Genomic DNA, 114,830 nt, shown 5'->3' on the forward strand with positions numbered 1-114,830 from the left:
GTTTACCCGCTGTGGCAGAGCTACGAAATGCTGCCGATCTTTTCGCTATTGACCGCGTTTATTATGGGCTTCTCGATTGTCATCTTCGAAGGTTCCCTGATGCAGGCTAGCTTGCGCGGCGCCGGGCCAAACGAAAAACGCCTGTTCAGCAAACTCATTGGTACGCTGAGCGTGTTGCTGGCGCTGTTTCTGCTGTTGCGTATTGGCGAAATTAGCTGGCGGGAAAAATGGCATTACGCTTTCGCCGGGGATTTCTACAGCCTGATGTTCTGGCTGGAGCTCGCGCTGTTGGCGCTGCCATTGCTTATCCTGCGCCTGCCGCGCTTGCGTCACGATTCGCGCTGTTTGTTCCTCGGCGCGTTAAGCATGCTGCTCGGCTGCGCATTATGGCGCCTCTCTTATTCGCTGTTGGCCTTTAACCCCGGCAACGGCTACCACTACTTCCCGACTGGGGAAGAGTTATTGATTTCTATCGGTTTTGTGGCAATTGAAGTCTGTGCGTACATCTTACTGATACGTCTGTTGCCGATTATTCCTCCGTTAAAACGACCAGCGCGACATGAGGCGAGCGAAGCATGAGCCAACGTATCACCATTGATCCGGTGACCCGCATTGAGGGTCATTTACGCATTGATTGCGAAATTGAAAACGGCGTCGTATCAAAGGCCTGGTCGTCGGGAACCATGTGGCGCGGCATGGAAGAGATTGTAAAAAGCAGCGACCCGCGCGATGCGTGGATCATCATGCAGCGCATTTGCGGTGTCTGCACCACCATTCACGCTATCGCCTCTGTGCGCGCCGTGGAAAATGCGGTGCAGGCGAAGGTGCCGCTTAACGCGCAGTACATCCGCAATATCATTCTCGCGGCGCACTCGATTCACGATCATATTGTGCATTTCTATCAGCTTTCGGCGCTCGATTGGGTGGACATCACCTCGGCGCTGCATGCCGACCCCGCCAAAGCCGCCGCGCTGCTAAAAGACATTTCTGACTGGCCGCTGAACAGCGAAAACGAATTTAAAGCAGTGCAGGAGAAGATCAAAGCGCTGGTCGCCAGCGGGCAGTTGGGGATTTTCGCCAACGGTTATTGGGGCCACCCGGCGATGAAACTGCCGCCGGAAGTGAACCTGGTAGCCGTGGCGCACTATTTACAGGCGCTGGAGTGCCAGCGTGACGCCAACCGCATTGTGGCGCTGCTCGGCGGAAAATCACCGCACATCCAAAACCTGGCCGTCGGCGGCGTGGCGAACCCGATCAACCTCGACGGCATCGAAGTGCTGAATCTCGAACGGCTGATGTACCTCAAGTCGTTTATCGACAAGCTGCACGGGTTTATCGAACAGGTTTATAAAGTCGATACCGCGGTGATCGCGGCGTTCTACCCGGAGTGGCTGGAACGGGGCAAAGGCGCGGTGAACTACCTCAGCACGCCGGAATTCCCCACCGATCGTGATAACGGCAGCTTCCTGTTCGCGGGCGGTTATATCGAAAATGCCGATCTCAGCACGTACCGCGAAATCAATACCTACAATGATGCGTTCCTGATCAAAGGCATTCAGGAAAGCGCGAAACACGCCTGGTATCAAGATGACGCGCCGCAGGCGCCGTGGCAAGGCACCACGCTGCCGAACTACACCGGTTGGCAGGAAGCGGGCAAATATTCATGGGTGAAATCGCCCACGTTCTACGACAAAACCGTGGAAGTGGGGCCGCTGGCGAATATGTTCTGCAAACTGGCGGCGAAACACCCGACAACGGTGGAAAAACTGCACGATATCACCGCCATTTACCACACGCTCACCGGCAAAACGCTGACCGTCGACCAACTGCACTCGACGCTGGGGCGCATTATCGGGCGCACGGTTCATGCCTGCGAATTGCATGGCGTGTTGCAGCATCAGTACCAGGCGCTGCTCGACAATATCGGTAAAGGCGATGTTGAGACCTATATCAAAGCGGAGATTCCCGCCAGCGGCGAGTTCAAAGGCGTCGGTTTTCTCGAAGCGCCGCGCGGCATGCTCTCCCACTGGATAGTGATTAAAGACGGCAAAATCGGCAACTACCAGGCGGTGGTGCCGTCGACGTGGAACGCCGGGCCGCGCAACGCCAACGACGACGCCGGGCCTTACGAACTCTCTCTGGTCGGGACGCCGATTGCCGATCCGCAAAAACCGCTGGAAGTGGTGCGCACCATTCACTCGTTCGACCCGTGCATGTCCTGTGCGGTGCACGTGTTGGACGCCGATGGCAACGATGTGGTGTCGGTGAAGGTGTTGTGATGTCGATTTTAGTGCTCGGCGTCGGTAACATTTTGCTCAGCGATGAAGCGATTGGCGTGCGGGTGGTGGAAGCGCTGGAGCAGCGCTATCACTTGCCGGAAAACGTCGAGGTGCTGGATGGCGGCACCGCGGGCATGGAGCTGTTGGGCGCGATGGCCAACCGCGATCATCTGATTATCGCCGATGCGATAGTCAGCCAGAAAAGCGTACCGGGCACGGTAATCTGCCTGCGCAATGACGCTGTGCCGACGCTGTTTCGCAATAAGATCTCACCCCATCAACTGGGGTTATCGGATGTGCTTTCGGCGCTGCGTTTTACCGGCGAATTCCCGCAGAAGCTGACGCTTATCGGCGTGATCCCGCTTTCGCTGGAGCCGCATATTGGTATGACGCCGGTGGTTGAAGCGAGTCTTGAAAAAGCGCTACAGGCGGTGCTTGACGCGCTGCGTGAATCCGGTGTGCAGCCCCGGCTGCGGGAGGCAAAACATGCAGGATGACATCATGGGATTCAGCGTTTCACCGCAACACGAGGTGCAGCAGGCGTTTGCGACCATCGCCGAAAATGAGATGCAGGGTTTGCCGTTTCTGCACCCGCAAATGCCGGTGTATGCCACGCCATTCACCCTGTTTGAAGGGCAGTGGCTGGGCGGCGTGCTGACGCCCTGGATGTTGAGCCTGCAACTCTTTCCCGGCCCGCAACAGTGTTGGGAGAAACGCAACATCGGCCAGCGGCTGGGGCTGCAACTGCCTTATGGTGCGATGACCTTTACCGTCGGCGAACTGCCCGCGCTGGGGCAATATCTCAGTTGCTCATTGATGTCGCCGCTGGCGCGGAATCTGACCGTCGAAGAAGGGATTCAACTGGCCGATAACTGCCTGAAAATGGCGCTTTCTCTGCCGGTGACCGATGCCGCCGTCAGCCGCCGCGCGTTGCTGCTCGGTCAGCGAGGCCAGGCGCATGCATGAGTTATCGCTATGCCAAAACGCGGTGGAGATCATCACGCAGCAGGCGCGGCAAAACGGTGCGCAGCGCGTCACCGGCGTCTGGCTTGAGATTGACGCGTTAGCCTGCGTGGAAGAGAGCGCGCTGCGTTTTGGGTTTGATATCGCCTGTCGAGAAACACTGGCGCAGGATTGCACGTTGCATATTCTTCACAAGCCCGCGCAGGCCTGGTGCTGGAACTGCTGCCAGAACGTGGAAATCACCCGGCACGACGAATGTCCGCTCTGCCACTGCCCGTCATTGCATGTTGAGTACAGCGGCGGCGTGCAGATCAAAAGTATCGAAGTGGAGTAACGCGAAATGTGCATAGGCGTGCCCGGCCAGGTGGTGGCCGTTGGAGAAGATTTTCATCAACTGGCGCAGGTGGATGTGTGCGGCGTTAAGCGCGAAGTGAATATCGCACTGGTGTGCGAAGGCCATCCGCGCGAGTTGGTGGGGCAGTGGGTGCTGGTGCACGTCGGTTTCGCCATGAGCGTGATTGATGAAGAAGAAGCGCGGGCGACGCTGGAAGCGTTAAGAAACCTGGAACTTGACGATTTTGCGCCTCAGGGGTGAGGCGCGTCGGTGATCATATGGGTGACCAGCGACAGGTTGCCGATTTTCACTTCACTGGCGCGGTAAAACTTACTCTTATCAATCAACAGCAGCGATTGTTGTGACCGGCGCAGTAACAGCGATTTAAACGCCGCGTTGTGCCGGGTCGAATCCCACATCTCTCCGGTTCCATCAATGCCCTCGCAGGAGAAGACAAACAGGTCGATCTCCAGCGATTTCAGCAACCCGGCAAGCGCCGGATTGACGTAACAACGCTCGGTACGCGCTAAGCGCCCGCCAGAGCAAATCAGTTCAATGTTTTGCCGCCGGGCCACGGCTTCGCACACCGGCAAACTATTGGTAAACACCGTTAAGGGAATATCCGGCAACTGCCGCGCGAGGTGAAAACAGGTCGAGCTGGCATCGAGCGCCAGCGTCATGCCTTCTTCCACCCAATTCAGCGCATGGCGGGCGATATCGGCTTTATCCGCGTAGTGGCTTTTAAGCCGGGCGCGAAACGGCTCGCTGCCATCCTGAAACGCGGCGTGCAACGTGCGGGCGCGACCGTGACGGCGCACAATTTTGCCCTGCGTTTGTAGCAGGTTGAGATCGCGGCGAATGGTTTCCACGCTCACGCCGAGTTGCGCGGCAAGTGCGGCGGTGGTTATTGATTCGTGATCGCTCAGAAGCTGCAAAATCGCCCGCTGGCGCACGTTTTTCATGGCGATGCCTCGGCAAGCGTTGCGAGCAACATCAGCGTCTGACCAATGGCCGCGCCAACCGACGCTTCGCCATTGTCCAATTCGAAGGGCGCCAGAATCGCGCGCAGGCAGTTATGCGCGGCGCTGAGTTTATTACGCGCATCGCGGGCTATCCGCACCAGCCGGGCATTATGCTTTTTCAGGTTCTGGATCTGCTGTTTTAGCGCGCTTTCAGACATTTGACGGGTTTATGGGTAAATAAAACGCATTTTTACGACTTATTGGCGTTATGTAAATACGATGTGAAAAAAACAGCAGAAGGTGCCGGGAGGGGGGAAAAGAACCGGGCGAAAAGCCGCCCGGTATAGAAGATTACGCGCTGCGTTTGTCTTCGGTATTGGTGTCGAAATCGCTGGCGTCATGGCGCTCGTGCAGTTGCTCATGTGGCTCGCCATTGGTGCGGTTTACGATGCGTCCGCGTTTTACCGCCGGGCGTTCGGCAATCTCTTTCGCCCAACGCTGCACGTTTTTATAACTGCCAGCGTCGAGGAACTCTGCCGCGCCATAAACACTGCCCAGCGCGATGTTGCCGTACCACGGCCAAATAGCCATATCGGCAATCGTATATTCATCGCCTGCCACGAACTTGTGGTTCGCCAGTTGCTTATCCAGCACGTCAAACAGACGTTTGGCTTCCATGGTAAAGCGGTTGATGGCGTACTCGATTTTCACCGGCGCGTAAGCGTAGAAGTGACCAAAACCGCCGCCGAGGAACGGCGCAGAGCCTTGCAGCCAGAATAACCAGTTTAGCGTTTCGGTGCGCCCGGCCAGATCTTTTGGCAGGAAGTGACCAAATTTCTCTGCCAGATACAGCAAGATAGCGCCAGATTCAAACACGCGCGTCGGCGGCGTGGTGCTATGGTCGCGCAATGCCGGGATTTTGGAGTTTGGGTTCACGTCGACAAAACCGCTGGAGAACTGCTCGCCTTCACCGATGCGAATCAGCCAGGCATCGTACTCCGCGTCGCTAACGCCTTTTGCCAGTAGCTCTTCCAACAAAATTGTCACTTTCTGGCCGTTCGGCGTGCCGAGCGAATAAAGCTGCAACGGATGTTTGCCCACCGGCAACGTTTTTTCATGTGTCGGGCCGGAAACCGGGCGGTTGATATTAGCAAACGCACCGCCGCCGGATTTATCCCACGTCCAGACTTTCGGTGGTTGATAGTTGTCTGACATATTAGTCTGCCTTTCTATTGGTGTGTTGAATGGAATTGCAACGACTTGCCATGCAGTGTAGCAGTTACCTCCGGTGATGACGCAACGGCTACGCTATTTTTATCCAGTCTTATACGTTATTTTTTATAAAATAATCTGACTTAAAATAGACTTTTTAATATTCCTTCGCTTTAAGCGAAATTGTCATTTTTATTTACCGCTGCTCGCTTATTTTGAATTCAGCTGTATTGGCCGCAGATTAACCATTATTTGTTATTAAAATGTTTTATTAGGCGGTCGATAATCGATATGAGGGTATTCTTTTCGACTCAATCTGGAGGAGTCATGAGCTAATTATCTGGTCATAAATAGCGGAGATAATGATGCAGGAAATTCAGGCGATTCAGGCAAGCCCACCGCTTGCGACAACAAAAGAAAACACAACGCACAAATCGGCTTTATCCACCCATACGGAAAGCCCAACGGACGGCAGCGCTTATCAGGATGACAGCATCAAAGTCACGCTTTCCAGTCGCGTAGAAGGCCATAAAGAAATAAAGGATATCAAAGACGAACAGCCCGTTCACGAAACAAAAAAAACGGAAAATCATGAAATTGATTATTCGCTGGCGATGTCGGGTATTCCGCAATTTGGCGGGCGGCTAGTGACGCTGGTGAAATACCCGGACGGCAGAACGGAAATGATTGATGCCTTTTCCGGTAAAGAGGTGACGCAAGAAGAGTTACAACAGGCGCAAATGCAGCAAGAGGGCAGCGAAGCAACGGAACAAGCCGAGGTTCAGCAAGTGCAAATTGCCACCCCCGGTGAATCAACACCCACGGACAGCGAATAAAGCGTTGGTCGCGATTTAATAAATATATTTTATATTTTGGTGGCGTGCTTAAGAAATAACGCAGCTTCAATACTTATATTTGGCTTTAGTCGAAATAAAGCATCTTTTATTTTCAGCAGGGTATTTGCTGAGGATATCGGCTTGTTTGCTTTTGCGTCTCACGAACGGCTTACTGGCTCAGCCGCCTGTGATGCAGGTGGCTGAGCGTGAGCCGGTTCAGGAATGGTTTTGCGCGATATAGTAAGGTTGCTAACTTTTGTGTTGGGGCGCTATTTTCCGCTATTCGGCGGCACAAAAACCGCTGAAAAAATAGGGGATTAACGTTTTTTCAGCGCCTGGCTTTGTTATGTTTGTCTTTGTATTCAGCAACGGCCTGGTTGATGTTATCCGTTTCGATGGTGTCAACTTTTTCACCTTCAAAAAACACTTCATAATGACCGGACACATATTTGAAGGTGAATATTTTATCCTGGTAACGAACCCGTTTTTCTTTAACCGACAAGCCCATACTGCGCATAGCCACGCGAGCCATTGTGTCTATCTTTTTAGTTTTCATGATTATTTACTTACCGTTTCAGGTTGTTTGCGATGCCTGATTTTGAACGACGACGGTGATGTTAATTTTTTACCCTCAGAAAGGAAAGTAGAGGTTGCCAGAAAATCCCCTATAAGAATAGGTGAAATATTTGTCTGAGGCTTAATGATTTCCTAATCTTTTGATTATTCAGCGGCAATTAAGGGCAATATTAAGCCGTTTCTTATCTCTGCCAGATATAAATTCCGCGCTTTTCCCTGCTGAAAGTTTCTGTTCTTAGCATTATTTTTTTGTGTTACGTGGACATTTTTCAGAAATTATCAATAAAACGTTTCACCGCCGGAGAGCGCTCGAACTTGCGCCAGGCCAGCGCGACATCCGTTTTCAGCGCCTTTTCGACGATGGAATGGAAAGTGACCAGTGGATGTCCAGAACAAGCCATGGATTGCGGAATCAGCGCGAAACCAAAACCGGCGGCCACCATACTCAGCGACGAGGAGAATTGCGACGCCTGCTGCCGGGTTTCCAAATTCACACCCGCGTGCAGACAGGCGTTGTACACCAGATCATAAAGCCCCGGAGCCACGTCTTGCGGGAAAATAATGAGCGGTGTTTTCTGAAGCTCGGTGAGGGATATTTCGGCTCTGGCGGACAGCGGATGCGTGCGGTGCAGCGCAATCAGCATCGGTTCTTCATCGATCAATTTGAGGTTGAACGTTTTGCTGTTTTCACATGGCAGGCGCACAAACGCGACATCAATCACCCCTTCATCCAACTCCTGCATCAACGTCGCCATATTGTCCTCTTTTTGATACAGCGCCACCTGTGGGTAACGATGCTGGAACTGGCGCAGCACCGAGAAAAACCGCGTGTGGAAGGCGTTGGAACTGGTGACGCCAAGATACAGCTTGCCGTTGATTCCCCTGGCAACGCCTTTCGCTTTTTCCAGCGCCGCATCGCTCATCGCGAGGATTTGGCAGGCATCTTCATAAAACGCTTCGCCTGCTTCCGTCAGCGTGACGCCGCGCGTTTGGCGGTGAAACAGCGGCGTGCCCACTTCCTGTTCGAGGCGGCGAATTTGCTGGCTCAGCGGCGGCTGCGACATCCCCAGCATTTCTGCGGCGCGGGTGAAATGTTGCGTCTGCGCAACGGCGACAAAATAGCGTAGATAACGAAGTTCCATATCGAAAGCATCTCAAACCCTGATGGTTTGTATATTGGAATCCCTCGCTGAAACGAGTCAATATTTAATCAGATTTTCTAATCGTTCACACAGCGAGGGAAACGATAATGAATCAAGTAACTGATTGTTCTTGTGAAGAAAATTTGCAGGAAACAATTCGTGCTTTTTCTAAAAGCAAGCCAAACAGCGTGATATATCAAACATCGCTAATGAGTGCCCTCCTTAGCGGTGTTTATGAAGGTAGCACGACTATTAAAGATCTGCTCACTCATGGCGATTTTGGGCTGGGCACATTTAATGAGCTGGACGGTGAATTGATCGCCTTCAACAGTGAAGTCTATCAACTGCGCGCTGACGGCAGCGCCCGCGAAGCGCAAGCCGACCAGAAAACGCCGTTCGCGGTGATGACCTGGTTCAAGCCGCAGTACCGCCAGCAGTTTGATAAACCGATCAGCCGCCAGGCGTTGCACGAGGTTATCGATAAACAGATCCCTTCCGATAACCTGTTTTGCGCCCTGCGCATTGATGGCCATTTTCGCCATGCGCACACCCGCACCGTGCCGCGCCAGACGCCGCCTTACCGCGCAATGACCGATGTTCTCGACGATCAACCCGTGTTTCGCTTCAACGGCCGCGACGGCGTATTGGTTGGCTTTCGCACGCCGCAGCATATGCAGGGCATCAACGTCGCGGGCTACCACGAACACTTTATTACTGACGATCGCCGCGGTGGCGGTCATCTTCTCGATTATCAGCTCGAAAACGGCACGCTGACCTTTGGGGAAATCTATCAATTGATGATTGATTTGCCTGCAGACACGGCGTTCCTCAATGCGAATTTGCACCCGGACAACCTGGATGCCGCAATACGTTCAGTGGAAAGCTGATACCCATTTAAAGGAGTGACTTATGAGCAAAGAACGCCATACACAGCAGTGGGCACACGGTGCCGACATGGTGGTGGGTCAACTGGAAGCTCAGGGCGTTAAACAGGTTTTCGGCATTCCCGGCGCCAAAATCGACAAAGTGTTTGATTCCCTCCTCGATTCAGCGATTCAAATTATTCCGGTGCGCCACGAAGCGAACGCCGCATTTATGGCGGCAGCCGTTGGGCGCATCACTGGCAAAGCGGGGGTCGCGCTGGTGACCTCCGGCCCTGGCTGTTCCAATTTGATCACCGGCATGGCGACGGCCAATAGCGAAGGCGATCCGGTGGTGGCGCTGGGCGGCGCGGTGAAACGCGCGGATAAAGCCAAGCTGGTGCACCAAAGCATGGATACGGTGGCGATGTTCAGCCCCGTCACCAAATACGCGGTGGAGATCTCGTCTTCAGACGCCATTGCCGAAGTGGTGTCGAACGCCTTTCGCGCCGCCGAACAGGGGCGGCCAGGCAGCGCGTTTGTCAGCATTCCGCAGGACATTTCAGACCAACCTGCCAGCGGGAATATCCTGCCGTCCGGCGCGCTGCTGAAGTTAGGCGCCGCGCCCGATTCGGTGGTTGACGAAGTGGCGAAACTGATCGCCAGTGCGAAAAATCCGGTCATCCTGCTCGGTTTAATGGCCAGCCGCCAGGAGAACACTGCCGCGCTGCATCAATTGCTGGAAAAAAGCCATATTCCGGTCACCAGCACCTATCAGGCGGCGGGCGCCATCAATCAGCAACATTTCAACCGTTTTGCCGGGCGCGTTGGGCTGTTCAGTAACCAGGCGGGCGACAGGCTGCTGCATCTGGCAGATCTGGTTATCAGCATCGGTTACAGCCCGGTGGAATATGAACCGTCGATGTGGAATATCGGTGACGCCAAATTGGTGCACATTGATGTGCTGCCCGCCTATGAAGAGCGTAATTACGCCCCGGATGTGGAACTGATCGGCGATATTGCCGGCACACTCGACAAGCTGGCGGCAAGAATTGAACAGCCGCTGATCCTCTCACCACACGCGTCGGAAATCCTCATTGAGCGGCGCAATCAGCGCGAGCTGCTCAGCCGCAAAGGCGCACACCTCAGCCAGTTCGCCATCCACCCGCTGCGCATTGTGCGGGCGATGCAGGACATCGTGAACAGCGACGTGACGTTGACGGTGGATATGGGGAGTTTCCATATCTGGATTGCCCGTTATCTCTACAGTTTCCGCGCGCGCCAAATGATGATTTCCAACGGCCAGCAGACGATGGGCGTCGCGTTGCCGTGGGCGATTGGCGCCTGGTTGGTTAATCCGGGGCGCAAAGTGGTGTCCGTTTCCGGCGATGGCGGATTTTTGCAATCCAGCATGGAGCTGGAAACCGCCGTCCGGCTGGGCGCGAATGTGCTGCACATTATCTGGGTCGACAATGCTTACAACATGGTGGCGATCCAGGAAGAGAAAAAATACCAGCGCCTCTCCGGCGTTAAATTCGGCGTGGTGGATTTTAAAGCCTATGCCGAGTCCTTCGGCGCGAAAGGGTTTGCCGTTGAAAGCACAGAGCAACTGGAGCCGACACTGCGCGCGGCAATGGACACGCACGGCCCGGCGGTGGTCGCTATTCCAGTGGACTACAGCGATAACCCGCTGCTGATGGGGCAATTAAATCTCAGCCAGATTCTTTGATAAACCAAGGAGATGTTATGAAAAAAGTCGCATTCGTGACCGGCGCCGGTCAGGGCATTGGCAAAGCCATTGCTTTACGCCTGGCAAAAGATGGCTTTGCTGTGGCGGTCGCTGACTATAACGCAGCGACCGCCAACGCGGTGGCCGACGAGATCAACAGCCACAATGGCAGCGCGATTGCCGTGACGGTGGATGTTTCTGACCGCGAGCAGGTTTTTGCCGCCGTCGAAGAAGCGAGAACAAAACTCAAAGGCTTCGATGTGATCGTCAATAACGCCGGGGTCGCGCCTTCTACGCCCATTGAGTCGATTACCCCGGACGTGGTGGATAAGGTTTATAACATCAACGTCAAAGGCGTTATCTGGGGGATCCAGGCGGCGGTTCAGGCGTTTAAAGCGGAAAAACATGGCGGCAAAATCATCAACGCCTGTTCACAGGCCGGGCATGTCGGCAACCCGGAACTGGCGGTGTACAGCTCCAGTAAATTCGCGGTGCGCGGGTTAACGCAGACCGCCGCGCGCGATCTCGCGCCGCTTGGCATTACGGTGAATGGTTACTGCCCGGGGATTGTGAAAACGCCGATGTGGGCGGAAATCGACCGCCAGGTCTCGGAAGCGGCGGGACAACCGCTGGGTTACGGCACGGAACAATTCGCCAAACGCATTACGCTTGGACGTTTGTCGGAACCGGAAGATGTCGCGGCCTGTGTTTCTTTCCTTGCCGGGCCAGATTCCAATTACATGACCGGCCAGTCGCTGCTGATTGATGGCGGCATGGTCTTTAGTTAAGCGTTTTACGGCTCGGACAAAGCCTTGCCCTTGCGAATGCGCAGGGGCTTTTTTATGCCCGCATATGCGTTTTTCGGCAAACCTGTGCAGAAATTCTCGTTTTGGTTAGCGACGAAATTGCGGTTAACTGGCAGTCTCAACCTTACGTGAGAACATGCTGATGAAGAGATTGCTGCAACAGTGGGTGGCTCGCCTCGCCCCGACGCTGCCAGTGCGGGTGGAAGAGGGAGAATATGACTCCGGACGCCATGTCGCGCTGCTGATCCCGCTCGGCCTGCTTTACGGCCTCGATTACCATCCTTCCGTATGGATTTACGATGAAAAATGAGCGCTTTCACCTGGTCATGCGTTACAGCTACTGGAATGAACTGTGCGCTGTGGATTAAAAGCCGTCTGACATCAGGCGGTTTTTTATTTCCCGCTGTCCTGTTTTATTTATGAAATAAATTAAATCATTTATCCTCATGCATTTAGTGAATGTATTTATATTTCACGATCTCAATACTGCGGAATAAAACCAGCTCTATCTCTCATTTCTTCATTTTTTAAGCATTTGCCCGGCTAATTTTTCTCGCCTTATGCCACTGCTCACAAATCCGATATATAAACTTGTATGGTAGTAGACTTAAAAATATGAAGAGGGATAACGTGAACGCCGTGACGCTTTTGTCGTAAACGGACTCCAGTAAAAACTGGACATGGTTTAACGAAAACAATCCTCTTATGGAGTTTTTATGTCCATGATAAATAAACAAATAGAACAGACTTATGGCACAGGTCTGGTTGGCTGCGGAGAAACGCGATGACCCGTAAAAACCGTAAAGTCACCATTCCCGTCAGTATCGGTTACGGTATGACGGATATTATGGGCGGCGGCGCATTTACCGTTATTGGCGCGTGGCTGCTGTTTTACTACACCACCTTTGTTGGCTTATCACCTCTGCAGGCAGCATCCATTGTGGCGATCGCGCGTATTGTTGATGCGGTCGTCAGCTTATTTATGGGCAGTTTTACCGACCATTTTTATAAAAATTATTTCGGTAAAAAATTTGGTCGCCGCCGTTTCTTTTTACTGATCGGCGCGCCGCTGATGCTGGTTTATATTCTGCTGTGGCTCAATGGCATGAACTTCTGGTTTTATCTCGCCGTTTACCTGGCGTTCGAGATTATTGCCGCGATGGTGCTGATCCCGTGGGAGACCTTGCCCTCAGAAATGACCAAAGATTTTAACGATCGCACCAAGCTTTCGACCTGCCGAATGTTCCTTTCCGCTTCCGGCACGTTCCTCGCCACGTTTATTCCGGGCCTGCTTATCGGCTGGCTGGGCGAAAAAAATGCCGATGCTTATCTGATCAACGGCATTGTTTTTGCGGTGTTGTTTATGTTCTGCGTCTTCCTGTCGTGGAAAGTGACCTGGGAGCGCGAATTGACGCCGGAAATGCTGGCCGAAATGGAAAAAACCGAGAAGGCCAAAAGCATGGCGCAGCAACTCTCGGGCATTGGCAAACTGTTTAAAGACTATGCCTCGACGCTGAAAGTGCGCGCGTTTCGCAAACATCTGGCTATCTACCTGTTCTCGTTTACCGCGAAAGATGTCTACAACACGGTGTTCGTTTTCTTCTGTGTTTACTGCCTGAACGTCTCTTCTTCGCTGGCGGGAACGCTGCTATCGATGAGCATTGTCGGCCTGCCGGTCACGCTGATTGCGGGTGTGGCGATCATCAAATACGGCCCGGCGCGGCTGTATGTTTTCGCCTATAGCCTGATGATGCTGTGTCTTGGCGGCTTTTTCCTGGTGTATCAATTCCCAACCGAAAACAAAGTGCTGCTGCTGGTGATCCTCGCCGGGGTGTACCAGATTGGGCGCTGCGTACTGGAATTCACGCCGTGGAACGTCTTTCCGTTTATCCCGGATATTGACGAAATGATCACGCGCCAGCGCCGTGAAGGGCTGTTTGCCGCGGTGATGACATTCTCACGTAAAACCACGGTTGCCATCGCGACGTTTGCGGTCGGTCTGTTGCTGCAAAGCGGTGGCTTTGTCAAAGGCAGCCAGGTACAGCCGCAGGAAGCCATTAACACCATCGTGATGCTGCTGTTTGTCGGTACGGTGGGTTTGTTGCTGGTGGCGTTGTGGCAGGCATTAACTTTCCATTTGAACAAGCGCACGCACCGGATTTTTGTTGAAGAGATGGATCGCCTGAAAGCGAACGGTCTGAAGCAAAATGTCACCCCGGAAGCGCGCCATATTGTGGAAGATCTCACCGGTTACCGCTATGACGACCTCTGGAGTGAAACCCCGGCAAAAGCGATGAAATCCGCCACGCCTTCATCCTCGTTAAGCTGATATCTCCATTCAGGCCATGCCGCTGCGCATGGCCTGAATTTTTCCTCTGTGTGTTATTTCCTCATATCCTTTACTCCCCTCCAGAAAATAGAAAGTAATTTGTATCATTGCTTTGCCTTTTATATCGGCTGAATAATGGCTGGTTAATATTATCTGATGGCGATCACATCAAGCGTTTTTTTAAAGTGAAAGTGTAAGAATGTGGTCATATATTGGCGTTGGCAATTGAGAAAGTTTACGTGGATGTGGAGGATTCTACCTTTTGTTTATATTGGAAAGGTGGGGGTCTTTCACCATAATAAATTTGTTATTACTGCCATCTATCAAATAAATCATGTCGTATTGATATTGCTTTCTCATATGCAAATGACCAATCCATTATTTGCAGGGGATAAACTATGTCGGATGTTAAAAATAGCGCTTTCTTTTCACGTTTTATGCTCTGGGTGCATGAACGATTTCCTTTGGCTAATCTGCCGCTGTTCGTTGTTATTTATTTTCTGTCGATGTGTGTTGCATCACTGGAAAATAAAAGTATGTCCCTGATGTCAATTATTGTAGGTAGCGTATTGTCTATTTCCTTCTTTTTGCTGTTGCGCGTACTTGATGAGCATAAAGATTATAAAGACGACTGCATCCACCATCCTGGGCGCGTTTTGCAGCGCGGTGTCATTCGCCTGGCGCACTTAAAAATCATCGGTGTTATTTGCGTAATTTTGCAGTTAGCGGGCATGTATTGGCTGTCGCCGGAACTCAAACCGCTGCTGATAAGCTGGGGGCTACTCCTGTTCTGGACAGGCTTAATGACCAAAGAGTTTTTTGCCCCGGAGTGGCTAAAGCAGCGCTTTTTCCTCTATGCCTTTTCCCATACGCTGATCATGCCGTTTATTATCTGGTGGCTGGCAACCTTAACGTATCCGCACGTGACGCTCACCCTCCCGTTGGTATTATTGATGTTTCTCTCTTTTATTTCCGGCCTGAGTTTTGAAATAACGCGAAAATGCAAAGGCCCGGATGAAGATAGGCCTGAAGTTACTACATATTCGCAATTATACGGGCGGCCATTATCGGTCTTCTTTATTATTTTATTATTGTGCGCGATGGCGCTGATGCAATATCTCCTGATTTTAAATGGCAAAGGTGCCGTGCCTGGCTGGTTTTATAGTATTAGCGGTGTGCTCACGCTTTTTACGATAGGACAACTGGTTCGCTTTCTAATCGCATCCAATAAAGTGAACAGAAAAAGAAATGAATTGATGGTTGGCTTAGCGATGATGGCAGGCTATCTGCTTTGCATTGTTGCACTGTATGACTAAATACACTGGGGAGTTTTTAATTATGGATGATGCAATAACTGCCGCAATTGTGGATGTTCAACCTAATGTTTTTACCTTATTACTGCCAACGGAAGAGCGCTGTAATTCTTTAAATTCATTATCGGAGGTGGCTTTATCGTTATATGGGCAAACCCTTCGTTTACCCGCAATGAAAGTGTTGACGAAAGAACGCCAGCAGAGCGGCGACTGGTTAGCGACATTAACTTGCCGCAGCGAGCAAGAAACAAAAAGATGCTACTGGCAATTAAAGCTTTGTCGTCCTCGCGAGGAAAAAGCAGAAGCGGCGGTCGCCTTACCCAAACGGCACCTTTATTCGTGGAGTGAAGACGATCGGCAAAAGAGGCTCGCGTATCTGCGACAGCATACCGGCCATCGCCTTGAGCAGATTGCCGCCACCCGTTTGCAGGCTGAAAAATTAAAAAAGAACCTTGAGGGGTTTATCGGCTCTGTTGAAATCCCGGTGGGTATCGCCGGGCCGCTGCTCATTAAGGGGCAATTCGCCGCGGGAACATTTTATGCGCCCATGGCAACCAGCGAAGGAGCGCTTGTCGCTTCGATGTCCCGGGGTGCCAGCGCCATCACGCAAAGTGGCGGCGCCACTGCACAAGTGATCGGCCAGCGAATGATGCGCGTACCGCGTTTTGAATTCCGCTCGGTGCGCGACTGCCGCACGTTTTGCGCGTGGGCGGAGGACTATTTAACGGAAATTCGCGCTGTTGTCGGCCTGCATTCCCGCTATGCGCGGCTCACCCAACTCACCCCGCGCGTGATCGGCAATGCCGTGCATCTCGCCTTTGTTTATCATACGGCGGATGCGGCGGGGCAAAATATGACCACCACCTGCACCTGGCAGGCCTGCCAGTGGATCCTCGCGCATCTTCCTCCCTCGCTGGCGCCGCAGCGCTACATCCTGGAAAGCAACCTGTCCAGTGATAAGAAAACCTCCTGGGGAAGCTTTGCGCAGGGCAGGGGAACGCAAGTGATTGCCGAAGCCACGCTGAGCGAAGCGGCCTGCCGGGCGCAATTAAGGATCGCACCCGCGCAACTGGTTGAGGCTTTTCACGGCTTTTGCGAAGGCTCCGTGGCGGCAGGCATGACCGGGCTGAACATCAACACCGCCAATGCGATTGCGGCGATGTTCACCGCGCTCGGTCAGGACATTGCCTGTAGCCATGAGTCCTCGCTTTCACAGCTTCAAATGCGCCTGACCCCGGAAGGCAACGTCTATTGCAGTATCACCTTGCCAGCGTTGATTATTGGCACCGTTGGCGGCGGCACCAACCTTCCCGATCAGGCGGAATGCCTGGCAATGCTCGGTTGCCAGGGGGAAAACGGCAGCCAAAGGCTGGCAGAAATCATCGCCGCGTTTTGCCTGGCGCTGGACATCTCAACGCTTAGCGCGCTAGCCAGCGATGAATTCGCCAAATCCCATGAAACCCTGGGCCGCCAGCGCGGAAAAGGGCACACCGGCAAAGGGATCAGCGACCCGTTGATCCACTGTTTTCACCACGCTCGCTATACCCCCGCCTGGGGTTCGCGCCCGCCGGTCGAAATCGCACCGGCTCGCTGGCAGGGCAACCAGAGCAGTATTCTCACCACCCTCAGCCCTAACACGACGATATTGCCGATCGGCATTTTCGCCTACCGGTTGCAGCGCGATGACGGCACCCACGCCGAGGTAATTGTGAAAAACAAGCCGCAAACCAGCGCCATCGCCAGTCTGATGGCGTCGTTGGCTGCGGGCTGCACGCCGACCATTCTTGAACATCTGGAACGCTGGCTTCCGTACAGCGAATTCAGCCACGCGCGGGAACGGGAAATGGCGATCGTCACGCAAACCGATCCGGCGTTTACCCGCCATATGCCAACACTTTACGGCACGTATGAAGACGGAAAACACAGCGTCATTATTGAGGAGTTGCTCCAGCATGAACCGATGTTGAACAGTATTTCGCGCGGTCTACGCTGGCAGCCTGCGCATATCAACGCGGCGTTAAAAGGCATCACCGAGGTTCATGCGCGCTGGTATCGCGAGCCAGACGCCCTGCAAACACGCTTTCAGCACATCGTTATTCCCGATGAGCAGCAGATTGCCGGCATGGTTCCGCTGTGGCAGGAGATCGCCGATTTCAGCCATCGCACTTATCCGGCGTTGTTCAACACCTCAATGCTGCATCACTGGTTATCCTGCGCGGAAACCAGCGCGGCGCAGTGGCGCGAGATCTCTTCCCTGCCGCGCACGTTGGTACACAACGATTTCAGCACCCGCAATATCGCGTTACGACAGGAGAACCAGCGGTTGTGCTGCTGGGATTGGGAATTGGCGACCGTGCATGTTCCGCAGCGCGATCTTGCCGAACTCTTGACCTACACCCTGACAGAAACCGCGACCAAACAAGAGGTCATGCGTCATGTGGAGTTTCACCGCCAGCAACTGGCAAACCAGCTAGGCACGCCGGTTCATGCCCAGGAGTGGTATCGCGGTTACTGCCTGGCGCTGCGCGATTATGGCCTCCGGCGGTTGTCGTTTTACTTAATGCTCCATCACGTCAATCCGCAACCGTGGTTTCCCCCGATTTTGAAAACATGGGCGCGGCTGGTCGAACTCACCCAACATCGGTTTTAAAAGGAATTAACATGGACTCTTTCTATTCTGCCGCCGAAGCGGTTGTGCTGGACGATAACCAGTTGGGCGGAAAAGCCGCCAATCTCCTGTGGCTGACATCGCATGCTTACCCTGTCCCGGAGTGGTGGATTGTCACCGCCGATACTATGGAAACGATGTTGCAGCAGGACGAAACGGCATCGCAATTGCGCGCGCAATTATCTGCCGACGCTTCCGCGCAAGACATAGAGGTGATTGCCGGGAAAATCTGCGCGCGCATCGCGCAACTGCCGCTGCCGGATGCGCTAATGGAGGCGCTGGCCTCGTTGGAGGCAGACATTTTCTGGGCGGTGCGCTCATCGTGTAGCGATGAAGATACCAGCCACGCCTCTTTTGCCGGACAGATGGACAGCTTTTTGTTTCAGCGCGGCCAGATGCAGCTTGCCGATGCCATCCGGCAAGTGATGATGTCGGCCTGGAGTACGCGCGCCGTGGCATATCGCCTGCAAAAAGGGCTGTCGTTACGCGCGATTCGTTGTTCGGTCATTATTCAAAAGATGGTCGAAGGCGAGACGTCAGGCGTGCTGTTTACCGCCCATCCGGTGACCGGTTCGCGCCAGACGATGCTGATTTCAGCGGCGTGGGGCACCGGCGAAGGGGTGGTTTCCGGCCAATGCAGCACCGATGAATTCACCGTGCCGCTGCATGGCGATGACTTCACCCAGGCGCTCAGCCAGAAAACGACCGCCGTGGTTTTCGACAAACGCGGCGGCAGCGGCACCAAAGAAATTTCTCTTGATGAAGACAAAGCGGCGGCCGCGTCACTCACGGCACAGCAAGTTCTGGCGCTGCGTGCGCTGGGCGCGGACATCGCAAAACAGCTTCGCGCCCCGCAGGATATTGAGTGGACAATCAAAGATAACCACATTTATTTGCTGCAAACGCGGCCCATAACTCATCTGCCGAAAGACCACGGCTGCGTGAACGATACGTTGATTTGTGACAATGCCAACATTCAGGAGTCCTATTGCGGCATTACCACACCGCTGACTTTTTCCTTTGCCCGCGCCGCCTACGCGACCGTGTATGAGCAAACCTTGCGGCTGATAGGCAGCTCCGCCAAAGAGAGCGATGCGCGCAAAACTATCACCGACAATATGCTTACACTCGTTCGCGGGCGGGTCTATTACAACATCCAAAACTGGTATCGCGCGTTGTTACTTCTGCCGTCGTTCAATATGAACAAAACCGATATGGAAGCAATGATGGGGTTAGAGGAGCCGGTTGATATTGTTCAGGATAAACAGCTCTCCCGCCGGGAAAAACTCCTGACCCTGCCCGCAATGATAAATATGGCGGCACGCCTGCTTTACGCACAGCTTACACTGGAGACAAGGGTGCGTACTTTTCTGCAACATTATGGCGACGTGCAAGCGCATGTTGACCGGGACAATCTGCATACCTTATCGCCGGCTCAACTCATTGAATTACTGAAATACCTCGACGAAAACCTGTTAACCCGCTGGACGGCGCCCATCATTAATGACTTTTATGTCGCTCGCTTCAACGGCAAAGTTCAGCGCGTACTCAAGGCATTATGGCCGCAAGAGAGCGCACGGATCAGCGGCGATCTGCTGGTCGATGATGGCAATCTCATCAGCACCGAGCCGACCAAAAGATTGCTGGCGATGAGCATTTATGCCCGCCAGCGCCCACAGCTTGCCGCCATGATCCTCAATGATAACGGCACGCACCTGCTACCTCGCCTCAGGCAGCAGGATCCGCGCTTTTATCAGCAATGTATTGACTACATTGCGCTTTATGGCGATCGCACAATGGGTGAGCTCAAGCTGGAAACCCTCACTCTGCGCCAGGACCCCCGTTTTCTGTTCACCATCTTGCGTAATTACCTGAGCGCAGAAACTTTGCCGAAGAGCCAAAAAGGCAAACTGAAAGCGGCGGCGGAAGACGAGGTGTTCGCGCGGCTTTTGCAACAGTGCGGTAAACGTCAGTTGGCACGTTTTACACGCCATCTCGGCAAATTGCGCCGGGCGATCCATAACCGCGAAACCATGCGTTTTACCCGCACCAAAATGTTTGCCCTGTATCGCGACATTTATTTACAGCTTGGGCAACAACTGGCGCTGGAAGGCGTGCTTGCCGACGCGCGGGATATTTTTTGGCTCACGCGCGACGAAATTTACCAGGGCAAAGACGGCACGGCGGTGCAAACGGGTTTAAAAACCTTGATTGCGCAGCGCCGCGCCGAATATGAACACTATAAGCAACAGGAGGAACCCGCCAACCGTTTCTCCCTGACACAAACACTGTTTCAGCAGCAAACTTTGCGCCCGCAAAGCGCGGCGACCAATGGCGCAGAACTGCGCGGAACCGGGTGTTACCCCGGCAATGTGGAAGCGCCGGTCAGCCTGGTCTTTGCGCCGGAAAACGCCAGCAATCTGGCGGGAAAAATCCTCTGTACCGTGCGTACCGATCCCGGCTGGGCCCCGCTGTTTCCAGGCCTCAGCGGGTTGATTGTCGAGCGTGGTTCGATGCTATCGCACTCCGCCATTATCGCCAGGGAGATGGGCATCCCGGCGATTGTCGGCGTGCCGGACATTACCCGGCGCTTGCAGGATGGCGAAACCGTGCGGATGGACGGGGGAAGCGGCCTTATCGTCCGCCTGGCGGAGCAGAAAGGGGAGGATGCATGAACAAGCCCCTTATTGAGCAGGAGTGGCGGCCAGACGACACGCTGAGCATTGATTTCCTGGCGGTTGCGCAGCGGGTTTATGCCGATGATCCCTGGTGGCCTGGTGAAGATGCTGATGTGCTGGCGCGGCAATTTAGTTCCGCCAATCCCTTTACCCAACAGGGCAAAATCTGGACGGGATACATTCGCGGCGAAGCGCGTTTAGCCGGGTTTTCTGCGCTGTCCGCAACCGGGGAACGGGTGGTGAACTTTGGGTTTTGGGAAACCATTAACCTTCTCGCGCCCAATCAACGTTTGTTTAGCGCCCTGGCGCGCTGGGCGAAAGAACAAGGCGCGACGCGATTGGTCGGGCCGATTAATTTCAACACCCTTGGCAAGTTCCGGCTGCGGCTGGATTGCCCATCCTGCCCACCTTTTGCCGGGGAAGCGTATAACCCGCCGTGGTATCAGCACTTGCTCAGCGCGTTGGGTTTTCAAGAACGGGCGAAGTATTTTTCGCTGTACGACGATGCAGAAGTCATACAAAAGCGCCCATTACCGGATGAAGACACAAGCCGCTGGCGAAACGGCGACGTGACACTCCAGCCGCTGACCCCGGCGCTATGGGATAACCACCAGGATGCGCTTTATCGGGCGATTACTCAGAATTTTTCGAAAAATGTCGGCTGGACGGCCTGTAGCCAGGCGCTTTTTAACTGGCATTTCAATGCGCAAACCATAAAACCCTATTGCGACTCACCGGGCTCCTGCCTCGCTTTTGGCGCAGAGGGTGACATCGCCGGGTTGTTGTTCAGCCTTTATGACCCACGGAATCAAACAGGGCTGTTTAAAACCGTGATGATTGCCCCTCGCTATCGGCGCACGCCGCTTTACGCCACGTTAGTTCGCCACTTTCTCTCGAGCGTTGGAACCCGCTATCCACGCCTCGGCGTGGCACTTCTTAACTGGCAAGGGCCAACAACCCGCACTTCGCTGCAAATGTGTTGTGGTGCCAATAAAGCCTTTCACGATTACGCCCTTTTTTCCCGGGAGATAACCCATGAATTATTGTGAACACTTGCTGGAGCACCAACAGCGCACGCCTGATTTGCCAGCACTTCGCTATTTTCTGCCTGACGGCGAATGGGCAACACTCAGCTATACGCAGTTGCTGGCTCGGGCGGCGGTTTATCAAAGTTGGATGAACAACGCCGGGCTAAAAGCGGGTGATCGACTTTTAGTGTTGATGAGGCCGGGGGCGGATTTTTACGCCTTGTTGTACGCCATGCTTGGCGCGGGGATTGTGCCGGTGCTGGTGGAAAAAGGGATGTCGGTGAAAAATCTGCGTGGCTGCCTGCAACAGGCACGCCTTAGCGCGGTGCTGGTGGAGAAGGGCATCGCAACACGATGGTTTTTACTGCCGGAACTGTGGTCTGTCCGCCGCTTCACCTTCGACGCGAAACGGTACTTTATGGCGCATTTGCCGGATTTTGCGGATCAAGCATCCGGCAACGATGGCCGCGAATTTCACACCCTTCTCGTCGATGACGACACGACGGCGCTGATTACCTTCACTAATGGTTCCACCGGCTTGCCGAAAGGCGTGCCGCGCTCACATCGCTCGTTACTGGCGCAAAGCCGCGCGCTGGCGCACTTTTTCCCGCAACAGCAACACCGTGACATCAGCTCTTTTCCCGTGCTGACGCTGTTCTGCCATTTTCTTGGCGGCTGTAGCTATCTTCTGCCACCTGCCGAAAAAGACGGCACGCTTCCTGTGCAACTGATTGCCCAAACCATCAACAGTGAAGCGATCACCCGGCTAAGCGTCTCGCCCGCATGGATACACCAGCTACTGGAGTACGCCGATGAGCAAGACGCGGTTTTTTCATCGGTAAAACAGGTGATTATTGGCGGCGCGCCTGTTACCCCGCGCTTACTGCTTGGTTGCTTACGCTATTTCCCGTTGGCGAAGTGCGGCGTGAATTATGGCGCGACAGAAGCCGAGCCGATCAGCTATATCGACATGGCAACGCTGCTGAAAGAGTGGCACCAGCGACCGGGTTATCTCGCCGGTGCCGTGGGGGAGGGGACTCAGATTCTCATTCGCCGCCAGCCTTGTTCCCGTCCGCAAGAAATCGTGCCCCTGCCCGCAGAAACCGAAGGCGAAATCCTGGTGAGCGGGCCGCAGGTGCTGGAAAGCTACCTTAACAACCCAGAGGCTGATTACCTGAACAAAATCACAGACAGTGCAGGGCGCATCTGGCATTGCACGGGCGATAGCGGCTTTCTCGACGCACAACATCGTCTCTGGTTAACGGGCAGGCTGAAGGATCAACTCCACACCCGCTCCGGTTTGTCGGTTTCGCCTTTTACCGTCGAGAAAAAGCTCAATGCGCTGCCCGGCATCAACGTCAGCGCCGTGGTGCAGGGCGCGCAGGATGAGATCGGCGTGGTGCTCTCCAGCGCAGCGCGTTGCCGTATTGCCGCACCGTTGCTGGCTGACATGTTTCCGGGCGAGGCGGTCAGTTTTTATGTGCTGGCATCGTTTCCTGTTGATGCGCGCCATCACAGCCGTATCGATCGCGCGCGTCTGCGCCAGCAAATAAAACAGCGCAAGCTCAAGCCCATTAATCCAGGAGAGCACTCATGAAATACCCGTTTATTGTTCGTCTCACCCTGGCGGATTACGTCACGCTGGCGGGCATGGTTGTTGCGCTGTGCGCTCTGTATACCGCGCTGTTGGGGCATGTTTGGCTGAGCATTAGCCTGCTTTACCTGGCGATGCTGGCGGATGCGTTGGATGGCAAACTGGCGCGCTTTTTAAAAAGCGAGCGGCCCTTTGGCCGCTACCTGGATGGGTTTTGTGATGTGCTGATCTACCTCATCGCGCCCGCTTTGCTGTTCTATTGCAGCGGTTTTCGCGGCGGCTGGTCGTTATTCAGCGCGCTGATGATCATTTGCGGCTGCCTGCGCCTTGCCCGTTTTAATGAGTCCGGCAACATTACCCATAATGCCGTGCTCGCCTACCGGGGTATGCCGGTGTTCTGGAGCGTTTTCATCCTCAGCGCCTGGAAGCTTGGGCAACTTTCTCTTTCCCCTGTGTTGAGCGCGGTTCTGCTGAGCCTGGCGCTGGTGGTGTTCAGCGTGGCGATGATAACCGATCGTCCTTTTTATAAGTTCTCTTCATTGGCGGTGATTATTGCGCTGTGTCTCGGCGGGATTACGCTGTTTGGCCTGTTGCACCTGGGGGTTATCAATGGTTAGCGCGCTGTGGCAACTCTGGCTGCCGTTACTGCCGGTCATGATTGCGGGCTGCGTGCATATGGCGATCGTTACGTTGAATTTATTGCCGTGGCTGGCCGTTCCGCTTAATGAGCAAGTGTTTGGGCGCAACAAAACCTGGCGCGGTTTTATCGTCGTTCCGCTCATTAGCCTGCTGGTTGGCCCGCAGTGTTTGGGCGGGAATATTGCAAACCCGATGCTGCTGGGCGGGGTCACTGGTCTGGGGTATATGCTCGGCGAACTGCCCAATTCCGCGCTGAAACGCCGCCTCGGCATCCCTCCAGGTGAGCAGCCCACGCGCTATAAAGGCTTGTTTATGTTTCTCGATCAGGCTGATTCCGGGGTGGGCGTGGCGCTGGGTTGCCAGTGGGTGCTGGCGCTGAATTGGGGGCGGACACTGGCGCTGTTGGTGATGTTTATCATCACTGTTCCGCTGGTGAAATATGGGCTTTTTCGCCTGTCGCTAAAAAAAAGCCGCTTCTGAATTAGGCGATAAGCGTGATGACGTTATCGCCTGCCAGCGCGTAATAGCCCGTGAGCTGACTTCCCTGGGGGCGGCTTGCAGCCAGCGTTTGCGTCAGTTGCAACGTGATGCGCTGCGTGAACGTATCAAGATGGCAAACCCGAGCGGCGGCAAAATCAAAATAGTGTCCCACTTCGGGGTAGAGCGCTTTGTAGAGGCTCTCTTTGGCGGAAAAGGCTATCAGTAGTGCGGTTTCATAAGGGAGATCGCAGCCCGCGAGCAGCGCCTGCTCTTGCGGGCTGGCAAATATATCGACGGTTTCGCGCATGGTTTCTGGCGCCAGTACTTCAATATCAATCCCCAACGCGAGCCCCGCGCGGCGGCGGGCAATAATGGCGATAGCGTGATCGTGAGTGTGAGACAAACTGCCGCACCAGCCCGCCGGCCAAACAGGGGAGCGATCCGCTGCGCTGCTTACGTTGGCGTAACACTGCTGATTTTGCAGTAATAGTTTTGCGCCGTAGCGCGCCGCCAGATATTCCGCCCGCCGCTTTACTCCTGCTGAATGCAGGTTCGGCGGAAAAGGGATGGCGTAGCGGGTAAACAGGGTGTCCTGATAAGCGCGCCGGTCAAAGGCTATGTGGCAGTAGCAAATATCGGGAACGGGGGCAATCGATCCCATATCGATATGGGACAAGAAAGGCGGTCGTGCGCTGTGGGTGAATGAAGTAAACATGGCGCGATTACATCATCAGATGAAAAGAAAAACCCCCGCCGTAGGCGAGGGTTCAGAATAAGTGGTGCCCGGACTCGGAATCGAACCAAGGACACGGGGATTTTCAATCCCCTGCTCTACCGACTGAGCTATCCGGGCAACGGGGCGCATTAAACCTGATTCGCCGCGCTCCGTCAACGAAATTTCTTTATTTCGCAGCAGACTGCACAATCTATCACCACTTTGCGAGCATTGCACGTGCGCTCAGGCAAAAAACGCCGTCCACAGGGCGGAAAGCGGCATTGCCAGCACCAGCGCGGGCAGCATATTCGCGACGGCGAACATCTTGATTCCGCAAATGCGCAGCCCCGTAGCCAGCAGCAAAATCCCGCCCACGGCGGTGAAATCGCCCATCATAGCGGGCGTAGTCAACGGCAGGATCAGCGTCGCGCAAGTGGCGAGCGAGAGTTGAACAATCAGCATCGGTACGGAAATCATCGCCACCGCAAAACCCAGTGACGTCGCGAAAATCACCGCCGTGAAGAAATCGAGAAACGCTTTGGCAATCAAAATGCTGGGATCGCCGGTCATCCCTTCGCGCATCGCGCCGAAAATCCCGGTGCCGCTGGCGCAAAACAGAATAATGATAGCCACCAGACTCTGGATAAACGTCTCATGGGCGCTGTTGGCCGCTTCGCCCGTTTTGCGTTTTTGCATCACATTGCGCAGCGCGTTGACTCCGCTGCTAATGCCGCGCTCGACATAACAAAGCTCGCCAATCAGCGTACCGACCAGCGTCGCCAGCACCATCACCGGCAGGTTGACGCATTTCACCACCAGCAAAATGCCAATGCCTAACGATGCAAGGCCGAAAATCGACGGCATGGATGAGCGCACGCGCTCCGGCAGGCGGTGGCTAAGCAGCGCACCCAGCGTCCCGCCGACTAAGACGGCAGCAGCATTGATAAAGGGACCCGTCAGCACGTTGATTCTCCATTGATGAATAATAAGGCGCATAAGATAGCATTTTTATTCGAGTGCAATGCCGCCCAGGTTGCGCCTCCCTGGGAAAAATGACATGATTGCGCGAATTTTCTTCCACCCAACGGGGCCGCCGGATGACGCATCTTTTAGCCGTTTACCGCATGCTTAGCGCCACTGCGCAAATGAGCGCCCGTTTCATTTTATCCCATACTTCACTCACCATGCGGTGAGGGTAACGCACGCTCACTGTAGGACAACAGTAAGATCAGAAGCGTTCTGCTTTTACTGATGTCTGGCGGTCGGAGCTGATTCCAGTCAGACACATTCGTTGGGCGAAGCAGCTGCTTTGCCTGGGGCTTTTTACTCCCCTGAAACGGGTATTTGTGCTTATGAACTCACTGAAAATTGCCGTCAGCCGTGAGCTGGTATCTTTGCTTTCCACGCACCGCGAAGTGGTGACGCTGGACAGTACCGATTTCACGGATGTGGCGGCAGTCGTCATGACAGTAGCGGAGAGCCGCAGCGGTATTCTCGCGCTGCTCAAACGCACAGGCTTCAATGTGCCGGTCTTTTTATTCTCGAACGAGCAGTTTGAAACGCCAGAGGGCGTCACGGCGGTGATCGCCGGTAAAGATCAGGAGTGGCTAGAGCTGGAAACCGCCGCCTGCGACTATGAAGACAACCTGTTGCCGCCGTTTTTCGACACCCTGCGCCAGTATGTCGAAATGAAGAACAGTACCTTCGCTTGCCCTGGCCATCAGCACGGCGCATTCTTCAAAAAGCACCCGGCAGGCCGCCAGTTTTACGACTTCTTCGGTGAGAATGTGTTTCGCGCCGATATGTGCAACGCCGACGTCAAACTGGGCGATTTGCTGATCCACGAAGGCTCCGCCAAACACGCGCAAAAATTTGCCGCGAAAGTGTTTAACGCCGACAAAACCTATTTCGTGCTTAACGGCACTTCTGCCGCCAACAAAGTCGTGACCAACGCGCTGCTGACCCGTGGCGATTTAGTACTGTTCGATCGCAACAACCACAAATCCAACCACCACGGCGCGTTGATCCAGGCGGGCGCAACGCCGATCTATCTGGAAGCGGCGCGCAACCCATTTGGCTTTATTGGCGGTATCGACGATCACTGCTTCGACGGCAGCTACCTGCGGGAATTGATCCGAGAGGTGGCACCGGAAAAAGCCGATCAACCGCGCCCGTTCCGCCTGGCGGTGATCCAGCTTGGCACTTACGACGGCACGATTTACAACGCCCGCCAGGTGATCGACAAAATCGGCAGCCTGTGTGACTACATTCTGTTTGACTCGGCGTGGGTCGGTTACGAGCAGTTTATTCCGATGATGGCAGACTGCTCGCCGCTGTTGCTGGATCTCAACGAAAACGATCCGGGGATCTTTGTTACCCAATCGGTGCACAAACAGCAGGCGGGTTTCTCGCAAACCTCGCAGATCCATAAAAAGGATAACCATCTGCGTGGCCAGGCGCGTTTTTGCCCGCACAAGCGCCTGAACAACGCGTTTATGCTGCACGCTTCGACCAGCCCGTTTTACCCGCTGTTCGCCGCGCTGGATATCAACGCCAAAATCCACCAGGGCGAAAGCGGCCGCCGCCTGTGGGCCGAGTGCGTTGAACTTGGCATTGAAGCGCGCAAGGCGATCATCGCCAACTGCAAGATGATCAAACCGTTTGTGCCGCCGGAGATCGCCGGTCGCCCATGGCAGGATCACCCCACCGACGTGATTGCCCGCGAGCGCCGCTTCTTCAGTTTCGAGCCGGGTGATAAATGGCACGGTTTCGATGGCTATGCGCGCGAGCAATATTTTGTCGATCCCTGCAAGCTGCTGCTGACCACGCCGGGTATTGATGCGCAAACCGGCGAATACACCGAGTTCGGCATTCCGGCGACCATTCTGGCGCACTTCCTGCGTGAGAACGGCATAGTGCCGGAGAAATGCGATCTCAACTCGATCCTGTTTCTGCTGACGCCCGCCGAAAGCGCCGAGAAAATGGCGCAACTGGTGGCGATGATTGCGCAGTTTGAACAGCATATTGAAGATGACACGCCGCTCGCCGACGTCCTGCCGACCATTTTCAATAAATACCCGGTGCGTTATCGCGATTACACCCTGCGTGAACTGTGCCAGGAGATGCACGATCTCTATGTCAGCTTCGATGTGAAAGATCTGCAAAAAGCGATGTTCCGCAAAGCGAGCTTGCCGCCGGTGGTGATGAACCCACAGGATGCCAACAGCGAATTTATTCGCGGCAACGTTGAGCTGGTGCGCATTAGCGAAGCCGAAGGGCGCATCGCGGCAGAAGGCGCGCTGCCTTATCCGCCGGGCGTGCTGTGCGTGGTACCCGGTGAAGTGTGGGGCGGGGCCGTGCAACGTTACTTTCTGGCGCTGGAAGAGGGCGTTAACCTGCTGCCGGGCTTTTCGCCTGAGTTGCAGGGCGTCTATTCCGAAACCGACACCGACGGCATTAAGCGCCTGTATGGTTACATGCTGAAGTAACGTCTTACCCCCTCGCTGCTGCGGCGGCGAGGGGATTTTCTTAGGCCGCGATGCGCCGGTACATGCGGCGCGGGTGGCCAATTTTCCCGTATTGCATCTCGACGGCCAGAAAGCTGGCTTCCACGCAGTGTTCCAGGTAGCGGCGGGTGGTGGTTTTACTCAACCCCGTTTCGCTGACCACTTCATCGACGGAAAAACAGCGCTCCGGTTCATCGGCGAACAGTTTCTGGATAAGCGACAGCGTGCTCTCTTCAATGCCTTTGCTGCCGTTATCCTGGCGGTAATTCTTCGCCTGTAGCTGATAGAGCGAATCAACGTTTTGCTGGTCGACAATCTTCCATACCCGCTGCTGTTCGGCAAATTGCACAAAGCGCTCCAGCGACTGGCTTAGCCGCTTCCACGACACTGGCTTGAGAATATAGTCGAATGCGCCGTTACGAATCGCCAGGCTACAGGTGTCCATATCGCTGGCGGCGGTGATAAAAATCACCGAGCAGTTGGCGTTGATAATCTGCGGATCGCCAATCAGCGTAATGCCTTTGCCGTCCGGCAGGTAGTTGTCGAGTAACACCAGCTGCGGCTGCGTACTGCTCAGCAACGTTTTCGCTTCGGCGAGCGACGAGGCAATCCCGACCAGCCGCAAGCGCGGATGTTTGCTGACCAGTTCAGCATTCAGCTGCGCAAGTGTGTTTTCATCTTCTACTATCAGCACGTCTATCGGTTCATGTTGCATAAGTCTGATCTTCCAGGGTCACGACGGGACGCTGAACGTTGCCCGTTTCAGGAATAAACAAAGAAAAAATCGTGCCGCGAGGCGCGTTGGCGGAAACATCAATGGAGCCGCCAACCTGCGTGACATAACTGGCGATCAGGTAAAGACCAATGCCGTGATCGCCACTGCGTTTAGTGGTCATCCCGCGTTCAAAAATACGATCGCCAATCGCCGGATCGATACCGATGCCGCGATCCGCCACTTCAATAATCAGTTCCCGCTTATTGAGCAAAATCAGCACCTCAACCGGATCGTGAGGCAAGGCGGCGCGCTGCGTGGCCTCAATGGCGTTATCCAGCAAGTTGCCGATGATCGAAATAAGCTCCGCTTCCGCCAATGAACGGCAGGGGCTGCTCATCCGGCTAAGCGGATCGAATATCAGCTCAACGCCTTTTTCGCGGGCGCGCGCCGCTTTTCCCAGCAGCAGACCGCACAGCGTCGGTGAGCTAAAGCGAGACGAGATGAAATCCAGCAGCTCCTGCGCGTGTTCCGACTGCGCCTGAATGTAATGCACCGCTTCGTCATAACGCTCCATATGCAACAGGCCGGAAAGGGTGGTCATGCGGTTAAGCTGCTCGTGGCGCATAATGCGCAGGTTGTCGGCATAACGCTTTACCTGGCTAAGCTGTGCGCTCAGGCTATCGATTTCATTGCGATCGCGAAACGTGATCACCCAGCCCTGTAATTTATCTTCCAGCATGATGCGCACCCGGCTGGCAATCACCGTCAGTTGATTGAAGCGGCAAATCTCATCATGCGTATCGCTTTCCAGCATGGTCGGTTTGGCGAAAAACGGCACCGACGCGATCACGTCGCCAATCGTCTGCCCACGCAGCTCGCGCGTTGGCTGGCTTAAGCCCAGCAGTTTGCGCGCCGCCTGGTTAATCACTTCGATGCGCGACGCGCTATCGATAGCAATCACCCCCTCGTAAATCGATTCCATCATCGCTTTTTGCTGGCGAACCAGCAGGCCAATCTCGCGGGGCTCCAGCGAGAAAATCTGTTTTTTGATACTGCGGGTAAAAAACCAGGAAAAGATAAACAGCGCGGCCAGCAGCAATACGGCGGCAATAAAAATATTAATCACTTTGCCAAGGGTAATGGTGTCGAGATAACTGGTCAGGTAGCCAACGGAAACAATCCCCACCACTTTCCCGGCATCATCAAATATTGGCGCTTTGCTGCGTAGCGAAATTCCCAACCCGCCTTTGCGAATAGTAATGGTGCTTTTCCCCTGTAATACGTCGGCATTGTCACCGCCGACCAGCGTTTTTCCCACGACATCAGAATGGACTGAATGAAATAAATGCAGGCCCTTGTCATCGCCGATAACAATAAAGCTTGCATCGCTGTGCGCCACCACTTTGTGCATAAATTGCGTGATGGCTCGAATATCTTTATCAGTAACGGATTGTCGTAAATTCGGAATAATCGCTATTTCTTCGGCTTGTATTTTGGCTCTTGCACTCATTTCCTGGTAAAGCTGGTGACTGACGTCGTTGTAATAATAAACGCCGAGCAGGACGAACAGGCCGGAGAAGAAAAGCACCAGTGAAATAAAGAGTTTGATTTGAAATGAAACTTTCATGATGGTACGCGCAGCAACCAGGAAAAGCTCAATGTACCATCTTTTTTCACGCGCGTGAGCAGTTTACTGGAAACTTGTGATCCCTTGCACAGCCAGCATTGGCGAAGAAAATTACGCTGTTAAATATTCTTTTTTGGAAATGTTATTAACTTGTATTTCTATTTAAAAAAACCATAAAAACCACACCAATAATTAAGATGTGAATCACACGAAATAAAAGAAACCATAAAAACCATAGGTGCCTTAAAAACTCCGATTTTATTATGCTTCTCCTCACATAAAGTGCGTCTTTAGCCCTTTAGTCTGTAAAAGCAAAATAACCAAGGGGCTTAATTATGAGCACAACTGATGATTCATTTTCTGTTACCTCTGAATCGCTATCGATTCAAAAAACATCACTAAAGGATAAGTGGTGGCACATTATGGATACATGGAAGGTTGGGATTATTCCGCTACCATTATTTCTGCTGGCCGGCGCGTTAATTGCGGTCGATTGCTTCGGCGGAAAGTTACCGAGCGATATCGTGGTGATGGTTGCGACGCTGGCGTTTTTCGGCTTCGCCTGTGGCGAATTCGGCAAGCGTCTGCCGATTGTCGGCAAACTGGGCGCGGCGGCCATTTGCGCCACCTTTATCCCATCGGCAATGGTTTACTACGGCCTGCTGCCGGATGTGGTCGTTGAATCCACCACCAAGTTCTACAAATCCACCAACATTCTCTATCTCTACATTTGTTGCATTATTGTCGGCAGCATTATGAGCATGAATCGCACCACGCTGATTCAGGGCTTCCTGCGTATTTTCTTCCCGATGCTGTGCGGTGAAATTGTCGGCATGATTGTTGGGATGGGCGTTGGCCTGGCGCTCGGCATGGAGCCGTTCCAGATTTTCTTCTTCATTATTCTGCCGATTATGGCTGGCGGTGTGGGTGAGGGCGCAATCCCGCTCTCCATCGGTTACGCCACATTGTTGCATATGGACCAGGGCGTTGCGCTTGGTCGCGTATTGCCGATGGTGATGCTCGGCGGCCTGACGGCAATCATTATCTCCGGTTGCCTGAACCAGCTTGGTAAACGCTACCCGCACCTGACCGGCGAAGGCCAACTGATGCCGAACCGCAGCAACGGTGATGAACAAGCACCTGCAACGCCGGTTGCTTCTGGCAAAACCGATGTCACCACTATCGCAGCAGGCGCGCTGCTGGCGGTGCTGCTCTATATGATCGGTATGCTCGGCCATAAACTGATTGGCCTGCCTGCGCCGGTTGGCATGCTGTTTATCGCGGTGCTGATCAAGCTGGTACACGGCGTTTCTCCGCGCCTGCTGGAAGGCTCCCAGGTGGTGTACAAATTCTTCCAGACCTCTGTTACCTACCCGATTCTCTTCGCCGTTGGCGTGGCCATTACGCCGTGGGAAGAGCTGGTTGCCGCGTTCACCATCAACAACTTACTGGTGATCGTCAGTACCGTTTCTGCACTGGTTGCCACTGGCTTCTTCGTAGGGAAAAAGATTGGTATGCACCCGATTGATGTCGCCATCGTTTCCTGCTGTCAAAGCGGCCAGGGCGGGACCGGGGACGTTGCCATTCTCACCGCGGGTAACCGCATGAGCCTGATGCCATTCGCGCAAATTGCCACCCGCATCGGTGGGGCGATCAACGTGTCGGTGTCGCTGTTGGTTCTCGGCAATTTCCTCATCTGATTCATGCATTACAGGAACTGATATGAAACTCGCAAGCTTTGTCCATCAAGGGATCCGTAGCTACGGCATCGTCAAGGCGGATGGCATGATCGATCTGGGCCAGCGCCTGGGCGATCGCTACGGTGATTTGAAATCTCTGCTCGCGGCTGACGCGCTGAATGAAGCGCAACAGTTGAGCGGCGAAACGGCGGATCTGCGCTTTGATGGCCTCGAATTCCTGCCGGTTATCGATAACCCAGGGAAAATCCTTTGCGTTGGCATGAACTACGCCGAAAAACGCAAAGAGTTCGACCAGCACAACCCGGCGCCAACGCTGTTTGTGCGCTTTGCGGATTCGCAAACCGGGCATAACGCGCCGGTGCTGAAACCGCGCCACTCCAGCGAATTTGACTATGAAGGCGAGCTGGCGGTGATCATCGGTAAAGGCGGCGAAGATATCTCCCGCGAGGCGGCGCTCAGCCATGTCGCCGGTTACAGCTGCTATATGGACGGCTCCGCGCGTGACTGGCAGCACAGTTGGTTTACCGCCGGGAAAAACTGGCGGCAGACCGGCGCGTTCGGACCGTGGATGACCACCGCCGATGAGATCCCCGACCCGCATACACTGGCCATCCGCACCTGGCTGAATGGCCGCATGGTGCAGGACGACAACACCGCCAGCATGATCCACAAGGTCGCCGAGCTTATCGAGTACATCAGCACCTTCACCAGCCTGACGCCGGGCGATGTCATCATCACCGGCTCACCGGGCGGTGTGGGTAAAAAACGCACGCCACCGCTGTTTATGAAAGCGGGCGATCGCATCGAAGTGGAGATCGAAAACATCGGTCATCTCAGCAATGTGATCATTGATGCGCCAGCCCACGCGCTGGCGGCGGCGCACTAAGGACAAAGGCCACAGGATGCAAACACGACCCTCCATCGACTTTCGCATTGCGGAAGTCAACGGCAACACTCAACGGCTGGACACCAACCGCACTTTGCTCGCCGATAGCGGATTAGGCATGGACAGCGACATCACCACTTTCGTTGAAGCCTGGTCGGGAAACCGGCTGGTGGGTTGTGCAGGCCTTGCCGCCAACGTCATCAAATGTGTGGCAGTGGATGAGCAATTGCGTGGCGAGAACCTTAGCGCGCGGCTGCTGGCGGAAGTCGAAAATCTGGCGCTGGCACGCGGGCATTTTCATCTGTTTTTGTGTACGCGACCCTGCAACCGCGAACGCTTTCAGCACAGCGGTTTTTGGCCCATCGCCCAGAGCGGCAACAATGCGGTGCTGATGGAAAACACTCCGTCGGGCATCCAGCGTTACTGCCGTTCACTCCAGGCAAGCCGTGTGCCAGGGAAACGCATTGGCGCGATCGTAATGAACGCTAACCCGTTCACCCTTGGCCACCGCCATCTTGTGGAACAGGCCGCGCATTCCTGCGACTGGTTGCATCTGTTTGTGGTACGTGAAGACGCCTCATTCTTTCCCTTCGCCGCACGGCTGAAGATGGTGAAAGCGGGCGTCGCACATCTGCCTAATGTCATGGTGCATGAAGGTTCGCAATACATCATTTCCCGCGCCACTTTCCCGGCCTACTTCCTGAAAGAGACCGGCAAAGTACAGCAGGCGTGGAGCGAAATCGACCTGCTGATCTTTCGCGACTACATCGCGCCCGCGCTGGGTATTACCCACCGCTTTATTGGCAGCGAGCCATTTTGCGCCATCACCCGTCAGTACAACGACACCATGCATCAGATGCTGGCAGGTACGGTGATGGTGGTGGAAATCCCGCGCATCAAAGCCACAGGGACGGCCATCTCCGCATCTGAAGTGCGCCGTTTACTTAAAACACACCAGTTTTCCCGTATTCGGGAAATTGTACCGGATACCACTTTCGCGCATCTCGAATCCCATTACAGCGCGGAAGTTGCTTAAAAAATCAGGACTATAAATATGAAAATTGTAAGGGAGGCGCTGGCCGGAACCATGGAGTCCAGCGACCTGATGGTGAAAATAGCCCCCGCCGAAGGCGAGCTGGACGTCGTCGTTCACAGCGAAGTCATCAAGCAGTTTGGCGATCAGATCCGCAAGGTGGTGAATGACACCCTGCGCGCGATGGAGATCCGCCAGGGCTTAATCATTATCGAAGATAAAGGTGCGCTGGACTGCGTGATCCGCGCCCGTCTGCAAAGCGCCATTTTGCGCGCCGCCGAAGGGACAGAAATCGACTGGGGGAAAATGCGATGAAAAAACTTCGCCGTAGCATGTTGTTCCTGCCAGGGGCTAACGCCGCCATGCTCTCCACCGCCTTTATCTACCGCCCGGATTCGATCATGTTCGATCTGGAAGACGCCGTCGCGCTGCGCGAAAAAGATACCGCGCGCCTGCTGGTGTTTCATGCGCTGCAACACCCGATGTATCAGGACATTGAAACCGTGGTGCGCATCAACCCGCTGAACACGCCGTTTGGCTTGCCGGACCTGGAAGCAGTGGTTCGCGCCGGTGTTGATGTGGTGCGTTTACCGAAAACCGATACCCCGGAAGATATCTACGAACTGGAACGTCACCTCGAGCGCATTGAGCTGGCCTGCGGACGCGAAATCGGCTCCACCCGCGTGATGGCGGCCATCGAGTCGGCCGTTGGTGTTATCAACGCGGTGGCGATTGCTCGTAGCTCTCAGCGCCTGATCGGCATTGCGCTGGCGGCGTTTGACTACGTGATGGATATGCAAACTGAGCGCGGCGACGGCACCGAATTATTCTATGCCCGCTGCGCCGTGCTGCACGCCGCCCGCGCCGCCGGAATCGACGCGTTCGATGTGGTGTGGTCTGACGTTAACGACGAAGCCGGTTTTCTGCGCGAAGTCGAGCTGGTACGCAAAATGGGTTTCAACGGCAAATCGCTGATCAACCCGCGGCAAATTGACCTACTGCATAACGCCTATGCGCCCACTCAGCAGGAAGTGGATCACGCAAAAGTGGTGATCGAGGCGGCAGAAGAGGGCGAGCGCAACGGCCTGGGCGTGGTTTCGCTGAACGGTAAAATGATCGACGCCCCCATTATTAATCACGCGCAGATGGTGCTGGAACGTGCGGCTGCGTCCGGCGTGCGTCGTTAAGGACAGAACAATGAATCAAACAGAGCTTCTTCACGTTAACTTTCCCCATCTGCGAGAGTTAAAACCCTTTGATAGCGCCCATGCCGCCACGCCGTGGCTGGCGGACGTCGAGAGCAAACATACGCGCAAACTCTGCGCCTCACTGGAAGATGCTATTGCCCGCAGCGGCCTGCGAGATGGCATGACCATTTCATTCCACCATGCGTTCCGCGAAGGCGATCGCGTGATCAACACCGTGGTGGCGACACTGGCGCGCCTGGGGTTCAAAAACCTGACGCTGGCTTCCAGTTCTCTGATGACCTGTAACGACGTGCTGATCGAGCATATCCAGAACGGGGTTATCACGAAGATTTACACCTCCGGGATGCGCGGCAAGCTGGCGGATGCCATCTCTCACGGTCTGATGGCCGAGCCGGTGCAGATCCACTCGCACGGCGGACGCGTGAAACTGTTGCAGGACGGCGAACTGAACATTGATGTCGCCTTCCTCGGTGTACCGTGCAGCGACGAGTTTGGTAACGCCAACGGTACGCAGGGCAAATCTTGCTGCGGTTCACTTGGCTACGCGATGGTCGATGCACAATTCGCGAAGAAAGTGGTGCTGCTGACCGAAGAACTGGTGGCGTTTCCGAACATGCCCGCCAGCCTTGGGCAGGATCAGGTGGATCTGATAGTCCAGGTGGAGAGCGTGGGCGATCCGGCAAAAATCAGCGTCGGTGCGGCGCGTGTCACCAGCAACCCGCGCGAATTGATGATCGCTCGCTACGCCGCAGACGTGATTGAGCACTCCGGCTATTTCAAAGAGGGCTTCTCAATGCAGACCGGTTCTGGCGCGGCGGCGACGGCGGCGACTCGCTTTATGGAAGAGAAGATGGAGCGCCACGGCGTCAAAGCCCGCTTTGCGCTTGGCGGCATCACTGGCAGCCTGGTGGATCTGCACGAAAAAGGGCTTATCGAAAAACTGCTCGATACCCAATGTTTTGATAGCGAAGCGGCGGCCTCGCTGCGCCGTAACCCGAATCATGTGGAGATCTCCACCAACGTCTATGCCAACCCTGGCGGTAAAGCCGCCAGTTGCGATCGGCTGGATGTGGTGATCCTCAGTGCGCTGGAAATTGACGTCGATTTTAACGTCAACGTGATCACCGGTTCCGATGGCGTGATGCGCGGCGCATCAGGCGGGCATTGCGATGTCGCGGCAGCGGCAAACCTGACGATTGTCGTGGCACCGCTGTTACGCAGCCGGATTCCAACCGTCGTGAAACGCGTTACCACTCGCCTGACGCCAGGGGAAAGCATCGATGTGCTGGTGACGGACCACGGTATTGCGGTGAATCCGGCGCGCCCGGAAATCCGCGAGCGCTTGCTGGCGGCAGGGCTGAAAATCGTCGATATCGACGCGCTCTACCAGCGGGCGATTTCGCTGACCGGCGAACCGAAACCGATCGCGTTTACCGACCGTATTGTCGGTGTGATCCGTTACCGCGATGGCAGCGTGATTGACGTTGTGCATCAGGTTAAAGAGGAAAATCTATGACCACTCTGACGCCCGTGAGAGCGGGCGTCAGCCTTGAAGCGCTGCTGGCGGCGAAAGAGAGCCGCGCGGCGCGTCAGGCTGACTGGCTCGCCCACTATCAACAACCGGTTATCTCGCTGACGTTGGTCACCCCCGGCGCGGTAAAAGACAGTATTCGTTATCGCAACACCATGGGCGTGGCGCTGCAAGCCTGCGATCAGTTGCTGTGGCAGCATCGCTGGCCGGTGCTCGAACGCCAGGTGTTATGGCTGCCGACCGGCGCGGAAGCGCTGTGGTGCGTGGAACATTCGGCGGCGGAAATCAAAGCGCAGTGTGTTGAGATGGAGCAGAGGCATCCGCTCGGCAGGCTGTGGGATTTTGACGTGTTTTGCCCGAAAAACGGTCAGGTCGGGCGGCACTCGCTGGATTTGAGTACCCGACGCTGCCTGGTGTGCGATGAACCTGCGCACGGTTGCGCGCGTTCGCGCCGTCACCCGGTCGAAGAAGTGCTCGGGCGCGTAGAGAGGTTAATTGATGGCTGGTTTGCTCGCGACTAAACCTGACATGCTGGATGTGCCTGTGCTGGCGGCGCGGGCGCTGCGCCTTGAACTCGATTTAACCCCGAAACCGGGGCTGGTGGATCGGGCGAATAATGGTTCGCACCAGGACATGGATCACGCGCTGTTTTTAGCCAGCATTGCCGCCATCACACCGTGGTTTTCGGTTTTCCAGCAGGCCGGAAAAACCCATGCCTGTAAACCGGCCAGCGAACAATTGCGTTTGCTGCGACCAATGGGCATCGCCTGTGAACAAGCCATGTTTGCCGCCACGCACGGGGTGAACACGCACAAAGGCGGGATCTTTTCGCTTGGCTTGCTGTGCTTTGCCGCCGGACGTTTACAGGGACAAAACCGGCTACTTAGCGCCGATGCGCTTTGCCAGCAGGTGAGTGAAATCTGTCGCGGCCTGGTGGCGCGTGAATTGGCGGACCGGTCACACGCTATCACTGCCGGGGAAAAGCAGTTTCGGGAATATGGCCTGACCGGCGCACGCGGCGAGGCAGAGCAGGGGTTTATTACCGTGCGTCGCGCGGTGCTGCCGTTCTGGCATTTGGAGCAGGGCGAGCGGCGGTTGCACCACGTATTGTTGCGCCTGATGGCGGCGAACCGGGATAGTAATTTGGTGTCGCGCGGCGGAATCGAAGGGCTGCGCTATGTGCAGGATTATGCGGCAACGTTGCTGGCAACCGAGTGGGATATGGATTCCTTGCGGGAGATGGATAATGCGTTGATGGCGCGGCGTTTAAGCCCCGGCGGCAGCGCCGATTTATTGGCGGTGGCGTATGTATTAGCCATGATCCCCTAACCAACAAAACGCCTGGTGGCGCGGGCCTGACCTTTGTCGTTTTTGTAGGCCGGATAAGGCGCTTGCGCCGCCATCTGGCGATCATCGCGTCACCGGCTATTTGCCGGATGGCAGCTTCGCCTTATCCGGCCTGCAACGTGCAAAAAATGCATAAAAAACCCGGCGCTTAGGCCGGGTTTTGTTTTACGCTTTCTGCGCCGTCGCGGCAGGCTCGCGGACGTGTTTGTATTTAAACAGCATCACGAAGGCGAAGGCCAGTACCAGAGAATACGTGGCAAAAATCAGCCACACGGTTTTCCAATCGGTGATGCCAGCGGTGGTATAAATCTCCACCACTTTGCCACTTACCATGCCGCCGAGGATACAGCCGAAACCGTTGGTCATCATCAGCAGCATACCCTGCGCACTGGCACGGATGGCCGGGTTCACTTCTTTCTCAACAAACACCGAACCGGAGATGTTGAAGAAGTCGAACGCGCAACCGTAAACGATCATCGACAGTACCAGCAGCACAGTACCGAACGGCGTCGGGTCGCCGTAGGCGAACAGGCCAAAACGCAGCACCCACGCGATGATACTGATCATCATGACGTTCTTGATGCCGTAGCGGCTCATAAAGAACGGGATCGCGAGGATAAAGGCGGTTTCGGAAATCTGCGAAATCGACATCATCACCGACGCGTGCGTCACGATAAAGCTATTAGCGAACAGCGGGTTAGCATCAAAGCTATGCAAGAAGGTGTTGCCGAACATGTTGGTGATCTGCAACTCCGCGCCCAGCAGCATAGAGAAGACAAAGAAGATCGCCATACGTTTGTTTTTAAACAACGCAAACGCGTTCAGACCGAACATTTCCACCCAGGTCTGTTTTTCTTTGCTATTGGTGACCGGAATATGCGGCAGCGTCAGCGAGATAACGCTCAGCAGCAGCGACAGCGCCGCGCCGATATAAAGCTGCATATGGCTCAGTTCAAAGCCGGAGAAGCTCACTGTCCACATAGCGAGGATAAAACCGATGGTGCCCCAAATACGAATCGGCGGGAAATCAGTAACGATATCGTGGCCGGCGGATTTCAGGCGGAAATAAGAGATGGAGTTTACCAGGCTCAGCGTTGGCATATACGCCAGCGAGTTGAGCAGGATAATAACGAACATCGCACCCGGCGTGGTCACGCCTGCGGCGATAAACAGCGTGATTGCACCGACCAGATGACACAGCGCGTAAACCCATTTCGCGCTCAGCCATTTATCGGCCACGATGCCCAGCAGCGTTGGCATAAACAGGGATGCAATACCGAGCGAACTGTAAACTGCGCCAATTTCCGCACCCTGGAATTTCAGGGTAACGAACATATAAGAGCCAAGAGTAGTCAGCCAGCTGCCCCAGAGGCAGAACTGCAGAAAGATAATCACTTTCAGCTGCAGCTTAAGATTCATGCAAATTTCCTCGCAAAGGAGACGGACATTGTTGGAATGGGCGGAAGTGCTGCCATTTGTGGCGGCACTTTACCACTTAGAAAGCGCGTTGTTTGTTATATCCGACATAAAAATGCAAACTTCGTCTGATTGCATTCTTATAAAGTGATCTTGATCACGCTTTTACGCAACCGTTTGCGAAGCCCAAAGGCAAAGCTTATGCCTGTTTCACTTTCACTGTGAAAAAGGCATAAGCCGAAGGGTTAATTGCGGCGGTATGTTTTCTGCGCCGAATTGACTTTGTAGAGATAACGCCGGGATTCCGCCGACGGATGGCGGGTGGTCAGCGTCTCGTAAACATCCCCTGGCGTCATATTGTTGATGATGTTCGCCGCCTGGATTTTGTCTGTCGAGAAGACGCGCAGCACGCTCCCGGCACCGCCGTTATACGCGGTGATTACCGCATAACGCCGCGAAGTTGGGTTATTGATGCCGGAGAGATAAATATTGTTGAGCATCGCCAGGTAGGCGGTGCCGGTATCGATATTGCTCTTCGGATCAAACAGATAACTACGGTCCGGCGTGCCGGATTTACCCTGCGCGCGGAACACATCTTTCCCGGCGCTGTGCTGCACCACCTGCATCAAACCCAGCGCGTCGGAGCGGCTAACGGCATACGGGTTGAACGAGGATTCGGTTTGCATAATCGCCAGAATCAACGACTCTTCAACGCCATATTTGTTTGATGCCTGGCGCACCATACCGAAGTATTTATGCGCACGTTTATCGAGGTGGTTTGGCACCAGGTTAATGGTGATGCTGGAAATAATGCGAATGCCATTGCTGCGGGTTTTCAGGCGCGTTTGTAGCAGGTAGTCAGCAAACTTTTCCGCACGCCACTGCCAGCGAATCGCTTCGCCGTTGTTATCCAGCACCTGGCCGTACAGGAACGGCTCTTTGGAAATCTGGATATCATCGGTATCGGAATAGAGATCGATAGAGCCGGGATCATCGCCCATCAGCAGGGTTTTGATGATCGCCGCGCGCAAATGCGCAGCCGGTTCGGTACCGGAGATGGTTTCGAAGGTGATCGTACCTTCGTCGAAGTTAATGTGGCTTCGGGTCTGATATTGGTCGGTATATTTAACGTAGTCCTTCGGTCCTGCGATCAGAACTTCGTTAAACCCCCACAAATTTTCAATGTTATGGGCGAACTGCCCCATCAAAATGTCAAAACCGTTGGTGTCTTTAATCCAGGCTTCGTTGTAGTCTTCGCCAGATTTATTAGAGCTGGAACAAGAAATCAGCAACGGCGCGATCATCGCTAGCGCTAAAAATTTTTTCATCATTCCGGGATGCAGTTGTGTTGGATTATTGCGCCTGTGACGCTCGCAAACTGGCAATGCCTTTTCTGGTATTAGCGACATTGCCAGCCATGGTGAGTGATCAGCGGCTTATTTTTTTTCTTGCGGCGTATAGCCTTCAATGTGCACGTCTTTGCCTTCAAACAGGAAATTCACCATCTCCTCTTCCAGCAGCTTGCGATGATCGACGTTCATCATGTTGAGTTTCTTTTCGTTGATCAGCATGGTTTGCTTCTGCTGCCACTGCTTCCAGGCTTCTTTCGAAATCTCGTTATAAATGCGTTTACCCAGATCGCCCGGATAGAGCTGGAAGTCTTGCCCTTCCGCTTCGCGTTGCAGGAAGGTACAAAAAATAGTTCTGCTCATAATCTTTCCTCTTTTTGCTATGCGCGCTAAACGGCTTCGTCGCGTAATTGCTGTATCAGGCGTTCCACTGGAGCCGCCAGACCGACGGATGGCGGTTGCGCTAAGTTATACCAAAGACCTGTACCTTCATCCATGCAAGACGAGAACGAGGACACACTCAGCCACATAGGCACAATATCCAGATGGAAATGGCTAAAAGTGTGGCGAAATGCCACGAGTTGGCTGAGAGTATCGGCGCTAATGTTCCTCTGCGCCAGCCAGTCACGTAACCCTGCTTCATCGCTAAACTGCGGGAAACAGAACAGCCCACCCCATAGACCGCTTGGCGGGCGCTGTTCAAGGTAAACCTCGCCGTCATGCTGCATCATCAATAGGTAACCCGTGCGCTCGGGCAGCGTTTGCTTCGGCTTTTTGCCCGGATAACTCGCCCAGGAATGGCAAGCGTAGGCTTCACAGCCGGTTTGCAGCGGGCAGAGTTCGCACTTGGGCTTTGAGCGGGTGCAGACGATTGCGCCGAGATCCATCATCGCCTGGTTGAAACGCTCCACGCCTTTCGCCGGGGTCACTTGCTCACTGAGATCCCACAAGCGCTTCTCTACCTCTTTCTTCCCCGGCCAGCCGCCAATGGCGTAACAGCGTGCCAGCACGCGTTTCACGTTGCCATCAAGAATGGGAAAGTGTTTACCGAGTGACAAAGAGAGAATGGCACCTGCGGTTGAGCGGCCAACGCCAGGCAGGGCGGCGACTTCATCGAAGGTTTCCGGGAAACGCCCGCCATGAAGGCTTGCAACCTGCTGCGCGGCTTTGTGCAGATTGCGAGCACGGGCGTAGTAACCCAGCCCGGTCCATAAATGCAGCACTTCATCCAGCGGTGCGTTTGCCAGATCGGTCACCGTCGGGAAACGCGCCATAAAGCGCTGGAAATAGGGAATAACGGTTGCGACCTGAGTTTGTTGCAACATCACTTCCGACAGCCATACTTTGTAGGGCGTTTTTTCAATTTGCCAGGGCAGGGTTTTTCGCCCGTATTTGTCGTACCAGTCCAGAACCTGGGCTGAAAATTGAGACGCTTGCATGGTCACCAGAATCGCGTTATCAGGGGCGAAGATTGCAGCACAGAGGCGCGGCACTGTAAACCGGAACTTTCCGGTGCTTGCATCGGGCGATGAACTTTGGATAATGCCCGTTTCCTGAACACTCTCACAAGCAGAATACTTTATGAATAACGACGTCATTTCACCGGAATTTGATGAAAATGGCCGCCCGCTGCGCCGCATTCGTAGCTTTGTCCGCCGCCAGGGCCGCCTGACTAAAGGGCAGCAGCACGCGTTGGACAATTACTGGCCGGTGATGGGCGTTGAGTTCACTGAACAGCCGCTGGATTTCACCGCGCTGTTTGGCCGTACCGCGCCGGTTACGCTGGAGATCGGTTTCGGCATGGGCGCTTCGCTGGTTGAAATGGCGAAAATCCGCCCGGATCAAAACTTCCTCGGCATTGAAGTGCACTCCCCAGGCGTTGGCGCATGCCTCTCTTCCGCTCATGAAGAGGGTGTCGAAAACCTGCGCGTGATGTGCCACGACGCGGTGGAGGTGCTGCACAAAATGATTCCTGACAATTCTCTGAATATGGTGCAGTTGTTTTTCCCCGATCCCTGGCATAAAGCGCGTCATAATAAACGCCGCATCGTTCAGGTACCCTTTGCGGAACTGGTGAAAAGCAAGCTCAAGCTGGGCGGCGTGTTCCATATGGCGACCGACTGGGAAGCCTATGCCGAACACATGCTGGAAGTGATGTCGTCTATCGACGGGTATAAAAACCTGTCGGCGACCCATGATTATGTGCCGCGCCCGGAATCGCGCCCGGTAACCAAATTTGAACAGCGTGGCCATCGTCTTGGTCACGGCGTATGGGACTTAATGTTCGAGAGGGTGAAATAATGGCAACAAACCGCAGCCGTCGCTTGCGCAAAAAAATGCATATCGACGAATTCCAGGAACTGGGTTTTTCCGTCGCGTGGCGCTTCCCGGAAGGCACCACTGAAGAGCATATCGATAAAACCGTTGATGACTTTATCCAGCACGTCATCGCGCCTAATAAACTGGCGTTTGATGGAAGCGGTTATCTGGCCTGGGACGGGCTGATCTGCCTGCAAGAGATCGGCAAATGCACCGAAGAACATCAGGCCATCGTGCGTAAATGGCTCGAAGACCAAAAGCTCGAAGAGGTGCGCATTAGCGAACTTTTCGACGTTTGGTGGGACTAACCAAGCATAAAGGGCCAGCATTTGCTGGCCCATTTTGTCTCTACAGGAGTTTTTCTATGATGCGCAAAACGCTGCTGGCGGCAACGCTTACGCTTTCGGCATTCGCGGCTCAGGCCGATTATCAATGCAGCGTCACGCCGCGTGACGATGTGATTATCAGCCCGCAAACCGTGCAGGTCACTGGCGAGAACGGCAACCTGGTTATCACGCCGGATGGCAATGTGATGTACAACGGCAAGCAGCCAACGCTTAGCAGCGCGCAGCGCGAGCAGGCGAAAGATTACCAGGCTGAATTACGCAGCGCGCTGCCGTGGATTGATGACGGCGCGCGCAGCCGTGTGGATAAAAACCGCGTGGCGCTGGATAAAATCATCGTCAAAGAGGTGGGCGAAAACAGCAGCATGCGTAAACGCCTGACCAAACTCGACGCGCAGCTTAAAGAGCAGATGAACCGTATTATTGAGCATCGCAGCGATGGCCTGACGTTCCACTATAAAGCGATTGATCAAGTTCGTGCTGACGGCCAGCAACTGGTGAATCAGGCGATGGGCGGTATTTTGCAAGACAGCATTAATGAAATGGGCGCGCAGGCGGTGCTGAAAAGCGGCGGTAACCCGCTTCAAAATGTGCTGGGCAGCCTCGGCGGTTTGCAAACTGCCATCCAGAACGAATGGAAAAACCAGGAAGCGGATTTTCAGCAATTTGGCAAAGACGTATGTAAACGCGTTGTTTCCCTGGAAGAGAACCGCAAAGCGTTAACCGCCACGCTTAAGTAATTTCTCAGTGCGGCCTTCTTTCTTTTTTTGTAAGAGGGCCGCACTAGCTAATGGAATAGATTAAAGTTCGTTATTATTAAAGTTCGTTATTATTCTGCTTATTTCTTTTCCCCATTAAATGCATAAATATTAATTCTCTATCTCCCTTTCTACTTTGTGGTTATTTTCCTGGAAATAAACTTTCGTCAGTAATGACCGCGATTCATTAGCTTTTTTAAACTACTAATATTAGTGGGTTTTACAAAATAAAGAAATTTATTGATTTGCCAGAATGTCGATTGTGTACTTTCAGAATGTTCTTGTTGATGCTAATATCGCCTCTTCAAATCATGGATGCGATTTCTGCATAAATAATCTTATGTCCTCAATAAACATACAGCCAAAGCGTGAAGCTTCATTTTATGAAAATCCCGCGCTTGAACTCAAAAATAACGAGATTGATCTTCTCTATCTGGTCGGCCTTTTATGGAACGGTAAAAAGATAATCGTTGCGACGGTGTTGTTATTTGCTGTCGTTGGCTTTTTTATTGCAGCGTTATTACCGCAAAAATGGACCAGTCAGGCGGAAATTACCCCGGCGGAAAAAATTCAATGGACGGAATTGCAAAAAACGCTGATGACGTTGCAAGTCCTTGATGTAAAAACGTCTATTACCGCGGATGATGTTTTTAATCTGTTCCTGAAAAAATTCACCTCGCAGTCGCTGAAAGAAGAATTTCTCGCTTCCTCGCCGCTGGTGCTCGGGAAACTGCAAGAGCAAAACATCGATCAGCAAGAATTGCGCCGCGCGCTGATGATGCTCGCGGACAAAATCAGAGCCAGCAACAACGTTAAACAGGCGAACGCCGACAGCGCGCCATACGCTTCATGGTCGCTGGCGTTCACGGCGCCGACGGCTGCCGAAGCGCAGCAGGTTCTGCAAGGTTATATCGATTTTATTGCTGCCAAAGTCGTCAAAGAGACGCTGGAAACGCTGCGTAACGACGTTGAGCTGAGAAAAAATTACGAGAAAAACGTGCTGGAAATGGATCGTGCCCGCATTGCCACGAAGCATGATACCAACCTGAAACGCCTGAATTACTCGCTGGAAGTGGCGAATGCCGCAGGCATCAAACGCCCGGTCTACAGCAATGGCCAAACGGTGCAGGATGACCCGGATTTCTCGATTGCTTTAGGGTCAGACGGGATCTCGGAAAAACTCAGAATTGAGCAGTCGATGAAAGATTTCACCGAGCTGAATGCCGATTTCCGTAACCGTGAATTCACGCTGGCAGAATTGCAGAAAGTGAATATTAAGGACGTCGATTTTTCGCCGCTGAAATATCAATCTTCACCCTCTTTGCCAATGAAACATGATGGTCCAGGCAAGCCCATCATATTGGTGCTGGCGGCAATTCTGGGTCTTATTATTTCCTCGGCAATCGTATTATTGCGCCACGGTTTGCGTGAGCGAAACATGCTGTAATATTGCATTGCATAATAATAACGTTGCTAAAATAGTTAAGGGGAAATGATATTCCCCTTAACTAATACGTGTTTTTTAAGTATTTGCTGATTTATTCTGCAAGGAACAACTCAAGTAGCGAGTTCAGAAATAGCTTACCGTGCTCGGTTATCTGCCAATCGGCCTCATTCTCTGTCAGATAATTAAGCGCCAGTGCCTGGTTGATTTGCGGGCGAATTACACTTTCATCCAGCCCGGTATAGCGCGAAAATTCCGCGCGCGGTGCCGGTTCAAGCAGACGGAAACGGTTCATAAAGAATTCGAACGGTTTATCCTGCACTTGCACATCATGCTGTTTATCCAGATATTTTCCCTGCATATAGCCGCGTGGATGGCGGGTTTTTGCCGTGCGCAGAATACGCCCGTCCGGGAAAGTCACTTTGCCGTGCGCACCGCAGCCAATCCCAAGATAGTCGCCAAAGCGCCAGTAGTTGAGATTGTGCTGGCACTGAAAACCGGGTTTTGCATATGCCGAGGTTTCGTATTGCTGATACCCGGCGGCGGTAAGAATTTGATGGCCCTGCTCGAAGATATCCCACAGCGCATCGTCGTCTGGTAACACCGGCGGACGCGAGCCAAACAGAGTGTTAGGTTCGATGGTGAGTTGATACCAGGAAAGATGCGGCGGGTTCAGCGCAATCGCCTGGCGCAGATCGTCCAGCGCCTCTTCCAGCGATTGATCCGGCAGGCCGTGCATCAAATCGAGGTTGAAACTGCGCAGCCCAAGCCCGCTTGCCAGCCGCGCCGCGCGTTTGGCCTCTTCGGAGCCATGAATACGCCCGAGGCGCTGCAGTTTGGTTTCACTAAAGCTTTGTACGCCAATCGAAATGCGGTTCACGCCAGCGTGCTGGTAGTCAACAAAACGGTCGGCTTCCACGGTACCGGGGTTGGCTTCCATGGTGATTTCTGCGTCAGCAGCGAGCGGCAGACGCGCCCGCACGCCATCCAGCAGCGTTTGCATCGCCGGGCCGGAAAGCAGGCTCGGCGTTCCTCCACCAATAAAAATGGTCTTTACTTCACGTCCCTGCGCGTAAGCGACATCGGCATCCAGATCGGCCAACAGATGCTGAACATAGTCGTCATGCGGTACTTCTCCCTTCAACGCATGGGAATTGAAATCGCAGTACGGGCATTTCTGCACGCACCAGGGGATATGAATATAAAGGCTCAGAGGTGGCAAATTAGCCATTACGCATTGCTTCCAGTAACAGTTTCAACGCCTGCCCACGGTGGGAAATGGCGCTTTTTTCTTCGCGAGTCAGTTCCGCAGCGGTTTTGCCCTCGGAAGGGACAAAGAAAATCGGATCGTAGCCAAAGCCGCCGTCGCCAACCGGTTGCTGCGCGATAACGCCAGACCAGCGGCCATGGCACACCAGCGGCGTCGGATCATCAGCATGGCGCATATAAACCAGCACGCAATGGAACTGCGCCTGGCGCTGCGCATCCGGTACGTCTTTTAGAGTATGCAGCAGTTTTTCGAGGTTCTGTTGATCGCTGGCTTCAAGACCGGCATAACGCGCGGAGTAGATTCCCGGCGCGCCGCCCAGCGCGTCAACCGCCAGCCCGGAATCATCGGCAATTGCCGGTAAACCCGTGATTTGCGCGGCATGGCGGGCTTTAAGAATCGCGTTTTCGATAAAGGTCAGCCCGGTCTCTTCGGCGGACTCAACGCCCAATTCGGTTTGCGCGACGACATCAAGACCAAAATCATCGAGCAGCGAGGCAAGCTCGCGCACTTTACCGGCATTACCGGTGGCGAGGACAACTTTTTGCATAACGAATCCTAATTTATCAGCGCCGCGACGTCGGTCGGGATCTGTTGCGGATGAGAGATTTTAATTTGTTTGTGGCGGCCCAGTTCGCCTTTTTCAATCACGACCTGGCTTTTCGCGACGCGAAACTGTTTAGCGAGGAATTTCACCAGGTGTGCATTGGCCTGGCCGTCCACTGGCGGGGCGGTGATGGCGACTTTGAGTTCGTCGCCATGCAATCCGATGATGCTGTCCCGGCTGGCTTTCGGCTGAATATACAGCCGCAAAACCAGCCCGTCTTCACAGGTAACAACGGCACTCATAGTGCCATCCACAGCCCCGGCAGCAGCATATTGCCGGTGGATTGCAGCAGTTCCGCAACCCCCATATTGATAACGTACAGCAGCAACACCAGGATCATCGGCGAAAAATCGATACCGCCCATCGACGGCAGCAGATTGCGAATCGGGCGCAGCAGCGGTTCGGTAAGCTGCATTAAGACATATTCGACCGGGCTACGTCCCTGGCTGACCCAGCTCATGATCGCCATCACCAGCAGTACCCAAAAAATCATCAGACCGATGGTTTTAAGCAGGATAAGCAGCGCGGAAATCCAGATAATCGGCTGGAACGTCACCACCATAAACAGCACGATCGCTTTGATAAAGCTCAGTACAAAAGCCACCAGCAGCGAGGAGCTATCCAGCGGGCCCAACGGCGGAATAACACGGCGCAGCGGCCCGACAATCGGCTGTGTGGCTTTCACCACAAACTGCGAAAATGGGTTGTAAAAATCACAGCGTGCCCACTGCATCCAAACGCGCAACAGCAGAACCATGGTGTACAGTTCAATCACTGTTGAGAGCAGGAAAGTCAACGTCTTCATGGCGTTCCTCAGTTTTTCTTAATTTTTCGTGTAATCGCGCGCACCAAATATGGCTGTGCCAATGCGCACCATCGTACTGCCAGCCGCAATGGCGGCGGACATATCGTCCGTCATTCCCAACGACAGCGTATCCACCGTTGGATAGCGCGCTTTAAGCGCCTCAAATGCTACAGCCATTTGCCGTGCCACGGCAAACTGCCGTTGATAATCCGTTTCTGGCGCCGGGATCGCCATCAAACCACGCAGGCAAACACCCGGTAATTCAACAACCTGTGCCGCTAGCGCATCCAGCTCGCTAAGCGCAATACCGGACTTACTTTGTTCATCGCTGATGTTGATTTGAATCAGCATATTCAGCGGCGGCAGGTTTGCCGGGCGCTGCTCGCTAAGACGGCTGGCGATGCGCAAACGGTCGACCGTGTGGCACCAGTCGAAATTCTCCGCGACCAAACGGCTTTTGTTGGACTGCAAAGGGCCGATAAAGTGCCATTGCAGCCCAGTAACACCCGCTTGTTGAAAGTGATGAATTTTATCCACGCCTTCCTGCACATAGTTTTCACCAAATGCGCGTTGCCCGGCGTGGATAGCTTCTGCGACGGCGCTCGCAGGTTTGGTTTTACTCACTGCAAGTAAAGTCACTTCCTCTGAAGCACGGCCGCAACGCGTTGCTGCGGCTGAGATTTTGTCCCGGACCTGTGCCAGGTTATGTGCGATATCGTTCATGATTCCAGGATGGCGTAATGGATATAGAAGAAATAGTGGCGCTTAGTGTAAAGCATAATGTCTCGGATCTACACCTGTGCAGTGGTTGCCCGCCGCGCTGGCGACAACAGGGACGGCTGGAGCCTGCACCTTTTGATCTGCCTGATATTGAGGCGCTGATCGACGCGCAGCTCAATGCGCTACAGCAGCGCCAGTGGCGTGAACAGGGGCAGGTCGATTTCGCGTTGAGCACCGCTAGCGGCAGGCGGCTGCGCGCCGGGGCTTTTTCTCGTTATGGCGGGTCTTCGCTGGCGCTGCGTTTGCTGCCGCAAAGCTGTCCGTTACTGGAAGAGATCGATACCCCCGCCGCATTGCCGACGCTGCTTGGGCGGGAAAATGGGTTGATTCTGGTGACCGGCGCGACCGGCAGCGGCAAATCCACCACGCTGGCGGCGATGGTTCAGCACCTTAATCAGGCTTATGACGCCCATATTCTGACGCTGGAAGACCCGATCGAGTTTGTGCACACCAGCGCGCGCAGCCTGATCCAGCAGCGGGAAGTCGGCCAGCACTGCGCGTCTTTTGCCGATGGGCTGCGCGCGGCGCTGCGTGAAGATCCCGATGTGATTCTGTTGGGGGAACTTCGCGACAGCGAGACTATTCGCCTGGCGCTGACCGCCGCCGAAACCGGACATCTGGTGATGGCGACCTTGCATACGCGCGGTGCCGCGCAAGCCGTCGAGCGACTGGTGGATACCTTTCCGGCGCAAGAAAAAGACCCGGTGCGCAGCCAGTTAGCGGGGAGTTTGCAGGCGGTGCTGGCGCAAAAGCTGGAAGCGGACAAGCAGGGTGGGCGTGTGGCGCTGTTCGAATTGCTGATCAATACGCCTGCGGTGGCGAATTTAATCCGTGAAGGCAAGACGCATCAACTGCCCGGCGTGATGCAAACCGGGCAGCAAGTGGGGATGCAGACTTTTGCGCAAAGCCATCAACAGCGGGTGCTACAGGGCTGGCTTTAACTGATATTCAGCGAGTAGATCGCCGGTAGTGCGCCAGCGGTGGCGAGGATCTCCAGGCGGATGCTGTGCGCCATCAGCGCGGTATCCAGCCGGTGCTGGCAGACCGAGTGATGGTTATCGCATACTTCGGCCAGCAGTTGTTCGTCGGCCCACAGGCGGTAGTGCGTAATACAGTGCGGCGTCACCGCAAAGTAGTGGCCCATCTGAACCGACTCCATGGCGTTATCGAAGTCGTTGTCCTGCACCAACGTCAGCTGATGGATGGCCTGCGGCGCCGCCCAGCGCCAGACGATTTCCGGCTTGTCGTCATCGGCAGCGGGCGTCCAGGCGTTGGTTTGCTGCTCCGGGCGCAGGCGGCCATTAAGTACGTTTTGCGCACTCCATGCATTAAGCGGCGGATCGCAACGCAGGGCGGGCATCACTTGGTTCGGGTGGCGGCGCGGCAGCCAGAAGTCGAACTCGTCCACGCCATAATCACCGTCGGCGACCTGGCGAGTATGTTTAGCGACGCGGGCATTCAGGCTATTAAACACCGTCATCACGCCGGGCAGATGGGTGTCGGTGAGCGCGATATCGACGCCATCCTGCGCATCAAAGGCGATAAACACATACTGGTCGCGTTCGCTTTGCCAGCTAAACGACACAATGTGATCCGCTTCGCCAGAGACCTGTACGACGCACTCGTCGTAGCGGTAATCCGGGGTGAAGTTCCCGGCTCGCGCACTGCCGAGCAGGCTGATGGTCAGCGGTTGCGGTTTTTTGGCGCGCAGGCGCAGGGTGATCTCCGGCAAGTTCAGGCCTGCCTGCACTGGCAACAACAGCGCCATTCGTTCTGCCAGTGGCTGCCAGTTGCCGTTGGTGGCAAGCGTCGTCAGTTGATATTCGCTGCTGGCGCTGACCGTTGCGCCTTGCGCCGGATCGCTTAGCCAGTGGCGCGGAATGTAGCAGCCGTTAGCCTGTAATTGCTGTTGTAGCGTGCCGACATGCTCGCGTTGCGCCAGATCATGCGGGGTCAGATTTTGTGTTTTGCACAGCGCGGCGGCACGCCCGACCACTTCGCCGAGCAGCCCGCAGGTGCACATCACACGGGCGCTGCCGAAAGCCACATGCGAGGCGGAAATCAGCCGTCCGGTGAGGAGCAGGTTGTCCAGTGAGCGGCTATAAAGGCTGCGAAACGGGATGGTGTAAGTGCCTTTACTGTGAAACTGGCGACAGCCGTCGTGGGTGCTGTAAACCCCATCGGCCGGGTGTAAATCGATCGACCAGCCGCCGTAGGCCACAGCATCGTAATGATCGCGCTGTTCCACAATATCCTGCTGGCACAGCAGATGATCGCCAAGAAAACGGCGGCTCTCGCGTTTGCCCGGAATGGCGCCGACCCATTCAATGGTCATATTGGCGGCTTCGGGGAATTCACCCGAGTTTTTAATGTGATCCCAAACGCCCCAAACGATTTTCCACAGTTCCCATTTGATCTCTTCGCTTTCATGCACCGTATCGAGACGGCCACCCCATTCCAGCCACCATAAATCGCAGCCATTTAACGTCGAGGTCAGGCGCTTATAACGCGGGATGTCGGTAATGTTTTTTAAGGCGAAAGAGGGCGGAACGAAATTCACCGGCCCGGCGGTTTGTTTGGTGTAGAAATAAATGGAATGGCCCAGTTTATGGCCGAAGTTGTCGCCGGGCGCCATCTTCTCACCCAGTTCTTCCGCCTCTTCCGCGCCTTCGCGATATTCAGCCCCCGCCAGATAACCGAGCACACCATCGCCGGTGGCATCGCAAAACTGTTCGGCGCTAACGGTGTAGAAAGTTTCGTTGATCGGGTTAAAGGCGGTGACTTGCGTGATGGTTTGCCCGGTTTTTTCTACCTCGAACACGGCGGTATTTAGCAGTAATGTCAGCCCCGGCTGGCTTTTGGCGAGATCCAGTAGCACCAGGTCAAACATCACCGGATTGCCCTCCTTGTTGCGCCAGAGGTTCTCTTCCATGATTTCGCCCATGATGCCGCCTTCGCGCGCCCAGCGGTTATTGTTTCCCATATGCGATGTCGCGCCGTTCGCCCACAGGCGCACTTCGCTGGAGGCGTTACCGCCCAGCACGGGCCTGTCCTGAATCAGCACCACCTGCAAACCGTCGCGCGCGGCCGCCAGTGCGGCGCATAATCCCGCCAGCCCACCGCCTGCCACTAACAGATCGGCATGCAGATGTTGTGTCGGAAAGGCTCTGGCATCGGTTTGGGGAAAGATTTTCATAACCTTGTATCCTTCTTTACTGGCGGTAAAATCGATTTTTCGAGCAACTAAAAAGCGAACCCTGCTATGTCTTCACAACCGAACCAAAGCCTGATTGACGGTATTCGCTGCCTGCAATACCTGGTGTCCAGCGACCGCGCCATTGGCTGTCGCGAACTGGCACGCCTGATGGGCATCAACACAACCCGCGTAAACCGGTTACTGATGACCATGGCATCTATCGGTCTGACCATGCAGGACGCACAGCGGCGTTATCTTCCAGGGCCGGGGATTCACGCGCTGGCGGCGCAGGCCATTCGCGGTTCGGCGCTGTTCTCGCAAGCCCTGCCCCTGCTGGAGCGCCACGCCCCCAAAGATATCGTGGTGGCGATGGGCGTGCTCTGGGAGGATCAGGTGATCTACATCTATCACTCTGAACCCGGCAGCCAGGTCAGCCAGGCGCTGGCCGGTTTTCATATGCTCCCGGCCTGGCAGTCGGTCATCGGCATGTCGCTACTGGCGGCTGAAAGCGATGAAGCACTGCAAAAGCGCTTTAACGACGAGCAGTGGAAACTCCTCGGCCCGCACGTTGCCCAGCAGCGCGAACGGGGCCATGTGGTCTGGCATCATGACGACGGCGAAGTGTCGATGGCGAAACCGTTGGGTGCGCATTCCGCCGCGCTCGCGTTTGCCGGAATGTGGCACGTTGACGATACGGTGGTGGAAACCCGTCTTCAGGCACTGCACTCATTGGTCAAACGCCTGACAGAAAAACCCTGACACGCGCTTCGCGTTGCTTCTTATGTTTCTTTTATAGAAACAACAATGAGAATGCAAAAAGCGAGTGTGGAAACTGTGAGAACGATCGGCAGAAAGCCGCGGAGGGGTCGCGGCTTTAAGTTTGCAAGAAGGGAGTGCGGAGCGCTGAGCGCAGGATTAGGGGTGCAGTTCGAAGTAGCTTTCGAGAATGATCACCGCTGAGGCGGAGTCCACTCTGCCTTTATCGAGCGCGCGAAAACCGCCGCGTTCAAACAACCCGGCGCGGGCTTCAACGGTGCTTAAGCGCTCATCATGCAAGGTGACCAGTACGCCAAAACGGCCATGAATTTTATTGGCGAATTTACGCGCGCGAGCGGTTAGCGGTTGTTCAGTGCCGTCCATATTCAGTGGCAAGCCGACAATCACCGAATCCGGCTGCCACTCTTTTAACAACTTTTCGATAAGTTTCCAGTCCGGTGTGCCGTCTTGCGCTCTGAGCGCATTCAGCGCGCGCGCCGTGCCAGTGATGCGCTGCCCAATGGCAACGCCGATACTTTTTGTACCGAAATCAAACGCTAATAAGGTTCCGCTCATCAGGCGTGCCCCGCGACACCCGGCATCGTCGAAATATCGATGCCGATAAGTTTTGCCGCTTCACGCCAGCGATCGGCGATGGGGGTTTTAAAGAGAATATTGAGATCCGCAGGCGCGGTGAGCCAGGCGTTGTCGAGGATTTCTTGTTCCAACTGGCCCTTTTCCCATGATGCATAACCCAGCGCGACCATCACTTCGCTTGGCTGTTCAGCAGTGCCCAGCGTTTCCAGCACATCACGCGAGGTGGTGATGACAGTGTTATCCGACACGCGAATACTGGAGGAGAAACCGCCGGGCGGGGTATGCAAAATAAAGCCGCGATCTTCAGCTAACGGGCCGCCGAGCAACACCGGTTTGTCCAGACGGATTGCAGGATCCCGTTCGGTTGGCTGGATTTTGAGTTTTTCCAGAACGCCGTCAACTGTCAGGTTTTCCAGCGGCTTATTAATGATAAGCCCCATTGCCCCTTCGTCGTTGTACTCGCAAATATAAACAACAGAACGCCGAAAGAGGGGATCCTGAAGCGCAGGCATGGCAATAAGAAAGTGATGCTGTAAATTCATTGTCAGAGGTTCTGTTTCCTGGTTCAAAAAAGCGACAACCTAGTATGGGTGGAAAGCGGGATGCTGTCACTACCAAAGCTGGCAGGGAGCGGGTTCCTTCCCGCCCCGCGCGCTGGCGTTATTTCCCCAGGCGTTTTTCGATGGCGTCCATTAACATCCCGGTGATTGAGATCGGGAATTGCGCTTCGATCTCACGTACACAGGTCGGGCTGGTGACGTTAATTTCCGTCAGGCGATCGCCGATGATATCCAGGCCAACAAAAATCAGCCCTTTGGCTTTCAGCACCGGGGCGACTTTTCGGGCAATTGCCCAATCGCTTTCGCTCAGCGGACGCGGTTCACCGCGACCACCCGCAGCCAGGTTGCCACGGGTTTCGCCACCCTGAGGAATGCGCGCCAGGCAGTACGGCACTGGTTCGCCATCCACCACCAGCACGCGTTTGTCGCCGTCTTTAATCGCCGGTAAGTAGTTCTGCGCCATGCAGTAGCGGTTGCCGAGATCGGTCAGCGTTTCAGTGATAACCGACAAGTTAGGATCGCCTTCTTTCACGCGGAAAATCGAGGTGCCGCCCATGCCATCCAGCGGCTTGAGGATAATATCGGTGTGTTTCTGCCAGAAGGCTTTCAGCTTCGCTTTGTCGCGCGTGACCAAGGTTTCCGGGGTCAATTCGGGGAACCAGGCGGTAAATAATTTCTCGTTACAGTCGCGCAGGCTTTGCGGTTTGTTGACGATCAAGGTGCCTTTTTCTTCTGCACGCTCAAGGATATAGGTCGCGTAGATATATTCGGTATCGAACGGTGGATCTTTACGCATCAGCACGGTATCCAGATCGGCGAGGGCAATATCCTGCTCGCTGCCAAACTCATACCATTTGTCGTAGTTTTGCTCGACGGACAGGGTGCGCGTACGGGCGCGGGCTTCGCCGTTGATCAAATAGAGATCCGCCATCTCCATATAGTGCAGCTCATAGCCGCGGCGCTGTGCTTCCAGCAGCATGGCGAAGCTGGTGTCTTTTTTGATGTTAATGTCCGCGATGGGATCCATCACGATGCCGAGCTTGATCATTCTGCTTCTCCTTTCAACCCAGGTCGCCAAAGCGAACCTGAAGCGCGGTGATGGCGGTAAGCGCCGTTGTTTCTGTGCGTAGCACGCGGGGTCCTAACAAAATATCCGTGAACTGGTAACGCGCGGTCATGGCGATCTCATCGGCAGTTAACCCGCCTTCCGGGCCAATCAGCAGGCGCACACGCTCGACCGGTAGCGGTAAGGTGTTGATGCTCTGGCTGGCGCGTGGATGCAGGTTCAGTTTCAACCCTGTCTCTTCTTCAGCACACCAGGCTTCGAGATCCATCGCCGGGCGAATTTCTGGGACACGGTTGCGTCCGCACTGTTCACACGCGGCAATCGCAATTTTTTGCCACTGTTGCAGCTTCTTGTTCAGGCGTTCAGCATCCAGTTTAACGCCGCAGCGCTCAGAAAAAAGTGGCGTAATGAGGCTTACACCAAGCTCGATCGATTTCTGGATAGTGAATTCCATTTTTTCGCCGCGCGACATCACCTGGCCCAGATGAATATGCAGCGGTGATTCACGATCGTCCATTTCGTTGCTGAGAATTTTGACCCGAACGCTTTTCTTATCCGCGTGGGTGATTTCGGCGTCAAATACCTGATTAGAACCATCGAACAGTTGAATTGCCTGTCCCTGGCCCATACGCAACACGCGTCCGACATGGTTGGCTGCATCATCGCTGAGCGCGATTTCATTGCCCGGCTGGATAAATTCTGGATGGTGGATGCGGGGAATGCGCATGTTTTTATGAATCCGCTTAGGTTACAGCCCCGGCTGGCGGGGCGGACTTTAACAATTGCGCTAGTGTAGGTTAGCTCTTTCGCGCCATGCAAGCGCGCTGAACATAGGGGTTGTGGTTACCCTGAACGTTGGCAATACGCACGTCGCGTTTGCACTCCCAATCCGTTACTGGGTAGAGCTTGTCCCAGGCGGTAAAAAGTTGTGTTTGCTGGCGCGAAAGATTGAGCTGGTATTGGTCGCGCATATAGAAATAGGTGCGGGCAATTGCGCCGCGCGCGCGAACCGGCGGTTCAGCCAGTTTCGCTTTGAAATCCACTTTCATGGCGCATTGACCATATTGACCTTCGCCACCGTTCCACTGGCCGTACATAAAGTTGCCGCGATCGCCATTCACTTCGCCGACGGCGGGTTGCAGGTTATGCATATCGCTTTCAATTTTACGGTAAACGGGATCTTTGGCGCATTTCTTCCGGCCTCCATCTTGCCAGCACTGGCGCAGGTGACCGAACTGCCAGGCGGGCACAACATGTTCCCACTCAATACGGCTGGCGCGGTTCTCATTTTTTCGCACCTGGTAGCCGCAAGACGCGAGATCAACGACGCCTTTTTTGCCCTGCCAGTGAATTTTGCAGCCGCAATAAAAATCACCGGGTACATCTGCGTTCACTTTCACACCGGCGTTTTTGGCTTGGGCGAAACTGTGAATACCGTCGGAGGCCAGCGCCGGAACGGCCACCAGCGCGAGTAAAAGTGAGATAAAACGAAACATGGCGAACTCCCTGTAAAAAAGAGTTCGCAACGTAGCGGAAGGTGTTGCCTGATGCAATCAGTTAGCGCAGAAAACTTCTTAATGGATTCAGTTAATCGAGTCGGAGACCAGTGGTTCGCCGCAGTGAACACAGCGGTAAATCGCCTCGCCTCGCAGCACGCGGTTGTGTCTACGCACCGTCAGTTGATGTTGCTGACATTTACAGCGGTATGGGAACGTACTGCGCCGCACAGATTCCAGTTCGAACTGATGGGTTCGGCGTGCCGGCACGCCAAGCACGCTTTCCATCATCCATTTCCACTCTTTCCCGTGGGGTGCCACGCGGCCAAAGTGCTTCCAAACCAGCAGATGCGCCAGCTCATGCGGGACCACTTCTTCGATAAAGGCTTGCTGATTTTCCAGCAGTAACACCGGGTTCAACCGGATTTCGTAATCCGCCAGCCAGGCTGTGCCTGCGGCGGTACCGCGCTGTTGATAGACCAGTTTAGGCTCGGGGTAGTTTCGCCCCAGTTTTTGGTTCGCATGGGCGAGTTTATCCCGTAGGCAACGCATGACAGCTTGCTGAAGGGCGATAGGAAGGCGGGACGTTTTCATAGTTGCAGAGAATAGGATGGGCGAAGCGTGAGTGCAACAGACAAAAAGGCTTCCTCCGCAGAGGAAGCCTGAAGGTCAGGTCTTAGTTATGGGAACCAATTTCACGCAGTGGACGGCCGCGCATCAGGTTGCGCTCGATATGCTCCAGCGAAACATGTTTGGTTTCCGGCACCAGCCACAGCGTCAGTACGATGAACAGCAGGTTCAGGCCGCCATAGACCCAGAAGGTATTGGCGTTACCCAGCGTGTTCAGCATAGTGAGGAAGGTTGCACCGACGATCATGTTGGCAATCCAGTTGGTCGCAGTGGAGCAGGTGATACCAAAATCGCGGCCTTTCAGCGGCTGGATTTCAGAACAGAGTACCCAAATCAGCGGACCGGCGCTCATGGCGAAGCCAACGATAAACATCAGAAGCATGGCTACGGCGAAGTACTGCGCCGACGGCGAATGAATGCCCAGATGCAGCATCGTACCGAGAATCCCCATGCCGACGGCCATGACCAGGAAGCCCAGCACCAGCGTTGGTTTACGCCCCCAGCGATCCACCAAACCAATCGCAATAAAGGTTGCCAGCACGTTGGTCAGACCGACGATTACGGTGCCCCACATTTGCTCGGTGGTGTTGGTGTAACCCGCCAGTTCAAAGATTTTTGGCGCGTAATACATGATGACGTTCATGCCGGTGAACTGCTGCATGACTTGCAACAGTACGCCGAGGAACACCGCGCGGCGGAAGTTGCTGTTTTCTTTGAACAGCGCCCAGCCGGTCTGTTTCACTTGCAGGCTTTCTCGAATCTCTTCCAGCTCGTTTTTCGCTTCCGCGCTGGTGTCACGCAGGCGTAACAGCACGCGTTCGGCGTCGTGGAAACGCCGTTTTGCAGCGAACCAGCGCGGGCTGTCCGGCAGGAAGAACACGCCGATCAGCAGTAAAATCGCCGGAATAATGATGACGCCAAGCATCCAGCGCCACGCGCCGCTGTAACTGAACGCGGTATCGGAAAGGTACGCGCCGAGAATACCGATGGTGATCATCAACTGATACATGGAAATCATACTGCCGCGGATTTTTTCCGGCGCGATTTCAGAGAGATAAAGCGGTGCGGTATAGGAAGCGACACCTACCGCCAGGCCGAGCAGAATGCGGGAAAGAATCAGCACTTCTACGTTGGGTGCCGCAGCGGAACAGAGCGAACCCGCCACAAATAGGATGGCACCGATCATCAGGCTTTTTTTACGCCCCAGACGCCAGGAGAGCCAGCCACTGCCCACGGCACCGACGGCTGCACCAAACATCATGGAACTAACAACCCACTCCTGTGTGTGCGAACTAATTTGAAAATCTTCTGTGATGAAGGGCAATGCGCCCGCAATCACCCCAATATCCAGGCCAAAAAGCAACCCTGCCAGTGCAGCGAGGAAACATACAAAAAAGGTCATCGCCTTGTTTGAATGCTTCTGTTTTTTATTGTCAGGCATTATGCCCTCCATTCATGTCATTGGTTTTTACGAGGTAAAAGGTAGGCCACTCATAAGCAAAAATACGTGACTAACGTCACATGAGTGTAATCGGTTACATTACGAAATCACTGCCAATGTAAATAAAAGTGTTAAATATTATAGAATTATTGACAATAAAAGGTGAGCGGAATAACGAAGTTTCAGACTAAACCGAAACGTAATGTAACAATCATGACGCGTCCGTTTTTCAACAAGAAAAAGATGAAATTTCAATGAAACTGACTGATGTAATCGTTTTCAGATAAATTACAAACAGGCAAAGTCAGTATAGCCATGGAAAGGAAACGTGGCGGCAGGACGTGGTTTAAAACGAAAAAAGGCCAGCACAAGGCTGGCCTTAAAAGCGGGTCTGTCAGCGAATTATTTCAGGCCGGCAGCATCACGCAGCAGTGCGGCTTTGTCGGTTTTTTCCCATGGGAAAGTTTCGCGACCAAAGTGGCCGTATGCGGCGGTTTGTTTGTAGATTGGGTGCAACAGATCCAGCATCTGAATCAGGCCGTACGGACGCAGGTCGAAGAACTCGCGAACCAGCAGTGTCAGCTGTTCAGTTGCGATTTTCTCGGTACCGAAGGTTTCCACCATGATGGAGGTCGGTTCTGCAACGCCGATAGCGTAGGAAACCTGGATTTCACAACGGTCAGCAAGCCCGGCAGCAACAATGTTTTTCGCCACATAACGTGCGGCGTATGCTGCGGAACGGTCAACTTTTGATGGATCTTTACCGGAAAATGCGCCGCCACCGTGACGGGCCATGCCGCCATAGGTATCAACGATAATCTTACGGCCGGTCAGACCACAGTCACCCATTGGGCCACCAATAACGAAACGGCCAGTCGGGTTGATAAAGAATTTGGTGGACGCGTTCAGCCATTCGGTCGGCAGAATCGGCTTGATGATCTCTTCCATCACTGCTTCTTGCAGGGATTTCTGATCAATATCTTCCGAATGCTGCGTGGAAAGCACCACTGCGTCGATGCCGACGATTTTGCCGTCGTCATACTGGAAAGTGACCTGGCTTTTTGCATCCGGGCGCAGCCATGGCAGCGTACCGTTTTTACGCACTTCAGCCTGACGCTCTACCAGACGGTGAGCATAGGTGATCGGTGCTGGCATCAGAACGTCGGTTTCGTTAGTCGCGTAGCCAAACATCAGGCCCTGGTCGCCCGCGCCCTGTTCCAGCGGATCGGCACGGTCAACGCCCTGGTTGATATCCGGAGATTGTTTGCCAATCGCGCTCAGTACCGCGCAAGAGTTGGCATCGAAGCCCATATCGGAATGCACATAGCCAATTTCACGCACAGTGTTGCGGGTGATCTCTTCGATATCAACCCACGCGCTGGTGGTGATTTCGCCGCCGACCAGAACCATGCCGGTTTTGACGTACGTTTCACAGGCGACACGCGCTTTCGGATCCTGCTCGAGGATTGCGTCCAGCACAGCGTCAGAAATTTGGTCAGCGATTTTGTCAGGATGCCCTTCAGAGACGGACTCAGACGTAAAAAGGTGTTTTGCCATATTAAATTTTCACCCTGGAGTAATACGGTTAGCTCGAATTCTGTGTCCGGATGCCTTCGCGGTTGGCTACGCGCAGGTGACACAAGAAGTCTGAGTGTTAATCGGTCTGGACGGATTAACATCTGGATGGCTATTCTAGGTTACTTATTAACCCCATTGCCAGCCTTTTTTGATGTCGCGCACATCCTGACACAAATAGTGACGGAAATTTTTCCTGGCAATGCGGCAAATACGTCTTTTTTATTTTGCATTTTCACCCCATTGTCGGTATAAAACGCCGCGCGCGGCTCACTAAAAAAAGCACACGGCATCCACGCTGTGTCGCCACTTCCAGCCGGGTTAAGCAGTGAATTTAATGGCTTGGGCTTGTCGCGGGTCGTCATGACTTGCGTGGAGGTGATACAAAATAATGAACCGCTGTTTTTCGCAGAATCAGTCGCGTCGTTCTGACGTGCGTTTATTCCCCGCAACCCGCATTTCTAATCTGCAATCCTGCCGATGTTATACCCATTTCGGCGCTTCTCAGGACTCCAGGGCCGGTAAGGCGTTGTGATAACTGAACAAGGGCTCTCCTGATCGTTCAGGAGTTTTCTCGTGGTTTCGCCGGACTGTCATACGCGAGTTCGGATACGTGTTTTACAATGATATGAATCAGAAACCGGTCGCACAGTCGGTGCTTCGACATATTATGTCGAAAAACAAGGCTGTTTATGGGTTGTTATCGCTATGTGTCACTGCGATAGTAGTCAACTATTTTGTCTCTGTAGCGCTTCACGTTGCCGCCCAAGGGCTGCGCGATGAGCACAGGGTATACACTTTCCTATATTGAGGTTCGCGATGTCTGACGACATGTCTTCGGTTTCGCCTTCGTCAGCAGGCGAACAAGGTGTACTACGTTCCATGCAGGAGGTTGCGATGAGCTCCCAGGAAGCCAGCAAGATGCTACGTACTTATAACATTGCCTGGTGGGGCAATAACTACTACGACGTCAACGAGCTGGGACACATCAGTGTTTGCCCGGATCCGGACGTTCCACAAGCCCGTGTCGACCTGGCGCAACTGGTTAAAGCACGTGAAGCGCAAGGGCAACGATTGCCTGCGCTGTTCTGCTTCCCGCAGATCCTGCAACACCGCCTGCGTTCGATTAACGCCGCCTTCAAACGTGCGCGTGAATCTTACGGCTACAACGGCGACTATTTCCTGGTTTATCCGATCAAGGTCAATCAGCACCGCCGCGTGATTGAGTCCCTGATTCATTCCGGCGAGCCGCTGGGCCTGGAAGCTGGTTCAAAAGCCGAGCTGATGGCGGTTCTCGCCCACGCGGGCATGACCCGTTCGGTGATCGTTTGTAATGGTTATAAAGACCGCGAATACATTCGTCTGGCGCTGATTGGCGAGAAGATGGGCCACAAGGTCTATCTGGTTATCGAGAAGATGACCGAAATCGCTATCGTGCTGGAAGAAGCCGAACGCCTGAACGTGGTACCGCGTCTCGGCGTGCGGGCGCGTCTGGCGTCGCAAGGTTCCGGCAAGTGGCAATCCTCCGGTGGCGAGAAATCGAAATTCGGACTCGCGGCCACTCAGGTGCTGCAACTGGTGGAAATCCTGCGCGAGCGCGGGCGTCTCGACAGCATTCAATTGCTGCACTTCCACCTCGGTTCGCAAATGGCCAACATTCGCGATATCGCCACTGGCGTGCGTGAATCCGCCCGTTTCTATGTTGAACTGCATAAGCTGGGCGTTAATATTCAGTGCTTCGACGTTGGCGGCGGTCTGGGCGTCGATTATGAAGGAACGCGCTCACAGTCTGACTGTTCCGTTAACTACGGTCTGAATGAATACGCCAATAACATCATTTGGGCGATTGGTGACGCGTGTGAAGAGAATGGCTTGCCGCACCCAACGGTGATTACCGAGTCCGGTCGCGCCGTGACGGCGCACCACACTGTGCTGGTGTCCAACATCATCGGCGTTGAGCGCAACGAATACACGCCAGCGGTTCCTCCAGACGAAGATGCGCCGCGCGCGCTGCAAAGCATGTGGGAAACCTGGCAGGAGATGCATGAGCCGGGCACGCGCCGTTCGCTGCGCGAATGGCTGCATGATAGCCAGATGGATCTGCACGATATTCATACTGGTTACTCTTCCGGCACCTTTAGCCTGCAAGAGCGCGCGTGGGCTGAACAACTTTATCTGAATATGTGCCACGAAGTGCAGAAGCAGCTCGACCCGAGCAACCGCGCGCACCGTCCGATTATCGACGAGTTGCAGGAGCGTATGGCGGACAAGATGTACGTCAACTTCTCGCTGTTCCAGTCGATGCCGGATGCGTGGGGTATCGATCAGTTATTCCCGGTATTGCCGCTGGAAGGCTTGAATCATGCGCCGGAACGCCGCGCGGTGTTGCTTGATATCACCTGTGATTCTGACGGTGCTATCGATCACTACGTGGATGGCGACGGTATTGCGACGACCATGCCGATGCCGGAATACGATCCAGAGAACCCGCCAATGCTGGGCTTCTTTATGGTCGGCGCTTATCAGGAAATACTCGGGAACATGCATAACCTGTTCGGTGATACCGAAGCAGTTGATGTCTTCGTCTTCCCGGATGGCAGCGTAGAAGTGGAGCTGTCTGACGAAGGGGACACCGTGGCGGACATGTTGCAGTATGTGCAACTTGATCCGAACAAACTGTTGACGCAGTTCCGCGATCAGGTGAAAGAAACCGGTCTGGACGATGCGCTGCAACAGCAGTTCCTGGAAGAGTTCGAAGCGGGTCTGTACGGTTACACGTATCTGGAAGATGAATAAGTCTTTCGCTAACCGTTAAGTTGTTACGAAATGAATCCCTTCCTCGCCATAGTGGCGCGGAAGGGATTTTTTTATCAGAACACGTTGAACGGGTATTCTGCGAAGAGGCGCACTTCGTTACCCCCGATGTTGTAATCGCTGGCATTGCTCGAGACGCGCAGTACGGAGTAACGCACTTTCAGTTTCAGATCTTTCGCCGGGCCATCCTGCACCTGGTACTGAATCTGGTTAAACCATTCATGCTCTTTACCGTTGCTGGTGGCGGCGGTTTTGATGTTATCACCACGCACGTAGGCGGTGGTCCAGCTCAGGCCAGGCAAGCCGAGACCGGCAAAATCCAGCCCGTAAGAAGCCTGCCATGAGCGCTCGTCTTCACCGTTAAAATCAGACCAGTAAGAGTTCGCCAGCCAAATGGTGTTGCCGCCATCGCCCACGCCGCCCTGATTCTGGTAGCTTCCGTAGTGATAGCCGGTGCTGCCGCTGCTCTGCTGGTACGCCAGTTTGAAGGTATGAATATCCCAGATATAGCTGGCGGCCAGGCTCCAGATGCTGTTACTGCGACCGGTATCCAGTTGCTGCGCGTAGCCCTGATCGAGGTGGGAATTGTAACCGTTGAAGTCGAGAACCAACTGCTGGCCGGTGCTGAACGGTTGTTTGAAGTTCAGGCCGAGGTATTGCTTGTTCAACACGTCTTCCAGATGAGAGGCGTACAGTGCGCCGCTGAACTGGTCGTTGAACTGGTAGCTCGCGCCGCCAAAGCTCAGGCTTTTCAGCCCACTGTTGTGGCTGTCGTCACTTTTGCGTTGTTCGTCGGTGAAGTAACCGGCGTTAACTTCCAGGCCATCAATCTCTTTCGAAGTCAGCATAGTGCCGGTGTAGCTTTCGAACAGCAGGCGGGAAGCGTCAGCATTAACAATGGGCAACTCCGGGCGCTGCGTACCGTAGCTCAGCACGGTGTTGGAGACGCGCATTTTGGCGGTTGCGCCAAATTTTGCTAAGTCGGATTTCGCTTTGCCATCGTTATCCTGCGCGAAGAAGTCGATGCCGCCCGCGCCGCTGCGTCCACGTCCGCCGTCAAGACGCACGCCATATTGCGCAATGCCATCTACGCCGAAGCCAACTGGCCCCTGAGTAAAGCCGGATTCAAATGTCGCGATAATGCCCTGGCCCCATTCTGCTTTATCATCGGCACCGCCGCGATAATCGCGATTAATATAGGCGTTGCGTAAAAGCACGTCTAAATGGCTGTCGTCAATAAAACCCTGGCTGGATGATTGCTGGCTGGCAAACGCGGGTGCGGTGGCGATAACGCCTAAAGCAATTAAGGATAATTTATTTTTCACTGGAGGAATTTCTCTGTCTGTCGAATATCATAGGGAATTACTGCGACACGGATAGTTACCCGAAACAGGCGTGAAAGCAATCCTTGCGTGATTCTTCTTAACTCACCGAAAGCCCCGGCTGGCGCGGAAATGTGTGTTTCCTTTGTTCATGGGTGGACTATTTTTTATTTGGCGATGTCGGCAATTTATCTGCCGGATAATATGTTCTTTGTCGCAATATCAAAATAAATCACTCTCACACCAGTTCTGAGAAAATAATAGCCTTTCGTTACTGTGATTAGTAATTAGCATTCTGTGCGTTTAATTTGCCAATTAATGCCGTTTAACGATGAGTTATATTTTTGAAAAGAAATCTGAAGAAGGGGAGGCAATATTGCCTCCCACACAATTATTTAATCCCGTCTGCGGCCATACGATCGCGAATATGCTGCGCGCGTTCTGCCGACGCCGGGTGATCGTCAAACATCGAACTTTGACGCCCTTCTTCCATTTTCGCCAGTTTTTCGAAACTGGTTGCCAGGCCCGATGGATTAATACCGCGTTTGCGCAACAGATCGTAAGAGTAGTCATCCGCTTCGGCTTCCTGACGTTGGGAGAACTGGGAATTCACCAATTGCTCGCCCAGCGCGCCAAGCTGCGATTGCGATAAGCTTCCTACCACACCGCCTGTTGCTGCTGCCGCAGCGCGTACCGCATTGGTACCCAGCGCGACCTGCATGCCTTTCTTCACGTGGCCGAGCGCAACGTGGCCCATTTCATGGCCAATTACCGCTTCGACTTCGTTATCGGTCATCATATCCATCAGCGCGCTATAGACGCGGATACAGCCGTTCGCCATCGCAAACGCGTTGACGTCTTTCGCCTCGTAAACTTTGTAATTCACTGGCTGACCGTTGATGTTGTCACCAAGCGCGGCGGCTATTTTGCTCAGGCGTTTGCTGTATGCACTGCTCGCTGGCGCGATAGTCGCTTTGCTATCCATCTGTTTACAGGCGTCGTCGCTGAGGGTTTTAACTTGTTCATCACTCAAGTTATAGGCCTGGAAAGCTTCCGCGCCCGAACTGAGAAAACCGCTGGAGTCCATGTTTTGGCAACCAGCAAGTAAGGTTGTCATTCCCAGAGCAAGCAAAGCTGGGCGAATTTTCATTAGTTATCTTCCGCAATGGTTGAGTCATTATTTTGTTCATTCACGGGCTCGGACGAACCTGTGGTGAGGCTAAGTATAAGGAAGAGAATGACGGGCGGGCGATAAGTTTGCGCAACTTGCGAGCAGCTTCCAGAGATTTCTGAAGCGCAAAAGGATGCTCCATGTACATGGTTAGCCGCTTGGGTTACATTGTTGGCACTTTTTTCCGGCGTAGCCCAAAACGCGCTGTCGTCAAGTCGTTACGGGAATAGCCCTTAACATTCCGATCTGGAGTCAAAATGTCCTCACGTAAAGAGCTTGCCAATGCTATTCGTGCGCTGAGCATGGACGCGGTACAGAAAGCCAAATCCGGTCACCCGGGTGCCCCGATGGGCATGGCTGACATCGCCGAAGTCCTGTGGCGTGATTTCCTGAACCACAACCCGACAAACCCGTCCTGGGCTGACCGCGACCGCTTTGTGCTGTCCAACGGCCACGGCTCGATGCTGATTTACAGCCTGCTGCACCTCACCGGCTACGACCTGCCCGTTGAAGAGCTGAAAAACTTCCGCCAGCTGCACTCAAAAACCCCGGGCCACCCGGAAGTCGGTTACACCGCGGGCGTGGAAACCACCACCGGTCCGCTGGGGCAGGGCATTGCCAACGCCGTGGGCATGGCGATTGCCGAAAAGACCCTGGCCGCGCAGTTCAACCGCCCGGGCCACGACATTGTTGACCACTTCACCTATGCCTTTATGGGCGACGGCTGCATGATGGAAGGCATCTCCCATGAAGTCTGCTCGCTGGCCGGGACGCTGAAGCTCGGCAAACTGGTGGCGTTCTATGACGACAACGGCATCTCCATCGACGGCCACGTGGAAGGCTGGTTCACCGACGACACCGCAAAACGCTTCGAAGCCTACGGCTGGCACGTGGTGCGCGGCGTGGACGGTCATGACGCGGACGCCATCAAACGCGCGGTGGAAGAGGCGCGCAGCGTGACCGACAGACCGTCGCTGCTGATGTGCAAAACCATCATCGGCTTCGGCTCGCCGAACAAGGCCGGCACCCACGACGCCCACGGTGCGCCGCTGGGCGACGCGGAAATCGCGCTGACCCGCGAACAGCTTGGCTGGCAGCACGCGCCGTTTGAGATTCCGTCTGAAATCTACGCGCAGTGGGATGCGAAGGAAGCCGGTCAGGCGAAAGAGTCCGCCTGGAACGAAAAATTCGCTGCTTACGCGAAAGCCTTCCCGCAGGAAGCCGCTGAGTTCACCCGCCGCATGAAGGGTGAGATGCCGGAAGACTTCGCCGCGAAGGCGAACGACTTCATTGCGAAACTGCAGGCGAACCCGGCGAAAATCGCCAGCCGCAAGGCCTCGCAGAACGCCATCGAAGCCTTCGGCCCGCTGCTGCCGGAGTTCCTCGGCGGCTCTGCTGACCTGGCGCCGAGCAACCTGACCCTGTGGTCCGGTTCGAAAGCGATTAATGAAGACACCGCAGGCAACTACATTCACTACGGCGTGCGCGAATTCGGCATGACGGCGATTGCCAACGGCATCGCCCTGCACGGCGGTTTCCTGCCGTACACCTCCACCTTCCTGATGTTTGTTGAATACGCGCGTAACGCGGTGCGTATGGCGGCGCTGATGAAACAGCGCCAGGTGCTGGTCTACACCCATGACTCCATCGGTCTGGGCGAGGACGGCCCGACGCACCAGCCGGTGGAGCAGGTGGCTTCCCTGCGCCTGACCCCGAACGTCAGCACCTGGCGTCCGTGCGACCAGGTGGAATCGGCGGTGGCGTGGAAATCTGGTGTGGAGCGCCACGACGGCCCGACCGCGCTGATTCTGTCGCGCCAGAACCTGGCCCAGCAGGCGCGTACCGGACAGCAGCTGGCGGATATCGCCCGCGGCGGGTACGTGCTGAAGGACTGCGACGGTCAGCCGCAGGTGATTTTCATCGCCACCGGTTCAGAAGTGGAACTGGCGGTGGCCGCCGGGGAGCGTCTGTCCGGCGAAGGTGTGAAAGTGCGCGTGGTTTCCATGCCGTCCACCGACACGTTCGATAAGCAGGATGCGGCGTACCGTGAATCCGTGCTGCCGAAAGCGGTGAGCGCACGCGTTGCCATCGAAGCCGGCATTGCTGATTTCTGGTACAAGTACACCGGCCTGAACGGCGCGGTGGTCGGCATGACCACCTTCGGTGAATCGGCGCCGGCGGAACTGCTGTTCGAAGAGTTCGGCTTTACCGTCGACAACGTGGTCGCAAAAGCGAAAGCGCTGCTGTAATCGCTGCTGCCCGGTTTACCGGGCTTGCGTACGCACGTCATCCGGCAATAAAAGCCACATCTGATATGCAGATCGCTAATAAACCGGGCATTCCGCCCGGTTTTTTTCGTCCATTATTCTTCCTGTCGTTATTCATTATTCCTGCGAAAGTGTGATGCAAGTCAGATTACTGGCGAAACCGTCTGGGCAATCATTCCTTTTATTCCATGTTTCGCTTATTCTAGCTGAAGCGTTTCAGTCGATTAAATGTTCGACAAATAACCAAACAGACGCAGTTTAAGATAGGTGAGGATTCCCCTTCGGTGGTGGCTGGATTACTCTGTCATCCACTTCAGGCGGCTAGCCTTGCAGGAGAGTTATGACCGTACGCATAGCGATTAATGGTTTCGGTCGCATCGGGCGCAACGTGGTTCGTGCTTTATATGAATCCGGGCGTCGTGCGGAAATCACCGTGGTGGCAATCAATGAACTGGCCGATGCCGTGGGCATGGCGCACTTATTGAAATATGACACCAGCCACGGACGTTTTGCCTGGGATGTTCGCCAGGAGCGTGAACAACTGTTTGTCGGTGACGACGTTATTCGCATTCTGCATGAGCGCTCCATTGCGGCGCTGCCCTGGCGCGAGCTGGGCGTGGATGTGGTGCTTGATTGCACTGGCGTTTTTGGCAACCGAGCGGATGGCGAGGCGCATCTGGCGGCGGGCGCGAAAAAAGTGCTCTTTTCCCATCCTGGCAGCAACGATCTCGATGCGACGGTTGTTTTCGGCGTAAATCAAAACATGCTACGTTCTGACGATTGCATCGTCTCCAACGCCTCCTGCACGACAAACTGTATTATTCCGGTGATTAAACTGCTCGACGATGCTTACGGTATTGAGTCGGGAACGGTGACAACAATCCACTCGGCGATGCATGACCAGCAAGTGATTGACGCCTACCACCCCGATCTCCGCCGTACTCGCGCAGCCAGCCAATCCATTATCCCGGTGGATACCAAACTGGCGGCAGGCATCACACGAATTTTCCCGCAGTTTAACGACAGATTCGAAGCAATCGCGGTGCGCGTGCCAACAATTAACGTCACCGCGATTGATTTAAGCGTTACGGTGAAAAAACCGGTAAAAGCCAGTGAAGTCAATGCGTTGCTGCAAAAAGCAGCGCAGGGAACATTTCATGGTATAGTTGACTATACGGAATTACCGTTGGTTTCAACCGATTTTAACCACGATCCGCATAGCGCCATCGTTGATGGTACCCAGACGCGGGTCAGTGGTGCGCACCTTATTAAAACCCTTGTGTGGTGCGACAACGAATGGGGCTTTGCTAACCGAATGCTCGACACGACGTTAGCAATGGCGGCTATAGGTTTCAGGTAAGGCGCAGTTGCGTCTGCAAAACTTTAAGAATCAACGAGAGGATTCACCATGTCTGTAATTAAGATGACCGATCTGGATCTGGCAGGTAAACGCGTTCTTATCCGTGCGGATCTGAACGTGCCGGTTAAAGAAGGGAAAGTGACCAGTGATGCGCGTATCCGTGCTTCTCTGCCGACCATCGAACTGGCTCTGAAACAAGGTGCTAAAGTGATGGTAACTTCTCACTTGGGTCGTCCGACCGAAGGCGAGTACAACGAAGAATTCTCTCTCCTGCCGGTTGTTAACTACCTGAAAGATAAACTCTCTAACCCGGTTCGTCTGGCGAAAGATTACCTGGATGGCGTTGAAGTTGCCGCAGGTGAGTTGGTCGTTCTGGAAAACGTTCGCTTTAACAAAGGCGAGAAGAAAGACGACGAAGCGCTGGCAAAAAAATACGCTGCACTGTGTGACGTTTTTGTCATGGACGCCTTCGGTACCGCGCACCGCGCACAGGCTTCTACTCACGGCGTAGGTAAATTCGCTGACATCGCTTGCGCAGGCCCGCTGTTGGCAGACGAACTGGACGCGCTGGGTAAAGCGCTGAAAGAACCGGCTCGTCCGATGGTTGCTATCGTGGGTGGTTCTAAAGTTTCCACTAAACTGACCGTTCTGGATTCCCTGTCCAAAATTGCTGACCAGCTGATCGTTGGTGGCGGTATCGCCAACACCTTCGTTGCCGCACAAGGCCACAACGTCGGCAAATCCCTATACGAAGCAGATCTGGTTGACGAAGCAAAACGTCTGCTGAGCACGTGCGATATTCCGGTTCCGACCGACGTTCGTGTTGCAACCGAGTTTTCCGAGTCTGCAACTGCCACGCTGAAATCCGTTGTTGACATCAAAGATGATGAGCAAATTCTGGATTTGGGCGATGTTTCTGCCCAGAAACTGGCTGAAATCCTGAAAAACGCCAAAACTATTCTGTGGAATGGTCCGGTTGGTGTATTCGAATTCCCGAACTTCCGCAAAGGGACTGAAATCGTGGCTAACGCTATCGCAGACAGCGACGCGTTCTCCATCGCTGGCGGTGGCGACACCCTGGCCGCTATCGACCTGTTCGGTATCTCTGACAAGATTTCCTACATCTCCACTGGCGGCGGCGCATTCCTCGAATTCGTGGAAGGCAAAGTTCTGCCGGCAGTCGCCATGCTCGAAGAGCGTGCTAAGAAGTAAGCTTGTTCAGGCGGGGTAATCCCGCCTGTTTTCCAAAACGATTCAATTGTTGCTCCAAATAATTTGCGTTGCCCCACAGCTAACACGCTGGCAGCACGAGTTATGACGAGCAGAAACGGCCGAAGATACAGGACTACGTAACATGTCTAAAATTTTTGATTTCGTAAAACCTGGCGTGATCACTGGTGATGACGTTCAGAAAGTGTTCCAGGTAGCTAAAGAAAACAACTTTGCTCTGCCAGCTGTAAACTGCGTGGGTACTGACTCCATTAACGCCGTTCTGGAAGCTGCAGCGAAAGTTAAAGCGCCTGTTATTGTTCAGTTCTCTAACGGCGGTGCTGCATTTATCGCGGGTAAAGGCGTGAAAACCGACGTTCCTCAGGGCGCGGCGATTCTGGGCGCAATCTCTGGTGCGCATCACGTTCACCAGATGGCAGAACATTACGGTGTGCCGGTAATTCTGCACACTGACCACTGCGCGAAAAAACTGCTGCCGTGGATCGACGGTCTGCTGGATGCGGGTGAAAAACACTTTGCCGCTACCGGCAAACCGCTGTTCTCTTCTCACATGATTGACCTGTCCGAAGAGTCTCTGGAAGAGAACATTGAGATCAGCTCCAAATACCTGGCGCGCATGGCCAAAATGGGCATGACGCTGGAAATCGAACTGGGTTGCACCGGTGGCGAAGAAGACGGCGTAGACAACAGCCACATGGACGCTTCTGCACTGTACACTCAGCCGGAAGACGTTGATTACGCTTACACCAAACTGAATGCAATCAGCCCGCGTTTCACCATCGCTGCTTCCTTCGGTAACGTACACGGCGTTTACAAACCGGGTAACGTAAAACTGACCCCGACTATCCTGCGTGATTCTCAGGAATATGTTTCCAAAAAACATAACCTGCCGCATAACAGCCTGAACTTCGTGTTCCATGGCGGTTCCGGTTCTTCCGCTCAGGAAATCAAAGACTCCGTCAGCTACGGCGTTATCAAAATGAACATCGATACCGACACCCAATGGGCAACCTGGGAAGGTATCCTGAAGTACTATCAGGAAAACGAAGGCTACCTGCAGGGCCAACTGGGCAACCCGAAAGGCGCAGATCAGCCGAACAAAAAATACTACGACCCGCGTGTATGGCTGCGTGCAGCGCAGACCAGCATGGTGGCTCGTCTGGAACAGGCTTTCAAAGAACTGAACGCAGTAGACGTTCTGTAATTTGCGCCTCGTTTCGCTAAAAAGGCCCGCAAAATGCGGGCCTTTTTTTATTGGGAATTCAACAAGCTGTCGACAGCACAAAGTGTGATCAACTTGGCGAAAACGCCGCTTTTTGTTTACCCTTTAGGAATCTGCCCTTGCTGTAAGGGGCGTTTTTCCCGTTTTGGAACACTATAAGGAAGCACGAATGGAAGATCTTAACGTTGTCGACAGCATCAACAACGCAGGCTCCTGGCTGGTGAATAACCAGGCGCTGCTGTTGAGCTATGCCGTTAATATCGTAGCGGCTATCGCAATCATCATTATCGGTATGATTGTGGCGCGCATCATCTCGAATACCGTTAACCGTTTGATGCGTGCAAGACATATTGACGCGACCGTGGCGGATTTTCTCTCTGCGCTGGTGCGCTACGCTATCATCGCCTTTACCTTAATTGCCGCGCTGGGGCGCGTGGGCGTGCAGACTGCCTCAGTGATCGCCGTACTCGGTGCAGCCGGTCTGGCGATTGGTCTGGCACTACAAGGTTCACTCTCTAACCTGGCGGCTGGCGTTCTGCTGGTTACCTTCCGTCCATTCCGCTCTGGTGAGTATGTCGATTTGGGCGGCGTTGCTGGGACGGTGTTACAGGTGCAGATTTTCTCCACCACCATGCGCACCGTGGATGGTCGTATCGTGGTTATCCCAAATGGCAAAATCATCGCGGGCAATATCGTTAACTTCTCTCGCGAGCCGGTGCGCCGCAACGAGTTCATTATCGGCGTGGCCTACGATTCTGATATCGACAAGGTCAGAAAAATTCTGACCGAGATTATTCAGGCCGATGACCGCATTATCAAAGACCGTGAGATGACGGTGCGCCTGAACGAACTGGGGCCATCTTCCATCAATTTTGTGGTGCGCGTCTGGAGCAACAGTGGCGATCTGCAAAACGTGTATTGGGATGTATTGGAACTGGTTAAGCGCCGTTTCGATGAAAATGGCATTAGCTTCCCCTATCCGCAAATGGACGTGAATTTCAAACGCGTCAAAGAGACGGTCGAGCAATAAGCAATAAATGAAGAGGTCGGCACTACCGACCTTTTTTACGCACCTTGCTATTAGCAATTCTGATTGATGATTAAAATTATCAATTTCCTCTAATGATTTCTGCGCGCTATAGTCAGCTTCCTGAAACAACTTTTGACAGGAAATGGTGTGTTATCTTTTTATTTTCAAGGTCTTATGCTTGGCGCTGCGTTGATTCTTCCCCTTGGTCCACAAAATGCATTTGTGATGAACCAGGGGATCCGCAGGCAGTATCACATCATGACCGCGTTGCTTTGCACCGTGAGCGATGCGCTGCTGATCTGTGCGGGCGTGTTTGGTGGCAGCGCGCTGCTGATGCAGTCGCCGTGGCTGTTGGCGCTGGTCACGTGGGGTGGCGTGGCGTTTCTGCTGTGGTACGGTTTTGGCGCGCTGAAAACGGCGTTGCGCAGCAACATCGAACTGGCGAGCGCAGAAGTGTTACGTCAGGGGCGTTGGCGCATTATCGCCACCATGCTGGCGGTCACCTGGCTGAACCCGCATGTCTATCTCGACACCTTTGTGGTGCTCGGCAGCTTGGGTGGCCAGTTGGCTGCAGAGCCGAAGCGTTGGTTCGCGCTGGGTACGATTAGCGCCTCTTTCCTGTGGTTCTTTAGCCTGGCGTTGCTCGCGGCATGGCTGGCCCCACGTTTGCGCACCGCAAAAGCCCAACGGGTAATCAACACGCTGGTTGGCCTGGTGATGTGGTTTATCGCGTTGAAATTAGCGCGTGAAGGCGTGCACCATTTGCAGGGATTATTCAGTTAAGGTAAGTCCGATGGACAATTGGTGCCAGGGCGCTAAGCTTGCTGCCAGGCGTCCGCGCACCTGGACGCATTTAAGCAACATGGAGGAGCAGCTGTGAAATATAAAGTGATAGCCCTGGCGGCAATGGTGGGTTTAAGCACAATGGCGGTTCAGGCAAATGAATTGCCGGATGGTCCGCACATTGTCACGACGGGCACGGCAAGCGTGGATGCGACCCCGGACATCGCCACTCTGGCGATCGAAGTCAACGTCGCCGCCAAAGACGCAGCCTCTGCCAAAAAACAGGCGGATGACCGCGTTGCGCAATACCTTAGCTTTCTTGAGCAAAACGGCATCGCCAGGAAAGACATCAATTCCGCTAACTTACGCACACAACCCGATTACGATTACCAGAATGGCAAAAGCATTCTGAAAGGTTACCGCGCTGTGCGCACCGTAGAAGTGACCTTGCGTGAACTGGATAAACTCAATTCACTGTTGGATGGCGCGCTGAAAGCGGGGCTGAACGAAATTCGCTCCGTCTCGCTTGGCGTGGCGAAACCGGAGTCCTTCAAAGATAAAGCCCGCAAAGCGGCAATCGATGATGCGACCCGCCAGGCGCAGCAATTGGCTACCGGTTTTGATGCCAAACTCGGCCCGGTTTACAGCATTCGTTACCACGTTTCCAATTATCAGCCGAGCCCGATGGTTCGCATGATGAAAGCGGATGCGCCAGCGCCGGCTTCCGCACAGGAAACCTACGAGCAACCGACAATTCAGTTTGATGATCAAGTTGATGTAGTGTTCCAGCTTGAGCCTTCCCAGGCTCAGCAACAGACCGCGACTGCTGCGAAGTAATCTTCCAACCCTCTCTTCCCCGCGGGGAGAGGGTTTCTTCTTAATCCTGCCGTAACACCCTGTGTCCAAACTCCAGCAGCGCGTCGGTGACGTTGCGCATCATCCGGCTTTCAGGCGCAAAGCGGTGCCAGTACAGCATGCGACGCTGAAACAAGCCCGGCGTCAGATCGATCAGATCGCCGCTGTTCAACTCTTTTTCAATTTGCAGATGCGGGATCATGCAGCAGGTTGTGCCCTGGCGAGCCAGTTGCACGAAGGCTTCGGACGAGTTCACGATATGGCAAGGCACGCTGCCTGGCGGCAAATCGAAGTACTGCTGTAAAAAGGCCTGATGCATATCGTCGAGATGGTCAAACGCAACGGCGGGCGCTTTCAGCAATGCCGAGCGGGTGACGCCATTAGGGAAATAGCGCTCTGCAAACTCTTTCGACCCGACAAACAGGTAGTCCAGCGCACCCAGTTGATCGACAAGGCAGCTCGGCAGCGCCTGTGGCTGAATACTGACCGCGCCAACGACTTCACCACGACGCAGGCGTTCCTGGGTGCGGGTTTCATCTTCCACTTGCAGGTTCAGGCGGATAGGAGAGTCTGCGAGCACCGGAGCCAGCGCAGGCAGCAACCAGGTTGCCAGACTGTCGGCATTGACCGCCAGCGAAAGCAGCAACGGCGTGGAGCCAGTTTGCTCGTCACCCAGCCACTCTTCCTCCAGCAATTCGACTTGACGCAACAGCGCCAGCAATTTTTGCCCTTGCTCGGTTGGGCGCGGCGGCACGGTGCGCACCAGCAGGGGCTGACCGAACATGTTCTCAAGCTGTTTAATTCGCTGCGACACGGCGGACTGTGTAATACATAACTTTTGGGCGGCACGCTCAAAACCACGTTCGCGAATAACCGCATCAAGCGCTTGTAGTGTTCTGTAGTCCGGACGTTTCATTGCTCGGGCAGTCTCCTGAAAAATAGTACCCCGCACTATGACATAAATTTTTAATTGTTACAGACGAAATTGGCTGTCTCGTAATGTGACACTGGTCACAGGGACATTTGGGGGTGGGCTGTTCTATAATGCGCCTGAAATTTCACACCACAGGCGAACGACCATGACGCAGGATGAACTCAAAAAAGCAGTGGGCTGGGCAGCACTCAAGTATGTTGAACCCGGCACTATTGTCGGCGTAGGCACCGGCTCCACCGCTGCACACTTTATTGACGCGCTGGGCACCATGAAAGGCCAGATTGAAGGCGCGGTTTCCAGCTCGGATGCCTCCACCGCAAAATTGAAAAGCCTTGGTATTACCGTTTTCGATCTCAATGAAGTGGACCGTCTCGGCATCTACGTTGATGGTGCTGATGAAATCAACGACCAGATGCAGATGATCAAAGGCGGCGGCGCGGCGCTGACGCGCGAGAAAATCATCGCCTCGGTGGCGGATAAGTTTATCTGTATCGCAGATGCCACCAAAGAAGTGCCGATTCTCGGCAAATTCCCATTGCCGGTCGAAGTCATCCCAATGGCGCGTAGCGCAGTCGCTCGCACATTAGTCAAATTGGGCGGCCGCCCGGAGTATCGTCAGAATGTGGTGACGGATAACGGTAACGTGATTCTGGATGTCTTCGGTCTGGAAATCATCGACCCTGTGGCGCTGGAAGACAGCATTAACGCGATTCCTGGTGTCGTCACTGTAGGGTTATTCGCCCGGCGTGGAGCGGATGTTGCACTGATCGGCACCGCCGACGGCGTTAAAACCATAGTGAAATGATCTGATGGGGAGGCGATAGCCTCCCTGCAAAAAATCCGCGAACGGCAAATTTGGTGATATCTGTCACGTTTCTATGCCTCTTCTGCTATCCCTGCCGCCAGCGTCTGCTTTCCCAGCATTTTTATCTGCCTTTTCCCTCTGTATGACAATTCTTCAGATACCTGACGCAAACGTTCATATTGCCGCAATAGTTTTTTTTGATATGTTGATTCACGCGGTTTGCATTTTGCACAACATCACAGTCAAGACAAAACAGGGTCGGGTAAATGGCAAAGGTATCACTGGAGAAAGACAAGATTAAATTTCTGCTCGTCGAAGGGGTGCACCAGAAAGCGGTCGAAAGCCTCCGTGCGGCGGGTTATAACAACATTGAATTTCACAAAGGCGCGCTGGACACTGCGCAACTGAAAGAGTCCATCCGTGATGCTCACTTTATTGGCCTGCGATCCCGTACTCAACTGACTGAAGATGTCATCGCCGCGGCGGAAAAATTGGTTGCTATCGGTTGCTTCTGTATCGGCACCAACCAGGTAAACCTGGACGCTGCCGCGAAACGCGGTATTCCGGTATTCAACGCTCCCTTCTCTAACACGCGTTCCGTGGCGGAACTGGTCATCGGCGAGCTATTGCTGCTAATGCGCGGTATTCCGGAAGCGAACGCCAAAGCGCACCGTGGCATTTGGAATAAGCTGGCGGTCGGCTCTTATGAAGCGCGCGGTAAAAAACTGGGGATTATCGGTTACGGCCACATCGGTACGCAGCTGGGTATCCTCGCCGAATCGCTGGGCATGCATGTTTTCTTTTACGATATCGAAAACAAGCTTCCGCTGGGCAACGCCACGCAAGTTCAACACCTTTCCGATCTGTTGAACATGAGCGATGTCGTAAGCCTGCATGTGCCGGAAAATGCGTCGACGAAAGATATGATTGGTGCAGAAGAGCTGGCGCTGATGAAGCCGGGCGCGCTGCTGATCAACGCCGCGCGTGGTACTGTGGTTGATATCCCGGCGCTGTGCGATGCGCTGAAACGCAAGCACTTGGCCGGTGCGGCGATCGACGTGTTCCCGACAGAACCGGCGACCAACAGCGATCCGTTCGATTCCCCGCTGTGCGAATTTGATAACGTGTTGCTGACGCCGCATATCGGCGGTTCGACGCAGGAAGCGCAGGAAAACATCGGTCTGGAAGTGGCGGGCAAACTGGCGAAATACTCCGATAACGGTTCAACGCTCTCAGCGGTGAATTTTCCGGAAGTTTCCCTGCCGTTGCACGGCGGTCGCCGTCTGCTGCATATCCACGAAAACCGCCCGGGCGTGCTGACCGCGCTCAACCAAATCTTCGCCAGCCAGAACATCAACATTGCAGCGCAGTATCTGCAAACCACGCCGTATATGGGCTATGTGGTCGTTGACATTGAAGCGGATGAAGACGTGGCGCAGAAAGCGCTGCAAAGTATGAAAGCCATTCCGGGTACTATTCGCGCCCGTCTGCTGTACTGATAAGCATTGAAATGTTCCTCTCCCGTCCGGGAGGGGAACGTCTACCATTCCCATACTTTTGACGGCGTAACCACTGCAGGCAGCGGGATATCCCATTTCTCTACCGGCAACGCTTCCACGCCCTGGCAATCATGCGCGTAACCGACCGGTTGCAGGCCATATTCGCGCCAGTTTTGTAAGGTACGATCGTAAAAACCGCCACCCATTCCCAGTCGTTGCCCTTGCTCATCAAAAGCGACCAGCGGCGTAATCAACACATCAAGCTGGCTCAGCGGTAAGACATCAAGGACATCCAGTTTAGGCTCCTGAATTCTCAGGCGGTTGATCACCAATTGACTGCGCGGATGGTAGTGCAAAAAGAGCAGATTACCGGGGCTAAAAGGATGCAGAACCGGCAGGTAAACCCGTTTGCCGCTGCGCCAGAGTTGATCAATCAGCGGTTGCGTGTCGAGTTCGCCATCAAAAGAGAGAAAAAGTGCTACGGTGTGGGCCATCACAACGGGGGGCCAGGCCATCATCCGGGCGGCGGCTCGCTCAGCAAAATGTACCTGCTGTTCGCTGGTTAACGCGCGTCGGCGTTGACGAATGATTTTGCGGATTTCTTGTCGTGACGAGGGTAAATCAGGAAGTTGCGTCATGGTGGTAGTAGATAAAGAAGGGAATCTCCGAGATGCCGCCGCAGGCTGTAACCCTTGAACCCTTGGTTCAAGGTGAATGCGTCGTCATAGTTTTAAGGCTTCTCGGACGGACCGAGCATGCTCACCAACCATGGATCGCCACATTCTTGTGGTATGAAATATCGGCTCAGGGGACTGGCCCGCTTGCAAACATCTCAGAGAAATTTTTAACTTCACGGTCACTCTACCATAGTTGACCCTGAAGCGTTATTCAAACTTCGGCCCCGGCCTTTCTGTTATGCGACCCTGATCAAGCAATGCTTGTTCGATGGTCTGCTGTAACATCCGAATACGCTGTTCCATGCTGGCGGCGTATTCACGGGTTTTTGCCTTTTCCTGAGTCAGCTCATAGCTGATATTCAGCGCAGCGATAAACACCAACTGCTCAGTATTTGTGACTCTAGTGCGTACCTTCAGATCTTGCAACCGCTGATTCAGATCTTCCGCAGCCTGATTCAGCGCATCTCGCTGTTCAGGTGGGCAGTTCACTCGTAGTGAACGGCCAAAAATTTGGATATCGACGGGTTGTGCAGACATGCCACCTTCCTGCTGTTTGACTGCGCTCTGCCTTCGCATTCGAGCCCTGGGCTGCGAAGGGGCGACACTATAAGCGACCCTGGCAGGTGCTTTCAAGTTTTTTGCGTCTATACCTTAAGTAAACTGCGTGCATGCAAAGGCATGTAACGTGAACCATCACGGGTATATCACCAGGGACCAAAGTGGTAGCATACCATGAATATTCCCCCCAACGACGACGAATGCGCATGTCTATACAGAACGAAATACCTGGTTACAACGACGTAGGCCAGTTACTCAACCAACAAGGCGTGGGATTGCTTCCTGCTGAAATGCACGGGCTTATCGCGGGGATGCTCTGCGGCGGAAACAAAGACAGTTCATGGCAGCCGTTGCTACATGATTTAACCAACGAAGGGTTAGCGTTCGGTCACGAGCTGGCGCAGGCGCTGCGTAATATGCACGCCGCTACCAGTGACTCGCTGGAAGACGACGGTTTCCTGTTTCAGCTCTATCTGCCGGATGGCGACGACGTCAGCGTGTTTGACCGTGCCGACGCGCTGGCCGGTTGGGTAAACCATTTCCTGCTGGGCCTGGGCGTTACGCAGCCGAAGCTCGACAAAGTCAGCGGTGAAACCGGCGAAGCCATCGATGATTTGCGCAACATCGCGCAACTCGGTTATGACGAAGACGAAGATCAGGAAGAGCTGGAAATGTCCCTCGAAGAGATCATCGAATACGTCCGCGTCGCGGCGCTCTTGTGCCACGATACATTCACGCGCCAGCAACTGACCGCGCCGGAAGTGCGTAAACCCACGTTACATTAATTCGAATTCGCAAATGGAGGTGTCATGACACAGCTTGAGTTTCTCCGTCGTCGTCAGGCTTTACTGGCGCAGATGGTTCCGGGCAGCGCAGCGTTAATCTTCGCCGCACCGGAAGCAACCCGCAGCGCAGACAGTGAATACCCTTATCGCCAGCACAGCGATTTCTGGTATTTCACCGGTTTTAACGAGCCGGAAGCGGTGCTGGTGCTGATCAAGAGTGATGACACCCACAACCACAGCGTGCTGTTTAACCGCGTGCGCGACAAAACGGCTGAAATCTGGTTTGGCCGCCGTCTCGGTCAGGACGCCGCGCTGGAAAAACTCGGCGTTGACCGTGCGCTGGCCTTTCCGGAAATCAACGAACATCTCTACCAACTGCTCAATGGGCTTGTTGCGGTTTATCACGCGCAGGGCGAGTTCGCCTATGCCGACACCATCGTCTTTACTGCGCTGGATAAGCTGCGCAAAGGCTCGCGACAGAACCTTAGCGCCCCGGCAACGATGACCGACTGGCGGCCTATCGTGCATGAGATGCGTCTGTTTAAATCCGCTGAAGAAATTGACGTGATGCGCCGTGCCGGTGAGATCTCCGCGCTGGCGCACACAAGAGCGATGCAAGCGTGCCGTCCAGGCATGTTTGAATACCAACTGGAAGGCGAGATCCACCACGAGTTTAACCGCCACGGCGCGCGTTTTCCGTCCTATAACACCATCGTTGGGTCAGGGGAAAACGGCTGCATCCTGCATTACACGGAAAACGAAAGCCAGATGCGCGATGGCGATCTGGTGCTGATTGACGCTGGTTGCGAATACAAAGGTTACGCCGGGGATATCACCCGGACTTTCCCGGTTAACGGCAAATTTACCCCCGCACAGCGCGAAATTTACGACATTGTGCTGGCCTCCCTCGACCGTGCGCTTGAGCTGTTCCGCCCTGGAACATCGATTCAGGCGGTGACCGGCGAAGTGGTGCGCATCATGATCACCGGGCTGGTGGATCTGGGCATTTTGCAGGGAGAAGTCGATGAGCTGGTGGCAGAAAACGCCCATCGTCCGTTCTTTATGCATGGTCTGAGCCACTGGCTGGGGCTGGATGTGCATGATGTCGGTGTTTACGGCCAGGACCGCTCCCGTGAACTGGCGCCAGGCATGGTGTTGACTATCGAACCGGGTCTTTATATCGCGCCAGATGCCGATGTTCCGGAGCAGTATCGCGGCATCGGTATTCGTGTGGAAGATGACATTGTCATCACAGAAACCGGCAACGAGAACCTCACCGCCAGCGTGGTGAAAAACGCGGACGATATCGAGGCCTTGATGGCGGCAGCGCGTTCATGAGTGTGATTATCGCTGGCGGCGGCATGGCCGGCGCAACGCTTGCGCTGGCGATTTCCCATCTGACTCAAGGCAAACTTGCCGTTCATTTGGTGGAAGCGAACGCACCTGGCGCGCTGGATCATCCGGGCTTTGATGCCCGTGCGATTGCGCTCGCGGCGGGAACCTGCCAGCAGCTGGCGCGTGTCGGCATCTGGCAGGCGCTCGCCTCCTGCGCGACAGCGATTTCTACCGTGCATGTTAGTGACCGTGGACACGCGGGTTTCGTGACGCTGGATGCTGAAGATTATCGCATCGACGCGCTCGGCCAGGTGGTTGAGTTGCAGGATGTCGGGCAGCGGCTGTTTAAGCTGTTGCAAGACGCGCCTGGCGTCACGCTGCATTGTCCTGCCCGGGTCAGTCGTTTTACCCGCGATGAGCAACGTGTGACGGTGACGCTGGAAAATGGCGAACAACTGGCGGGTGAACTGCTGGTCGCGGCGGACGGTTCTCGCTCGGCGATTGCCGGGCAACTGGGTATTAACTGGCAGCAATCGCCTTATCACCAGGCGGCGGTGATCGCCAATGTCACCACGGCCGTTGCCCATCAGGGCCGCGCTTTTGAACGCTTCACCGAACACGGCCCGCTGGCGATGTTACCGATGTCGCAAGGGCGCTGTTCGCTGGTGTGGTGTCATCCGCTGGAAAATCAGCAGCAGGTTGCGAGCTGGTCTGATGAACGGTTCTGCCATGAGCTGCAAAAAGCGTTCGGCTGGCGTTTGGGGCGTATCTTGCACGCCGGCAAACGCAGCGTGTACCCGCTGACGCTAACCACCACGTCTTCTCCCGTTTCGCACCGCGCAGTATTGGTCGGCAATGCCGCACAGACGCTGCATCCTATCGCCGGGCAGGGGTTTAACCTCGGCATGCGTGACGTGATAACGCTGGCGGAAACGCTGGCAGAGGCATGGGCGGAGCAGGGCGATGTCGGCAGTTACCCGGTGCTGATGCGTTATCGCCATCGTCGGCAGGCGGATAAACGCGCCACCATTGGCGTGACCGACGGGCTGGTGCATCTGTTCGCCAACCGCTGGGCACCGCTGGTTGTCGGGCGTAATGTCGGGCTGATGTCTATGGAATTATTTACACCAGCGCGCGATGTGCTGGCGCAACGAACCCTCGGTTGGGTCGCCCGTTAAGGATCAAAGGAGCTAAGAGTGCAGAGTGTTGATGTTGCGATTGTGGGCGGCGGCATGGTGGGTTTAGCGCTGGCCTGTGGGTTGCAGGGCAGTGGGTTACGCGTCGCGGTGCTGGAGCAGACGGTACCAGAGCCGCTGGATCAAGACGCGCCTCCGGCGTTGCGCGTGTCGGCCATTAACGCCGCCAGCGAAAAGCTGCTGACGCACCTTGGCGTCTGGTCGAACATCATCGCCCGGCGCGTGGGCCGTTACCACGGCATGGAAGTGTGGGAAAAAGACAGTTTCGGTCGCATCACTTTTGATGACCAGAGCATGGGCTACGACCATCTTGGCTACATTATTGAAAATGCGTTGATTCACCAGGCGCTGTGGGAAAAAGCCCAGCAGTGCAAGGATGTCACGCTCATCGCCCCGGCGGAACTTCAGCAGGTGGCATGGGGTGAGAACGACGCGTTTCTGACCCTGAAAGATGGCACCATGTTAACCGCCCGGCTGGTGGTGGGCGCAGATGGCGCAAACTCCTGGCTGCGTAACAAAGCGGATATTCCGCTGACCTTCTGGGATTATCACCACTACGCGCTGGTGGCGACGATCCGCACCGAAGAACCCCATCAGGCCGTGGCGCGCCAGGTGTTCCATAACGACGGCATTCTGGCTTTTCTGCCGCTCAGCGATCCGCATTTGTGCTCCATCGTCTGGTCGCTGCCGCCGGAGCAAGCGAAAGCGATGCAACAGGCAAGCGATGACGAGTTCAATCAGGCGCTGTGCGTTGCTTTTGATAACCGTCTTGGTCTGTGCGAGGTGCAGAGCGAACGTCAGGTTTACCCGTTAACCGGGCGCTATGCGCGCCAGTTCGCCGGACATCGTCTGGCGCTGGTGGGCGACGCCGCACACACCATTCATCCATTAGCAGGGCAGGGGGTGAACCTCGGTTTTATGGATGTGGCGGAACTGATTACCGAACTGCGCCGTTTAAGCCGTGAAGGCAAAGACATTGGCCAGCATCTTTACTTGCGCCGCTACGAGCGTAGCCGCAAACACAGCGCGGCGGTAATGCTGGCGAGCATGCAAGGTTTTCGCGAACTCTTTGCCGGCACCCACCCGGCGAAAAAGCTGCTGCGTGATATCGGCCTGAAACTGGCCGATACCCTTCCCGGTGTTAAAACCCAGTTATTACGTCAGGCGCTGGGTCTTAATGACTTGCCTGAGTGGTTACGTTAACTGCGTCACACTTTCCCTTCCCGTCCTCGGGAAGGGCTCCTTCCTCCTCATTTGAAATAATCTAATTTCACGCTATTTTTCGGATTAGATTTTCTCATGTCGCGTTTTTCTTATAGTGGAAATTTCCACTCTTAAATGGTGTGAAATCCTGATTCTCATCGTAATGAGCGTACATTACTGACGGCTTATTGTTCTTAAATGGCATTCACCCAGAATTTTACTCTGTGGTTATCTTTGGCTTGAATGGTCATAAGCTAATGTGATGACCCATTTTCTCTTATGGTTTACTGCCGCTTTCGGTGATAAGTTCAGACGAAAGAGAACGTTTGCGTCGACGTCTGAAAAGGCGTCGGCACTGGTTTTTTGGGCGCACCTGGCGCTGCAAAACACGTGATAGCTCAGCTTATTCGACGAGGAAAAGATGGCTCAGCAGACCCCTTTATTTGAACAACACACGTCAAGCGGTGCCCGCATGGTGGATTTCCATGGCTGGATGATGCCGCTGCATTACGGCTCGCAAATCGATGAGCACCACGCGGTGCGAACCGATGCCGGAATGTTTGATGTGTCGCACATGACCATCGTTGACCTCAAAGGCAGCCGCACCCGCGAGTTTCTGCGTTATTTACTGGCAAATGACGTCGCGAAACTGACCAAACCGGGTAAAGCGCTTTATACCGGCATGTTAAATGCCTCCGGCGGCGTGATTGATGACCTGATCGTCTACTACTTCACTGAAGATTTCTTCCGCCTCGTTGTTAACTCCGCCACCCGCGAAAAAGACCTCTCCTGGATTTCCCAACACGCTGAACCTTTCTCCATCGACATCACCGTGCGTGATGATTTGTCGCTGATTGCGGTGCAAGGCCCGCATGCGCAAGAGAAAGCCGCGCGCCTGTTTAGCGATGAACAACGCAATGCTGTTGCGGGCATGAAACCCTTCTTTGGTGTCGAAGCCGGCGATCTGTTTATTGCCACTACCGGTTATACCGGCGAAGCCGGATATGAAATTGCGCTGCCGAATGAAAAAGCGGCCGGCTTCTGGCAGGAACTGCTGAACGCAGGTGTAAAACCTTGCGGTCTGGGCGCGCGCGATACGCTGCGTCTGGAAGCGGGCATGAACCTGTACGGCCAGGAGATGGATGAAGGTATTTCCCCGCTGGCGGCCAATATGGGCTGGACTATCGCCTGGGAGCCGCAGGATCGTGAATTCATCGGTCGTGAAGCCCTGGAACAACAGCGCGAAAAAGGCCCCGAGCAACTGGTGGGTCTGGTGATGACCGACAAAGGCGTGCTGCGCAATGAGCTGTCGGTGCAGTTCACCGACGCGCAAGGCACTGTGCAAAAAGGCGTGATCACCAGCGGAACATTCTCGCCGACGCTTGGCTACAGTATTGCGCTGGCGCGTGTGCCGGCGGGTATCGGCGAAACGGCCATTGTGCAGATCCGTAACCGCGAAATGCCAGTGAAAGTCACTAAACCTGTTTTTGTGCGTGCCGGCAAAGCCGTCGCGTAACCTATTGTTTTGGAGAGAATACGATGAGCAATGTACCAGGCGATCTGAAATACAGTAAAGAACACGAGTGGCTGCGCAAAGAAGCAGACGGCAGCTATACCGTTGGCATCACTGAACACGCGCAGGAACTGCTGGGCGATATGGTGTTTGTTGACCTGCCGGAAGTCGGTGCGACCGTAAGCGCAGGCGATGATTGCGCCGTTGCCGAATCCGTAAAAGCGGCCTCGGATATCTACGCACCGATCAGCGGCGAAGTCGTCGCAGTTAACGAAAGCCTGAATGACTCGCCGGAGCTGGTAAACAGCGAGCCGTATGGCGAAGGTTGGATCTTTAAAATCAAAGCCAGCGACGAAGCGGAAGTTGCCGCCCTGTTGGATGCGACAGGTTATTCCGCGCTGTTAGAAGACGAATAACGTTGTGCCGGATGGCACTGCGTTTATCCGGCCTACAGGTTGACGTAGGCTTGATTTGTAGGTCGGGTGGGGCTGCGTTTATCCGGTCTACAGCATGACGTCGGCCCGGTTTGTAAGTCGGATAAGTATTAGCGCCATCCGGCAATCGGGCACACAACCAAAGCCAGCTTTTCGCTTTATATATCACTGCACGTTTCAGGAATCCTCGCTCATGACTCAGACGTTAAGTCAGCTTGAAAACCACGCCGCATTTATCGGCAGGCATATCGGCCCGGACGCATCGCAACAGCAGGAGATGCTGAACACCGTGGGTGCAGACTCGCTGAATGCACTGATTGCGCAAATTGTGCCGAAAGATATTCAGCTCGCCGCGCCACCGCAGGTGGGAGAGTCCACCACTGAATTCGCTGCGCTGGCCGAACTGAAAACCCTTGCAAGCCGTAACAAGCGCTTTAAGTCTTACATTGGCATGGGTTACACCGCCGTGCAGTTACCACCGGTTATTCAGCGCAACATGCTGGAAAACCCCGGCTGGTACACCGCTTATACGCCGTATCAGCCAGAAGTTTCGCAAGGGCGTCTTGAATCCTTGCTCAATTTTCAGCAAGTCACGCTCGATCTGACCGGCCTGGATATTGCCTCCGCATCCCTGCTGGATGAAGCGACCGCTGCCGCCGAAGCGATGGCGATGGCCAAACGCGTCAGCAAACTGAAGGGCGCAAACCGCTTCTTCGTGGCTGCCGATGTGCATCCGCAAACCCTGGATGTGGTGCGTACCCGTGCTGAAACATTCGGCTTTGACGTGATTGTCGATGATGCTGATAAAGCGCTCGACCATCAGGATCTGTTCGGCGTGCTGCTCCAGCAGGTCGGTACAACCGGCGAAGTGCATAACTACAGTGCGCTGATTACGGAACTGAAAGCGCGCAAAATCGTGGTCAGCGTCGCCGCCGATTTTATGACGTTGGTGCACCTGACCGCGCCGGGCAAACAGGGCGCCGACATTGTGTTTGGCTCCGCGCAGCGTTTTGGCGTGCCGATGGGCTACGGTGGCCCGCATGCGGCATTCTTTGCCGCGAAAGATGAATTCAAACGCTCAATGCCAGGCCGCATCATCGGTGTCTCAAAAGACGCCGCCGGAAACACGGCGCTGCGCATGGCGATGCAGACGCGCGAGCAGCATATCCGCCGCGAGAAAGCGAACTCCAACATTTGTACTTCGCAGGTGCTACTGGCGAATATCGCCAGCCTGTATGCGGTGTTCCACGGCCCGGAAGGATTGAAACGCATCGCCGGTCGGATTAATCGCCTGACCGATATCCTCGCTGCCGGTTTGCAGCAAAGCGGCCTGAAACTGCGTCATGCGCACTTCTTCGACACCCTGTGTGTCGACGTGGCGGATAAAGCGGCGGTGCTGGCGCGTGCGGAAGCGCACGAGATCAACCTGCGTAGCGACATTCTGAATGCTGTCGGTATTACGCTGGATGAAACTACCACGCGCGAAGATGTGCTGGCGCTGTTCGACGTGCTGCTGGGGGATAGCCACGGGTTGGATATCGATGCGCTGGACAAAGATGTCGCGCTCGACAGCCGTTCAATTCCGCAGGGAATGCTGCGCGAAGATGCTTTCCTGACCCATCCGGTGTTTAACCGCTACCACAGCGAAACCGAGATGATGCGTTATATGCACTCGCTGGAGCGTAAAGATCTGGCGCTGAACCAGGCGATGATCCCGCTCGGATCCTGCACCATGAAATTGAACGCTGCTGCGGAAATGATCCCGATCACCTGGCCGGAATTCGCCGAATTGCACCCGTTCTGCCCGCCAGATCAGGCGGAAGGTTACCACCAGATGATTGCGCAATTGTCCGACTGGCTGGTGAAACTGACCGGTTACGACGCGCTCTGCATGCAGCCGAACTCCGGCGCGCAGGGCGAATACGCGGGTCTGCTGGCGATTCGTCATTACCACGAAAGCCGCAACGAAGGTCATCGTGATATCTGCCTGATCCCAAGCTCCGCGCACGGCACTAACCCTGCCTCGGCGCAAATGGCGGGGATGCAAGTGGTGGTGGTTGCCTGTGATAAAAACGGTAACATCGACCTGGCCGATCTGCGCGCGAAAGCAGAACAGGCGGGCGATAACCTGTCCTGCATTATGGTGACGTACCCGTCTACGCACGGCGTGTATGAAGAAACCATCCGCGAAGTGTGCGAAGTGGTGCATCTGTTTGGCGGTCAGGTTTACCTGGATGGCGCAAACATGAACGCGCAGGTCGGTATCACTTCGCCGGGCTTTATCGGCGCGGACGTGTCGCACCTCAACTTGCATAAAACGTTCTGCATTCCGCACGGCGGCGGCGGGCCGGGTATGGGGCCAATCGGCGTGAAAGCGCATTTGGCACCGTTTGTACCCGGTCACAGCGTGGTGCAAATCGAAGGCATGCTGACCCGCCAGGGCGCGGTTTCCGCAGCACCGTTCGGTAGCGCGTCGATCCTGCCGATCAGCTGGATGTATATCCGCATGATGGGGGCTGAAGGGCTGAAACACGCCAGCCAGGTGGCGATCCTCAATGCCAACTATATTGCCAGTCGCCTGAAAGACGCCTTCCCGGTGCTTTATACCGGTCGCGATGGTCGCGTTGCGCACGAATGTATTCTTGATATTCGTCCGCTGAAAGAAGAGACCGGCATTAGCGAACTGGATATCGCCAAGCGCCTGATCGACTACGGTTTCCATGCGCCGACCATGTCGTTCCCGGTGGCGGGGACGCTGATGGTGGAACCGACGGAATCAGAGAGCAAAGTCGAACTGGATCGCTTTATCGACGCGATGCTGGCGATTCGCAGCGAGATTGACCGCGTGAAACAGGGCGAGTGGACGCTGGACGATAACCCGCTGGTTAACGCCCCGCATACGCAAAATGAACTGGTTGCGGAGTGGAACCACGGTTACACCCGCGAACTCGCGGTGTTCCCGGCGGGCATGGCGAACAAATACTGGCCGACCGTGAAACGTCTTGATGATGTTTACGGCGACCGTAACCTGTTCTGCTCCTGTGTGCCGATGAGCGAATACCAGTAATTCACTGATTCAGCTATCTTTTGAGGACGCTTCGGCGTCCTTTTTTATTTTTGGAGAAACAGATGACGATTGCATTAGTAACTGGCGCTAGCCGCGGGATTGGCCGGGCAACCGCGCTGCTGCTGGCTCAGGAGGGCTACACCGTTGCGGTCAATTACCACACTCACGAACACGCGGCTGACGATGTGGTTACGGCTATCACGGCGCAGAGCGGGAAAGCCTTCACCGTGCAGGCCGATATCAGTGATGAGCGGCAGGTTGAAGCGATGTTCGCGCGTATCGACCGTGAGCAATTACCCCTGACGGCGCTGGTCAATAACGCCGGGATCCTGTTTCAGCAAAGCCGGGTGGAAAATCTGAGTGCGGAGCGTATTAACCGTGTACTGGCAACAAACGTGACCGGTTATTTTCTCTGCTGTCGCGAAGCGGTGAAGCGCATGTCCCGACAACATGGCGGGCAGGGCGGCGCGATTGTTAACGTCTCTTCCGCAGCGGCTCGGCTCGGTGCGGCAGGGGAATATGTTGATTACGCGGCATCAAAAGGGGCGGTCGATACGCTGACCACCGGTTTATCGCTGGAAGTCGCAGCGAGCGGTATTCGCGTTAACGGCGTGCGGCCTGGTTTTATCTACACGGAGATGCATGCCAGCGGCGGTGAGCCAGGGCGTGTTGATCGGATGAGCAGCGTCATTCCAATGCAGCGCGGCGGACAACCGGAAGAAGTGGCACAAGCCATTGCCTGGTTGTTAAGCGAGAAAGCGTCTTATGTGACGGGCAGTTTTTTGGATTTGGCCGGGGGCAAATAATTTATCCCCACCCGTGGGGGTGAGGATTTCTTGTAGGCCGGATAAGGCGAAGCCCCCATCCGGCAGAACATCACAGGTTTTCGCCGTTGCTGGCAATCACCTCTTTGTACCAATTGAAGCTCTTCTTACGAGAGCGTGACATATCACCGGTGCCGTCATCGTGTTTGTTCACGTAGATAAAGCCGTAACGCTTGCTGTACTGGCCGGTGGTGAAAGAGACGCAGTCGATGCAACCCCACGGGGTGTAACCCATCAGATCAACACCGTCGTAAGTCACCGCTTCGACCATCTCTTTGACGTGCGCGCGCAGGTAATCGATGCGGTAGTCATCGTTGATGCTGCCATCTTCTTCGACTTTATCGTAAGCACCAAAGCCGTTTTCCACGATAAACAGCGGCTTCTGATAGCGCTCGTACAACTCGCAAAGTGCGTAACGCAGACCCACCGGGTCAATCTGCCAGCCCCAGTCAGACGCTTTGACGTGTGGGTTTGGCACGCTACCCTGAAAACCGGACAGCGCATCGCCGGAACCGCCCTCGGCTTTCACCGCGTTGGTCATGTAATAGCTAAAACCGAGGTAATCACAGCAGCCTTCGCGCAAAATGGCGTCATCGCCTGCTTCCATCTGGATGTTAAACCCGCGGCGTTCCCACTCGTTCAACACATAGGACGGGTAGTAACCTCGCAGTTGCACGTCGGTGAAAACATAGCGCTCGCGCATGGATTCCTGCGCATACATCACATCTTCCGGCTTACAGGAGAAGGGATACAGCGGCACCATCGCCAACATGCAGCCAATTTTCATGGAAGGATTGATACGGTGACCGATTTTCACCGCCATAGCGCTGGCAACAAACTGGTGATGCAGCACCTGATACATGGTCTCTTCCGGGTTTTCATGATCGGTGTAGACCACGCCAGAGCAGCAGTAGCCGAACAGCGGTGCGCGCCAGTTACGCTGGTTGTTGATTTCGTTGAAGGTCATCCAGTATTTGACCTTGTTTTTGTAGCGCTCAAACACGACTTCCGCGAAGCGTACAAAGAAATCGACCACTTTACGGTTGGTCCAGCCGCCGTATTCCTGCACCAGATGCAGCGGCATTTCGAAGTGGGAAAGGGTAATGACCGGTTCGATGTTATATTTCAGCAGCTCATCAAACATGTCGTCGTAGAATTTCAGGCCTTCTTCATTAGGCTGGTGCTCGTCGCCTTTCGGGAAGATGCGTGTCCAGGCGATAGAGGTGCGGAAGCATTTGAAGCCCATTTCCGCGAACAGCTTGATGTCTTCTTTATAGTGACCGTGAAAGTCGACGGCTTCATGGTTCGGGTAGTATTTGCCCGCTTCCACTTGCTGGGTGATTTCGCGCGGCACGCCGTGCGCACCGCCGGTCAGCACGTCGCAAATGCTTGGACCTTTGCCGCCTTTATTCCAGCCGCCTTCAACCTGATGCGCGGCGACAGCACCGCCCCATAAAAAATCTTTTGGTAAGGTCAGTTTTTTCATCGTTGCTCTTCTCGTCATATTGGCTGCCAACGAGTCTAGCAAAGGCGAAATGAATGTCACGATATAACAAATTGCCGCTTCGGTAATTTGTTACACCGAAAAAACACCCTGTTTTTTATGCTATTTTCTTCGCCAGTTTGCGCCCCAGCGATTCCAGAATATAAACCACCGGAATTTGCGTCGTAATATCGTAACCGCCTGTAATACGCGTTTGCGGGACATGCCACGAAATATTAAAGTCCGCCAGTTTCGCCAGCCGCGAATGTTCATGGCTGGTAATGGAAAGCACTTTGCAGTGATGAAGGCTGAACTGGCTGGCGAAGCGCAGGATCTCTTCGGTTTCACCTGAAACGGAAAGGACAATTGCTAGCGCATTTTTCGCCATATCGTTGGTGACCGGAAAATAAGGATCGTCGATATGGTTGCTGAATTTTCCAATATTAGAAAAGAAGCGAGCGCCATATTTCGCCAGTGCTCCTGATGTGCCTGCGCCGACAAATATAATGCGTTCGGAAGATAATATGATATCGACGGTGTTATCCAATAATTTATCGAATTCGTCGTTATTCACGCTTTTAAAAAAGCTCATTACTTCACTGGCGCTGAAATTTGCCTGCGGTGCTTCATTTTGTTCTAAATACAATTTAAAACGCACGCGAAACTCAGAGTAACCTTCACAGTTGAGCTTGCGACAAAAACGCAGCACCGTGGTGGTTGAAACGCCCGCCGCGTCTGCCAGTTCGCGGATCGTCATATACATCACTTTGTCGCGATTTTTGACCACAAAGTTATAGACCATCATCTCCAGATTATTGAGGCTGGCGATAGCGGAGTGGGTAAACATCGTCACGGCGGAGTCCTTTGCTTTCTGTTAACGCAGCCAGCCCTGCTGGCTTGTGGCGTGCAAATGTGCCCCTCATGCTGCCATAACTGTGACCGGGTTTCCCCGATTTTTGCGCAACGCGCAGGCACTCAATATTTAGACACGATATTTTTTAGCGTACAGGTGTGCACTGGAATCATTCTCAGTTACTCTAGTGTTGCGTCGTTTTTTTTGAGTTCTGCTGGAGTTAACTATGGTTCAGAAACCGTTAATCGCACAGGGATATACACTGGCAGAGGAAATTGCCAACAGCATCAGCCATGGTATCGGGCTGGTGTTTGGCATTGTGGGGCTGGTGCTACTGCTGGTGCAGGCGGTGGACAGCAATGCCAGTACGATGGCTATCACCAGTTACGCGCTCTATGGCGGCAGCATGATTTTGCTGTTTCTCGCATCGACGCTCTACCATGCCATTCCGCATCAGCGCGCCAAAACGTGGCTGAAGAAATTTGACCACTGCGCCATCTATCTACTGATTGCCGGAACTTACACGCCATTCTTGTTGATCGGCCTGGATTCGCCGCTGGCGCGCGGGTTGATGATTGTTATCTGGAGCCTCGCCCTGCTGGGGATCCTGTTTAAACTCACCATCGCTCACCGTTTTAAAGTGCTATCGCTGGTGACCTACCTGACGATGGGCTGGCTGTCGTTGATCGTGATTTATCAACTTGCTACGCGGCTGTCGGTTGGTGGCGTAACGCTGCTGGCGGTGGGCGGCCTGGTCTACTCGCTCGGTGTGATTTTTTACGTCTGCAAACGCATCCCTTACAACCACGCGATCTGGCACGGTTTTGTCCTTGGCGGCAGCGTCTGCCATTTCCTTGCGATTTATTTGTACGTCGGGCAGGTTTAAGCGATATTGCCGGGCGGCGTTTGCGCCATGCCCGGCTCAAAATTGCTTATTCTTCCTGAAGATTACTCTTCGAGTGAATAAGGCAGCGGTTCGATACTTAAGGTATTGGCGTCGTCGCGTACACGAAATACGCTGCCAGGTTCCATGTCATTATTCATAACCACCTGAACTAAAACGCGCCCATCATCCAGCTTTGCCGACGCCAGCACGGTGCCGGTACGACGCCAGTTATCACCCATCTTCAATTCCAGATCTTCACCTGCGTCCGGCGCACGGCTGGCGGCACCTGCCAGGTACCACAGCGCGCGTTTATTGGCACCGCGGAATTTCGCCCGCGCGACCATCTCCTGCCCGGTATAACAGCCCTTTTTAAAGCTGATACCGCCCAGCGCCTGGAGGTTCGTTGCCTGTGGAATAAACTGGGCGCTGTTCGCCTCGTCGATAACCGGCAACCCTGCTTCAATATTTAGCGCCAGCCATTGCTGGCTATTGTTAAGTTGCGCTTCCCCGCGCAGTTTTTCTGTTACGGTTTGCGCAGTAGCAACATCGGTGACTAACAAGAAACGTTCGCCCGGATGTTCGAACCATAGAATGGTCGTTTCGCCGTCCTGTACAACCTGCTTTTCGCTGTCTGGCAGATGAGTAAAGAGATTCGCCAGCGCGGCACGCGCCTGGAAACCAGCCACGCCAAGCAGAACATGTTCGTCGTCCGGGGCGATGGCGACTTTGGAGAACACGGCGTATTTCTTCAATTCGCGCAGCTGCGATTCGCGCACGCTGCGGCGTAAAATCCATGCGTAGCCGTCTTTATAGTGGAACAACCGCATATTGCTCCACATTTTGCCTTTAGAATCACAGTGCGCCGCCAGCAGATGCTGCTCAGCCGCCATTGTCGAGACATCTGCGGTCACCTGGCCTTGCAGATATTTCTCGCTGTCTGCGCCCGTGATCGTCGCCAGTGCCCAGTCATCGAGCGTCATAAGCGTCAGCGGAAGACGTGCAGAGGCGGTCGGCTGGCGCGGAGGAAATGGAGTAAAAGCCATAATAATGTCCTGATTAGCTTAACGCTGTGTGGGTACTTAATGGTAAAAGAGCCATTGTTCATTGCAAGCGATAAAGCATGCGATTTGTGCCATTGTGCAAGTCTTGCGAAACGTTACGCAGCTGAATGATATTTTTGCAAACTATGCGAATTATTCTGGAAGCAGGCTCGTGAAGTTAAATATTCCGCAAAAGGAATATTAAAAACACGTTACAATGTGGCCATCATGCCGATGCAGGGAGAAGAACATGGATATTAACAACAAAGCCCGTATTCACTGGGCGTGCCGCCGCGGAATGCGTGAGCTCGATATTTCCATCATGCCTTTTTTCGAACATGAGTACGACTCGCTGAGCGACGATGACAAGCATCTCTTTGTCCGTTTGCTGGAAAGCGACGACCCGGACTTATTCAACTGGCTAATGAATCATGGCAAACCCCAGGACGCGGAGTTGCAAAGAATGGTGCAGTTAATTCAAACACGGAATCGGGAACGTGGTCCTGTGGCAATCTGAGTTACGCGTCTCGTGGCGCGCACAATGGCTCTCTCTACTGCTTCATGGGCTGGTGGCTGCTCTCGTCTTGCTGATGCCCTGGCCGCTAAGCTATACGCCGCTGTGGCTACTGTTGTTGTCGCTGGTCGTTTTTGACTGCGTACGTAGCCAACGGCGTATTAACGCTTGCCATGGCGAGATCAAATTATTGATGGATTCCCGCCTGCGCTGGCAGGGCGTCGAGTGGGATATCGTCGGTACCCCTTGGATGGTGCGCAGCGGAATGATGCTGCGTTTACGCCGCGAAGAGGATGGGCGTCGCCAGCATTTATGGTTGGCGGCAGACAGTATGGATGCTCAGGAGTGGCGCGATTTGCGCCGGATGATTTTACAAAAACCGGCGCAGGGGTTGCGTTGACCTTGCCAACGGCAGTGGCTTAAACCAGCCGTTCCGCCATCTCTGTCAGGATTTGCTCGCACCAGGACTCAATGCGCGCATCGCTCAGATCGTACTGATTGGTCTCATCCAGCGCCAGGCCGACAAAGAGTTGCCCATCGGCAATCACCGGCTTGTTGCTGGTGAATTCGTAGCCTTCGGTCGGCCAATAACCGATAAAGCTCACGCCTTTTGGTGCCAGCTTGTCATGCAGCATACCCAGCGCGTCGAGGAACCACTCGCCATAGCCGAGCTGATCGCCCATGCCGTATAAGGCAACAATTTTGCCGTCGAGATTAAGGGTGTCGAGCTGATCCCAGATGGTTTCCCAGTCTTCCTGCAGTTCGCCAAAATCCCAGGTCGGAATGCCAAGGATTAGCGCATCATACTGTTCCATCAGGGCGGGGGCATCGTCTTTCAGATTGTGTAGTGTCACCAGTTCCGGCCCGATAATATCGCGGATTTTCTCCGCCGCCATCTCGGTGTAACAAGTGCTGGAACCATAAAACAGACCGATATTCATAACGTAAACATCTCGATTCTTTATGTGTCTTCGCACGCAGTGTACCAGAATCAGGCGGCAATCAGGCATAATGCAGCGATTGTGAAAAGGAGTGGGCGGATGGAACAGGATCTCGCACGTATCGAACAATTTCTTGATGCTCTGTGGCTTGAGAATAACCTGGCGGAAAACACGCTTAGCGCCTATCGCCGCGATTTAAAGAGCGTGGTGGAGTGGCTGCATCATCGCGAAAGTAGCCTGGAAAGCGCGCAGAGCGATGACCTGCAAACACTGCTGGCCGAGCGCGTTGAAGGCGGCTATAAAGCGACAAGTTCCGCGCGTCTGCTGAGCGCCGTGCGGCGTTTTTTCCAATATCTGTATCGGGAAAAAATCCGCAGCGACGATCCCAGTGCCTTGCTGGCCTCGCCGAAGCTGCCTCAGCGCCTGCCAAAAGACTTAAGCGAAACGCTGGTGGGAAGGCTTTTACAAGCGCCCGCGGTTGACCAACCGCTGGAGTTACGCGATAAAGCGATGCTTGAAGTGTTATATGCCACCGGGCTTCGCGTCTCTGAGCTGGTGGGGTTGACCATGAGCGATATCAGCCTGCGCCAGGGCGTGCTTCGGGTGATTGGTAAAGGCAACAAAGAGCGTCTGGTGCCTCTTGGTGAAGAAGCGATCTACTGGGTGGAAAATTATCTGGAATATGGTCGCCCGTGGTTGCTTAACGGTGTATCGATTGATGTGCTTTTCCCGAGCCAGCGCGCGCAACAGATGACGCGGCAGACCTTCTGGCACCGTATTAAGCATTACGCAACGCTTGCGGGGATCGATAGCGAAAAATTGTCGCCCCACGTTTTGCGCCATGCATTTGCCACCCATTTGCTCAACCACGGCGCGGATCTGCGCGTGGTGCAAATGTTACTTGGGCATCAGGATCTTTCGACGACGCAAATTTATACGCATGTGGCGACAGAGCGACTGCGCAAGCTTCATCAACAGCATCACCCGCGGGCGTGAGTGCTGACAATCTAAGGATGTGTTATGAAAAATGGTTTAATTATGTTCACCTTGCTGGCCGCCGCGTTTACTGGCGCAGCGCATGCCGATGACGCTTCTATCAAACAGTCGTTGGCGAAACTGGGTGTACAGAGTTCCGAAATCCTGCCCGCTCCAATTACCGGAATGAAAGCCGTCTTAACCAACAGCGGTGTGCTGTATGTGACCGAAGACGGCAAACATATCATTCAGGGGCCGATGTACGATGTCAGCGGTGCGCAACCGGTGAACGTCACCACCAAAATGCTGCTGCCGCATCTCAACGCGCTGGAAAAAGAGATGATCGTCTACAAAGCGGCGCAAGAAAAACATGTCATTACCGTGTTCACCGATATCACCTGCGGTTACTGCCAGAAGCTGCACAGCGAAATGGCGGACTACAACGCGCTGGGCATCACCGTGCGCTACCTCGCTTTCCCTCGTCAGGGCGTGCCAAGCGAAGTCGAAAAACAGATGGAAGCTATCTGGTGCGCGAAAGATCCGAAGAAAGCCTTTGATGATGCGATGGAAGGCAAAGGCGTGAAACCAGCCAGCTGCAATATTGATATTGCCAACCACTACGCGCTGGGCGTGCAGTTTGGCGTCAATGGCACGCCCGCCATTGTGCTGAAAGATGGCTATCTCGTTCCGGGCTATCAGGCACCTGCTGAAATGAAAGCCTTCCTCGATCAACATCAAAAAGCCACTGGCGGTAAGTAATTCGCGTGAAAGCTCAGATACAACTTCGCCGCCGTGAGGTGGATAACTCGCTAGAACTGGCAGATTCATTGCCGCCATTGCTGCGTCGGCTTTATGCCAGCCGGGGCGTACGCAATGCCAGTGAATTGGAGCGCAGCGTGAAAGGCATGCTGCCGTGGCAGCAACTGACCGGTATCAATGAGGCGGTGACACACCTTTACAATGCGTTGCGCGAAGGGTTGCGCATTATGGTGGTGGGCGACTTCGACGCGGACGGCGCAACCAGTACTGCGCTGAGTGTGCTGGCGCTGCGCGCGCTGGGTTGCGACAACGTGAGTTATCTGGTACCGAACCGGTTTGATGACGGCTACGGCCTTAGCCCGGAAGTGGTCGATCAGGCGCATGCCCGTGGCGCACAGCTGATCCTGACGGTAGATAACGGTATCTCTTCCCATACTGGTGTGGCGCGAGCGCACGAATTGGGGATCCCGGTCGTGGTGACCGATCACCACCTGCCCGGCGATACGCTGCCGGAAGCGGAAGCGATTGTTAACCCAAACCTGCGCGACTGTGATTTCCCGTCGAAATCGCTGGCTGGGGTTGGCGTCGCGTTTTATTTGATGCTGGCGCTGCGTGCATTTCTGCGCGACAACGGCTGGTTTGACGCACGTGGTTTAGCCATGCCGAACCTTGCTGAGCTGCTCGATCTGGTCGCGCTCGGTACGGTGGCGGATGTGGTGCCGCTGGATGCCAACAACCGTATTCTCACCTGGCAGGGGCTGAGCCGTATTCGCGCCGGGCGTTGCCGACCGGGCATCAAAGCACTGCTGGAAATTGCCAATCGCGATGCGCAAAAGCTGGCGGCCAGCGACCTGGGTTTTGCGCTCGGGCCGCGCCTGAATGCGGCGGGCAGGCTCGATGATATGTCGGTTGGTGTCGCGCTGTTGTTGTGTGACAACCTCGGCGAAGCGCGCCAGCTTGCCAGCGACCTTGATGCGCTCAACCAGACACGCAAAGAGATTGAGCAAGGCATGCAGGCCGAGGCGCTAACGCTGTGCGAACAGTTAGAGCGCAGCCGCGAAACGCTGCCCGGCGGGCTGGCGATGTACCATCCCGAATGGCATCAGGGCGTTGTCGGTATTCTTGCGTCGCGTATCAAAGAGCGTTTCCACCGCCCGGTCATTGCGTTTGCGCCTGCCGGAGACGGCGTGCTGAAAGGTTCTGGGCGTTCTATTCAGGGGCTGCATATGCGCGATGCGCTGGAGCGCCTGGATATGCTCTTCCCCGGCATGATGTTGAAGTTTGGTGGCCACGCGATGGCGGCCGGTCTGACGCTGGAAGAAGCGCGTTTTGACGAGTTCCAGCAACGTTTCGGCGAGCTGGTCACCGAGTGGCTGGATCCGTCGTTATTGCAGGGCGAAATTGTCTCCGATGGGCCGCTAACGGCGCAGGAGATGACGCTTGAGGTCGCGGAAATGCTTCGTGAGGCCGGTCCCTGGGGGCAGATGTTCCCGGAACCGCTGTTCGACGGCGAGTTTCGCCTGTTGCAGCAGCGGCTGGTGGGCGAGCGTCATTTGAAGATGATGCTGGAGCCGGTCGGCGGCGGCCCATTGCTTGATGGCATCGCGTTTAACGTCGATACCACCTGCTGGCCGGACAACGGCGTGCGGCAGGTGAATATTGCTTATAAACTTGATGTAAACGAGTTTCGCGGCAACCGTAGCGTGCAGCTAATCATCGAGAATCTCTGGCCACTTTAGCGCCAGTATTCGCTATAAAACAGGGCGGGAATCCGGTAAACTTCCGCCCTTATCACCGCATTTTGACAAGTCCATTAAAAGAAATCAGACCATGTTTGAAATTAACCCGGTAAAAAATCGCATTCAGGACCTCACGGAGCGCTCCGACGTTCTTAGGGGGTATCTTTGACTATGACGCCAAGAAAGAGCGTCTGGAAGAAGTAAACGCCGAGCTGGAACAGCCGGATGTGTGGAATGAACCTGAGCGCGCACAGGCGCTGGGGAAAGAGCGTTCCTCACTGGAAGCCATCGTTGACACGCTGGATCAAATGACTCAGGGCCTCGAAGATGTCGCTGGCCTGCTTGAGCTGGCGGTTGAAGCCGACGATGAAGAGACCTTCAACGAAGCTGTCGCCGAACTGGATGGGCTGGAAGAGAAGCTGGCACAGCTGGAATTCCGCCGCATGTTCTCTGGCGAATACGACAACGCCGATTGCTACCTTGATATTCAGGCGGGTTCTGGCGGCACCGAAGCGCAGGACTGGGCAAGCATGCTGTTGCGTATGTACCTGCGTTGGGCGGAAGCGCGCGGCTTCAAGACTGAAATTATCGAAGAGTCTGAAGGTGAAGTTGCGGGTATCAAATCCGTTACCATCAAGATTATCGGCGATTACGCCTATGGCTGGCTGCGTACCGAAACCGGTGTTCACCGCCTGGTCCGTAAGAGCCCGTTCGACTCCGGCGGCCGCCGTCATACCTCGTTCAGCTCTGCGTTTGTTTACCCGGAAGTGGAAGACGATATTGATATCGAAATCAATCCGGCGGATCTGCGTATCGACGTTTATCGCGCATCCGGCGCGGGCGGTCAGCACGTCAACCGTACCGAATCTGCGGTGCGTATTACTCACATTCCGACCGGGCTGGTCACGCAATGCCAGAACGACCGCTCCCAGCATAAAAACAAAGACCAGGCCATGAAGCAGATGAAAGCGAAGCTTTATGAACTGGAAATGCAAAAGAAAAATGCTGAGAAGCAGGCGATGGAAGACACCAAGTCTGACATCGGCTGGGGTAGCCAGATCCGTTCTTACGTCCTGGATGACTCCCGCATCAAAGATCTGCGCACCGGGGTTGAAACCCGTAACACGCAGGCGGTGCTGGACGGCAGCCTGGATCAATTCATCGAAGCAAGTTTGAAAGCAGGGTTATGAGGAACCAACATGTCTGAACAACAAGCACAGGGCGCTGACGCGGCGGTCGATCTTAATAATGAACTGAAAAATCGCCGCGAGAAGCTGGCGCTGCTGCGTGAGCAGGGCGTTGCGTTCCCGAACGATTTCCGTCGCGATCAGACTTCTGACAAGCTGCACGCTGAATTCGATGGCAAAGAGAACGAAGAGCTGGAAGCGCTCGGCATCGAGGTTGCGGTTGCGGGTCGTATGATGACGCGCCGCATTATGGGTAAAGCGTCCTTCGTTACCTTGCAGGACGTGGGCGGTCGCATCCAGCTGTATGTTTCCCGCGACGATCTGGCGGAAGGCATTTACAACGAGCAGTTTAAAAAGTGGGATCTCGGCGACATCCTCGGCGCGCGCGGCAAGCTGTTCAAAACCAAGACCGGTGAACTCTCAATCCATTGCACCGAGCTGCGTCTGCTGACCAAAGCCCTGCGTCCGCTGCCGGATAAATTCCACGGTTTACAGGATCAGGAAGCGCGCTATCGCCAGCGCTATCTGGATCTCATCGCCAACGATGAATCCCGCAAAACGTTCAAAGTGCGTTCGCAGATCATGGCCGGTATTCGCCAGTTCATGGTTGGCCGCGGCTTTATGGAAGTGGAAACCCCGATGATGCAGGTGATCCCGGGCGGCGCATCCGCGCGTCCGTTTGTCACCCATCACAATGCGCTGGATCTCGACATGTACCTGCGTATTGCGCCGGAACTGTACCTCAAGCGCCTGGTGGTTGGCGGTTTCGAACGTGTGTTCGAAATCAACCGTAACTTCCGTAACGAAGGTATTTCCGTGCGTCATAACCCAGAGTTCACCATGATGGAACTCTATATGGCGTATGCGGATTACAAAGATCTGATCGAACTGACCGAATCGCTGTTCCGTACTTTGGCGCAGGACATTCTCGGTACGACAGAAGTGCCTTACGGCGACCAGACGTTTGACTTCGGCAAGCCGTTCGAAAAACTGACCATGCGCGAAGCGATCAAGAAATACCGTCCGGAAACCGAAATGGCCGATCTGGACAACTTCGACAGCGCGAAAGCAATTGCCGAAGCAATCGGTGTTCATGTTGAGAAAAGCTGGGGTCTGGGCCGCATCGTGACCGAGATCTTCGAAGAAGTGGCGGAAGCCCATCTGATTCAGCCGACTTTCATCACGGAATACCCGGCTGAAGTTTCTCCGCTGGCGCGTCGTAATGACGAGAACCCTGAAATCACCGATCGCTTTGAGTTCTTTATCGGCGGTCGTGAAATCGGCAACGGTTTCAGCGAGTTGAACGATGCAGAAGATCAGGCGCAGCGTTTTGCTGACCAGGTTGCGGCGAAAGACGCGGGCGACGACGAAGCGATGTTCTTCGACGAAGACTACGTGACCGCGCTGGAACACGGTCTGCCGCCGACGGCGGGCTTGGGTATCGGTATCGACCGTATGGTGATGCTGTTTACCAACAGTCACACCATCCGTGACGTGATCCTGTTCCCGGCGATGCGTCCGGTGAAATAATCACTGAGCGTACAAAGCCCCGGCGTTAGCGCGTCGGGGCTTTTTTATGGCTGTAATTCAGCGGCGAATTGCCGAAGTTCGTCTTTTGCGCTCACGGCTTCTGCAACCATCCACGGGCTGAAAGCCCAGGGCGTCGCGTCCAGCGCACGCAGCAGCGCATCCAGTTCAACCCACTGATATTCCATCACTTCATCGTAATTAATTTTTACCGGCGTCTGGATTTGCGCCGCAGAAACCGGGCAGATTTCATTTTCGACAATGCCTGAAGGGTCGGTTTCGCAGTAGCGAAAATCCGCGGCGACAGGAGTAATGTTGGTGATCTCAGAGCCGACTTCATAGCGGCAGCGGCGAATCATCGCTTGCTCTGTGGTTTCACCCAATTGCGGATGCCCACAAACGGAGTTGGTCCACACACCGGGCCACGCCTTTTTGCTCAGGGCGCGACGGGTAACCAGGCATTCGCCTGACGAATTAAAAAGCCAGCAAGAGAAAGCCAGATGCAGCGGTGTATGTGAAGTGTGCGCGGCGTATTTTTCCTGTGTGCCGATTACCGTTCCCTGGTCGTTAACTAAAATAACGTGTTCTTGAAAACCCATAACGACTCCCGTACTGAAAGTACCGATGGCGCTACGCTTATCCGGCCCACGGAATTGACATCACCGCAGGCCCGGCAAGCGTAGCGCCACCGGGTAGCGCTCATTATATTCACTCTCAGGCAAAAAGTTTGGCCCACAGAGCGGAAAAGGGCATTACCAGTACCAGGCCGGGAAGCATGTTCGCTACCGGAAAGGGCTTGATATTACAAATCCGCAGCCCGGTCGCCACCATAATCAAGCCGCCTGCACACGAGAAGTCCGCCATCATGTCCGGGGTGATCATATGCAGGATGTAGACCGCCAGCGTTGCCAGCGCGACCTGCACAATGATCAGCGGAATGCCGATGGTCATAACCGAAAATCCCAGCATGGTGGCAAAGATTGCGGCGGTAAACAGATCGAGCACCGTCTTGATATACAGAATGGACGGATCGCCTGTCATCCCTTCATGCATCGCGCCGAAGATCCCCGTTCCGCTGGCGCAAAACAGCACCAGAATCGCGACGAATTTTTCCGTGAACTCATCATGTGTCAAACCCTGCACTGGCGGGAAAATACGGTTGATCAAACCGCGCGTAGTCCCTGCGGCCCGGCCAATCTGTTTTTCAAAAAAGAACGCTTCGCCAATGACCGCGCCCAGCACCATTGCCAGCACAACTGCGGGCATAAACTTCACTTTGATCACCAGGTTGATGCCAAGCCCCACGGAGCAGAGACCAAAGGTGAGGGGAAGTGCCACTTTGACGCGCTCGGGAATGCGCGTGCCAACCAGTGAACCGAGCAGACCGCCGACAATAACCGCGGCGCCGTTCACATAAGGACCGATTAACATAATATTTCCTGCAAGATTACGCGGGATGGGACAAGTTGCCCTCGCCCCAGCGCGGAAGGTTTTTCACATCAATACCAAACAGATCCAGCGCGCGGCTGACGCTGTGAGTAATGATCTCGTCTGTGGTTTGCGGACGCTGATACAGCGCCGGAACCGGCGGGAAAATAATCCCGCCCATTTCAGTCACCGCCTGCATGTTGCGAATGTGGCCGAGGTTAAGCGGCGTTTCGCGCGCCAACAACACCAGACGACGGCGCTCTTTCAGCACCACATCGGCGGCTCGGGTCAGCAGATTATCCGTCAGGCAGTTTGCGATAGATCCCAGAGAACGCATGGAGCAGGGCGCGACAAGCATGCCCGTCGTCTTAAACGATCCACTGGAGATGGCGGCGCCAAGATTGCCGATGGGGTGAACCACATCCGCAAGCCGCATCACCTCATCAAGCGCGTAATCCGTTTCCAGTTCGCAGGTCTTTTCCGCCCCTTTCGAGACAACCAAATGGACTTCAAGGCTCCGCCCGCGCAATAGCTCAAGCGCTTTAACGCCATACTGAAAACCGGAAGCGCCGCTAATGCCGACAATGATGCGTTGAGATGTGGACACACCGTTCCCCTTATTCGAAATCTGGCAGGAAGCGTTTCACATCCACTTCTTTGAACTTTGAACGTTCAAAGTGGCTTTTCAGATGGAACGGCACCGTACAGTCAAAAATGGTTTTGCAGGACATGCCCTGCTGCAAAATGCTCGGGCTGTAAGCCGGAATCTGCGAGGGATCGAGCGGATGGCAACGCACACCGGGAATGGTAACGGTATCCACATCGCCCTGATAGCGCGTTTGCATTGCCCACAGCACATCGTCGCTGTCGAAAATGTCCACGTCTTCATCCACCAGAATCACATGTTTCAGTTCCGGGAAGGCCGAGAAGGCGAGCAGCGCAGCCTGGCGTTGGCGGCCTTCATCCGCCGGGGTGAATTTTTTGAATTGCATCACTGCCAGCAACTTGCCGCCGCCCGCGGAGTGCGCGAAAACATTGAGCAGCTTGCCCGGCATGGCGCGACCCACCATATCGAGGATACTGGCTTCCGTTGGAATCCCCGCCATATTGACGTGTTCTTCGCCCGGACCGACAGTGGTGCGCCAGATGGGGTTATAGCGATGAGTTACCGCTTTCACCTTGATAACCGGCAGCGCCTCTTTCGCTTCGCCGGTATAACCCGGGAATTCAGGCATCGCTTTGCCGGTATCGGTGTTCTGATCTTCACGCAGACGCACGTTCGGCAGCAGCTCACCTTCAATGACGATTTCAGCATGCGCAATGGCACGTTCATTGATGGTTTTGCACTGCACCATTTCAACTGCGTGGCCGCGCAGCGCACCGGCAACGCTCAGTTCGTCATAGCCCAGCGGCGTGGTCGGCGGCTCAAAGCAGGCGGCGATTTCGATGGCTGGATCGACACCGATGCTGATGGAGATCGGCAACGGTTGGCCTGCGGCCTCCGCCTTCATGCGAAAAGCATCGATATGGCGACCCGGCGTCAGCCACATCGACAGTTCGTCGCGGCTCTGTACACACAGGCGGTGAATGGTGATGTCCGATTCATGCGTTTCTGGATCGGAGGCATAGCATAGACCCATGGTGATATACGGACCGGCATCTTCTTCGGTATTGGTCGGCGCAGGCAGCAGTTTGCGCAGGTCGAAATTCACGTCGCTGGCAAGGTGTACGACTTCCTGGCAAACCGCGTGCTCTTTGGTCAGCACGGGCGCGATCGGGTTCTGAACCGAGTCTTTCAGCAGATGACCGAGTTTTTCCGGTTCGCAGTTGAGGAAATGGCTGACACGTTTGCGCGACCCGTTTAGGCCGATGGCGACGCTAATGTCCCGGAACCCTTTGATGTTGTTGAACACCATAACCGGGCCATTTTTGCGCGTCGGACGCTGGCAGGTACCGCCTGCGCCCACGTAGCGATAAACACCAGAGAGTTCTGCGTGCGGGTCAACTTCGGTATCGGTTTCAACATATTCGCCGGGAAGTGTTTTCAATAATTTAAGCGCTGAGCGTAAATCTGAAACGCCGCTGGCGTTTTTATTTTTGCTGGTTGGCATGGTCTTTTCCATTTTTAGATGGGAATTTACTGACTGCGATTACCTTATTTTTATGGAGGGGATTAAACAAATACCGTTTTCCTGATCCTGACCAGATCAAAAAAGTACTATTTAGAAAATTGTTGCATGTAGGTTGCTGAAATGATTAAAAGGCTGGACTTTTCCTTTATCGCGCGAAGTGTGATACTTGACGTTCAGGTATTACGGAGAAAAGCCGTATGGATTTGAAAAGATTGCGTTATTTTTGCCGTGTCGTCGAGCAAGGCTCGGTGAGCCAGGCGGCAAAAATGCTGAATATGGCACAGCCGCCGCTGAGCAAGCGTATTCAGGAACTGGAAGAAGAGCTGCAAGTTTCGTTATTCACGCGCCAGGGAAATCGTATCGAGCCGACCGACGCCGGTTATTTTCTTTATCGTAAAGCCTGCGAAATATTACGCCAGGTTGAAGATACCGCGCGTGAAACCGTGGCGATTGCCAATAAAGAGAAATTCCAGTTGAGACTCGGCTTAACGCATCTTTTCCAATCTTATTTCAAACCGCTATTGCTGGAGCTTTATAAACGCCACCCGGATGCGGAAATTAATATTTCAGTGACCGATTCCAGCCATTTAGAAACCATGCTGAATGAAGGCACCATCGATTTAGCTTTAATCCAGCGGCCATACCGTGGCGAAGGTTTTGATTATGTCTCGTTTGATCCGGTGCGGCTGGTGGCGGTGATCAGTAAACAGTGCCTGCCGGAAATACCGCCGGACCCTTTTGATTACCAGGCGCTGGCCGCTTTTCCGCTGGTACTGCTGCACCGGGCAAAAGATGCCGGCACCTATGAGATGCTGATTGATCTGTTTCGCAAGGCGGGCGGAAATCCGAAAGTGATTATGCATATTACTCAGCCGGGCGTGATTCTGGAGTGGCTGGAATCTGGCCTGGCGGCAGCGACGCTGCTGCCATCGTCAGAAGTCGATGCCCGCAAATTGCCCAACTGCCATGTGGTGGATGTGTTTCCGTCGCCGCAGGTGTTTTATCCGGCGCTGGTGAAAATGACGGCCATGCCCTATCTGCCGGAAATTATGGAGATCATTGCTCAGGGCTACCCGATTCCACGGCATCACGCGTGAAAGGGTTGGCATCAGGTTTGTGGCTGTTATCATATGACGCCCTTTATTTCATTCGAGGATCTGTTTTGCGCGCAGGACGCCTGATGAGAAGCCCATTTCGTATTGCCGTTTGCCTGGCTGTTGGTTTGCTGCTGGCGGGCTGTGCCGGTAACACAAGCTATTCCGGCTCTACCTATACGGTGAAGCGGGGCGATACGCTGTACCGTATTTCGCGTATGACCGGCACCAGCGTGAAAGATCTGGCCAGCATGAACGGCATTTCGCCGCCGTACACCATTGAAGTGGGGCAACGGCTGAAAGTGAAAGGCGCGGCGAAAGCGTCGGCCTCCTCGGGGAAATTAGCCAAAGTCAGACCGTCTTCCTCTGTGCCGCAATCTTCATGGCCGCCTGTCGGGCAACGCTGCTGGCGCTGGCCAACCACCGGTAAAGTGATCCTGACCTATTCCACTTCCGACGGCGGCAATAAAGGCATTGATATTGCCGGTTCGCGCGGGCAGGCGATTTATGCCGCCGGCGCCGGGAAAGTGGTGTATGTCGGCAGCCAACTGCGCGGTTACGGCAACCTGATCATGATTAAGCACAGTGAAGATTACATCACCGCTTATGCGCACAACGATACGCTGCTGGTGAACAACGGGCAGAGCGTGAGGTCCGGGCAGAAGATTGCCACCATGGGCAGCACTGACGCGGATTCTGTGCGCCTGCACTTCCAGTTGCGCTACCGCGCGACAGCGATTGATCCGCTGCGCTATTTACCGCCGCAGGGCAGCGTACCGAAGTGTTAACTCCAGCGCTAACAGGCCATAAATTAACCTGTTAGCGTTTCGGTGGGTTGTCAGGCGTTGTGTAAAGTCTATAATGCGTAACGCACTCCAAAGCGGGCGTAGTTCAATGGTAGAACGAGAGCTTCCCAAGCTCTATACGAGGGTTCGATTCCCTTCGCCCGCTCCAAATAAACATTTCTCAACGTCCACCTAAGTCTATAAAACCCAATAACAATAAGCGTTATCGGCAATCATCGTTATTTCTACGTCTACTTTCATCTACCGGAATCTATACATCTATGTGTATAGTAATGCGTATAGCCCGCGCTCTACACTCTGGAACTATACACAATGCCACTTACAGACCTTGAAATCAGGCGCTCTAAGCCACGCGATAAGCCCTATACACTCAATGATGGTAGCGGCCTATCTCTACTCATTGAGCCGAATGGATCGAAGGGCTGGCGGTTTCGTTATCGTTTTGACGGCAAGCCAAAAATGCTATCACTTGGAACTTACCCCACCATTTCACTCAATGAAGCAAGGCAGAAACGCGATGAGGCAAAAAAGCTGGTGGTAGCAGGCATAAACCCCAGCGATGTACGTAAGAGAGAAAAGCAGGCAAGGGAGGAGGAAAGGGGGAATACCTTTGAAGCTATCGCCCGCGAATGGTACGAAAAGCGCACTGATCGCTGGTCTGCTGGTTATGCCGAAGAAATGATGAAGACGTTTGAGACAGACGTATTCCCGTTTATTGGCGGGCGTCCTATTGCTGAAATTAAGCCGATGGAACTGATGGGCGTCCTTTCCCGGCTGGACGAACGCGGGGCGACCGAGAAGCTACGTAAAGTCCGGCAACGCTGTGGCGAAGTGTGGCGCTATGCCATCGTTACTGGTAGGGCTGAGTATAATCCCGCCCCTGATCTGGTTAGTGCTTTTGTCCCGCATAAGAAAGAGCATTATGCTTTTTTGAAACACGAAGAGTTGCCAGATTTTTTTAAAACGTTAAATACCTACAGTGGCAGCATTGTGGTTAAGCTGGCAATGCGCTTGCAGGTGCTTACAGGTTTACGCCCCGGAGAGTTACGGCAAGGGGAATGGTCAGAAATTGATTTTGAAAAACGCCTGTGGGAAGTGCCACCAGCCAGAATGAAAAAGCGTCGCCCACACTGTGTACCATTATCTGATCAGGCTATTGCCATTTTGGAGCAGCTAAAACCAATCACCGGACATTACCAGTTTATTTTCCCTGGCCGGATTCATCACAGTAAGCCGATGAGCGAAATGGCTATGAACGTACTCATACGCCGCATTGGTTATGCTGGGCGAGTGACTGGCCACGGCTTCCGCCATACCATGAGCACCATTCTCCACGAACAGGGCTATAACACCGCATGGATTGAAACGCAGCTCGCCCACGTCGATAAAAACTCTATTCGCGGCACCTACAACCATGCTCAGTATCTCGATGGTCGCCGGGAAATGCTCCAATGGTATGCCGACTATATGGATGCGCAGGAACACCGTGAAAACGTGATTCACGGGCGTTTTGGGCAATCCTTATGACTGGATGAATAGACAGTGATAGTTGATGCGGGTAGACTTCTGTAGACGAACAAAGAATAGGCTATGTCTAGGCTGATCCCCGAAACCCCGTACATCTCTGCGGGCTGGCATAGCCGCCAAAATCAGAGGGCGCGAGGTGGCGTGATGGGGCTGTTTCAATGAATAAATAATGAAAAAAATGAATTAATACATTTTGAGCTTTTGTTATCTGAAATATCCAGGCAAGAAGATATTAGTTTTTCTGATGCGTGCGCAATAATAGCCAGGGAAGCATATTGGTATGTGGATGACATTCCATTTGGGGAGCCGATTCATTTATATGACTACGACGTTATTAACGGATTCAAGAAAAGTGAAGGATTTTCAAAGCAATCACTACAATTTTTAAACAGTATGGCTCTTGGTGGGGAGTATGTTGAGGATCAAAATCCAGAATTTGCGGGGGTTTATACTCGAGTTGATGGTAGTGAAGGATGGTATCGAGAGTTTTATTTTAAAGGGACTGAAATTACGGCTGCCTTTTTAGACTTGAATGTGACAATTCCCCCATGCCTAGAGAAGTTTAAACATATTGCCGAGAGAAGACTAAAAATAAAAGCTGAGAAGCGGGCCAAAGAAAATGAAAAACTAAATGCTATTGAGGTATCCAGAGACGAGCTGGAAGATGAGATTAAACGATTAAAGAGTGAAATCGAAAGACTGTCTACTCAATTGCCCTCTCTGTTAGGCGAGTTCCGGAGCGATGATCCTCTTTTGATTGCTATCCAACTGCGTAATGCTGAGTGGGCACGGTATGATGAAGATAACCGTAAAACCATCCCTTCACAGGAGGCTTTGGTGGCACAACTGAAACAACAATATCAAAAAATGCCTGATGCCCAAGCCCGTGCAATCGAAAAAGTCGCCTGCCCTATAAAAAGGAAGTGATTAGTAACCCTCAGGATGGAAGTAAGTCATATGCTGCGGATTTATTCTCACCCTGAGGGTAAAAAGATACTTACTATGATAATGATGTGAATCATAAATACCCTTACCCTCATAGTAATTTACCTCTGCCCACCATTAGCCCTATTGTTGCGGTAAATAACGTTATTTCTATGCCATCATTTATCTCGTAAATCGCAATGGACGTTACGAGGTAAATATGTCCCAGTCATTAATTAGATTCGCCGAAGTACAAAAGCGCACTGGCTATAGTAAGGCATGGTTATATCGTCTTATGAGTGAGCAGCGTTTTCCTGCCGCAATTAAAATAGGCTCGCGCTCTATCGCTTTTATTGAAAGTGAAATTGATGAATGGATTAATCAGCGCATCGCTGAATCCCGTGGCGAGGTGGCGTAATGAAAAAGAAAAACCGCCCTATACAGCAGGCGGCTAACTCAGATATTCGCACGTCTGATATTACGCCGACCACCAGCCCGGTACAAGTACCGAAGCGTACCCCAAAGAAACACCGCGCCCGTGTCTATATGCTGCGCACTGGTGTAGAGGGATGGACAGAAAATGATATTCTGCGTTACTGCCGTCTTTCATCCGGACGTAATTATGCGTCTGAGCTGGAGCGCCAGCTTAATATTCAACTGGAGCGTATCGACGAGAAAAACCCGGATGGTATCGGCGCACACTTGCGCTACCGCTTTTCCTGCCGAGGTGACGTTCTCAAGGTGATCCAGCTTGTGAACCATAACGCTACCATTAATGAACATCCCGGATTATCTCAGCAGGATATTACCGACATTCTGAACCTCTACCCGGACGCGTTTAACGCCGCATAACGGAGCCGAAAACATGACTATCGAAAAAAGCCGATTCAATTCGGAGGCCGCCCTACAATCCAACTCCAGCCAGAAGGATATTTTCACCGTTACTGATAGCGATATTTCCGTTATCCGGTTTGAGAGTAAGAAAGTCCGCATTGTGAATTGTGACGGTAACCCGTGGTTTATTGCCAAAGACGTTTGCGAGACGCTGGAGCTTTCCAATCACAGCATGGCAATTGCCGCACTTGATGACGATGAAAAGGGGGTAAGTTTAACTTATACCCCCGGCGGTAATCAGAACATGCGGACAGTATCAGAGCCTGGCTTCTACAAACTGATCGCCCGCAGCCGCAAGGCCACCACCGCCGGAACGTTCGTCCATCGTTTCACTAACTGCGTATTCCGCGAAGTTATCCCGTCAATTCGTAAAACAGGCTCATACGGTGTTCCGTTCGCATTCCTGAACGACCACAGCAAGCGACAGGCGGCCTGTGACAAAAAGGCCAATAAGCGCGGTAAAGACCTGCAAGCCTGCAAAGGTGAAAAATCCCGTCTAATCGCCGAAGAAGCTGAATTATGGTGCAAATATCAGCCTCAATTGCCGGAGGTTCACTAATGATCGCCGCCCAGAATAAATTCTTTCCTCTGGCTGGCCTGATGTATGCCTTGCGCATATGCGCACGCATGAGGTTAAAACTGGCTTTACATCTGCCAGCTAATGCCAGCTCCTCATTTTCTCGTCGTGGTGACGAGGAGAGTTTCGAGGCCAGTGAGCGCTACGGCATTGAGCAGGGAACAGAGAGCGGCATTGTGTTCTACCGTGCTATGCAGGATATGGAGCGCCGCGAGCTGACCCCGTTTGGGCGTGAAATGCTGGCAGAGCTACATGATCACTTTATTGTTGATCTGGATGAATACGGCTGGCCTGAAATGCCAGCGGCGCACTGAGGGGTAACACGATGCGTAATATCGACCTTATCCGCGAAGTGACCGCCGCTGCCGCTGGCAACTGGCCTTATGTGCTGGCAGGCCTGTCTATCGACGTGCCTGATTCATCGCGCCGTCATGCCCCCTGCCCGGCATGTGGAGGAACAGACCGCTTCCGGTTCGATGATTATGGGCGCGGCGCTCACATCTGCAATCAGTGTGGCGCAGGTGACGGACTGGATCTAATCAAAAAGGTGAATCATTGCGATACCACGGAGGCCGCACGGCTTGCCGCAGGTGTACTAGGTATTGATTACCGGGCAGCACAACCCAAGGAGGCCGCAACCATGCAACGGCGCAATTTGCTGGAGGCATCGCGCCAGCAACGTGAACAGGAACGCCAGCAGCAGGTCGCAGAGGATGCAGAGCAGCGCCGGGTTACGTTTGCCCGTCTGTATGCCGGAATGCGCCAGCGGGCCGCAGAGGGCGAATCTGATTACCTGATATCAAAAGGACTGCCCGGTTTTAACTATCTGGTTATGCCGGATGGTTCGTTACTCCTGCCGCTGGTGGATGAATCTGGCGCTGTTGTGGCGGCACAGACTATTACTCCGACGGGAGAAAAGCGGCTGCTGGCCGGTTCGGCGAAACGCGGGGCATATCACCCCGTAAACTCACCGGAGCAGCCACGGAGAGTAGTGCTTGCCGAGGGGCTGGCTACCGCTCTAACGTGTCACTTAATTCGTCCTGAAGCCCTGACAGTGGCAGCAATTGATGCTGGCAACCTGCTACCCGTCGCCGAAGCGATGCGCCAGCAGCACCCGCAGGCGCAAATTATCATTGCTGCTGATAACGACCGACTGGACGACAAGCCCAACACCGGAACGGATGCCGCAGAAAAAGCCGCGTTTGCTGTCACGGGTTGGGTATCTGTACCGCCAACAGACTATAAAGTCGACTGGAACGACTATCACCAGCAACACGGGCTGGAAATCGCTACGGCTGCGTTTAACGATTCGATGTACCAGCCGCAAGGGGAATGCGTGATACCACATCTACAGGCCATTGAGGGCGGGAAAACAGACCAGCCAGAGAAAGACCCGTTAAAACCTCACATTGAAAGCCGTAGTGACGGGGTTTACTGGGTTGTGCCGAAAGTGGACAAAGAAAGCGGAGAGGTCATCAACAATGAAAGCTGGCTGGCCTCACCGCTGGACGTTATCGGCACCGGGCGGGACGATAAGGATCAGTTCCTGATATTACGCTGGCTGGCCTTTGGCGCAGGCATACCGACAATAGCGGCTATCCCCCTGGCTGATATCGGGGAGCGTGAAGGCTGGCGCACCCTGAAAGCGGGCGGGGTTAATGTCACTACCAAAAGCAGCTTACGGGCGATACTGGCCGACTGGCTACAGCGTAGCGGCTCGCGTGAATTGTGGCGCGTTGCTCACGCTACTGGTTGGCAGTGCGGGGCATACATCATGCCAGACGGGGAGATAATCGGCGTACCTGCGCAACCCGTTTTATTCAGTGGTCGCAGTTCTGCCGCTGCCGGATACACCGTGGCGGGAACCTCGGAGAGCTGGCGTAACAGTGTTGCGCGGCTGGCATACGGTAACTACGCGATGATGACAGGTATTGCCGCCGCACTGGCAGCCCCGTTAATCGGGCTGGTGGGCGCTGATGGGTTCGGCATTCACTTCTATGCACAATCGAGCGCGGGAAAGACCACTACAGCTAACGTGGCGAGCAGCTTATACGGTAACCCGGACTTACTACGACTGACGTGGTACGGCACGGCGCTGGGACTGGCAAACGAAGCCGCCGCACATAATGACGGGCTGATGCCACTGGATGAAGTCGGACAGGGGGCTGACCCGGTGAGTGTGTCACAGTCTGCCTATGCGCTGTTTAACGGCGTGGGGAAATTGCAGGGAGCAAAGGAGGGTGGCAACCGCGATTTAAAGCGCTGGCGCACCGTGGCGATCAGCACCGGGGAAATGGACTTGGAAACCTTTATAGCCACCGCCGGACGCAAGACCAAAGCCGGGCAACTGGTGCGCCTGCTGAATATCCCGCTAAGCAAGACGGTACGCTTCCACGACCACCAGAATGGTAAACAGCACGCCGACGCGCTAAAAGACGCTTACCAGCACCACCACGGCGCAGCCGGGCGGGAGTGGATTAAATGGCTGGCCGACCACCAGCAACAAGCCATTGATACCGTTCGTGAGTGTGAAGCACGCTGGCGCGGCCTTATCCCTGCTGACTATGGCGAGCAGGTACACCGCGTGGCCGTACGTTTTGCCATTCTGGAAGCGGCGTTACTACTGGGTGAAGTAGTCACCGGATGGGATACCCAGACGTGTCGTGATGCGATACAGCACAGCTACAACGCCTGGCTGCGCGAGTTCGGCACCGGCAATAAAGAGCACCAGCAGATTGTTGAGCAGACCGAAGCGTTTCTGAATGCGCACGGCCTGAGCCGCTATGCTCCGCTGGGGTATGATCCGCGTGATTTACCCATTCGTGATTTAGCCGGATACCGAAAGAAAGGGGGGCACGAAAGCGACCCGATAATTTTCTACACCTTCCCGGCAACCTTCGAACAGGAGATTGCGAAGGGATTTAATGCTAAACAGTTTGCCGAAGTCCTGAAAGGCGTAGGGATGCTCACTCCACCGACAAGCGGCAGGGGTTATCAGGGGCGTGTCCGTGAAGATGGCAGGCAGATACGTGTATATGTGCTCAATTTTCTGCCAGAGGAAGAGAATAGCCAGCCAGAAGAATAATTTTCTTCACATACGTAGTTTTGGTGTTGTCTCAGTTGTCTTTGTTGTCTCAATTTGTAAATTACATTGATTTATAAGATTTTTATTTCATTTTCCGAGACAACATTTAGCTGTTGTGAGACAACATCTCGAATTGTGATTTTTTGACTGGCTGGCAGTGAGACAACATTTACCCTGCGTGAGACAACACAAAACCATCAATGTTGTCTCAGCAAACCTCAGACGTGGCGCGGTCTGTAGCGCTATGAGACAACAAAGACAACTGAGACAACACTATTTCTGCTTATTATGCGAAAAGCAGAAAGTAAATGAGGGTGGTTAATAAATGACCGCACAGATTTCGGCATATGGGCGGCTGGTGGCAGATCCCCACCACAGCGAACGATAAGCTAATGGCAATAACGCCGCTGGCGGTATCGTTACCCTGTCATACGGGACGGAACGGAATAGCGCATTTTGTTCGGCTGAGCATT

Annotated in this window: 111 protein-coding genes, 2 tRNA genes, 1 other RNA gene and 1 pseudogene (1 of these 115 only partly in view); 72 read left to right on the plus strand and 43 right to left on the minus strand. The window is 54.3% G+C overall.

The window, feature by feature from the left end:
* The 6 genes in view from hybB to hybG are tightly spaced (at most 6 nt apart) and all read left to right on the plus strand, a layout consistent with a single transcriptional unit that may run on beyond the window.
* Positions 1-579 carry the 3' end of a Ni/Fe-hydrogenase cytochrome b subunit gene (gene hybB, locus AAEY27_RS03745; protein WP_342323581.1) on the plus strand. 594 nt of this gene lie to the left of the window's left edge, so 579 of the gene's 1,173 nt are visible here — the last part of the coding sequence; its start codon lies beyond the left edge, outside the window; the stop codon is at positions 577-579.
* Positions 576-2,279, plus strand: coding sequence for a hydrogenase 2 large subunit (gene hybC / locus AAEY27_RS03750; RefSeq protein ID WP_342323582.1), 1,704 nt, complete (start codon positions 576-578; stop codon positions 2,277-2,279). Before hybB ends, hybC begins: the two co-directional genes overlap by 4 nt.
* Positions 2,279-2,776: a HyaD/HybD family hydrogenase maturation endopeptidase gene (locus tag AAEY27_RS03755; protein WP_342323583.1), complete on the plus strand. Its 498-nt coding sequence runs from the start codon at positions 2,279-2,281 to the stop codon at positions 2,774-2,776. Before hybC ends, AAEY27_RS03755 begins: the two co-directional genes overlap by 1 nt.
* Positions 2,766-3,245 (plus strand): hydrogenase-2 assembly chaperone, encoded by a 480-nt coding sequence (gene hybE / locus AAEY27_RS03760; protein ID WP_342323584.1) that lies wholly within the window; start codon positions 2,766-2,768, stop codon positions 3,243-3,245. The genes AAEY27_RS03755 and hybE overlap by 11 nt, the downstream gene beginning before the upstream one ends.
* Positions 3,238-3,576 carry a hydrogenase maturation nickel metallochaperone HypA gene (gene hypA / locus AAEY27_RS03765; RefSeq protein WP_342323585.1) on the plus strand — a complete coding sequence of 113 codons (339 nt, stop codon included), beginning with the start codon at positions 3,238-3,240 and terminating at the stop codon, positions 3,574-3,576. Before hybE ends, hypA begins: the two co-directional genes overlap by 8 nt.
* Positions 3,577-3,582: 6 nt before the next feature.
* Complete coding sequence (gene hybG, locus AAEY27_RS03770; protein WP_342323586.1) at positions 3,583-3,837, plus strand: hydrogenase maturation factor HybG; 255 nt, start codon at positions 3,583-3,585, stop codon at positions 3,835-3,837.
* Here hybG and fucR read toward each other — a convergent pair.
* From fucR to yghU, 3 genes and pseudogenes are all read right to left on the minus strand, one after another.
* Positions 3,828-4,538, minus strand: a complete 711-nt coding sequence (fucR, locus tag AAEY27_RS03775) for an L-fucose operon activator (RefSeq protein ID WP_342323587.1) — start codon at positions 4,536-4,538, stop codon at positions 3,828-3,830. The two genes, hybG and fucR, sit on opposite strands and share 10 nt — an antisense overlap.
* Positions 4,539-4,653: 115 nt before the next feature.
* Positions 4,654-4,756 (minus strand): annotated as a pseudogene (locus tag AAEY27_RS03780) (sensor domain-containing diguanylate cyclase); the annotation flags it as partial.
* A 133-nt stretch (positions 4,757-4,889) separates the two neighbouring features.
* Complete coding sequence (gene yghU / locus AAEY27_RS03785; protein WP_342323588.1) at positions 4,890-5,753, minus strand: glutathione-dependent disulfide-bond oxidoreductase; 864 nt, start codon at positions 5,751-5,753, stop codon at positions 4,890-4,892.
* A 359-nt stretch (positions 5,754-6,112) separates the two neighbouring features.
* On the opposite strand from yghU, the gene AAEY27_RS03790 reads away from it, so the two are divergent.
* A complete protein-coding gene (locus tag AAEY27_RS03790) occupies positions 6,113-6,586 on the plus strand; it encodes a hypothetical protein (protein WP_342323589.1) in 474 nt (157 codons plus the stop codon).
* A gap of 328 nt (positions 6,587-6,914) precedes the next feature.
* On the opposite strand, the gene AAEY27_RS03795 is transcribed toward AAEY27_RS03790, so the two are convergent.
* Both AAEY27_RS03795 and AAEY27_RS03800 read right to left on the minus strand, forming a co-directional pair.
* Positions 6,915-7,142: a hypothetical protein gene (locus tag AAEY27_RS03795; protein ID WP_342323590.1), complete on the minus strand. Its 228-nt coding sequence runs from the start codon at positions 7,140-7,142 to the stop codon at positions 6,915-6,917.
* A 289-nt stretch (positions 7,143-7,431) separates the two neighbouring features.
* Positions 7,432-8,304, minus strand: a complete 873-nt coding sequence (locus AAEY27_RS03800; RefSeq protein ID WP_342323591.1) for a LysR family transcriptional regulator — start codon at positions 8,302-8,304, stop codon at positions 7,432-7,434.
* Positions 8,305-8,411: 107 nt separating this feature from the next.
* Between AAEY27_RS03800 and budA the strand changes: the two genes are divergently transcribed.
* The 12 genes from budA (at position 8,412) to AAEY27_RS03860 (ending at position 24,428) form a co-directional block, all read left to right on the plus strand.
* Entirely contained in the window at positions 8,412-9,191 is a 780-nt protein-coding gene (gene budA / locus AAEY27_RS03805; RefSeq protein ID WP_342323592.1) for an acetolactate decarboxylase, read from the plus strand.
* 22 nt (positions 9,192-9,213) lie between these two features.
* Positions 9,214-10,893, plus strand: coding sequence for an acetolactate synthase AlsS (alsS, locus tag AAEY27_RS03810; RefSeq protein WP_342323593.1), 1,680 nt, complete (start codon positions 9,214-9,216; stop codon positions 10,891-10,893).
* A 17-nt stretch (positions 10,894-10,910) separates the two neighbouring features.
* The gene (locus AAEY27_RS03815; RefSeq protein WP_342323594.1) at positions 10,911-11,681 is read left to right on the plus strand and encodes a (S)-acetoin forming diacetyl reductase; all 771 of its coding nucleotides are present in this window, start codon (positions 10,911-10,913) and stop codon (positions 11,679-11,681) included.
* 160 nt (positions 11,682-11,841) lie between these two features.
* Positions 11,842-12,009 carry a hypothetical protein gene (locus tag AAEY27_RS03820; protein WP_342323595.1) on the plus strand — a complete coding sequence of 56 codons (168 nt, stop codon included), beginning with the start codon at positions 11,842-11,844 and terminating at the stop codon, positions 12,007-12,009.
* A gap of 474 nt (positions 12,010-12,483) precedes the next feature.
* Complete coding sequence (locus AAEY27_RS03825) at positions 12,484-14,028, plus strand: MFS transporter (RefSeq protein WP_342323596.1); 1,545 nt, start codon at positions 12,484-12,486, stop codon at positions 14,026-14,028.
* Between the two features lie 398 nt (positions 14,029-14,426).
* Positions 14,427-15,344 carry a UbiA family prenyltransferase gene (locus tag AAEY27_RS03830; protein WP_342323597.1) on the plus strand — a complete coding sequence of 306 codons (918 nt, stop codon included), beginning with the start codon at positions 14,427-14,429 and terminating at the stop codon, positions 15,342-15,344.
* A gap of 175 nt (positions 15,345-15,519) precedes the next feature.
* Positions 15,520-17,991 (plus strand): hydroxymethylglutaryl-CoA reductase, encoded by a 2,472-nt coding sequence (locus AAEY27_RS03835; RefSeq protein ID WP_342323598.1) that lies wholly within the window; start codon positions 15,520-15,522, stop codon positions 17,989-17,991.
* Between the two features lie 11 nt (positions 17,992-18,002).
* Positions 18,003-20,684, plus strand: coding sequence for a phosphoenolpyruvate synthase (locus tag AAEY27_RS03840; RefSeq protein WP_342323599.1), 2,682 nt, complete (start codon positions 18,003-18,005; stop codon positions 20,682-20,684).
* Complete coding sequence (locus AAEY27_RS03845; RefSeq protein ID WP_342323600.1) at positions 20,681-21,736, plus strand: hypothetical protein; 1,056 nt, start codon at positions 20,681-20,683, stop codon at positions 21,734-21,736. The genes AAEY27_RS03840 and AAEY27_RS03845 overlap by 4 nt, the downstream gene beginning before the upstream one ends.
* The gene (locus tag AAEY27_RS03850; RefSeq protein ID WP_342323601.1) at positions 21,723-23,312 is read left to right on the plus strand and encodes an AMP-binding protein; all 1,590 of its coding nucleotides are present in this window, start codon (positions 21,723-21,725) and stop codon (positions 23,310-23,312) included. Before AAEY27_RS03845 ends, AAEY27_RS03850 begins: the two co-directional genes overlap by 14 nt.
* Positions 23,309-23,926, plus strand: a complete 618-nt coding sequence (locus tag AAEY27_RS03855) for a CDP-alcohol phosphatidyltransferase family protein (protein ID WP_342323602.1) — start codon at positions 23,309-23,311, stop codon at positions 23,924-23,926. The genes AAEY27_RS03850 and AAEY27_RS03855 overlap by 4 nt, the downstream gene beginning before the upstream one ends.
* A complete protein-coding gene (locus tag AAEY27_RS03860; RefSeq protein WP_342323603.1) occupies positions 23,919-24,428 on the plus strand; it encodes a CDP-archaeol synthase in 510 nt (169 codons plus the stop codon). The genes AAEY27_RS03855 and AAEY27_RS03860 overlap by 8 nt, the downstream gene beginning before the upstream one ends.
* Position 24,429: 1 nt before the next feature.
* On the opposite strand, the gene AAEY27_RS03865 is transcribed toward AAEY27_RS03860, so the two are convergent.
* The 3 genes from AAEY27_RS03865 to AAEY27_RS03875 all read right to left on the minus strand — a co-directional run bounded on the left by AAEY27_RS03865 (position 24,430) and on the right by AAEY27_RS03875 (position 26,106).
* On the minus strand, positions 24,430-25,143 hold the full coding sequence (locus tag AAEY27_RS03865; RefSeq protein WP_342323604.1) for a 4'-phosphopantetheinyl transferase family protein: 714 nt from the start codon (positions 25,141-25,143) through the stop codon (positions 24,430-24,432).
* A gap of 62 nt (positions 25,144-25,205) precedes the next feature.
* Positions 25,206-25,281, minus strand: a tRNA-Phe gene (locus tag AAEY27_RS03870).
* Positions 25,282-25,386: 105 nt separating this feature from the next.
* Entirely contained in the window at positions 25,387-26,106 is a 720-nt protein-coding gene (locus AAEY27_RS03875; RefSeq protein WP_342323605.1) for a DUF554 domain-containing protein, read from the minus strand.
* Between the two features lie 389 nt (positions 26,107-26,495).
* Between AAEY27_RS03875 and AAEY27_RS03880 the strand changes: the two genes are divergently transcribed.
* On the plus strand, positions 26,496-28,631 hold the full coding sequence (locus tag AAEY27_RS03880; RefSeq protein ID WP_342323606.1) for an ornithine decarboxylase: 2,136 nt from the start codon (positions 26,496-26,498) through the stop codon (positions 28,629-28,631).
* Between the two features lie 40 nt (positions 28,632-28,671).
* On the opposite strand, the gene AAEY27_RS03885 is transcribed toward AAEY27_RS03880, so the two are convergent.
* Positions 28,672-29,364, minus strand: a complete 693-nt coding sequence (locus AAEY27_RS03885; protein WP_342323607.1) for a response regulator — start codon at positions 29,362-29,364, stop codon at positions 28,672-28,674.
* Entirely contained in the window at positions 29,354-30,991 is a 1,638-nt protein-coding gene (locus tag AAEY27_RS03890) for a sensor histidine kinase (RefSeq protein WP_342323608.1), read from the minus strand. Before AAEY27_RS03890 ends, AAEY27_RS03885 begins: the two co-directional genes overlap by 11 nt.
* 335 nt (positions 30,992-31,326) lie before the next feature.
* Between AAEY27_RS03890 and AAEY27_RS03895 the strand changes: the two genes are divergently transcribed.
* From AAEY27_RS03895 to citG, 8 genes are read left to right on the plus strand one after another with little or no spacing between them, the layout of a single operon-like run.
* Positions 31,327-32,691, plus strand: coding sequence for a 2-hydroxycarboxylate transporter family protein (locus AAEY27_RS03895; protein ID WP_342323609.1), 1,365 nt, complete (start codon positions 31,327-31,329; stop codon positions 32,689-32,691).
* Positions 32,692-32,713: 22 nt separating this feature from the next.
* On the plus strand, positions 32,714-33,577 hold the full coding sequence (locus AAEY27_RS03900) for a fumarylacetoacetate hydrolase family protein (protein ID WP_342323610.1): 864 nt from the start codon (positions 32,714-32,716) through the stop codon (positions 33,575-33,577).
* Positions 33,578-33,593: 16 nt separating this feature from the next.
* Entirely contained in the window at positions 33,594-34,613 is a 1,020-nt protein-coding gene (gene citC, locus AAEY27_RS03905; RefSeq protein WP_342323611.1) for a [citrate (pro-3S)-lyase] ligase, read from the plus strand.
* Positions 34,614-34,631: 18 nt separating this feature from the next.
* Positions 34,632-34,925: a citrate lyase acyl carrier protein gene (citD, locus tag AAEY27_RS03910; RefSeq protein ID WP_342323612.1), complete on the plus strand. Its 294-nt coding sequence runs from the start codon at positions 34,632-34,634 to the stop codon at positions 34,923-34,925.
* Positions 34,922-35,797 carry a citrate (pro-3S)-lyase subunit beta gene (gene citE / locus AAEY27_RS03915; protein WP_342323613.1) on the plus strand — a complete coding sequence of 292 codons (876 nt, stop codon included), beginning with the start codon at positions 34,922-34,924 and terminating at the stop codon, positions 35,795-35,797. Before citD ends, citE begins: the two co-directional genes overlap by 4 nt.
* A gap of 10 nt (positions 35,798-35,807) precedes the next feature.
* Positions 35,808-37,334: a citrate lyase subunit alpha gene (citF, locus tag AAEY27_RS03920; protein ID WP_342323614.1), complete on the plus strand. Its 1,527-nt coding sequence runs from the start codon at positions 35,808-35,810 to the stop codon at positions 37,332-37,334.
* A complete protein-coding gene (gene citX, locus AAEY27_RS03925) occupies positions 37,331-37,870 on the plus strand; it encodes a citrate lyase holo-[acyl-carrier protein] synthase (RefSeq protein WP_342323615.1) in 540 nt (179 codons plus the stop codon). Before citF ends, citX begins: the two co-directional genes overlap by 4 nt.
* Complete coding sequence (citG, locus tag AAEY27_RS03930; protein WP_342323616.1) at positions 37,848-38,678, plus strand: triphosphoribosyl-dephospho-CoA synthase CitG; 831 nt, start codon at positions 37,848-37,850, stop codon at positions 38,676-38,678. The genes citX and citG overlap by 23 nt, the downstream gene beginning before the upstream one ends.
* Before the next feature lie 183 nt (positions 38,679-38,861).
* Here citG and AAEY27_RS03935 read toward each other — a convergent pair whose 3' ends face one another.
* The 4 genes from AAEY27_RS03935 to mutY form a co-directional block, all read right to left on the minus strand.
* Entirely contained in the window at positions 38,862-40,115 is a 1,254-nt protein-coding gene (locus AAEY27_RS03935) for a nucleoside permease (RefSeq protein ID WP_342323617.1), read from the minus strand.
* A gap of 242 nt (positions 40,116-40,357) precedes the next feature.
* A complete protein-coding gene (gene mltC, locus AAEY27_RS03940; protein WP_342325455.1) occupies positions 40,358-41,440 on the minus strand; it encodes a membrane-bound lytic murein transglycosylase MltC in 1,083 nt (360 codons plus the stop codon).
* Positions 41,441-41,548: 108 nt separating this feature from the next.
* Positions 41,549-41,824 carry an oxidative damage protection protein gene (locus AAEY27_RS03945; protein ID WP_342323618.1) on the minus strand — a complete coding sequence of 92 codons (276 nt, stop codon included), beginning with the start codon at positions 41,822-41,824 and terminating at the stop codon, positions 41,549-41,551.
* A gap of 26 nt (positions 41,825-41,850) precedes the next feature.
* The gene (mutY, locus tag AAEY27_RS03950; protein ID WP_342323619.1) at positions 41,851-42,900 is read right to left on the minus strand and encodes an A/G-specific adenine glycosylase; all 1,050 of its coding nucleotides are present in this window, start codon (positions 42,898-42,900) and stop codon (positions 41,851-41,853) included.
* A 142-nt stretch (positions 42,901-43,042) separates the two neighbouring features.
* On the opposite strand from mutY, the gene trmB reads away from it, so the two are divergent.
* From trmB to wzz(fepE), 4 genes are all read left to right on the plus strand, one after another.
* Positions 43,043-43,762 carry a tRNA (guanosine(46)-N7)-methyltransferase TrmB gene (trmB, locus tag AAEY27_RS03955; protein ID WP_342323620.1) on the plus strand — a complete coding sequence of 240 codons (720 nt, stop codon included), beginning with the start codon at positions 43,043-43,045 and terminating at the stop codon, positions 43,760-43,762.
* Positions 43,762-44,088, plus strand: coding sequence for a YggL family protein (locus tag AAEY27_RS03960; RefSeq protein ID WP_342323621.1), 327 nt, complete (start codon positions 43,762-43,764; stop codon positions 44,086-44,088). Before trmB ends, AAEY27_RS03960 begins: the two co-directional genes overlap by 1 nt.
* 56 nt (positions 44,089-44,144) lie before the next feature.
* On the plus strand, positions 44,145-44,864 hold the full coding sequence (locus tag AAEY27_RS03965; RefSeq protein WP_342323622.1) for a DUF2884 domain-containing protein: 720 nt from the start codon (positions 44,145-44,147) through the stop codon (positions 44,862-44,864).
* A gap of 358 nt (positions 44,865-45,222) precedes the next feature.
* On the plus strand, positions 45,223-46,329 hold the full coding sequence (gene wzz(fepE) / locus AAEY27_RS03970; RefSeq protein WP_342323623.1) for an LPS O-antigen length regulator Wzz(fepE): 1,107 nt from the start codon (positions 45,223-45,225) through the stop codon (positions 46,327-46,329).
* A 91-nt stretch (positions 46,330-46,420) separates the two neighbouring features.
* Here the strand turns inward: wzz(fepE) and hemW are convergent, their stop codons facing one another.
* Genes hemW through AAEY27_RS03995 form a run of 5 tightly spaced genes read right to left on the minus strand, consistent with a single transcriptional unit; the run spans position 46,421 to position 49,728 of the window.
* A complete protein-coding gene (hemW, locus tag AAEY27_RS03975; protein ID WP_342323624.1) occupies positions 46,421-47,557 on the minus strand; it encodes a radical SAM family heme chaperone HemW in 1,137 nt (378 codons plus the stop codon).
* On the minus strand, positions 47,550-48,143 hold the full coding sequence (locus AAEY27_RS03980; protein WP_342323625.1) for an XTP/dITP diphosphatase: 594 nt from the start codon (positions 48,141-48,143) through the stop codon (positions 47,550-47,552). Before AAEY27_RS03980 ends, hemW begins: the two co-directional genes overlap by 8 nt.
* An 8-nt stretch (positions 48,144-48,151) precedes the next feature.
* The gene (gene yggU / locus AAEY27_RS03985; protein ID WP_342323626.1) at positions 48,152-48,442 is read right to left on the minus strand and encodes a DUF167 family protein YggU; all 291 of its coding nucleotides are present in this window, start codon (positions 48,440-48,442) and stop codon (positions 48,152-48,154) included.
* Complete coding sequence (locus AAEY27_RS03990) at positions 48,439-49,005, minus strand: YggT family protein (RefSeq protein ID WP_342323627.1); 567 nt, start codon at positions 49,003-49,005, stop codon at positions 48,439-48,441. The genes yggU and AAEY27_RS03990 overlap by 4 nt, the downstream gene beginning before the upstream one ends.
* An 18-nt stretch (positions 49,006-49,023) precedes the next feature.
* Positions 49,024-49,728, minus strand: a complete 705-nt coding sequence (locus AAEY27_RS03995; RefSeq protein WP_342323628.1) for a YggS family pyridoxal phosphate-dependent enzyme — start codon at positions 49,726-49,728, stop codon at positions 49,024-49,026.
* 17 nt (positions 49,729-49,745) lie between these two features.
* Between AAEY27_RS03995 and AAEY27_RS04000 the strand changes: the two genes are divergently transcribed.
* On the plus strand, positions 49,746-50,726 hold the full coding sequence (locus tag AAEY27_RS04000) for a type IV pilus twitching motility protein PilT (protein ID WP_342323629.1): 981 nt from the start codon (positions 49,746-49,748) through the stop codon (positions 50,724-50,726).
* Here the strand turns inward: AAEY27_RS04000 and AAEY27_RS04005 are convergent.
* The gene (locus tag AAEY27_RS04005; protein ID WP_342323630.1) at positions 50,723-52,981 is read right to left on the minus strand and encodes an FAD-dependent oxidoreductase; all 2,259 of its coding nucleotides are present in this window, start codon (positions 52,979-52,981) and stop codon (positions 50,723-50,725) included. The genes AAEY27_RS04000 and AAEY27_RS04005 overlap by 4 nt on opposite strands.
* Before the next feature lie 66 nt (positions 52,982-53,047).
* Here AAEY27_RS04005 and AAEY27_RS04010 point away from each other — a divergent pair, with 66 nt between their 5' ends.
* Entirely contained in the window at positions 53,048-53,740 is a 693-nt protein-coding gene (locus tag AAEY27_RS04010) for an IclR family transcriptional regulator domain-containing protein (protein WP_342323631.1), read from the plus strand.
* Positions 53,741-53,896: 156 nt separating this feature from the next.
* Here AAEY27_RS04010 and ruvX read toward each other — a convergent pair whose 3' ends face one another.
* From ruvX to AAEY27_RS04055, 9 genes are all read right to left on the minus strand, one after another.
* On the minus strand, positions 53,897-54,313 hold the full coding sequence (gene ruvX / locus AAEY27_RS04015) for a Holliday junction resolvase RuvX (protein ID WP_342323632.1): 417 nt from the start codon (positions 54,311-54,313) through the stop codon (positions 53,897-53,899).
* A complete protein-coding gene (locus AAEY27_RS04020; RefSeq protein ID WP_342323633.1) occupies positions 54,313-54,876 on the minus strand; it encodes a YqgE/AlgH family protein in 564 nt (187 codons plus the stop codon). The genes ruvX and AAEY27_RS04020 overlap by 1 nt, the downstream gene beginning before the upstream one ends.
* Positions 54,877-54,994: 118 nt before the next feature.
* Positions 54,995-55,942: a glutathione synthase gene (gene gshB, locus AAEY27_RS04025; RefSeq protein ID WP_342323634.1), complete on the minus strand. Its 948-nt coding sequence runs from the start codon at positions 55,940-55,942 to the stop codon at positions 54,995-54,997.
* A 13-nt stretch (positions 55,943-55,955) separates the two neighbouring features.
* The gene (rsmE, locus tag AAEY27_RS04030) at positions 55,956-56,687 is read right to left on the minus strand and encodes a 16S rRNA (uracil(1498)-N(3))-methyltransferase (RefSeq protein WP_342323635.1); all 732 of its coding nucleotides are present in this window, start codon (positions 56,685-56,687) and stop codon (positions 55,956-55,958) included.
* Between the two features lie 70 nt (positions 56,688-56,757).
* Complete coding sequence (gene endA / locus AAEY27_RS04035; RefSeq protein ID WP_342323636.1) at positions 56,758-57,456, minus strand: deoxyribonuclease I; 699 nt, start codon at positions 57,454-57,456, stop codon at positions 56,758-56,760.
* A gap of 87 nt (positions 57,457-57,543) precedes the next feature.
* The gene (locus AAEY27_RS04040) at positions 57,544-58,050 is read right to left on the minus strand and encodes a SprT family zinc-dependent metalloprotease (protein WP_342323637.1); all 507 of its coding nucleotides are present in this window, start codon (positions 58,048-58,050) and stop codon (positions 57,544-57,546) included.
* Between the two features lie 82 nt (positions 58,051-58,132).
* Positions 58,133-59,527: a sugar porter family MFS transporter gene (locus tag AAEY27_RS04045; RefSeq protein WP_342323638.1), complete on the minus strand. Its 1,395-nt coding sequence runs from the start codon at positions 59,525-59,527 to the stop codon at positions 58,133-58,135.
* Between the two features lie 402 nt (positions 59,528-59,929).
* Positions 59,930-61,084: a methionine adenosyltransferase gene (gene metK, locus AAEY27_RS04050; protein ID WP_342323639.1), complete on the minus strand. Its 1,155-nt coding sequence runs from the start codon at positions 61,082-61,084 to the stop codon at positions 59,930-59,932.
* A gap of 140 nt (positions 61,085-61,224) precedes the next feature.
* Positions 61,225-61,467, minus strand: a complete 243-nt coding sequence (locus tag AAEY27_RS04055) for a hypothetical protein (RefSeq protein WP_342323640.1) — start codon at positions 61,465-61,467, stop codon at positions 61,225-61,227.
* Between the two features lie 26 nt (positions 61,468-61,493).
* Here AAEY27_RS04055 and AAEY27_RS22390 point away from each other — a divergent pair, with 26 nt between their 5' ends.
* The 3 genes from AAEY27_RS22390 to speA all read left to right on the plus strand — a co-directional run bounded on the left by AAEY27_RS22390 (position 61,494) and on the right by speA (position 63,898).
* On the plus strand, positions 61,494-61,637 hold the full coding sequence (locus tag AAEY27_RS22390; protein ID WP_425294654.1) for a hypothetical protein: 144 nt from the start codon (positions 61,494-61,496) through the stop codon (positions 61,635-61,637).
* A 135-nt stretch (positions 61,638-61,772) separates the two neighbouring features.
* Positions 61,773-61,913, plus strand: a complete 141-nt coding sequence (locus AAEY27_RS22395; protein WP_425294669.1) for a hypothetical protein — start codon at positions 61,773-61,775, stop codon at positions 61,911-61,913.
* Between the two features lie 8 nt (positions 61,914-61,921).
* Positions 61,922-63,898 carry a biosynthetic arginine decarboxylase gene (gene speA / locus AAEY27_RS04065; protein ID WP_342323641.1) on the plus strand — a complete coding sequence of 659 codons (1,977 nt, stop codon included), beginning with the start codon at positions 61,922-61,924 and terminating at the stop codon, positions 63,896-63,898.
* A 74-nt stretch (positions 63,899-63,972) separates the two neighbouring features.
* Here the strand turns inward: speA and AAEY27_RS04070 are convergent, their stop codons facing one another.
* Both AAEY27_RS04070 and AAEY27_RS04075 read right to left on the minus strand, forming a co-directional pair.
* Complete coding sequence (locus AAEY27_RS04070) at positions 63,973-65,241, minus strand: OprD family outer membrane porin (protein WP_342323642.1); 1,269 nt, start codon at positions 65,239-65,241, stop codon at positions 63,973-63,975.
* Positions 65,242-65,629: 388 nt separating this feature from the next.
* On the minus strand, positions 65,630-66,388 hold the full coding sequence (locus AAEY27_RS04075; protein ID WP_342323643.1) for a M48 family metallopeptidase: 759 nt from the start codon (positions 66,386-66,388) through the stop codon (positions 65,630-65,632).
* Positions 66,389-66,666: 278 nt separating this feature from the next.
* On the opposite strand from AAEY27_RS04075, the gene tkt reads away from it, so the two are divergent.
* The 7 genes from tkt (at position 66,667) to AAEY27_RS04110 (ending at position 75,138) form a co-directional block, all read left to right on the plus strand.
* Positions 66,667-68,658 carry a transketolase gene (gene tkt, locus AAEY27_RS04080; protein ID WP_342323644.1) on the plus strand — a complete coding sequence of 664 codons (1,992 nt, stop codon included), beginning with the start codon at positions 66,667-66,669 and terminating at the stop codon, positions 68,656-68,658.
* A 358-nt stretch (positions 68,659-69,016) separates the two neighbouring features.
* Positions 69,017-70,036 (plus strand): erythrose-4-phosphate dehydrogenase, encoded by a 1,020-nt coding sequence (gene epd / locus AAEY27_RS04085; RefSeq protein ID WP_342323645.1) that lies wholly within the window; start codon positions 69,017-69,019, stop codon positions 70,034-70,036.
* 48 nt (positions 70,037-70,084) lie between these two features.
* Complete coding sequence (gene pgk / locus AAEY27_RS04090; protein ID WP_342323646.1) at positions 70,085-71,248, plus strand: phosphoglycerate kinase; 1,164 nt, start codon at positions 70,085-70,087, stop codon at positions 71,246-71,248.
* Between the two features lie 142 nt (positions 71,249-71,390).
* Entirely contained in the window at positions 71,391-72,470 is a 1,080-nt protein-coding gene (fbaA, locus tag AAEY27_RS04095) for a class II fructose-bisphosphate aldolase (RefSeq protein WP_342323647.1), read from the plus strand.
* Positions 72,471-72,657: 187 nt separating this feature from the next.
* Positions 72,658-73,518 (plus strand): small-conductance mechanosensitive channel MscS, encoded by an 861-nt coding sequence (mscS, locus tag AAEY27_RS04100; protein WP_342323648.1) that lies wholly within the window; start codon positions 72,658-72,660, stop codon positions 73,516-73,518.
* A gap of 147 nt (positions 73,519-73,665) precedes the next feature.
* Entirely contained in the window at positions 73,666-74,301 is a 636-nt protein-coding gene (gene argO / locus AAEY27_RS04105; RefSeq protein WP_342323649.1) for an arginine exporter ArgO, read from the plus strand.
* 93 nt (positions 74,302-74,394) lie between these two features.
* Positions 74,395-75,138 (plus strand): oxidative stress defense protein, encoded by a 744-nt coding sequence (locus AAEY27_RS04110; protein ID WP_342323650.1) that lies wholly within the window; start codon positions 74,395-74,397, stop codon positions 75,136-75,138.
* Positions 75,139-75,178: 40 nt separating this feature from the next.
* Here AAEY27_RS04110 and argP read toward each other — a convergent pair whose 3' ends face one another.
* Positions 75,179-76,072, minus strand: a complete 894-nt coding sequence (gene argP / locus AAEY27_RS04115; RefSeq protein ID WP_342323651.1) for a DNA-binding transcriptional regulator ArgP — start codon at positions 76,070-76,072, stop codon at positions 75,179-75,181.
* A 163-nt stretch (positions 76,073-76,235) separates the two neighbouring features.
* On the opposite strand from argP, the gene rpiA reads away from it, so the two are divergent.
* On the plus strand, positions 76,236-76,895 hold the full coding sequence (gene rpiA, locus AAEY27_RS04120) for a ribose-5-phosphate isomerase RpiA (RefSeq protein WP_342323652.1): 660 nt from the start codon (positions 76,236-76,238) through the stop codon (positions 76,893-76,895).
* 266 nt (positions 76,896-77,161) lie between these two features.
* Entirely contained in the window at positions 77,162-78,394 is a 1,233-nt protein-coding gene (serA, locus tag AAEY27_RS04125; protein ID WP_342323653.1) for a phosphoglycerate dehydrogenase, read from the plus strand.
* A gap of 41 nt (positions 78,395-78,435) precedes the next feature.
* Here the strand turns inward: serA and AAEY27_RS04130 are convergent, their stop codons facing one another.
* The 3 genes from AAEY27_RS04130 to zapA form a co-directional block, all read right to left on the minus strand.
* Positions 78,436-79,032 carry a 5-formyltetrahydrofolate cyclo-ligase gene (locus AAEY27_RS04130; protein WP_342323654.1) on the minus strand — a complete coding sequence of 199 codons (597 nt, stop codon included), beginning with the start codon at positions 79,030-79,032 and terminating at the stop codon, positions 78,436-78,438.
* A gap of 20 nt (positions 79,033-79,052) precedes the next feature.
* Positions 79,053-79,236, minus strand: a non-coding RNA gene (gene ssrS, locus AAEY27_RS04135) — 6S RNA.
* A gap of 42 nt (positions 79,237-79,278) precedes the next feature.
* Complete coding sequence (gene zapA, locus AAEY27_RS04140) at positions 79,279-79,608, minus strand: cell division protein ZapA (RefSeq protein WP_017457603.1); 330 nt, start codon at positions 79,606-79,608, stop codon at positions 79,279-79,281.
* Positions 79,609-79,835: 227 nt separating this feature from the next.
* Here zapA and AAEY27_RS04145 point away from each other — a divergent pair, with 227 nt between their 5' ends.
* The 8 genes from AAEY27_RS04145 (at position 79,836) to AAEY27_RS04180 (ending at position 89,968) form a co-directional block, all read left to right on the plus strand.
* Complete coding sequence (locus AAEY27_RS04145) at positions 79,836-80,414, plus strand: YecA family protein (RefSeq protein ID WP_342323655.1); 579 nt, start codon at positions 79,836-79,838, stop codon at positions 80,412-80,414.
* A gap of 24 nt (positions 80,415-80,438) precedes the next feature.
* Positions 80,439-81,752, plus strand: coding sequence for a Xaa-Pro aminopeptidase (gene pepP, locus AAEY27_RS04150; RefSeq protein WP_342323656.1), 1,314 nt, complete (start codon positions 80,439-80,441; stop codon positions 81,750-81,752).
* Positions 81,749-82,927: a 2-octaprenyl-6-methoxyphenyl hydroxylase gene (ubiH, locus tag AAEY27_RS04155; RefSeq protein WP_342323657.1), complete on the plus strand. Its 1,179-nt coding sequence runs from the start codon at positions 81,749-81,751 to the stop codon at positions 82,925-82,927. Before pepP ends, ubiH begins: the two co-directional genes overlap by 4 nt.
* An 18-nt stretch (positions 82,928-82,945) precedes the next feature.
* Positions 82,946-84,148 carry an FAD-dependent 2-octaprenylphenol hydroxylase gene (gene ubiI / locus AAEY27_RS04160; protein ID WP_342323658.1) on the plus strand — a complete coding sequence of 401 codons (1,203 nt, stop codon included), beginning with the start codon at positions 82,946-82,948 and terminating at the stop codon, positions 84,146-84,148.
* A gap of 421 nt (positions 84,149-84,569) precedes the next feature.
* Positions 84,570-85,664, plus strand: a complete 1,095-nt coding sequence (gene gcvT / locus AAEY27_RS04165) for a glycine cleavage system aminomethyltransferase GcvT (RefSeq protein WP_342323659.1) — start codon at positions 84,570-84,572, stop codon at positions 85,662-85,664.
* Between the two features lie 23 nt (positions 85,665-85,687).
* Positions 85,688-86,077, plus strand: coding sequence for a glycine cleavage system protein GcvH (gene gcvH, locus AAEY27_RS04170; RefSeq protein ID WP_342323660.1), 390 nt, complete (start codon positions 85,688-85,690; stop codon positions 86,075-86,077).
* A gap of 211 nt (positions 86,078-86,288) precedes the next feature.
* Positions 86,289-89,162, plus strand: a complete 2,874-nt coding sequence (gene gcvP / locus AAEY27_RS04175; protein ID WP_342323661.1) for an aminomethyl-transferring glycine dehydrogenase — start codon at positions 86,289-86,291, stop codon at positions 89,160-89,162.
* A 62-nt stretch (positions 89,163-89,224) separates the two neighbouring features.
* Positions 89,225-89,968 carry an SDR family oxidoreductase gene (locus AAEY27_RS04180; RefSeq protein WP_342323662.1) on the plus strand — a complete coding sequence of 248 codons (744 nt, stop codon included), beginning with the start codon at positions 89,225-89,227 and terminating at the stop codon, positions 89,966-89,968.
* A 70-nt stretch (positions 89,969-90,038) separates the two neighbouring features.
* On the opposite strand, the gene AAEY27_RS04185 is transcribed toward AAEY27_RS04180, so the two are convergent.
* Positions 90,039-91,472 carry a 6-phospho-beta-glucosidase gene (locus tag AAEY27_RS04185; protein WP_342323663.1) on the minus strand — a complete coding sequence of 478 codons (1,434 nt, stop codon included), beginning with the start codon at positions 91,470-91,472 and terminating at the stop codon, positions 90,039-90,041.
* A 115-nt stretch (positions 91,473-91,587) separates the two neighbouring features.
* A complete protein-coding gene (locus tag AAEY27_RS04190) occupies positions 91,588-92,316 on the minus strand; it encodes a MurR/RpiR family transcriptional regulator (protein WP_342325456.1) in 729 nt (242 codons plus the stop codon).
* 232 nt (positions 92,317-92,548) lie between these two features.
* Between AAEY27_RS04190 and trhA the strand changes: the two genes are divergently transcribed.
* Positions 92,549-93,208, plus strand: a complete 660-nt coding sequence (gene trhA / locus AAEY27_RS04195) for a PAQR family membrane homeostasis protein TrhA (RefSeq protein WP_342323664.1) — start codon at positions 92,549-92,551, stop codon at positions 93,206-93,208.
* Between the two features lie 62 nt (positions 93,209-93,270).
* Here trhA and ygfZ read toward each other — a convergent pair whose 3' ends face one another.
* On the minus strand, positions 93,271-94,251 hold the full coding sequence (gene ygfZ, locus AAEY27_RS04200) for a tRNA-modifying protein YgfZ (RefSeq protein WP_342323665.1): 981 nt from the start codon (positions 94,249-94,251) through the stop codon (positions 93,271-93,273).
* Positions 94,252-94,498: 247 nt separating this feature from the next.
* Here ygfZ and sdhE point away from each other — a divergent pair, with 247 nt between their 5' ends.
* Both sdhE and AAEY27_RS04210 read left to right on the plus strand, forming a co-directional pair.
* Entirely contained in the window at positions 94,499-94,765 is a 267-nt protein-coding gene (sdhE, locus tag AAEY27_RS04205; protein WP_342323666.1) for an FAD assembly factor SdhE, read from the plus strand.
* Positions 94,746-95,162 carry a protein YgfX gene (locus AAEY27_RS04210; RefSeq protein WP_342323667.1) on the plus strand — a complete coding sequence of 139 codons (417 nt, stop codon included), beginning with the start codon at positions 94,746-94,748 and terminating at the stop codon, positions 95,160-95,162. The genes sdhE and AAEY27_RS04210 overlap by 20 nt, the downstream gene beginning before the upstream one ends.
* 19 nt (positions 95,163-95,181) lie before the next feature.
* On the opposite strand, the gene fldB is transcribed toward AAEY27_RS04210, so the two are convergent.
* Positions 95,182-95,703 (minus strand): flavodoxin FldB, encoded by a 522-nt coding sequence (gene fldB, locus AAEY27_RS04215; protein WP_342323668.1) that lies wholly within the window; start codon positions 95,701-95,703, stop codon positions 95,182-95,184.
* Between the two features lie 99 nt (positions 95,704-95,802).
* Here fldB and xerD point away from each other — a divergent pair, with 99 nt between their 5' ends.
* From xerD to lysS, 5 genes are all read left to right on the plus strand, one after another.
* Entirely contained in the window at positions 95,803-96,699 is an 897-nt protein-coding gene (gene xerD / locus AAEY27_RS04220; RefSeq protein ID WP_342323669.1) for a site-specific tyrosine recombinase XerD, read from the plus strand.
* A 24-nt stretch (positions 96,700-96,723) separates the two neighbouring features.
* Positions 96,724-97,437, plus strand: a complete 714-nt coding sequence (gene dsbC, locus AAEY27_RS04225; protein WP_342323670.1) for a bifunctional protein-disulfide isomerase/oxidoreductase DsbC — start codon at positions 96,724-96,726, stop codon at positions 97,435-97,437.
* Between the two features lie 5 nt (positions 97,438-97,442).
* Positions 97,443-99,176, plus strand: a complete 1,734-nt coding sequence (gene recJ, locus AAEY27_RS04230; RefSeq protein ID WP_342323671.1) for a single-stranded-DNA-specific exonuclease RecJ — start codon at positions 97,443-97,445, stop codon at positions 99,174-99,176.
* Positions 99,177-99,267: 91 nt separating this feature from the next.
* Positions 99,268-100,366 (plus strand): peptide chain release factor 2 gene (gene prfB / locus AAEY27_RS04235; protein ID WP_342323672.1). Its coding sequence is split into 2 segments (ribosomal slippage): positions 99,268-99,342 and positions 99,344-100,366, totalling 1,098 coding nucleotides; the frame shifts between segments, so codons are not numbered across the junction.
* Positions 100,367-100,375: 9 nt separating this feature from the next.
* A complete protein-coding gene (gene lysS / locus AAEY27_RS04240) occupies positions 100,376-101,893 on the plus strand; it encodes a lysine--tRNA ligase (protein WP_342323673.1) in 1,518 nt (505 codons plus the stop codon).
* 44 nt (positions 101,894-101,937) lie between these two features.
* On the opposite strand, the gene idi is transcribed toward lysS, so the two are convergent.
* The 4 genes from idi to AAEY27_RS04260 all read right to left on the minus strand — a co-directional run bounded on the left by idi (position 101,938) and on the right by AAEY27_RS04260 (position 105,429).
* The gene (gene idi, locus AAEY27_RS04245) at positions 101,938-102,489 is read right to left on the minus strand and encodes an isopentenyl-diphosphate Delta-isomerase (protein WP_342323674.1); all 552 of its coding nucleotides are present in this window, start codon (positions 102,487-102,489) and stop codon (positions 101,938-101,940) included.
* 115 nt (positions 102,490-102,604) lie between these two features.
* Positions 102,605-103,321, minus strand: coding sequence for a DUF554 domain-containing protein (locus AAEY27_RS04250; protein ID WP_342323675.1), 717 nt, complete (start codon positions 103,319-103,321; stop codon positions 102,605-102,607).
* 16 nt (positions 103,322-103,337) lie between these two features.
* Complete coding sequence (locus tag AAEY27_RS04255; RefSeq protein WP_342323676.1) at positions 103,338-103,925, minus strand: UbiX family flavin prenyltransferase; 588 nt, start codon at positions 103,923-103,925, stop codon at positions 103,338-103,340.
* 10 nt (positions 103,926-103,935) lie between these two features.
* A complete protein-coding gene (locus AAEY27_RS04260; RefSeq protein WP_342323677.1) occupies positions 103,936-105,429 on the minus strand; it encodes a UbiD family decarboxylase in 1,494 nt (497 codons plus the stop codon).
* Between the two features lie 218 nt (positions 105,430-105,647).
* On the opposite strand from AAEY27_RS04260, the gene AAEY27_RS04265 reads away from it, so the two are divergent.
* From AAEY27_RS04265 to AAEY27_RS04310, 10 genes are all read left to right on the plus strand, one after another.
* Positions 105,648-106,547: a LysR family transcriptional regulator gene (locus AAEY27_RS04265; protein ID WP_342323678.1), complete on the plus strand. Its 900-nt coding sequence runs from the start codon at positions 105,648-105,650 to the stop codon at positions 106,545-106,547.
* A gap of 83 nt (positions 106,548-106,630) precedes the next feature.
* Complete coding sequence (gene actS, locus AAEY27_RS04270) at positions 106,631-107,332, plus strand: amidase activator ActS (protein WP_342323679.1); 702 nt, start codon at positions 106,631-106,633, stop codon at positions 107,330-107,332.
* Between the two features lie 92 nt (positions 107,333-107,424).
* Positions 107,425-107,498, plus strand: a tRNA-Gly gene (locus AAEY27_RS04275).
* A 164-nt stretch (positions 107,499-107,662) separates the two neighbouring features.
* On the plus strand, positions 107,663-108,877 hold the full coding sequence (locus AAEY27_RS04280) for a tyrosine-type recombinase/integrase (protein WP_342323680.1): 1,215 nt from the start codon (positions 107,663-107,665) through the stop codon (positions 108,875-108,877).
* 282 nt (positions 108,878-109,159) lie between these two features.
* Entirely contained in the window at positions 109,160-109,804 is a 645-nt protein-coding gene (locus tag AAEY27_RS04285) for a hypothetical protein (RefSeq protein WP_342323681.1), read from the plus strand.
* Between the two features lie 217 nt (positions 109,805-110,021).
* The gene (locus AAEY27_RS04290) at positions 110,022-110,219 is read left to right on the plus strand and encodes a helix-turn-helix transcriptional regulator (RefSeq protein ID WP_103786849.1); all 198 of its coding nucleotides are present in this window, start codon (positions 110,022-110,024) and stop codon (positions 110,217-110,219) included.
* Entirely contained in the window at positions 110,219-110,653 is a 435-nt protein-coding gene (locus AAEY27_RS04295) for a hypothetical protein (RefSeq protein WP_342323682.1), read from the plus strand. Before AAEY27_RS04290 ends, AAEY27_RS04295 begins: the two co-directional genes overlap by 1 nt.
* 13 nt (positions 110,654-110,666) lie before the next feature.
* Positions 110,667-111,254, plus strand: coding sequence for a BRO-N domain-containing protein (locus AAEY27_RS04300; RefSeq protein ID WP_342323683.1), 588 nt, complete (start codon positions 110,667-110,669; stop codon positions 111,252-111,254).
* Complete coding sequence (locus tag AAEY27_RS04305; protein WP_342325693.1) at positions 111,254-111,586, plus strand: hypothetical protein; 333 nt, start codon at positions 111,254-111,256, stop codon at positions 111,584-111,586. The genes AAEY27_RS04300 and AAEY27_RS04305 overlap by 1 nt, the downstream gene beginning before the upstream one ends.
* A gap of 11 nt (positions 111,587-111,597) precedes the next feature.
* Positions 111,598-114,357 (plus strand): DUF927 domain-containing protein, encoded by a 2,760-nt coding sequence (locus AAEY27_RS04310; RefSeq protein WP_342323684.1) that lies wholly within the window; start codon positions 111,598-111,600, stop codon positions 114,355-114,357.
* Positions 114,358-114,830 lie beyond the last annotated feature (473 nt).

This window comes from Kosakonia sp. BYX6 (assembly GCF_038449125.1).
In the GTDB taxonomy this organism is placed as follows: domain Bacteria; phylum Pseudomonadota; class Gammaproteobacteria; order Enterobacterales; family Enterobacteriaceae; genus Kosakonia; species Kosakonia calanthes.

Bases quoted from the DNA above. Each gene is read 5' to 3' on its own strand.
- hybC (WP_342323582.1), top strand. From the start codon at position 576: ATGAGCCAACGTATCACCATTGATCCGGTGACCCGCATTGAGGGTCAT.
- AAEY27_RS03755 (WP_342323583.1), top strand. From the start codon at position 2,279: ATGTCGATTTTAGTGCTCGGCGTCGGTAACATTTTGCTCAGCGATGAA.
- hybE (WP_342323584.1), top strand. From the start codon at position 2,766: ATGCAGGATGACATCATGGGATTCAGCGTTTCACCGCAACACGAGGTG.
- hypA (WP_342323585.1), top strand. From the start codon at position 3,238: ATGCATGAGTTATCGCTATGCCAAAACGCGGTGGAGATCATCACGCAG.
- hybG (WP_342323586.1), top strand. From the start codon at position 3,583: ATGTGCATAGGCGTGCCCGGCCAGGTGGTGGCCGTTGGAGAAGATTTT.
- fucR (WP_342323587.1), bottom strand. From the start codon at position 4,538: ATGAAAAACGTGCGCCAGCGGGCGATTTTGCAGCTTCTGAGCGATCAC.
- yghU (WP_342323588.1), bottom strand. From the start codon at position 5,753: ATGTCAGACAACTATCAACCACCGAAAGTCTGGACGTGGGATAAATCC.
- AAEY27_RS03790 (WP_342323589.1), top strand. From the start codon at position 6,113: ATGATGCAGGAAATTCAGGCGATTCAGGCAAGCCCACCGCTTGCGACA.
- AAEY27_RS03795 (WP_342323590.1), bottom strand. From the start codon at position 7,142: ATGAAAACTAAAAAGATAGACACAATGGCTCGCGTGGCTATGCGCAGT.
- AAEY27_RS03800 (WP_342323591.1), bottom strand. From the start codon at position 8,304: ATGGAACTTCGTTATCTACGCTATTTTGTCGCCGTTGCGCAGACGCAA.
- budA (WP_342323592.1), top strand. From the start codon at position 8,412: ATGAATCAAGTAACTGATTGTTCTTGTGAAGAAAATTTGCAGGAAACA.
- alsS (WP_342323593.1), top strand. From the start codon at position 9,214: ATGAGCAAAGAACGCCATACACAGCAGTGGGCACACGGTGCCGACATG.
- AAEY27_RS03815 (WP_342323594.1), top strand. From the start codon at position 10,911: ATGAAAAAAGTCGCATTCGTGACCGGCGCCGGTCAGGGCATTGGCAAA.
- AAEY27_RS03820 (WP_342323595.1), top strand. From the start codon at position 11,842: ATGAAGAGATTGCTGCAACAGTGGGTGGCTCGCCTCGCCCCGACGCTG.
- AAEY27_RS03825 (WP_342323596.1), top strand. From the start codon at position 12,484: ATGACCCGTAAAAACCGTAAAGTCACCATTCCCGTCAGTATCGGTTAC.
- AAEY27_RS03830 (WP_342323597.1), top strand. From the start codon at position 14,427: ATGTCGGATGTTAAAAATAGCGCTTTCTTTTCACGTTTTATGCTCTGG.
- AAEY27_RS03840 (WP_342323599.1), top strand. From the start codon at position 18,003: ATGGACTCTTTCTATTCTGCCGCCGAAGCGGTTGTGCTGGACGATAAC.
- AAEY27_RS03845 (WP_342323600.1), top strand. From the start codon at position 20,681: ATGAACAAGCCCCTTATTGAGCAGGAGTGGCGGCCAGACGACACGCTG.
- AAEY27_RS03850 (WP_342323601.1), top strand. From the start codon at position 21,723: ATGAATTATTGTGAACACTTGCTGGAGCACCAACAGCGCACGCCTGAT.
- AAEY27_RS03855 (WP_342323602.1), top strand. From the start codon at position 23,309: ATGAAATACCCGTTTATTGTTCGTCTCACCCTGGCGGATTACGTCACG.
- AAEY27_RS03860 (WP_342323603.1), top strand. From the start codon at position 23,919: ATGGTTAGCGCGCTGTGGCAACTCTGGCTGCCGTTACTGCCGGTCATG.
- AAEY27_RS03865 (WP_342323604.1), bottom strand. From the start codon at position 25,143: ATGTTTACTTCATTCACCCACAGCGCACGACCGCCTTTCTTGTCCCAT.
- AAEY27_RS03880 (WP_342323606.1), top strand. From the start codon at position 26,496: ATGAACTCACTGAAAATTGCCGTCAGCCGTGAGCTGGTATCTTTGCTT.
- AAEY27_RS03885 (WP_342323607.1), bottom strand. From the start codon at position 29,364: ATGCAACATGAACCGATAGACGTGCTGATAGTAGAAGATGAAAACACA.
- AAEY27_RS03890 (WP_342323608.1), bottom strand. From the start codon at position 30,991: ATGAAAGTTTCATTTCAAATCAAACTCTTTATTTCACTGGTGCTTTTC.
- AAEY27_RS03895 (WP_342323609.1), top strand. From the start codon at position 31,327: ATGAGCACAACTGATGATTCATTTTCTGTTACCTCTGAATCGCTATCG.
- AAEY27_RS03900 (WP_342323610.1), top strand. From the start codon at position 32,714: ATGAAACTCGCAAGCTTTGTCCATCAAGGGATCCGTAGCTACGGCATC.
- citC (WP_342323611.1), top strand. From the start codon at position 33,594: ATGCAAACACGACCCTCCATCGACTTTCGCATTGCGGAAGTCAACGGC.
- citD (WP_342323612.1), top strand. From the start codon at position 34,632: ATGAAAATTGTAAGGGAGGCGCTGGCCGGAACCATGGAGTCCAGCGAC.
- citE (WP_342323613.1), top strand. From the start codon at position 34,922: ATGAAAAAACTTCGCCGTAGCATGTTGTTCCTGCCAGGGGCTAACGCC.
- citF (WP_342323614.1), top strand. From the start codon at position 35,808: ATGAATCAAACAGAGCTTCTTCACGTTAACTTTCCCCATCTGCGAGAG.
- citX (WP_342323615.1), top strand. From the start codon at position 37,331: ATGACCACTCTGACGCCCGTGAGAGCGGGCGTCAGCCTTGAAGCGCTG.
- citG (WP_342323616.1), top strand. From the start codon at position 37,848: ATGGCTGGTTTGCTCGCGACTAAACCTGACATGCTGGATGTGCCTGTG.
- AAEY27_RS03935 (WP_342323617.1), bottom strand. From the start codon at position 40,115: ATGAATCTTAAGCTGCAGCTGAAAGTGATTATCTTTCTGCAGTTCTGC.
- mltC (WP_342325455.1), bottom strand. From the start codon at position 41,440: ATGAAAAAATTTTTAGCGCTAGCGATGATCGCGCCGTTGCTGATTTCT.
- AAEY27_RS03945 (WP_342323618.1), bottom strand. From the start codon at position 41,824: ATGAGCAGAACTATTTTTTGTACCTTCCTGCAACGCGAAGCGGAAGGG.
- mutY (WP_342323619.1), bottom strand. From the start codon at position 42,900: ATGCAAGCGTCTCAATTTTCAGCCCAGGTTCTGGACTGGTACGACAAA.
- trmB (WP_342323620.1), top strand. From the start codon at position 43,043: ATGAATAACGACGTCATTTCACCGGAATTTGATGAAAATGGCCGCCCG.
- AAEY27_RS03960 (WP_342323621.1), top strand. From the start codon at position 43,762: ATGGCAACAAACCGCAGCCGTCGCTTGCGCAAAAAAATGCATATCGAC.
- AAEY27_RS03965 (WP_342323622.1), top strand. From the start codon at position 44,145: ATGATGCGCAAAACGCTGCTGGCGGCAACGCTTACGCTTTCGGCATTC.
- hemW (WP_342323624.1), bottom strand. From the start codon at position 47,557: ATGGCTAATTTGCCACCTCTGAGCCTTTATATTCATATCCCCTGGTGC.
- AAEY27_RS03980 (WP_342323625.1), bottom strand. From the start codon at position 48,143: ATGCAAAAAGTTGTCCTCGCCACCGGTAATGCCGGTAAAGTGCGCGAG.
- yggU (WP_342323626.1), bottom strand. From the start codon at position 48,442: ATGAGTGCCGTTGTTACCTGTGAAGACGGGCTGGTTTTGCGGCTGTAT.
- AAEY27_RS03990 (WP_342323627.1), bottom strand. From the start codon at position 49,005: ATGAAGACGTTGACTTTCCTGCTCTCAACAGTGATTGAACTGTACACC.
- AAEY27_RS03995 (WP_342323628.1), bottom strand. From the start codon at position 49,728: ATGAACGATATCGCACATAACCTGGCACAGGTCCGGGACAAAATCTCA.
- AAEY27_RS04000 (WP_342323629.1), top strand. From the start codon at position 49,746: ATGGATATAGAAGAAATAGTGGCGCTTAGTGTAAAGCATAATGTCTCG.
- AAEY27_RS04005 (WP_342323630.1), bottom strand. From the start codon at position 52,981: ATGAAAATCTTTCCCCAAACCGATGCCAGAGCCTTTCCGACACAACAT.
- AAEY27_RS04010 (WP_342323631.1), top strand. From the start codon at position 53,048: ATGTCTTCACAACCGAACCAAAGCCTGATTGACGGTATTCGCTGCCTG.
- ruvX (WP_342323632.1), bottom strand. From the start codon at position 54,313: ATGAGCGGAACCTTATTAGCGTTTGATTTCGGTACAAAAAGTATCGGC.
- AAEY27_RS04020 (WP_342323633.1), bottom strand. From the start codon at position 54,876: ATGAATTTACAGCATCACTTTCTTATTGCCATGCCTGCGCTTCAGGAT.
- gshB (WP_342323634.1), bottom strand. From the start codon at position 55,942: ATGATCAAGCTCGGCATCGTGATGGATCCCATCGCGGACATTAACATC.
- rsmE (WP_342323635.1), bottom strand. From the start codon at position 56,687: ATGCGCATTCCCCGCATCCACCATCCAGAATTTATCCAGCCGGGCAAT.
- endA (WP_342323636.1), bottom strand. From the start codon at position 57,456: ATGTTTCGTTTTATCTCACTTTTACTCGCGCTGGTGGCCGTTCCGGCG.
- AAEY27_RS04040 (WP_342323637.1), bottom strand. From the start codon at position 58,050: ATGAAAACGTCCCGCCTTCCTATCGCCCTTCAGCAAGCTGTCATGCGT.
- AAEY27_RS04045 (WP_342323638.1), bottom strand. From the start codon at position 59,527: ATGCCTGACAATAAAAAACAGAAGCATTCAAACAAGGCGATGACCTTT.
- metK (WP_342323639.1), bottom strand. From the start codon at position 61,084: ATGGCAAAACACCTTTTTACGTCTGAGTCCGTCTCTGAAGGGCATCCT.
- AAEY27_RS04055 (WP_342323640.1), bottom strand. From the start codon at position 61,467: ATGACGACCCGCGACAAGCCCAAGCCATTAAATTCACTGCTTAACCCG.
- AAEY27_RS22390 (WP_425294654.1), top strand. From the start codon at position 61,494: ATGAACCGCTGTTTTTCGCAGAATCAGTCGCGTCGTTCTGACGTGCGT.
- AAEY27_RS22395 (WP_425294669.1), top strand. From the start codon at position 61,773: ATGTCGAAAAACAAGGCTGTTTATGGGTTGTTATCGCTATGTGTCACT.
- speA (WP_342323641.1), top strand. From the start codon at position 61,922: ATGTCTGACGACATGTCTTCGGTTTCGCCTTCGTCAGCAGGCGAACAA.
- AAEY27_RS04075 (WP_342323643.1), bottom strand. From the start codon at position 66,388: ATGAAAATTCGCCCAGCTTTGCTTGCTCTGGGAATGACAACCTTACTT.
- tkt (WP_342323644.1), top strand. From the start codon at position 66,667: ATGTCCTCACGTAAAGAGCTTGCCAATGCTATTCGTGCGCTGAGCATG.
- epd (WP_342323645.1), top strand. From the start codon at position 69,017: ATGACCGTACGCATAGCGATTAATGGTTTCGGTCGCATCGGGCGCAAC.
- pgk (WP_342323646.1), top strand. From the start codon at position 70,085: ATGTCTGTAATTAAGATGACCGATCTGGATCTGGCAGGTAAACGCGTT.
- fbaA (WP_342323647.1), top strand. From the start codon at position 71,391: ATGTCTAAAATTTTTGATTTCGTAAAACCTGGCGTGATCACTGGTGAT.
- mscS (WP_342323648.1), top strand. From the start codon at position 72,658: ATGGAAGATCTTAACGTTGTCGACAGCATCAACAACGCAGGCTCCTGG.
- argP (WP_342323651.1), bottom strand. From the start codon at position 76,072: ATGAAACGTCCGGACTACAGAACACTACAAGCGCTTGATGCGGTTATT.
- rpiA (WP_342323652.1), top strand. From the start codon at position 76,236: ATGACGCAGGATGAACTCAAAAAAGCAGTGGGCTGGGCAGCACTCAAG.
- serA (WP_342323653.1), top strand. From the start codon at position 77,162: ATGGCAAAGGTATCACTGGAGAAAGACAAGATTAAATTTCTGCTCGTC.
- AAEY27_RS04130 (WP_342323654.1), bottom strand. From the start codon at position 79,032: ATGACGCAACTTCCTGATTTACCCTCGTCACGACAAGAAATCCGCAAA.
- zapA (WP_017457603.1), bottom strand. From the start codon at position 79,608: ATGTCTGCACAACCCGTCGATATCCAAATTTTTGGCCGTTCACTACGA.
- AAEY27_RS04145 (WP_342323655.1), top strand. From the start codon at position 79,836: ATGTCTATACAGAACGAAATACCTGGTTACAACGACGTAGGCCAGTTA.
- pepP (WP_342323656.1), top strand. From the start codon at position 80,439: ATGACACAGCTTGAGTTTCTCCGTCGTCGTCAGGCTTTACTGGCGCAG.
- ubiH (WP_342323657.1), top strand. From the start codon at position 81,749: ATGAGTGTGATTATCGCTGGCGGCGGCATGGCCGGCGCAACGCTTGCG.
- gcvT (WP_342323659.1), top strand. From the start codon at position 84,570: ATGGCTCAGCAGACCCCTTTATTTGAACAACACACGTCAAGCGGTGCC.
- gcvH (WP_342323660.1), top strand. From the start codon at position 85,688: ATGAGCAATGTACCAGGCGATCTGAAATACAGTAAAGAACACGAGTGG.
- gcvP (WP_342323661.1), top strand. From the start codon at position 86,289: ATGACTCAGACGTTAAGTCAGCTTGAAAACCACGCCGCATTTATCGGC.
- AAEY27_RS04180 (WP_342323662.1), top strand. From the start codon at position 89,225: ATGACGATTGCATTAGTAACTGGCGCTAGCCGCGGGATTGGCCGGGCA.
- AAEY27_RS04185 (WP_342323663.1), bottom strand. From the start codon at position 91,472: ATGAAAAAACTGACCTTACCAAAAGATTTTTTATGGGGCGGTGCTGTC.
- AAEY27_RS04190 (WP_342325456.1), bottom strand. From the start codon at position 92,316: ATGTTTACCCACTCCGCTATCGCCAGCCTCAATAATCTGGAGATGATG.
- trhA (WP_342323664.1), top strand. From the start codon at position 92,549: ATGGTTCAGAAACCGTTAATCGCACAGGGATATACACTGGCAGAGGAA.
- ygfZ (WP_342323665.1), bottom strand. From the start codon at position 94,251: ATGGCTTTTACTCCATTTCCTCCGCGCCAGCCGACCGCCTCTGCACGT.
- sdhE (WP_342323666.1), top strand. From the start codon at position 94,499: ATGGATATTAACAACAAAGCCCGTATTCACTGGGCGTGCCGCCGCGGA.
- fldB (WP_342323668.1), bottom strand. From the start codon at position 95,703: ATGAATATCGGTCTGTTTTATGGTTCCAGCACTTGTTACACCGAGATG.
- xerD (WP_342323669.1), top strand. From the start codon at position 95,803: ATGGAACAGGATCTCGCACGTATCGAACAATTTCTTGATGCTCTGTGG.
- dsbC (WP_342323670.1), top strand. From the start codon at position 96,724: ATGAAAAATGGTTTAATTATGTTCACCTTGCTGGCCGCCGCGTTTACT.
- lysS (WP_342323673.1), top strand. From the start codon at position 100,376: ATGTCTGAACAACAAGCACAGGGCGCTGACGCGGCGGTCGATCTTAAT.
- idi (WP_342323674.1), bottom strand. From the start codon at position 102,489: ATGGGTTTTCAAGAACACGTTATTTTAGTTAACGACCAGGGAACGGTA.
- AAEY27_RS04250 (WP_342323675.1), bottom strand. From the start codon at position 103,321: ATGTTAATCGGTCCTTATGTGAACGGCGCCGCGGTTATTGTCGGCGGT.
- AAEY27_RS04260 (WP_342323677.1), bottom strand. From the start codon at position 105,429: ATGCCAACCAGCAAAAATAAAAACGCCAGCGGCGTTTCAGATTTACGC.
- AAEY27_RS04265 (WP_342323678.1), top strand. From the start codon at position 105,648: ATGGATTTGAAAAGATTGCGTTATTTTTGCCGTGTCGTCGAGCAAGGC.
- actS (WP_342323679.1), top strand. From the start codon at position 106,631: ATGAGAAGCCCATTTCGTATTGCCGTTTGCCTGGCTGTTGGTTTGCTG.
- AAEY27_RS04280 (WP_342323680.1), top strand. From the start codon at position 107,663: ATGCCACTTACAGACCTTGAAATCAGGCGCTCTAAGCCACGCGATAAG.
- AAEY27_RS04290 (WP_103786849.1), top strand. From the start codon at position 110,022: ATGTCCCAGTCATTAATTAGATTCGCCGAAGTACAAAAGCGCACTGGC.
- AAEY27_RS04295 (WP_342323682.1), top strand. From the start codon at position 110,219: ATGAAAAAGAAAAACCGCCCTATACAGCAGGCGGCTAACTCAGATATT.
- AAEY27_RS04300 (WP_342323683.1), top strand. From the start codon at position 110,667: ATGACTATCGAAAAAAGCCGATTCAATTCGGAGGCCGCCCTACAATCC.
- AAEY27_RS04305 (WP_342325693.1), top strand. From the start codon at position 111,254: ATGATCGCCGCCCAGAATAAATTCTTTCCTCTGGCTGGCCTGATGTAT.
- AAEY27_RS04310 (WP_342323684.1), top strand. From the start codon at position 111,598: ATGCGTAATATCGACCTTATCCGCGAAGTGACCGCCGCTGCCGCTGGC.